We start from the raw sequence: 102,857 nt of genomic DNA, 5'->3' as shown, positions 1-102,857 counted from the left end.
TTGTTTGTGAAGTGATTCACATCCGCCGTGTCGATGGAGGCGCATTATAGGGAGTTCCCGGGCGACCGCAACCGAAAAGTTGCAAAAAGATGACTGACTGCTGTATTCCCCAGCAAAACCCCGCTTTATACCCTTTTACGCACAGACTTATCCACAATACAACGCATAAGCACAATAAGAACCCACGGATTGAGGGGGATAATCAACTATACTATTGGCAAATATTCTCCCCGACAGACGACATCCATGACCACACAACGCCTCACCCGAGACTGGCGGATCCCTGGCGCAGGCCTCATGACGCTGCTGCTTCTTATTGCGGGCTTCACTCTGCACGCACACTGGGGTGCTTTCATCCAGTGGTGCCTTGCCACACAAATTACCCTGCACCGTTATCTGGTGATGTACCTTCTGCAGCTTAATAACCATCAGTACAGCGGTGGATTATGGCTTTTAACCGGCGCTTTCCTCTATGGCGTACTTCATGCTATCGGGCCGGGGCACGGCAAATTTATTGTCACGACCTATCTCAGTACCAATAAAGAGAGCGACCTTGCCGCCCGGGTTGTCCCTTTTTTTGGCAGTATGCTGCAGGGCGTCAGCGCCATTCTGTTTGTGTTTATTCTGGCGGTGGGGTTTAACCTGGCTTCAGGGGATATCAGTACCAGCCGCTGGTATGTCGAGAAGATAAGCGCGGTCGTTATTGGCGCATTCGGCGCGTTTGTCATTTACCAGGCGCTGAAAAGCCTGCGTCCGCGCAGGATGAGGATCTCCGCCATTACGCCTCTTCATCAGCATGACGAACAGTGTGGCTGCGGCCATCACGGCGTAGGTGCAGACCTGACGCAGGGTGACTGGAAAACCCGTCTGGGTGTGATTCTGGCGATCGGTGCGCGTCCGTGTAGCGGGGCCATTATGATCCTGATGTTCTCGAACGCGCTGGGCATTGTCACCTGGGGAATGGCTGCGGTAATGACCATGTCGCTGGGAACCGCGCTGTCGATTATGGGGCTATCGCTGGCTGTGCGTTACGCCCGCGAGCGTACGGTTTCCTGGTTTGGCGGCAGCACCTCGCTGAACTGGCTGGTTCCGGCGGTCAAGATTGCTGGCGGGATTGTTCTGATCCTGTTTGCGACCATCCTGTTCCTGACGGTGATCCCCATTAGCGCCAATGGCGATTACATCGCCGCAGGATGCTAATAAAAGAAAACCCGCCAGCGGCGGGTTTTTTTATTACTCGTTGATGCGTGGATGTTGGTCCACCAGTCGGGAGCGTTTTTTCTGCAGTTCTTCAATCTCTGCGTCAATATCTTCAATCTTCTGCTCGACGTTATCGTAGTGCTCGCGCAGGATCTCTTTCGCTTCCTGGATATCCGATGCCGCAGGCGTCGCCCCTTTCAGAGGACGGTTCGCCGTCTCCTTCATGGTAATCCCCGTAATCAATCCAATCACCGCGATCACCATCAGGTAATAAGCAGGCATCATCAGATTCTGCGTGCTTTCCACCAGAGAGGCGGCAAGCGTCGGCGTCAGACCGGCAATCAGTACTGAGATGTTAAAGGCCGCCGCCAGCGCACTGTAGCGGATATGCGTCGGGAACATAGCAGGCAGTGTAGAGGCCATCACCCCGATGAAGCAGTTGAGGATCACCGCCAGCATCAGCAAGCCGGCAAAAATCAGGCCCAGCACATTGCTGTTAATCAGAATGAATGCCGGAATAGCAAGGGCAAACAGCGCAACGCTACCCAGAATAATGAACGGTCGACGGCCGAAGCGGTCACTCAACAGACCCATAATCGGTTGCACAAACAGCATACCCACCATGATGGCGATAATGATCAGCACACCGTGGTCTTCCGAGTAGTGCAGGTTATGCGACAGATAACTCGGCATGTAGGTCAGCAGCATGTAGTAAGTCACGTTCGTGGAGATCACCAGACCGATACAGACCAGCAGGCTGCGCCAGTGTTTGGTCGCGATCTCTTTAAAGGAGACTTTTGGGCCATCCTGCAAACCTTCACGATCGCCCTGCTCAAGCTTATCAACGTGCTGCTGGAATGCAGGCGTCTCTTCAAGCGCATGACGCAGGTACAGGCCAATGATCCCCAGCGGCAGCGCCAGGAAGAACGGGATACGCCAGCCCCAATCCAGGAAGTTCTCTTCACCGACCACGGTCGAAATCAGCACCACCACGCCCGCGCCCATGACGAACCCGGCAATAGAACCGAAGTCCAGCCAACTGCCCATGAAACCACGCTTACGGTCCGGGGAGTACTCTGCAACGAAGATCGAGGCACCGGTATACTCTCCCCCGACGGAGAAGCCCTGAGCCATCTTACACAGCAGCAGCAGAATCGGCGCCCAGATACCAATCGTGGCATAGGAGGGGATAAGGCCGATACAGAACGTACTGATCGACATAATGACAATGGTGATAGCGAGGATCTTCTGACGGCCGTACTTATCACCGAGCATACCGAAGAACAGACCACCCAGCGGGCGAATAAGGAAGGGAACCGAGAACGTACCCAGCGCGGCAATCATCTGCAGGCTGGGGTCGGCGCCGGGGAAAAACACTTTACCTAACGCATAGGCCACAAAGCCATAGACACCAAAATCGAACCATTCCATCGCATTACCGAGCGAGGCGGCAGTGATCGCTTTACGCAGTTTTGCATCATCGATGATGGTGACGTCGCGAAGCGTGATGGGTTTAATCTTTTTCCTTCTAAGCATAGCTTTCCTCGTAGACTCAGCCCTGTCCATTACACAGTTCACCCGGTGAACAGTGCAACGGGGATCCGCTCCATGCGAATCGCCTTATTCAAGCGTAGCAGGTTTACTTACATTGACGTTTTACGTCGATACAACCGAACCTGTTGACGCCTGTCTGGGCAGTTAATGACCTTTTTACCCTACCAGCGTTTATATTTGTGATCAACTTCACACATATTTTTCCGTATCGTCAATTGCGTTCAGTATTTGTCAATTACGGCACAGAAGACCTTTCCCAACCATCCCAAAAGCACGTCCTCACGCACGTTATTATTCCGTTCCCAACGTTCAAAAAACCATTCGGCTTCACATCAGATTTACATAAATTTTAATTATTAAAACATGGTTCGAATATTTACATTGAATATGTGATGGAGATAACTAAAACACTGTTTTATTTTCATTGAATCATCATTCCAATGATCGCATGATAAATCCGAACACAACGTCCAGCGTGTTTTTGAGCAGCGTTAATCAAAAGCACGACATTAATTTCATTGTATGGAAAACGAAGCTCTCCGCTTCGTAACCATTCAATTAATTGAATTTATTGATTTTATTTTTCATAGCATTCCGTCCGCCACGCGGGACATGATGTGAGGGTTGTACATGAAGATTAAAGCCACAATAGAACGCATCCCCGGTGGGATGATGCTGGTTCCCCTGGTACTGGGCGCCATCCTGAATACCCTGGCACCTGATACGGGTGCTTATTTTGGTGGTTTCACAAAAGGAATGATCACGGGCACCGTTCCCATTCTCGCCGTCTGGTTCTTTTGTATCGGCGCATCTATTAACCTGCGGGCAACAGGAACTGTATTACGTAAATCCGGAACGCTGGTTATAACGAAAATTGCAGTGGCCTGGGTTGTGGCAATGGTCTGTGCGCTGTTCATTCCGGAAAATGGAATTCAGACCGGATTCTTCGCCGGATTATCCGTTCTGGCGATCGTCTCCGCGATGGATATGACCAACGGTGGTCTCTATGCCAGCCTGATGAACCAGTACGGTACAAAAGAGGAGTCAGGCGCGTTTGTGCTGATGTCTCTGGAGTCCGGTCCGCTGATGACGATGTTGATTCTGGGCTCGGCAGGGCTGGCCTCGTTTGAACCACACCACTTTGTCGGCGCGATCCTGCCGTTCCTGATCGGTTTTGCTCTCGGTAATTTGGATCACGATCTGCGCGATTTCTTCAGCAAAGCCACGCCGGTACTGATCCCGTTCTTCGGCTTCGCGCTGGGAAATACCATTAACCTGAACGTGATCCTTGATACCGGACTGCTGGGTATTGTCCTGGGCGTGGCCGTGATTATTATCACCGGCATTCCGCTGATCATTGCCGATCGCGTAATTGGCGGAGGAAACGGAACGGCAGGTGTAGCCGCCTCTTCAGCCGCAGGGGCCGCCGTGGCGAATCCGGTGATCATTGCCCAGATTAACCCGGCTTTCGAACCGGTTGCGGCCTCGGCAACGGCGCTGGTTGCCGCCAGCGTGATTGTCACCGCGATCCTGGTGCCGATCATCACGGCGCTGTACGCGAAGCGCTTCGGCAATCTCCCCGAGCCGGATACAGAACCGAAAGCGGTAGAGCTTCATCATTAACACATCGCATCAGACCCTCCCTCTTCCCGCCGGGGAGAGGGGTTCAACCAAAAATTTCTTCCACCATCCCATCCACCAGCCGCTTTGCCGAACAGAGTCGCGGCATACCCAGCGCGACCGTCTGCCAGTTTTGTGTCACTGACCAGCTCACCGGATGTTTATCCGCCTGACACCAGTCCCCCAGCCAGCCCAGCATATCTTTATGATCGATGATCCCCGGCGTGGAGGGCGTAGTCAGCCACTGGTGATAGAAATGGCGGGTAGTGGGAGAGGCATTGATCCCCTGCGCCAGATAATTTGCCGCCATACTGCGCAGGTTATCCTTAAGCATTGCCGCCACGTCTTCATTCGCCAGACGACAGGCATCGCCAAATGCTCCCCAGCGCAGCTCTTCCAGCACAATGTAGCAGCGTCCGGCCAGCGACCAGCCGTCATAGTTTCCGGCTCGCCAGCGGGTAAAAATCTGCTCGCTATGCTCGCCCGCCTGCACCGTTAACCCGCGCTGGGTTAACGCCTTTTCTTTATATGCCGCGCGTTGAATGAAATGCGAAGAGAGTTCAGCATACTGCTGAACCAGGCCCGGCGACTGTTGCGCACGTGGAGTGGTTTGCTGGCGCAGCGCAACCAGTTTGTCTGCCATGCGCGTCAGCGCGAGATGGCCCGGATCCAGCATACCGGCAAGTTTTTCCGCCAGCCCCAGACGCAAAGCCGCATTTTCGTTGAGCATTCCCGCCATAGCCCAGGGCCGCAGCCGGGTGTGCGTCATGATCTCCTGAGTCAAACGCTCACGAAACTGCAGCTGTTGCGGCCCCAGGTGGGTATGACGCGCCGCGTCTACCCCCTGGACCAGATCGACCATAAATTTAGGATGGATACACTCCAGCGTCCGCCCGGGACCGTCCAGTAGCTGTGTTGTCATGGTTGCTCTGCCGCGAAAAGGGTTTGAATATCATCGCGTAACAGTCGGGTATCTTCCTGAATCCACGTCGCAGTGGTAATACTTTCTTTCAACAGCTGGCTGAGCGCTCGGGTCGAATGCTCATTTTGCTGACGTACTGCGAGGCTATCACGCAAGCTTTCCTGTAACCCGGCAAGGCATAACGAAAATTCTGCAAAGAACGTTGCCATACCCGCCGTAACAGAGACATCGACCTGAGCGGTTAAAGCTTTACGGATTTGTTCACAAAACAGATCAATATGCTGCGTAAATTTGTCATGCAGCTGCGCAATATCGATAACGTATCGCGTGCGTGTCGCCACATACTCTTCCCAGCCCCAGCCAGGATTGTTCAGCCAGCGCGAAACCGTCTCACGCACGCTGCCCGTGGTCGATGGCTGGCCTGCCGGGCGGTTGTCCTGCGCGATCGCATCGTTAAACAGCGCCCGCGTATTGAAGTTAAGCTGGTTCGCCTGAAACGCCGGGAAGCTGATCCGCGCCCGGAAGCCGGCATGGCTCAACTGCTCTTTAATACGCAGTTCAATCGGCCGCATTGCCTCATTCAGCGAACGCGCCAGCGTAGACTCCAGTTGATCAAAACGTAGCGCCAGTTCACGGCTGATTTTTGTCTGCGCATCCAGCATGACCTGCTCGCAGGAAGAGCGGATTTTACTCAGCGCAATCTGCGCCTGCCCTTCATCATCCAGCACCAGCTGTGTCAGCGCGTCTGGCTCGTCGTGGCGATGATTCAGCGGATCAATACCGGCCAAAGCAAGAATATTGTGACGCTCAAAGACATGTCCAACCGCCTGTTGAAGGGCCTTTTTCTGCAACGCCATAAAATTGTCAGTGGCGTGAAGGGCCTGCTCCACTTCGTGTTTGACTTCCTCGCTGGCCACCCGCTGACGCGTCTGCAGCAGGGCCATATCCTCTTCGAGACGCGTAATATTCAGTTCCAGCGACTCAAAGGCGACCGTCAGTGCCTGATAGCGAAAATCAAGATGCTCCCTGGCATTTTGCGCGTAGTTAAGCAGCTTATGCGACGCCGAACGCAGCGCAAATAACGACGCATTGGCATAGGCGGCGTAAATCAGTTTGCGGATCGGCTGTTCAAATAACGAATCTTCCCACAGCAAATCAGCGGCATGGCGAATATGCTCGATATCGTCCAGGTCCGCCGTACGCCAGCGGCGTCCCAGCGCGGCTTCGGCAAAGTCCTGCACCCAGCGCTGCTCCTGATGATCCGGTAACTGCCCGTGCGTCGCCATCTCATAGCGGGCGCGGTTCGCCAGATAGGCCCACATCGACGAAACAGGGTAAATTTGTCCCGGTGAGATATTCCCTTTCATTAAGGTGCCGGAGATCATCGCCCTGACCTGTTCTTCATCATCGCTGTTGCGATCTTTCTGGTCGAATTTATTCACCAGCGCATATAAAGGCACCGATTTTCCCGCCACCGAAATGGCCTGACGAACCTCTTCATCAGAAATCGATTTGAGCTGGGTATAGTCCATCACCGCCAGTACGGCGGAGGCACGGGACAACTGCTCGGTGAGCATTTTTTGCAGATGCGGTTGCCCGGCTTCATTTGGCCCAGGCGTGTCCAGCAGCGTCAGTTGCCCCAGATGCGCATCCAGACCCGCAAGATGCACAAACTCCACCTCAATCACCGGTATATGTTCTATCGACGCGTACTCAGAGAACGGGAACGCCACGTCCAGCGCCTGAGAGAGCCTGACGAGGTCATTCAGGCTTTTCAGACAATGAAAGATCGGCTGCGCCCCAAGGTGGTGCTTCTCGAAAGCTTCCCCCTTTTCAATTCGCTCCAGCAGCGTATTCATGTCTTTATCAATTTCAAGACGCTGAGCCAGCTTGCCACGATCTTCATCACAGAGCTTTTTCTGCAGCAGCTGGATCAAATCATCGATGGGAGAGACATGCGAGAAATGCAGCACCGGCTCCTTCTGGCCCGGCGTATGACGGATCAGGGTAGGAAGCGCCGTCATCGGTCGATTACGGTTGGGCAACACTTCGGTGCCCACTATCGCATTAATGGTGGTCGATTTTCCCGCCTTCATGGTTCCCACAATAGCCAACACCATTTCCAGTCGGGTTATTTTGCGTAATTCATTATTCAGCATCGCCTGCTGTGCTTCGACACCACGCGCGCTAAAATGCAGAGGTAAAACGTTGTTCTTTTCACCCGTAATGGCCGTCGCGGTACTCTCCATCATCGCCATCGGCATTGATTTCAACGTATCAAGATTTTGCAGGGCGAGCTGTAACAACCGCTCTGCTTCCTGGCTTAATTCAAAAATGGTCTGTGTGTGCATGATAAAAGCCTTTCCTTAACGCAAATTTATTACTTTTATTAAGCCACCTGGTTTTAATTATCTTTTTCGGCTTATATGATCACGTGTGGAAAACATGTTCACCGAAATATAACTGATTGAAGACAATCAGAAATAAATCGCTATCCTTGCATGGCGTGTAAAGCTCTACTCCTGGCCTGATAGCCAAAAGATAAAAAGCGTAGCCCATTTTTAAGAAACTTCAGGATATATCATCATTATTTACCCACCTAAAAAGAGAGGGAATGGCTCACCGTCATAACAGATGTATGACGACGAAAACCGGCGATAAATAACAATGTGTCGCTTCACCTTATCCGAAATGGAGGAGCGTAGCAATTTGCCGCAATAAAATATTCGATATATTGAGTGTCATTTCTTCCCAACGCGTTAATGAAGTTAGCATCGCTTAACCGACTGACATAAAGTGTCACTCGCAACACGCTTTTCGGTTTTTTTTTATTAAACAATATCACCGACAACCGTGTGGATTTGCGTTATACTTGCCCTCTTTTTCGGCGCTCTGCCGTCATTTTGCTGGCACTTTCCAGCGTGTTATGCACTTTTTGAGGATACCCCTATGCAACTTCCACACTGCCCGAAATGCAATTCTGAATACACCTATGAAGATAATGGCATGTTCATCTGCCCGGAATGCGCTCACGAATGGAATGACGCAGAGCCGTCACACGATGCCGACGCGCTGATCGTTAAAGATGCTAACGGTAATCTGCTGGCCGATGGCGACAGCGTTACCGTGGTGAAAGACCTGAAGGTGAAAGGCAGCTCTTCCATGCTGAAGATCGGTACCAAAGTGAAGAATATCCGTCTGGTTGAAGGCGATCATAATATCGACTGCAAAATTGACGGCTTTGGCCCGATGAAACTGAAATCCGAGTTTGTGAAAAAGAACTGATTTACCCGCCCGGTGGCGCTTCGCTTACCGGGCATCCAACCACTACACTTAATGGGCTTTTCTTACGTGAGGTAAAGATTATGCCGTTAAGTCCCTACATCTCTTTCGCCGGTAACTGTGCAGAGGCAACCGCCTATTATCAGCAGGCCGTCGGCGCAGAGCTCCTCTACAAAATCACCTTCGGCGAAATGCCCAAAGGCGAAAACAGCGAAGAAGGCTGTCCGTCTGGTATGCAGTTCCCGGATTCCGCTATTGCCCATTCCAACGTTCGTATTGCGGGCAGCGATATCATGATGAGCGATGGCCTGCCGCCGGGCAGCAAAGCGCAGTACGCCGGGTTCACGCTGGTTCTCGACACTCAGGATGTCAATGAAGGCAAACGCTGGTTCGACAATCTCGCGGATGGCGGAAATATTGAAATGGCCTGGCAGGAGACCTTCTGGGCACACGGTTTCGGTAAAGTCACCGACAAATACGGTGTGCCGTGGATGATTAACGTCGTTAAGCAACAGCATTAATTTTCTGGCGGTGGGCAGTCTGCCTCCGCCTGTCATCAAACTCCGCTCAACTCTTCAAACTCCCGCAACCTGCACTTAACCCAAATGTCACATTGATGCGCCAGCATGAGGCCACATTTATTGTGAGGCCCAGCATATGCAAACCGTCATCCGCGTCGAGAAACTGAGCAAGACCTTTCATCACAACAAGGCTCTGCATGCCGTTGATCTGACCGTCCAGCAGGGCGACATGGTGGCGCTGCTGGGGCCATCCGGTTCAGGTAAATCCACCCTTCTGCGTCACTTAAGCGGCCTGATTACCGGCGATAACACCCCGGAAAGCCACGTCGAGTTGCTGGGCAACACCGTACAGCGTGCAGGGCGACTGGCGCGGGATATCCGCAAAAGCCGCGCGCAGACAGGGTGCATCTTCCAGCAATTTAATCTGGTAAATCGACTGACGGTGCTGGAGAACGTGCTGATTGGCGCGCTCGGTAGCACCCCATTCTGGCGCACCTGTCTGCGCTGGTTCTCCCCATTACAGAAGCAAGAGGCGTTGCGTGCGCTCACCCGCGTAGGCATGGCTCACTTCGCTCATCAGCGCGTCTCCACCCTCTCCGGTGGACAACAGCAGCGCGTGGCCATTGCCCGCGCCCTGATGCAGAAAGCAAAAATCATTCTTGCTGATGAACCCATTGCCTCGCTGGATCCGGAATCGGCCCGCATCGTGATGGAAACCCTGCATGACATTAACCAGAACGACGGCATCACCGTGGTGGTGACGCTGCATCAGGTGGATTACGCCCTGCGCTACTGCGAGCGCATTGTCGCCCTGCGTCAGGGACATGTGTTCTTTGATGGCGCAAGCCACCAGTTTGATAACGAACGTTTTGACCATCTCTACCGCAGCATTAACCGTGTCGAAGAGAACGCGCAGGCTGCATAACGTCCCCACTACGAGGAATGGAAATGAGCTATAAAACGGTTGCCGCGCTGGCTTTCACCAGCATGTTCAGCATCAGCACCCTGTTAAGCCCTGCGTACGCCGAGGAGCAGGAAAAAGCGCTGAACTTTGGCATTATTTCGACGGAATCACAGCAGAACCTGAAGCCTCAGTGGGAACCCTTCCTGAAAGATATGGAAACCAAACTGGGGATCAAAGTGAACGCCTTCTTCGCCCCGGACTACGCGGGCATCATCCAGGGGATGCGCTTTAACAAAGTGGACATCGCCTGGTATGGCAACCTCTCCGCCATGGAAGCGGTGGATCGTGCAAACGGCCAGGTCTTTGCCCAGACCGTTGCTGCCGATGGCTCCCCGGGTTACTGGAGCGTGCTGATCGTCAACAAAGACAGCCCGATCAATAACCTCAACGATATGCTCGCCAAACGCAAAGAACTGACATTCGGCAACGGCGATCCAAACTCCACTTCAGGCTTCCTGGTGCCGGGCTATTACGTCTTCGCCAAAAACAATGCCTCTGCCAGCGACTTCAAGCGCACCGTCAATGCCAGCCATGAAACCAACGCCCTGGCCGTGGCCAACAAGCAGGTGGACGTCGCCACCAACAACACCGAAAACCTCGACAAGCTAAAGACCTCCGCCCCGGACAAGCTGAAAGAGCTGAAGGTGATCTGGAAATCCCCTCTCATTCCTGGCGACCCCATTGTGTGGCGCAAAAGCCTCTCTGAAAGCACCAAGGACAAGGTGTACGACTTCTTTATGACCTACGGCAAAACGCCGGAAGAGAAAGCCGTTCTGGCGCATCTTGGCTGGGCGCCTTTCCGCCCGTCAAGCGACCTGCAGCTGGTTCCGATTCGCCAGCTGGCGCTGTTTAAAGAGATGCAGGGCGTGAAGGACAACAAAGGCCTGAAGGACGAAGAGAAGACCAGCAAAGTGGCGGCCATTCAGGCCCAGCTGGAAGACCTGGATCGCCTGACCGCCGCACTCGGTGCGATGACCAGCGTAAATAAAGCGGTGCAGTAACTTAAGTCCCCTCTCCCACGGGGAGAGGGAGAATACACAAAGGAGTCAACATGCAAACCATCACCCTCCCACCGCCGAAGCGCAGCTGGTTCTCGCTGTTCAGCTGGGCCATCCTGCTGGCGGTGCTGGTTATCTCCTGGAAGGGCGCGGAGATGGATCCGCTGCTGCTGTTTAAAGACGCCGGTAACATGGCCACCTTCGCTGCCGACTTCTTCCCGCCCGATTTCAGCCAGTGGCAGGACTACCTCGGCGAAATGGCTGTCACCCTGCAAATCGCCGTCTGGGGTACCGCCCTGGCCGTTATTCTCTCCATTCCGTTTGGCCTGATGAGCGCGGAAAACATCGTCCCGTGGTGGGTTTATCAGCCGATGCGCCGCCTGATGGACGCCTGCCGCGCCATTAACGAAATGGTGTTCGCAATGCTGTTCGTGGTCGCCGTGGGTCTGGGGCCGTTCGCGGGGGTCATGGCGCTGTTCATCCACACCACCGGCGTACTCTCCAAGCTGCTTTCCGAGGCGGTGGAAGCCATTGAGCCCGGCCCGGTCGAAGGTATTCGCGCCACCGGCGCCAACAAAATTGAAGAGATCCTTTACGGCGTGCTGCCCCAGGTCATGCCGCTGCTGATCTCCTATTCGCTCTACCGCTTCGAATCTAACGTCCGTTCCGCCACCGTCGTCGGCATGGTCGGCGCAGGCGGCATTGGTGTCACCCTGTGGGAGGCGATCCGCGGTTTCCAGTTCCAGCAAACCTGCGCCCTGATGGTACTCATCATCATCACCGTCAGCCTGCTGGATTTCCTCTCTCAACGTTTGCGTAAGCACTTCATCTGAGAAGCGAGGCTTTGATTGGTATGCACTTATCCAGACATCCGACCAGTTATCCTACCCGCTGGCAAGAGATTGCAGCAAAGCTCGAAGTGGAGCTGCGCACCCATTATCGCTGCGGAGACTACCTGCCAGCCGAGCAGCAGCTTGCAGACCGCTATGAAGTGAATCGCCACACCCTGCGCCGCGCCATCGATCAGCTGGTTGAGCGCGGATGGGTACAGCGCCGTCAGGGCGTCGGCGTGCTGGTGCTGATGCGCCCGTTCGATTACCCGCTCAATGCCCAGGCGCGCTTTAGTCAGAACCTGCTCGACCAGGGAAGCCATCCCACCAGCGAAAAACTGCTCTCCGTGCTGCGTCCGGCCTCCAGCCATGTAGCCGATGCGCTGGGTATTCAGGAGGGCGACAACGTTGTGCATCTGCGCACCCTGCGCCGGGTCAATGGCGTGGCGGTCTGCCAGATAGATCACTACTTCAGCGACCTGAGCCTCTGGCCGGTGCTGCAACACTTCTCCAGCGGTTCACTGCATGACTTTTTGCAGGACGCCACGGGTCTTGTGCTCAAACGTACCCAGACGCGTATCAGCGCCCGCCGCGCGCAGGCGAAAGAGAGCAAGGTGCTGGAGATCCCCAACATGGCTCCGCTGCTCTGCGTGCGCACCCTCAACCACCGTGACGGCGAGATCAACGCAACGGAGTACTCCGTCAGCCTGACCCGCGCCGACATGATTGAATTCACCATGGAGCACTGAATGCATTTCGACACCTCCACCCGTCAGCGCTGGATGCGCGCCCTGGCCCATAGCCAGCCTGCTGCACTGGCGAGCCGCATGAACGCGCTTAACCTGACGCCAGACTATGAAACGCTCCGCGCGCCGGAAATTGGCCTGGTACAGATCCAGGCAAGAATGGGCGGCACCGGGGAGCGCTTTTTCGCCGGTGATGCCGCCCTCACCCGCGCGGTCATTCGTCTGAGCAGCGGCACGCTGGGTTACAGCTACGTGCTCGGTCGCGATAAACCGCACGCCGAGCGCTGCGCGGTGATCGACGCCCTGCTGCAGGAACAACCCCATTTCCAGACCCTGATGGAAACCCTGATTGCCCCGCTGGAAGCCGACCTCGCCGCGCGCACTGCCGCACGTCAGGCGCAAGTCAATACCAGCCGGGTCGACTTCTTTACGCTTGTTCGCGGAGATAACGCATGACGCTTCAACCCGCTTTTACCCTGGCCGTCCAGGATGCCCAACACAGTTTTCGTCGCCTGCTGAAAGCCATGAGCGAGCCTGGCGTAATTGTCTCCCTGCATCAGCTCTCCCAGGGCTGGCTGCCGCTGAACCTGGCGACCACCAGCGTACTGCTGACCCTCGCCGACAACGATACCCCGGTGTGGCTCTCGGGGACATTATCCAATGACATCGCCAGCCAGAATCTGCGTTTTCACACTAACGCCCCGCTGGTTGAGCAGCCCCGTCAGGCAGTGTTTGCCGTTGCCGATGAGCAAATCAGCCATGAGCAGCTCAATGCCCTGAGTGAAGGCAGCGCGGTGGCACCGGAGACCAGCGCCACGCTGATCCTGCAGGTCGCCAGCCTGAGCGGTGGTCGCATGCTGCGCCTGACCGGGGCGGGGATTGCCGACGAACGCATGGTCGCGCCACAGCTGCCGGAGTGCATTATTCATGAACTGACCGAACGCCCGCATCCGTTCCCGCTGGGCATTGATCTGATCCTGACCTGCGGCGAGCGCCTGCTGGCGATCCCGCGAACCACCCACGTGGAGGTGTGCTGATGTACGTTGCCGTCAAAGGGGGCGAGAAGGCCATCGCCGCCGCCCATGCGCTGCAGGCGCACAGACGACGGGGTGATGAACAGCTTCCCGAGCTGAGCGTCGCCCAGATTGAGCAGCAGTTAAACCTGGCGGTGGATCGGGTGATGACCGAAGGCGGCGTCGCCGACCGCGAGCTGGCGGCGCTGGCGCTGAAGCAGGCCAGCGGCGACAACGTCGAAGCCATCTTTCTGCTGCGCGCCTGGCGCACAACCGTTCCCCGCCTGGCGGTGAGCGAGCCGGTCAATACGGCAGAAATGCGCCTGGAGCGGCGAATATCCGCCGTTTATAAAGATATTCCCGGCGGCCAGCTGCTCGGCCCCACCTACGACTACACCCACCGGTTGCTGGATTTTACCCTGCTGGCGAACGGCGAAACGCCGCCGCTCAGCACCACGGATGCCGGACAGGAAACGTCTCCGCACGTCTTTAGCCTGCTGGCGAAGCAGGGCCTGGCAAAGGCCGAAGAAGAGACCGGAGCGCAACCCGACGACATCACCCGCACGCCCCCGGTTTACCCCTGTTCCCGCTCGTCTCGCCTGCAGCAGTTGATGCGCGGCGATGAGGGCTATCTGCTGGCGCTGGCCTATTCAACACAGCGCGGCTACGGGCGTAACCACCCGTTTGCGGCGGAGATCCGCAGCGGCTATCTCGACGTCGAAATCATCCCGGAAGAGCTGGGTTTTGCTGTGAACGTCGGTGAATTGCTGATGACGGAGTGTGAAATGGTCAATGGTTTTGTCGCGCCAGAAGATGACACCCCACACTTCACCCGCGGTTACGGGCTGGTCTTTGGCATGAGCGAGCGTAAAGCCATGGCGATGGCGCTGGTAGACCGCGCCCTGCAGGCGCCGGACTACGGCGAATCCATTTCCGGCCCGGCACAGGACGAAGAGTTCGTGCTGGCCCACGCGGATAATGTCGAGGCGGCGGGCTTTGTTTCGCACCTCAAGCTGCCGCACTACGTTGACTTCCAGGCCGAACTGGAACTGCTGAAACGTCTGCAACGGGAGCGTGAAAATGGCTAACTTAAGCGGCTATAACTTTGCTTATCTGGACGAGCAAACCAAACGCATGATCCGCCGCGCCATCCTGAAAGCGGTCGCCATTCCCGGCTATCAGGTGCCGTTTGGTGGTCGAGAAATGCCGATGCCCTACGGCTGGGGTACGGGCGGCATTCAGCTTACTGCCAGCGTCATCGGTGAGTCAGACGTGCTGAAGGTCATCGACCAGGGAGCCGACGACACCACCAACGCCGTCTCGATTCGCAACTTCTTTAAGCGCGTGACGGGCGTCAACACCACCGAAAAAACCGAAGATGCGACGCTTATCCAGACCCGCCACCGCATTCCCGAAACACCTCTTACGGAAGATCAGATTCTGATTTTCCAGGTGCCGATCCCGGAGCCGCTGCGCTTTATCGAGCCGCGTGAAACCGAAACCCGCACCATGCACGCTCTGGAAGAGTATGGGGTGATGCAGGTGAAGCTGTATGAAGATATCGCCCGCTTCGGCCATATCGCCACCACCTACGCCTATCCGGTGAAAGTCAACGGGCGCTACGTCATGGATCCGTCGCCGATCCCGAAATTCGATAACCCGAAAATGGACATGATGCCTGCCCTGCAGCTGTTCGGTGCCGGGCGCGAAAAGCGCATCTACGCCGTCCCGCCCTACACCCGCGTGGAGAGTCTCGATTTCGATGACCACCCGTTCACGGTGCAGGAGTGGGACGAGCCGTGCGCCATCTGCGGCTCGAAACACAGCTATCTGGATGAAGTGGTGCTGGATGACACGGGCAAACGGATGTTTGTCTGCTCCGACACCGATTACTGCCGCCAACAGAGCGAGGCGAACAGCCAATGAAACCGCTGCTTTCAGTGAACAACCTGACCCACCTTTACGCGCCGGGCAAAGGCTTCAGCGACGTCTCGTTCGAGCTGTGGCCGGGCGAGGTGCTGGGGATTGTCGGTGAATCCGGCTCGGGCAAAACCACCCTGCTGAAGTCCATCTCCGCGCGCCTGGCCCCGCAGAACGGCGAGATTTTGTATGAGGGCGCCTCCCTCTATGGCATGAGCGAGGCTGAACGCCGCCGCCTGCTGCGCACCGAGTGGGGCGTGGTGCATCAGCATCCGCTGGACGGGCTGCGTCGTCAGGTCTCGGCGGGAGGCAATATCGGCGAACGGCTGATGGCGACCGGCGCGCGGCACTACGGCAACATTCGGGAAACCGCACAGCGCTGGCTGACCGATGTAGAGATCCCCGCCTCGCGCATCGACGATTTGCCCACCACCTTCTCCGGCGGCATGCAGCAGCGTCTGCAGATCGCCCGCAACCTGGTCACCCATCCGAAGCTGGTGTTTATGGATGAACCCACCGGTGGGCTGGACGTCTCCGTGCAGGCGCGCCTGCTCGACCTGTTGCGCGGTCTGGTGGTAGAGCTGAACCTGGCGGTGGTGATTGTCACCCATGATTTAGGCGTCGCCCGCTTGCTGGCGGACCGTCTGCTGGTGATGAAGCAGGGCCAGGTGGTGGAAAGTGGGCTAACCGACCGTGTGCTCGACGATCCACTCCATCCGTACACCCAGCTGCTGGTGTCGTCCGTGTTGCAGAATTGAGGGCGCCCCCCGGCAAAACGAACGCCGTACCTTGTAGGCCGGGTAAGCGAAGCGCCACCCGGTAAGAAAACGCCACGAGGCCAAAATGATCCACGTAGAAAATGTCAGTAAGACCTTTGTGCTCCACCAGCAAAACGGCGTGCGTCTGCCGGTGCTGCAGAATGCCTCTCTGAAGGTGAACAGCGGCGAATGCGTGGTGCTACACGGCCACTCCGGCAGCGGAAAATCGACCCTGCTGCGCTCCCTGTACGCCAACTACCTGCCGGACGAAGGCCACATTCGCATTCGCCACAACGATGAGTGGGTCGACCTGGTGCAGGCCCCCGCGCGTAAGGTGCTGGAAGTCCGCCGCTCGACGATCGGCTGGGTGAGCCAGTTTTTGCGGGTGATACCGCGGATCTCCGCCCTGGACGTGGTCATGCAGCCGCTGCTGGATCTCGGCGTGCCGCGTGAAACCTGCGCCGCCAAAGCCGCCAGTCTGCTGACGCGTCTCAACGTCCCCGAGCGCCTCTGGCATCTTGCCCCGTCGACCTTTTCCGGTGGCGAGCAGCAGCGCGTGAATATCGCTCGCGGGTTTATCGTCGACTACCCGATTTTACTTCTTGATGAACCCACCGCCTCGCTCGACAACAAAAACAGCGCAGCGGTGGTGGAACTGATCGAACAGGCCAAAGCACGCGGCGCGGCGATCGTCGGGATCTTCCATGACGAGAGCGTTCGCAACCGCGTGGCAGACAGACTGCACCCGATGGGGACAAACGCATGATTATCAATAATGTAAAACTGGTGCTGGAAAATGAGGTCATCGACGGCTCGATAGAGATCCGTGACGGCACGATCCGCGCGTATGCCGAAACCCGAAGCCATTTGCCCGAAGCGATGGACGGCGAAGGCGGCTGGCTGCTGCCGGGGCTGATTGAGCTGCATACCGATAATCTGGATAAATTCTTCACCCCACGCCCAAAAGTGGACTGGCCCGCCCATTCGGCGATGAGCAGCCATGACGCGCTGATGGTCGCCAGCGGCATCACCACCGTGCTGGACGCGGTGGCGATTGGTGACGTGCGCGACGGCGGCGATCGGCTGGAGAATCTGGAGAAGATGATCAACGCCGTGGAAGAGACGCAAAAGCGCGGCCTCAACCGCGCCGAGCACCGCCTGCACCTGCGCTGCGAACTGCCGCACCACACCACCCTGCCGCTGTTCGAAAAGCTGGTGGACCGCGACCCGGTCTCACTGGTCTCGTTGATGGACCACTCCCCGGGGCAGCGCCAGTTCGCCAGCCTCGAAAAATACCGTGAGTATTACCAGGGCAAATATTCTCTTAACGATGTGGAGATGGCGCGCTACGAGGAAGAGCAGCTGGCGCTGGCGGCACAATGGTCACAGCCGAACCGCCTTTCGATTGCCGCGATGTGCCGGGACCGTAACATCGCGCTGGCCAGCCATGATGATGCCACGCACGACCATGTCCGCGAATCCCACCAGCTTGGTAGCGTGATCGCTGAATTTCCTACCACGTTTGAGGCGGCAGAGGCTTCCCGCGCACATGGCATGAACGTGCTGATGGGGGCTCCGAACATCGTGCGCGGCGGCTCGCATTCCGGCAACGTAGCGGCAAGCAAACTCGCCTCGCTCGGCCTGCTGGATATCCTCTCTTCCGACTACTACCCCGCCAGTCTGCTGGACGCCGCCTTCCGCGTCGCGGATGACGACAGCAACCGCTTCACGCTGCCGCAGGCGATTCGCCTGGTAACCAGGAATCCGGCATCGGCGCTGAATCTTCACGACCGGGGCGAGATAGCCGAAGGAAAACGGGCGGATCTGGTGCTGGCCCACCGTAAGGGCGAGCACATCCATATCGACCACGTCTGGCGTCAGGGAAAACGGGTGTTCTGATGGGAAGACTCATCTGGTTAATGGGGCCCTCCGGCTCCGGGAAGGACAGCCTGCTGTCCGCCTTACGGCAGCGGGAACACCCGCAGCTGCTGGTCGCGCATCGCTATATTACCCGGGCGGCGAATGCCGGCAGTGAGAACCATATCGCCCTGAGCGAACAGGAATTCTTCACTCGCGCCGGGCAGAATCTGCTGGCGCTCAGCTGGCACGCCAACGGCTACTACTACGGGATTGGCATTGAGATCGACCTGTGGCTGCATGCGGGGTTTGACGTGCTGGTCAACGGCTCCCGTGCACATCTGCCCCAGGCTCGCGCCCGGTATGCCTCGGCGCTGCTGCCGGTCTGTCTGCAGGTTTCGCCGGATGTCCTGCGCAGCCGTCTGCAAAGCCGCGGACGCGAAAGCGAAAAAGAGATCGCGCAGCGTCTCGAACGCGCAGCGCGCTACACCCCGGCGGATTGCCACATCCTCAACAACGACGGAAGTTTGCTACAGTCAGTCGATAACGTTTTATCGCTTATCCGTCAGAAGGAGAAACAGCATGCCTGACTGCACGCTTCGCCCCGCCACCGCCGACGATGCACAAATCGTTTACGCGCTGATCTGCGAGTTAAAACAGGCCGAATTTGATCACCAGGCGTTTCACGCCGGGTATCTGGCCAATCTGCAGGACCACAATATGCGTTATCAGCTGGCAGAGCTAAACGGACAGGTGGTGGGTATGATTGGCCTGCATATGCAGTTTCACCTGCACCACGCCAGATGGATCGGCGAAATCCAGGAGCTGGTGGTGATGCCCGAGGCGCGTGGTCTTAAAGTGGGGAGCCAACTGCTGGCATGGGCAGAGGACATCGCGCGGCAGGCAGGCGCGGAGCTGACGGAGCTCTCCACCAGCGTCCGGCGGCTGGACGCCCACCGTTTTTATGTTCGTGAAGGGTATACGCAGAGCCATTTTCGTTTCACCAAACCGTTGTAGAGGTGCACGATGAGTCTGACGATCACGTTAACGGGCACCGGCAGTGCCCAGCTGGTCCCGGTGTTTGGCTGCGATTGCGCGGCGTGCCGCCGGGCACGTCTGCAGGATAACTATCGTCGTCGCCCCTGCAGCGCGGTGGTCAAATTCAACGATGCGGTGACGCTGCTGGACGCCGGTATTCCGCACCTGATGGACGACTGGCCGGCCGGCAGCTTTCAGCAGTTTTTGCTGACCCACTACCATATGGATCACGTTCAGGGGCTGTTCCCCCTGCGCTGGGGGGTGGGTGCGACCATTCCGGTCTACGGCCCGCCGGATGAAGCTGGGTGTGACGACCTGTTCAAACACCCGGGCATTCTGGATTTCAGCCATACGCTGGAGCCGTTTGTGATGTTTGAGCTGCAGGGCCTGCGGGTGACGCCGCTGCCGCTCAACCACTCGAAGCTCACCTTTGGTTATTTGCTGGAGTCCGCCCACAGCCGCGTGGCGTGGCTCACTGATACTGCCGGATTGCCGGAGAAAACGGTCAAATTTCTGCTCAACAACCAGCCTCAGGCGATGATCATCGACTGTAGTCATGAACCGCGCCCGCAGACGCCGCGCAACCATTGTGATTTGAATACGGTGGAAGCGTTAAACGAGGTCATCGGCTGCCCGCAGGTGATCCTGACCCATATCAGCCATCAGTTTGACGTGTGGATGATAGATAACCCGCTGCCGCAGGGCATCGAAGCGGGGTATGACGGCATGGTGTTGGTGCTGGATTAGGTTATCACCCTCTCCCGTGGGAGAGGGTGGGTGAGGGCAACTGGCCGCTCTTAACCGCGATCGTAATCGTCTTCTAACCGCCGCTCATCCTCTTCCAGGCGTCGTCTGTCGTCATCAAGCTGGCGCTGACGCTCGTCCAGACGGCGGCGTCTGTCTTCGAGCTGCCGACGGCGGTCGTCATACTGACGGCTATCAATGCGACGATTATCGTCATAACGTGCGTCATCGTCGTCATCGCTGCTGCGGCTGCTGCCGGGATTATAGGCATCGTTGATCGCCTGCTGAATGTTGCCAATGGCATCATCAATCACATCGGCATGCGCCAGTTGGCTGGAGAGTGACAGCAGACCAAATAACAGAGCGGTAGAGTAACGTTTCATAAGGCCAGACTCGCAGGTGAACTGGCCTTACGGTAATGAACCGCAAACGGGAGAGGTAGCGGAGGAATCTCAAATTATGATCACCTTCCGCAGCGCCTGCGCCAGCTGTACGCGGGTAAACGGTTTGCGCAGTAGCGCTACCTCCGGCAGCTGCGGGTTGTGCGTCGGACGTAAATCCTGCCCGCTGATCAGCAACACCGGCAGTTGCGGGTAGTGGCTGCGTACATGGTTAATCACCTCCGCCCCGCTCAGGCTGCCCGGCAGCATCAGATCACTGATAAACATGCCGATATCCGGCGAGGCTGCCAGCATGTTCAGTGCCTGCTCACCGCTTTCCGCTTCAAGCGTCAGGTAGCCAAGCTGATGCAATTGCTCGCACAGGGTCTGGCGAACATCGGCTTCATCTTCCAGTACCAGCACCAGCCGTTCGGTTTCTGCGGATGCGGTGGCAGAGAGCGTTTCATCTTCAGGAACGGCGGGTAGCGTCGAGCGCGGCAGATGGAGCCGCACGGTGGTACCTTGCCCCGGTGCGCTCTCAATTTCCACACGGCCGCCGGACTGACGCACAAAACCGTACACCATCGACAGCCCTAACCCACTTCCACTGCCGGTCTGCTTGGTGGTGAAGAACGGCTCAAAGACCCGGGATTTGACCTCCTGCGACATGCCGCTGCCGTGGTCGATCACCTCCAGCGCCACCATATCCTGTCTGCGCCCGTCACTGCGGGTCACACGCTGGTTCCACGTGCGGATCTTAATTATCCCCGTCTGCCCCTCCATCGCATCGCGGGCGTTCATCACCAGGTTGATAATGGCGTTTTCCAGCTGGCCGACGTCTATCCACGCCGCCCAGGCCGGGGATTGTGCCTCAATCTCAAGGGTCAGGGTGGCGGGCAAGGAGTGGCGCATCAGCTCTCTGAGATTCTCCAGCAGCGGTTTCATTTCTACCGCATGCGGAGTCAGGGATTGCTTGCGCGAAAACGCCAGCAGACGCTGGGTCAATAACGCACCGCGCTCGGCGGCATTGAGCGCACGGACAATACGTGGGGCATCACTGGAGGCGGGATCGGTCAGCTCCAGGCTTCCGATAATCACCGCCAGCAGGTTGTTGAAATCATGTGCCAGCCCGCCCGTCAGTTGTCCGACGGCCTTCATCTTCTGGCTGTGCAGCAGGGCCTCCTCCAGTCCCTGACGCTCAATGCGGTCGATCTCCATCTGGGAGGTTTTCTCTTTCAGCAGCCGGGTTGTGTGCTCCAGTGAAGCGGTATTGCGGGCAAAGACGTTAAACGCACGCGCCAGCTCCCCCAGCTCATCACGCCGCTGCAGCGCGGGCACCGAAACATCCTGCTCACCGTGGGCAAGACGCGACATCGCCCGGGAGATCGCCGTCAGGTTGGAGCCGAGGTTGCGGTAGATATACCAGCAGGCGCATCCGGTGATGATCAACGCCAGCACGGCGAATATGCTGATAAACACGCTGATGGACCGCAGCTCCTGGTGGCTCTGGGCAGTGCGCAGCCGGGAAGCCTCCGCCACCTGCTCAACGTACTGATTGATATCGCTGTTTAATATCGCCACCAGCGCCTTGATGTGAAACATATACCAGCTTATCGCCAGGTCGCTCTCTTCGAGCTGCTTTGACAGCGGGGCAAGCCTGCGCAGCTCGTCGTTGAAATCGGGCAGAACAAGATTCACAACGGGCTGCGTCGCGCGCTGGGGCAACCTTGCAGTAACGGCGTCCAGCTGCTGTAGGGTCGCGCGCGGTGAGGGGGTATCGATGGCGGCGAGAATCAGCCTGTCCATTTCCACGAGCTGCTGCGCATCCGGGATGTTGCTGCCAAACCGACGGTTAATATCCTGCAGATGGCGTAAATAGCTCTGGCTTTGATACAGCGAGCTCAGCAGCGCGTTACGCTGCAGATGGCGCCGCTGCCCGCGCTCCAGCATGCCCGTCACGCTTTGCTGTAACTCATTACTGCGACGAATAATACGCGCCACCAGCCCCGGCTCCTGCTGCGCTAAGGGCGCGTCCGCGAGCTGCTCCAGCGAGTGCCGCAGCGCCATTTGGGTCTGCTTCAGCCTCTCGGCCTCCCCTTTGTATTCCAGCGCCCCCACCACCTGTGAAAGCCGTACCGCTGCAGTGGCCACGCTGGCGGTATCACGGGCGAGGTTCATGCTGCCGGTCATGTCATCCAGCGTCTGCTGTTGAACCTGTTCCTGAATCTGGCTGGCGTGACGAAAGCCGAGTACCGCCACGCCGCTCACCATCAGCGTAACGGCGACCACCAGCAGATTGAAAATCAGCAGGCGTCCGCGGGCGCTGGCGAAAAACGGGGGGCGTGATGGCATGGATTTGGGCTCCTCTGCGATTTGGTGTCCCCTCACCCTAACCCTCTCCCACAGGGAGAGGGAAAAGAGAAATGTGACAGCGATTAACTATTCATAACTATGACAAATATGAACGGCTTCTGACATTTTGCATTTACGCACCTGTGATGAAGTGCAGATATCAACCTTCACAGGAGAGCCGCCATGAGCAGAACCCCGGTACTGGAGATGCGCAGCATTGCCAAAACGTTTGGCAACTTCCACGCGCTCAAGGGTGTGGATTTGACGGTCTTTCCCGGTGAGATCCACGCGCTGATGGGCGAAAACGGCGCGGGAAAAAGCACGCTGATGAAGATCCTGGCCGGCGCCTACACCGCGACCAGCGGCGAGATCCTGATTGACGGTCAGCCGTATCACATTAAAGGCCCGAAGGATGCGCTGGCCGCAGGCATTACCCTAATCTATCAGGAGATGCAGCTCGCCCCCAACCTGACGGTTGCCGAAAACATCTTTCTTGGCAGCGAACTCTCGCGCGGCGGACTGGTGCAGCGTAAAGAGATGGCCGCCCAGGCTCAGGCGGTCATCGACCGTCTGGGTGCACACTTCAACGCCACCGACCTGGTGATGAAGCTGACTATCGCCGAACAACAGCAGGTGGAAATCGCCCGCGCGCTGCACCGTAACAGCCGCATTCTGGTGATGGATGAACCCACTGCCGCCCTCTCCTCGCGTGAAACCCATCGTCTGTTTGAACTGATCCTGCGCCTGCGGGATGAAGGGATGGCGATCATCTACATCAGCCACCGCATGGCGGAAGTGTACGAACTCTCTGACCGGGTCAGCGTCCTGCGCGACGGGCAATACGTCGGCAGCCTGACGCGCGACAAACTGAACGCGTCTGAGCTGGTGAAAATGATGGTGGGTCGCCCCTTAAGCGATCTGTTCAACAAAGAGCGTGATATTCCGCCTGGCAGCCCGCGCCTTAACGTGCATCACCTCACCGACGGTAAAAAAGTCCAGCCCTGCAGCCTGCAGGTGCGTTCCGGGGAAATCGTCGGGCTGGCGGGGCTGGTCGGTGCCGGTCGCTCCGAGCTGGCACAGCTCATCTTCGGGGTACGTAAAGCCACGGGAGGAATGATTGAAGTGGACGGTGAGCCGGTGGTGATCCACTCCCCACGCGCGGCCATTGAAAACGGGATCGGTTTTCTCACCGAGAACCGCAAGGAGCAGGGGCTGTTCCTGGAGCTGGCGGCGCAGGAGAACATCACCATGGCGACGCTGGAACGCGATGCGACCTTCGGCATGCTTAACCGCAAAAAAGCGCAGTCCATTTCTGACGATGCCATCGCCCTGCTTAACATCCGCGTGCCTCACGCCCAGGTGCGTGCGGGCGGTCTGTCAGGCGGTAATCAGCAGAAACTGCTGATCTCCCGTTGGGTGGCGATTGGCCCGCGTATTCTGATACTCGACGAACCAACGCGCGGTGTCGACGTCGGCGCAAAAAGCGAAATCTACCGCATCATGAACCAGATGGCGCGCAAGGGCGTGGCGATTTTGATGATCTCCAGCGAGCTGCCGGAAGTGGTGGGCATGAGTGACCGCGTCTATGTCATGCGTGAAGGCAGCATCGCCGGGGAACTCCACGGACACGACATCTCTCAGGAAAACATCATGACGCTGGCAACCGGCGTGAACGACTCACATCATCAGGCGGTGCAACTATGACAACTCCAACCCATCCGCAACAGGTGGCAAAATCTGCCTCCGCCAAAAAAATGCTGATGAGCGATCTGATGCAAACGGTCGGCATTTTGCCCATTCTCATCCTGATCGTGGCGGTTTTTGGCTTTATCGCCCCCAACTTCTTTACCGAAAGCAATCTGCTCAACATTACCCGCCAGGCGTCGATCAACATCGTGCTGGCCGCAGGGATGACCTTCATCATCCTGACCGGCGGGATTGACCTCTCCGTCGGGTCGATTCTGGGTACCACGGCGGTCGCCGCGATGGTGGTGTCGTTAATGCCGGAATTCGCCGGCCTTTCTATTCCCGCCGCGCTGATGCTCGGCCTGGTACTGGGACTGTTCAACGGCGCGCTGGTGGCCTTTGCCGGACTGCCGCCGTTTATTGTCACCCTCGGCACCTACACGGCATTGCGCGGTGCGGCGTATCTGCTGGCCGATGGTACGACGGTGATTAACTCTAACATCAATTTTGAGTGGATAGGCAATAACTATCTTGGCCCCGTGCCGTGGCTGGTGGTGATCGCCCTGGCGGTGATTGCGGTGTGCTGGTTTATCCTGCGCCGCACCACGCTTGGCGTTCACATCTATGCGGTGGGTGGCAACATGCAGGCAGCGCGCTTAACGGGCATCAAAGTCTGGCTGGTGTTGCTGTTTGTATATGGCATGAGCGGCCTGCTCTCCGGGTTAGGCGGCGTGATGAGTGCCTCGCGTCTCTACAGCGCCAACGGAAACCTGGGCATGGGTTACGAACTGGATGCGATTGCGGCGGTGATCCTCGGCGGTACCAGCTTCGTTGGCGGGATCGGCACGATCACCGGCACGCTGGTGGGGGCGCTGATTATCGCCACACTTAACAACGGCATGACGCTAATGGGCGTCTCCTACTTCTGGCAACTGGTGATCAAAGGGGCGGTGATCATCATTGCGGTGCTGATCGACAAATACCGTACCCGACACCATCAAAGTGCATAACAACAATACCCTACGTGAGGAAGAGAGCATGAGATTGAAGCCCATATTGACCGCGCTCTGTGCTGGCGCGCTGCTTGCCGCAACGCCGTTTGCGCAGGCGAAAGATCTGAAGTCCATCGGCGTAACGGTGGGTGACCTGGCCAACCCGTTCTTCGTACAGATCACCAAAGGTGCCGAGCTGGAGGCGCGCAAACTGGCGGGGGATAATGTCAAAGTGACGCTGGTCTCCAGCGGGTACGATCTGGGCCAGCAGGTGGCGCAGATCGACAACTTCATTGCCGCCAAAGTGGACATGATCATCCTCAACGCCGCAGATTCTAAAGGGATCGGCCCGGCGGTGAAACGCGCGAAAGAGGCCGGGATCGTGGTGGTCGCGGTTGACGTGGCGGCAGAAGGTGCAGACGCGACGATCACCTCCGATAACACCCAGGCGGGGGAAATGGCCTGTAAGTACATCACCGACCGCCTGAACGGCAAAGGCAATGTGGTGATCATCAACGGACCGCCAGTCTCTGCCGTCCAGAACCGTGTGGAAGGTTGCCAGACAGAGTTCAAAAAACACCCGGATATCAAAGTACTGTCGGATAACCAGAACGCCAAGGGCAGCCGTGAAGGGGGTCTGGAAGTCATGACCTCGCTGCTGGCGGCCAATCCGAAGATCGATGGCGTCTTCGCGATTAACGATCCGACCGCGATCGGTGCCGATCTGGCAGCGAAGCAAGCGCAACGCAACGAGTTCTTTATCGTTGGTGTGGACGGTAGCCCGGACGGCGAAGAAGCCCTGAAGCGGGAAAACTCCCTGTTTGTGGCGACGCCGGCACAAGATCCGCAGGTCATGGCGGCAAAAGCGGTTGAGATCGGCTATGACATTCTACAGGGCAAACCGGCACCGAAAGCGCCTGTGCTGATCCCGGTGACGATGATCGATAAAAAGAACGTCGGCACGTATAAGGGGTGGACGGTTAAGTAACGATTGTGCGGCCCGATGCCCTCACCCTAACCCTCTCGCACAGGGAGAGGGGACTGGGCCGACAAAAAACACAAGGAGTCCCCATGAAACGCTCCGAAATCAACGAAATCCTCGGCCACACGCGGCAGTTTTTCTCCATGCACGACGTGCATCTCCCCCCTTTTGCCAGCTTTCCGCCTACAAAATGGCAGCAGCTCGATCAGGCCGCCTGGCAGGAAGTGTTTGACCTTAAGCTCGGTTGGGACGTAACGGCCTTTGGCGGCAGCAGCTTTGCCGCGCAGGGACTCACGCTGTTTACCCTGCGCAACGGCTCCCCAAACGGCACGCCGTATGAAAAATGCTACGCCGAAAAAATCATGCACGTACGCGACGGCCAGGTCACGCCCATGCATTTTCACTGGCGCAAACGGGAGGACATCATCAACCGCGGCGGTGGAAATCTCATTATTGAGTTATGGAATGCCGGCGCCCATGAAGAGACCGAAAACACCGACGTCACCGTCACGATCGACGGTTGCCAGCAGACCCACGCCCCCGGCAGCCAGCTGCGCCTCACACCAGGGGAAAGCATCTGCCTGACACCCGGCCTGTACCACAGTTTCTGGGGTGAACGCGGTTTTGGCGACGTGCTGGTGGGCGAAGTTTCATCGGTCAATGACGATGAACACGACAACCACTTTTTGCAGCCCGTTGTCCGCTATAACAACATCGAAGAAGACGAACCGGCGGTGCTGGTGCTGTGCAACGAGTACAACCTGTTTCGGATATAAGGGGTAAATGATGCCATTGATTTCTCTTGCCGACGGTCTTGCGCACGCCAGGCAACATCGCTACGCGCTGGGCGCGTTCAACGTTCTCGACACCCACTTCCTGCGCGCCCTGTTTGCCGCGGCGAAGCAGGAGCGCTCGCCTTTTATCATCAACATCGCCGAAGTGCATTTTAAATACGTGTCGCTGGAGTCGCTTGTCGAAGCGGTTAAGTACGAAGCCACCCGCCACGCGATCCCCGTGGTACTCAACCTCGACCACGGCCTGCACTTTGACGCCGTGGTACGCGCCCTGCGCTTAGGGTTCAGTTCCGTGATGTTCGATGGCTCGACACTGAGCTACGAAGAGAATATTCGTCAGACGCGTGAAGTAGTGAAGATGTGTCACGCGGTGGGCGTGTCGGTGGAGGCAGAGTTAGGTGCCGTCGGTGGCGATGAAGGCGGGGCGCTCTACGGCCATGCGGATGAAGCGTACTTTACCGACCCGCAGCTGGCGCGGGAATTTGTCGATTCAACCGGTATTGACGCGCTGGCCGTCGCCATTGGCAACGCACACGGCAAATACAAAGGCGAGCCGAAGCTCGATTTCCCCCGTCTGGACGCCATTCGCCAGCAGACTGGCCTGCCACTGGTGCTGCACGGCGGCTCCGGGATCAGCGATGCTGATTTTCGTCGCGCCATTGAACTTGGTATTCATAAAATCAATTTCTATACCGGCATGTCCCAGGCCGCGCTTTCCGCCGTTGAGCAGCGTATGGCCAACCGCCAGCCGTTGTACGATGAGTTTGCCGAGCTGTTGCTGGGCATAGAAGAGGCGATTACCGATACGGTTGCCGAACAGATGCGCATCTTTGGCAGCGCGGGGCAGGCATAATGGAACGCAAAGGGATCATCGCCGCGGGCAATATGCTGGTGGATCACGTTCACCAGATCGTGCAATGGCCGGAACGCGGCTGGCTGGCAGAAATTACCCACAGCGAACGTTCCACCGGCGGCGCGCCGCTCAACGTCCTGCTGACGCTGGCGAAAATGCATGTCGGCCTGCCGCTACAGGCAGTGGGGCTGATTGGCGAAGACAGCGACGGGGATTACATTCTGGCGATGCTCGACCAGTATCACGTCAATCGGCAGCGCGTACAGCGCACCACCTTTGCGCCAACCTCCATGTCGCAGGTGATGACCGACCCCAGCGGACAGCGCACCTTTTTCCACTCACCCGGGGCCAACCGCCTGCTGGATCTCCCCGCGTTTGACCGTCTCGACGGCACAATGAAAATCTTCCACCTCGGCTACCTGCTGCTGCTCGACAGTCTGGATATGCCAGATGACGAATACGGCACCCGCAGCGCACGTCTGCTGGCGCAGATGCGCGAGCAGGGGTATGAAACCTCGCTCGATCTGGTCTCCCGCAAGGGCGATCCGCGCTATCAGCCGCTGGTCCTCCCTGCCCTGCGTCATCTCGATTATCTGGTCATTAACGAACTGGAAGCCGGAGAGTTTAGCGGCCTTGAGATGCGCGACAGCAACGACGCACCGCACGTTGCCCACATCGCTGAAGCCGCCGCGCAGCTGCTGGCGGCAGGCGTCCGGCAGCGGGTGGTGATCCACTGCCCGGAAGGCGCCTGGGGAGAAGCCGCAAACGAAGAAGGACGCTGGATCCCCTCATGGCGGCTGACGCAGGAGGAGATTATTGGCAGCGTCGGCGCGGGTGATGCCTTTTGTGCTGGCTTTTTATATGGCTGCCATGAATCGCTGCCGCTGGCAGAGAGTATTTACCTGGCGCATGCCTGCGCCCGGGCAAGCCTGCTGGCCGCGAATGCCATTGATGGAGCAAAAACGCTGGCCGAGCTGCAGGCGTTTATTAAAGAGAAGACTTAAGCCGCTTTCTCGTTGTGCGACACGTCTGTGGCAAAAACGTAGCCCAGCCCACGGATGGTTTTGATAAGCAGTGGCTGGTGAGGATTGACTTCAATTTTCCGGCGCAGGCGCATGATCAATACGTCGATGGTGCGGTCAAACACATCGGCACTTTCGCTGTGGGTCAACTCAAGCAACTGCTCGCGGCTCAGTACCCGGCGGGCATTCTGGGTAAGCGCCAGCAGCAGGCCGTATTCACCCTGGGTCAGCGGTACGGGGTTACGCTGCGGATCGATCAGCTCGCAGCGGGTGGTATCCAGCGTCCAGCCATTAAAAGCAATGCCCGCCATCCGTGGCGCGGGCGTGTCGGCCGCCAGCGCCCCGGAACGCCTGAGCACGGCTTTAACCCGGGCGACCACCACACGCGGATTAAACGGTTTGCCAATGTAGTCGTCGGCCCCCATCTCCAGCCCGACCACCACGTCAGACTCACTGCCCAGCCCGGTAAGCATCACAACCGGCAGATCCGGGCGTTGCTTTTGCAGTTGCAGCAGGACCTGCAGGCCGTTGATATCCGGCAGCATCATGTCCAGCAGGACCAGGGCAATTTCCGGTTCCTGATGAACCCGGTTCAGTGCATCCTGTCCGTTATGGCAGACGAGCACCGTAAAGACGTGCTCGCTGAGCACATCCTGCAGCAGCTCGCACACTGCCGTATCGTCATCAACCACCAGAATCGCCGGTTTCATCGCATGCTTCCGTCAGGGGATTATGTTAAGTCTGAACTATTCTGCCGTCGGCTCCAGCCAAATGGATTTTTACGTGACGGAATTACAACCCATGTCACATCCGCTGCCTTTTCGACACGTCAATTTTGACGATTGCCTGCTTTTCGTCAGGGTTTTGCCGTGAGATCGCCCGTAAAGTCGGGTGATACCCACACTAAAAACATGGCATAAAAGCTGCATTATGGCTGCGAAATGATTAACTGGAGCAGACTGATGAAAAAAGTCGTCACGGTTTGCCCTTATTGTGCCTCAGGTTGCAAGATCCACCTGGTGGTCGATAACGGCAAAATCGTCCGGGCGGAGGCCGCACAGGGAAAAACCAACCAGGGCACGCTGTGCCTGAAAGGTTACTACGGCTGGGATTTTATTAACGATACCCAAATCCTCACCCCGCGCCTGAAAACCCCCATGATCCGCCGTGAACGCGGTGGCAAGCTGGAAGCCGTCTCGTGGAACGAGGCGCTGGACTACGTCGCCACTCGCCTGAGCGCCATTAAGGCTAAATATGGCCCGGATGCGATCCAGACCACCGGGTCATCACGAGGGACGGGTAACGAAACCAACTATGTAATGCAAAAATTCGCGCGCGCCGTTATTGGAACCAATAACGTCGACTGCTGCGCTCGCGTCTGACACGGCCCATCGGTTGCAGGTCTGCACCAGTCGGTCGGAAACGGCGCAATGAGTAATGCAATTAACGAGATAGACAACACCGATCTCGTCTTTATCTTCGGCTATAACCCGGCGGATTCTCACCCGATTGTCGCGAACCACGTTATTCGCGCCAAACAGAACGGGGCGAAAATCATCGTCTGCGATCCGCGCAAAATCGAAACGGCACGTATTGCAGATATGCACATCGCGTTGAAAAACGGCTCGAACATCGCGCTGTTGAACGCCATGGGGCACGTCATTATTGAGGAGAACCTCTACGACCAGGCGTTTGTCGCCACCCGTACGGAAGGTTTTGAAGAGTATCGGAAAATTGTCGAAGGCTATACGCCAGAATCTGTCGAAGCGATAACCGGCGTCAGCGCACAGGAGATCCGTCAGGCAGCAAGGATGTACGCCGGAGCGAAAACCGCCGCCATTCTGTGGGGCATGGGCGTGACCCAGTTCTATCAGGGCGTGGAAACCGTGCGCTCCCTGACCAGCCTCGCCATGCTGACCGGCAACCTTGGCAAGGCACATGTTGGTGTGAACCCGGTACGCGGTCAGAACAACGTGCAGGGTGCCTGCGATATGGGCGCGCTGCCGGACACTTATCCGGGCTACCAGTACGTGAAGTTCCCGGAAAACCGCGCGAAGTTTGCCAAAGCGTGGGGCGTGGAAAGTTTGCCGGAGCACACCGGGTATCGCATCAGCGAGCTGCCGCACCGGGCGGCACATGGTGAAGTGCGGGCGGCTTACATCATGGGTGAAGATCCCCTCCAGACTGACGCCGAGCTCTCTGCGGTGCGGAAAGGGTTTGAGGATCTGGAGCTGGTGATTGTTCAGGACATCTTTATGACCAAAACCGCGGCAGCGGCGGATGTGATTTTACCGTCAACGTCCTGGGGTGAGCATGAAGGGGTCTACACGGCGGCAGACCGCGGCTTCCAGCGTTTCTTTAAAGCGGTGGAGCCGAAGTGGGATCTGAAAACCGACTGGCAGATTATCAGCGAAATTGCCACCCGTATGGGCTACCCGATGCACTACAACAACACCCAGGAGATCTGGGACGAGTTGCGGCATCTGTGTCCGGACTTCTACGGTGCAACTTATGAAAAAATGGGTGAACTGGGGTATATCCAGTGGCCGTGCCGGGATGAGTCTGAGGCCGACCAGGGCACGTCATATCTCTTTAAAGAGAAATTCGACACCCCAAATGGGCTGGCACAGTTCTTCACCTGCGACTGGGTTGCCCCTATTGATAAACTCACCGATGAGTATCCAATGGTGCTCTCCACCGTGCGTGAAGTGGGCCACTACTCCTGCCGTTCGATGACCGGCAACTGCGCGGCGCTGGCAGCACTGGCGGACGAACCGGGTTATGCGCAGATCAACACCGCCGACGCTGAACGTCTTGGCATTGAAGACGAAGCGCTGGTATGGGTGAACTCGCGTAAAGGCAGGATCATTACCCGTGCGCAGGTCAGCGATCGTCCCAACAAAGGGGCGGTGTACATGACCTACCAGTGGTGGATTGGTGCCTGTAACGAACTGGTGACGGAGAACTTAAGCCCGATAACCAAAACGCCGGAGTATAAATACTGCGCCGTCAACGTGGAGCCAATTGCGGATCAGCACGCGGCGGAACAGTATGTGATCGACGAATATAACAAGCTGAAAGCCCGGTTGCGCGAAAGTGCGATGGGATAATGATGTTATTTAATCGATGAATAAAGGGAGTGAAATATTCACTCCCTTTTTATTTCCGCTTAACTCATTAAAAATATCAATTATTAATCCGGAAAGCTGCTCGCAGAAACAATGTAAATTTCACGAAAAAGAATTACATCTTTGTATTTTGATTCAAATGGATAAGATGTGCGGCGGGTGCTTAAGACTTTCTGTCTTGAGCATTGTTGAGGGACAGAAAGTGGAAAGCCCCGGGAAATAGTCATTTACCCGAGGCTACCCCCAACAACCAACAGGTTGAGAGTAGCCTCTTATTCTTTTTTTGACAAGGAGTAAAAGGCATGACGCCATTAAAAACTGCGTTAGGCATTGTCTTTATTATCTGCCTGACGATAGTGATCTTTACCTTTATTACTCGCGGAAAGTTATGCGAACTGACAATAAAGAGTGAACATCAGGAGGTGGCGGCGAAATTAGCCTGCGTTGCAGGCTAACCTCTGCGGGCGGAATGACAGTTCCGCCCGGCTTGCAGGATGCTGAGGTCTTAACGCACCCGTTTTTTTATTCTATGGCCGCGATTATACTGCGCGGCGTGTACCCAGATGATAAGAATCCATGAAACCATTTTTACTGTTGTTATTACTTGTTACGTCGTTCGTCCATGCCGATGAGATTGGCAGCCAGTACAAAGCGCAGGCGGAGGCGGGCGATGCACGCGCTCAGTATTATCTCGCCGATACCTGGTTCAGCTCCGGCGACAGCAAGCAGGCAGCGATGTGGGCAGAGAAAGCGGCAAAAGGGGGAGATGTCGATGCCATGGCGCTCTTGTCCCAAATCCAGTTTACCCAGGGTGATTACGCCCAGGCCAAAGCGCTGGCGCAGCAGGCCACGATTGCGGGCAGCAAGCGTGGCGCCATTATGCTGGCACGCGTCCTGGTGAATACCCAGGGTGGCAAAACAGACTACCCGCAGGCCATCAAACTGCTGCAGACGGCCACCGAAGATATCGACAACGACTCTGCGGTAGATGCGCAAATGCTGCTGGGTCTGATTTATGCCAACGGTGTAGAAGTGGCCCAGGACGATGCTCTGGCGGCATCGTGGTTTAAGCGCAGCTCGTCTCTGTCACGCACCGGCTATGCCGAATACTGGGCGGGGATGCTGTTCCAGCAGGGTGAGAAAGGCTTTATTACGCCCAATAAACAGAAAGCGCTCTACTGGTTAAACCTGAGCTGTACCGAAGGGTTTGATACGGGGTGTGAAGAGTTTGATGCGTTGAGTGGGGAGTAGAATCCCCTCACCCTAACCCTCTCCCCACAGGGGAGAGGGAAGAATACGTTACATTACTGGTCAGCCGTCTTATCAAAACGACCCAGCACCTCGCGTTCATACGCCAGCGCTTTTTTACGGTCGAACTTGTGTTCCCATTTGGCGATAACCAGTACCGCCAGCGCGTTTCCGACCACGTTCAGCGCCGTACGCGCCATATCCAGGATACGGTCAACACCGGCGATAAACGCCAGACCTTCCAGCGGGATACCGACGCTGCCAAGCGTCGCCAGTAGCACCACGAAGGAGACGCCCGGCACACCCGCAATGCCTTTTGAGGTCACCATCAGCGTCAGCACCAGCACAATTTCCTGCCACAGTGACAGATCAATGCCGTACAGTTGGGCAATGAAGATGGCCGCAATGCTCTGGTACAGCGTCGAGCCGTCCAGGTTGAAGGAGTAACCGGTTGGCACCACAAAGCTGGTGATAGAAGCCGGGGCACCATAGGCCTCCATCTTCTCAATAATACGCGGCAGCACGCTTTCAGAGCTGGCCGTGGAGTACGCCAGAATCAACTCGTCTTTCAGAATGCGGATCAGGATCCAGATGCTCAGCCCACACAGGCGCGCCACAATGCCCAGCACCACCAGCGCGAAGAACAGGATGGCGAAATGCACCAGAATCACCAGCTTCGCCAGCGGCCACAGGGAGGCAAAACCAAAGTTCGCCACGGTGACCGCGATAAGCGCAAACACCCCTACCGGCGCGTAACGCATCACCATGTGAGTGACTTTAAACATGGTTTCAGAGATAGAACGGAACACGGTGACCAGCGGTTCACGGTGCGTGGCCGGCAGAGAGGAGAGGCCCAGACCAAACAACACCGAGAAGAATATGATAGGCAGCATCTCGCCCTTCGCCATCGACGCCACAATGTTGGTCGGCACCAGCGACAGGATCGTACCCATCAGGCCATGCGCATGGCTCTGCACATCAGCGGTCGTACTTTGGTATTTCGAAATATCCACCGTCGCCAGTTGCGACATATCAATCCCGGAGCCTGGCTGGAAGACATTCGCCATGGTGATGCCGAGAATGATGGCAATCGTCGTGATCACTTCGAAATAGATAATGGTTTTTGCACCGATGCGGCCTAACTGTTTTGCATCACCGACACCGGCGATACCCACCACCAGCGTAGAGATCACAATCGGCACCACAATCATCTTGATCAGATGAATAAAGATATCACCCGCCGGTGAGAGCAGGTTCGCAATCAGCCACTCACGGCTGTCGCTGTGATAATGGAGATAACTCCCCAGCAGGATACCCAGCACAAGGGCCAGCAGGATTTGCCAGGCCAGGCTGACTTTAACGTTTTTCATAGAAACTGACTTCCTCAATGAAGCGCCTTATTCACACAAACTGCATGAATATGGAGACATACTGAAAGGGTATGAATTGTGTTGCGTTGGTTTATGGGATTTTTTAACGCGGCGTATGAGTATCATTTGCGCGGTATGTTGCGCAAGCCTTAAAGAACGACGCATTTCACTACGAAAAGCCGCGATGACGCGAGTTTATGATAATTCTTATAAATAACCGTTTGTTATAAAAACGCTTTTTTAAACGCAAATGTGAATAATCCGCACGGTAAATTATTTTCCTTCAAAGTTTCATTCGCTCATTTTTCATACTATTCAAACAATGCGTGATCTGTAGCCCAAATAATAAACAAAGCTTGTAAAGCCCCTACTATTAACGTTTTTGCGACATATTATTAACATCTTACAAGGAGAAAAAAAGCCATGAGCCAAATACACAAACATGACATTCCCGCTAACATTGCGGACCGTTGCCTGATAAACCCGGAGCAATACCACGAGAAGTATCAGCAATCTGTCTCTGACCCTGACGCCTTCTGGGGCGAGCAGGGCCATATTCTTGACTGGATCAAACCTTACCAGAAGGTGAAGAACACCTCCTTTGCGCCGGGTAACGTTTCTATTAAATGGTATGAAGACGGCACGCTGAACCTTGCGGCGAACTGCCTCGATCGCCATCTTGCCGAACGCGGTAACGAAACGGCTATCATCTGGGAAGGCGACGACGCCTCTCAGAGCAAACATATCACCTATAAAGAGCTGCACCGTGACGTATGCCGCTTCGCCAACGTCCTGCTGGAGAGGGGCATCAAAAAAGGCGATGTGGTCGCTATCTATATGCCAATGGTGCCGGAAGCGGCGGTGGCGATGCTGGCCTGCGCGCGCATCGGCGCGATCCATTCCGTTATCTTTGGCGGGTTCTCGCCGGAAGCAGTTGCCGGGCGAATTGTCGACTCAAGTTCGAAACTGGTGATCACCGCCGATGAAGGCGTGCGTGCCGGGCGCGGTATTCCCCTGAAGAAAAATGTCGACGAAGCGCTGAAAAATCCGAACGTCAAAACCGTCAGCAACGTTATTGTCCTTAAGCGTACCGGTGGCAAGATCGACTGGAACGAAGGGCGTGACCTGTGGTGGAGCGATCTGATTGAGAAAGCGAGCGACCAGCATCAACCGCAAGAGATGAACGCGGAAGATCCACTGTTTATTCTCTATACCTCCGGCTCCACCGGCAAACCCAAAGGCGTGCTGCACACCACCGGCGGCTATCTGGTCTATGCGGCCACCACGTTCAAATATGTCTTCGACTACCATCCGGGCGATATCTACTGGTGTACCGCCGACGTGGGTTGGGTCACCGGGCACAGCTACCTGCTGTACGGCCCGCTGGCCTGTGGCGCAACGACGCTGATGTTTGAGGGTGTGCCGAACTGGCCGACCCCGGCGCGAATGTGTCAGGTGGTCGATAAGCACCAGGTTAACATTCTCTACACCGCGCCAACGGCCATCCGTGCGCTGATGGCGGAAGGTGACAAGGCCATCGAAGGCACGGACCGCTCTTCCCTGCGCATCCTCGGTTCCGTGGGTGAGCCCATCAACCCGGAAGCCTGGGAGTGGTACTGGAAGAAAATCGGCAACGAGAAATGCCCGGTCATGGACACCTGGTGGCAGACCGAAACCGGCGGCTTCATGATCACCCCGATGCCTGGCGCCACCCAGCTAAAAGCCGGTTCCGCAACCCGCCCGTTCTTTGGCGTCCAGCCTGCGCTGGTGGATAACGAAGGCAATCCGCTGGACGGTGCCACCGAAGGCAACCTGGTGATCACCGATTCCTGGCCGGGCCAGGCGCGTACGCTGTTCGGCGACCATGAGCGCTTCGAGCAGACCTACTTCTCAACCTTTAAAAACATGTACTTCAGCGGCGACGGTGCGCGTCGTGACGAGGATGGCTACTACTGGATCACCGGGCGCGTGGACGACGTGCTAAACGTCTCCGGCCACCGTCTGGGCACCGCGGAGATTGAATCCGCGCTGGTATCGCATCCGAAGATCGCCGAAGCCGCAGTAGTGGGTATTCCGCACAACATTAAAGGCCAGGCGATTTACGCCTACGTCACCCTGAACCACGGTGAAGAGCCGTCGCCAGAGCTGTATGCCGAAGTGCGTAACTGGGTCCGCAAAGAGATTGGCCCGCTTGCCACGCCGGATGTGCTGCACTGGACTGACTCTCTGCCGAAAACCCGCTCAGGAAAAATTATGCGCCGAATCTTGCGCAAAATCGCGGCAGGTGACACCAGCAACCTCGGCGATACCTCAACGCTCGCCGATCCGGGTGTGGTGGAAAAACTGCTCGAAGAGAAGCAGGCCATCGCAATGCCATCGTAATCTTTTCTCCCTCTCCCTGTGGGAGAGGGCCGGGGTGAGGGCATCAGACCGCACCTTCCTCCCCTCACCCTAACCCTCTCCCCACAGGGGAGAGGGGATAAAACAAACCAACCTTACTTCTGGAGATTTCTGTGATGAATAACGATATTTGTCAGCAGATAGAGAATAGTGCGCACTACAGGGAGCTCGTCGATAAACGGCAACGGTTTGCCTTCTTACTTTCCATCATCATGCTGATTATCTACGTCGGCTTTATTCTGCTGATTGCCTTCGCTCCGCACTGGCTGGGTACGCCGCTGCATGAGGGCACCAGCGTCACGCGGGGCATCCCGATTGGTATTGGCGTCATCGTGATTTCGTTTGTGCTGACCGGTGTTTATGTCTGGCGTGCGAATGGCGAATTCGATCGTCTTAATAAAGCGGTACTGCGTGAGGTAAAAGCATCATGAAGAGAGTCCTGACGGCGCTTGCCGCCACACTTCCCTTCGCGGCAAACGCCGCGGATGCCATTACCGGTGAGGTACAGCGCCAGCCAACCAACTGGCAGGCGATTGTCATGTTCCTGATTTTCGTGGTGCTGACCCTGTATATCACTTACTGGGCGTCAAAACGCGTGCGCTCCCGTAACGATTACTACACCGCGGGCGGCAATATCACCGGTTTCCAGAACGGGCTGGCGATTGCGGGTGACTTTATGTCCGCCGCCTCTTTCCTCGGGATTTCCGCGCTGGTGTACACCTCCGGCTACGATGGACTGATCTACTCTCTCGGCTTCCTGGTCGGCTGGCCGATTATTCTGTTCCTGATCGCCGAACGCTTGCGTAACCTCGGGCGTTTTACCTTTGCTGATGTCGCCTCCTATCGCCTGAAGCAGGGCCCGATTCGCATTCTCTCCGCCTGCGGCTCGCTGGTGGTGGTCGCGCTGTATCTGATCGCTCAGATGGTTGGCGCGGGCAAACTGATCGAACTCCTGTTCGGCCTGAACTACCACATTGCGGTGGTGCTGGTAGGTGTACTGATGGTGATGTACGTCCTGTTCGGCGGCATGCTGGCGACCACCTGGGTGCAAATTATCAAAGCGGTATTGCTGCTGTTCGGCGCCAGCTTCATGGCCTTTATGGTGATGAAACACGTCGGCTTCAGCTTCAATAATCTGTTCACCGAAGCGATGACGGTCCACCCGAAAGGGGAAGCAATCATGAGTCCGGGCGGGCTGGTGAAAGACCCGATATCCGCGCTTTCACTCGGTCTGGGTCTGATGTTTGGTACCGCAGGCTTGCCACATATCCTGATGCGTTTCTTCACCGTGAGCGATGCCCGTGAAGCGCGCAAGAGCGTCTTCTACGCCACCGGGTTTATGGGTTACTTCTACATTCTGACCTTTATCATCGGTTTTGGCGCCATCATGCTGGTAGGCGCAAATCCGGCGTTTAAAGACGCGGCAGGCGCGCTGATTGGCGGGAATAACATGGCGGCAGTGCATCTGGCCGATGCGGTAGGCGGCAATCTGTTCCTCGGCTTTATCTCGGCCGTGGCCTTCGCCACCATCCTTGCCGTGGTTGCCGGGCTTACGCTTGCCGGAGCGTCAGCGGTGTCGCATGACCTGTACGCGAACGTGTTCCGCAAAGGCGCAACCGAGCGTGAAGAGCTGAGAGTCTCAAAAATCACCGTACTGATACTGGGTGTGGTGGCGATCCTGCTGGGGATCCTGTTCGAGAAGCAGAACATCGCCTTTATGGTGGGGCTGGCCTTCTCGATTGCGGCAAGCTGCAACTTCCCTATCATTCTGCTCTCCATGTACTGGTCTAAGCTGACCACCCGTGGCGCAATGGTCGGCGGCTGGCTGGGGCTGCTGACGGCGGTGATCCTGATGATCCTCGGCCCGACGATTTGGGTGCAGATCCTCGGTCACGAAAAGGCGCTCTTCCCCTATGAGTACCCGGCGCTGTTCTCTATCGCCGTGGCGTTTATCGGGATCTGGGTCTTCTCCGCAACCGACAACTCGCCGGAGGGTAATCTGGAACGCGAGAAATTCCGCGCCCAGTTTATCCGCTCGCAAACCGGCCTGGGCGTGGAACAAGGCCGCGCACACTGAGTCTTGATCCCCGGCCTTCGGGCCGGGGAGTTCAGAACATCACCCACGCCACCAGCGGCGCAATCAGCACCATCACCACGCCAGAGAGCATCATCACCAGGCTTGCTACCACGCCCTCCTGCTGACCCAGCTCATAAGAACGAGCCGTTCCCGCACCGTGTGACGCCGCGCCAAATCCCGCCCCTTTTGCCATCCCTTCGCGGATGGAGAGCCGCAGAAACAGCATATCGCCCACCGCCATGCCGAAGACACCGGTAACGACCACAAACAACGCCACCAGATCCGGCTGGCCGCCGAGTGGTTTGGCTGCCGCCAGCGCAAATGGCGTCGTCACCGAGCGCACAGCCAGGCTGCGCTGAATTTCATCGGGCAACGTAAACAACCGCGCCAGCCAGACCGAGCTACAGACCGCCACCACCGTGGCGGTGATCACCCCCGCGCTGAGTGACATCCAGTGGCGTTTGATAATCGCCAGATTGTCGTACACCGGCACTGCAAAGGCGATGGTGGCCGGACCCAGTAGCCACAGCAACCAGTGGGATTCACCGATGTAGTTCTGCCAGGAGATATGGCCGAAAACCAGCATCAGCACCAGCAGGATCGGCGTGAAGACCAGCGGCATCAGCGGCAGGGCGTGAAAACGACGATACAGGCGCTTGTTGGCAAAGTAGATAACCAGGGTGGCAATCAGGCACAGCACGCTGATTTGAAAGTTAGTCATTTTTTTGCCTGCTGATTTCGAACCGATAGACTTTGTCCACCACCCAGGCGGTAGCGCCCAGCACCATCAACGTGCTCAGCGCGATGACTGCGAAGATCCGCCAGCCGTCCACCATCAGCAGTTGCGCATAATTTACCACCGCCACCACGGCAGGGACAAAGAACAGCAGCATCTCCGCCAGCAGCCAGCGCGCGCCGGCGCGTACCCAGTTGAGGGGGATTACGCGACAGAGGATGAGCGTCAACATCAGCAGCATTCCCACCAGGTTGGCAGGCAGCGGCAGATGCAACCAGCCGACAAGATATTCTGCAAAAACAAACAGTCCCGCGTAGAGCAGTACCTGAACCGGCACCAGGAGTCGTTGCACAACGGCAGGCGTAACACGGCTTAACGCCACGGCCATGGGGGTTTTCCTCAAAAATGAGACGAGGCGCCAGTATAGTGAGCGCACGGTATGGACTGAAATGAATTAAAATCATCGAAGGTATAGTTTCGAGGAATAATCATGGACATAAGAACGCTGCGCTATTTTGTTGAAGTGGTTCGCCAGCAGAGTTTTACCCGCGCAGCGGAGAAGTTATTTGTAACCCAACCCACCATCAGCAAGATGCTGAAAAACCTCGAAGATGAACTCAACTGTACCCTGCTTATCCGCGACGGACGCAAGCTGTTGCTCACCGATACCGGGCGCGTGGTGTTCGAACGGGGGCTGGCGATCCTGGCCGAGTTTCGTCAGCTGGAAGCGGAGCTTGATGATATAAATCATCTGACCAAAGGGGTGCTGCGCCTTGGCATCCCGCCAATGGTCGGGATGATGATGGCCGGGCCGATTAGCCTGTTTCGCCAGCGTTACCCCGGCGTTGAACTCAAAATTTCGGAGTTTGGTGGGTTAACCGTCCAGCAGGCCGTTACCAACGGCGAGCTGGACGTCGCCATGACAGCCCTCCCCGTTGAGGAAGAGAGCGGTCTGGCGACGCTTCCGCTCTTTAGCCATCCGCTGTGCGTGCTGGTTCCCCGCTCCGGTGACTGGCTGAAGCGAGACTCAGTGAAACCTGAACTGCTCGGTGAATACCCTCTGTTGATCTACAACGAAGATTTCGCCCTCAGCCGCCAGCTAATGACGCTGTTTAATCAACATAGCGTGAAGCCGCGCATTGCGGTGCGCAGCGGCCAGTGGGATTTCCTGGCAGCGATGGTGCAGGCAGGCGTGGGGATTGCCATTCTGCCGCAACCCATTTGCGAGCGTCTGGATAAAAACACGTTGCGCTGGATCCCACTCGAAAGCGATTTGCACTGGCAACTGGGGATGATCTGGCGAGAAGGGATATATTTGTCGCACAGCGCCCAGGCGTGGCTGGCGTGCTGTGAGGGGTTTTGGGGCCCCTCACCCTAACCCTCTCCCACAGGGAGAGGGAACCGATCGAGCGCCACCGGGCAAAATCGCGCTACTGATTCTCGATCAACAACGCTTCCAGCAGATCCAGATCGTGCAGCAGTTTCTGCAGCGTTTCGTTACTGATTTGCCGCGTGGCACGCAGATGGTACAACTCGGCACGCTCGGAGCGCAGCGCCGCCAGACGGAACCGGCGCTCCAGGTTCTCCTCCTGCAGCGAGCTTTCCACATCGTTACGCCCGTCTGCGCGGCGACGCAAATTACCAATCACGCGTGAGCTCACTTCCGTCAGCAGCTGATTGTCGATGTTCTCTTCGGCATCGGCGGCCAGGCGCTCCTCCATTTTCTGGATGGCCACAATCGCCACTTCGGCGGTGGCGGCGCGGGCAATCCGCTCCTCTTTATGCTGCTGGGTGGCGTCGCCTGCATCAATATGCTGTAGCAACAGCGGCAGCATAATTACCCCGACGAACAGGGAGAAGAGGATCACCCCCGCCGCCAGGAAGACCAGCTCGTAACGCGCCGGGAAGACATCCCCGGTAGGCAAGAGCAGCGGAATGGAGAGCACACCGGCAAGGGTGATCGCCCCGCGTACGCCTGCAAAGGAGGCAATCAGCAGTTCACGCGTTGTCCACGAACCGAACTCCATCGGCTTTTTCTTCAGGAAGCGCACGCTGAACTTTTTCATCGTCCACAGCCAGCCAAAACGCACCAGCATCAGCGCCATATAGATCAGCACGATATCGGTAAACAACATCCAGGTTTCTACGTTCGGGTCGGCTTCGGCCGCCACCAGCGACGATTCCATAATGCCCGGCAGCTGCAGGCCTAACAGCAGGAACACCATGCCGTTAAAGACAAACTCCAGCATCGCCCAGGTGCTGTTCGCACGCAGACGCATGGCCAGCGGTGCACGGCGCATTACGCCAGAGCGGGTGATGGTCATCCCTGCCGCAACCGCCGCCAGAATGCCCGATACCCCAATGTGTTCGGCAATCAGATAAGAGGCAAACGGCAGCAGGAACAGCAGCACGATCTGCGTAGCCGGCTCATCGCCACCCCAGCGGCTGAGAAAGCGCAGCGAACGGCCATACAGCCAGCTCACCACAAACCCGGCCAGGATACCGCCGATAGCCACCTTGAAGAATTCCAGCGTTGCGCCACCGATAGTAAAGATCATGGTCCCCATCGCGACGGCCACGGCGAACTTCAGGGCAACCAGACCGGAGGCGTCATTCATCAGCGCCTCTCCCTGTAAAATGCCCATGATTTTCTTCGGAATTCGCCCCTCACCCACAATGCCGGACAGCGCCACGGCATCGGTTGGCGACAGGACTGCGGCCAGTGCAAAAGCGGGTATAAGCGGGATCCCCGGGACCACCCAGTAGATCAGGAAACCAATCCCGACCACGGTCACAACCACCAGCGCCAGCGCCAGACCGAAGATTTCGCGCCCATGTTCCAGAAACTCGCGTGTGGGTGTTTTCCAGCCATCGGCAAACAGCAGTGGCGGGATAAACAGCACGAGGAACAGTTCCGGGTCGAACTCAACGTGCAGGCCGAACGTCGGCCACGCCAGCAGCGCGCCGATGGCAATTTGCATTAATGGCAGGGGGACCTGAAAGGGCAGTACGCGTGTGACCACCCCGGATAATGAGACCACAAGGGTCATGATGAGTATTGTGAAAAAGATTTCCATGCGTTCCCTGTTTGCTGTGTTACTTATGTACTACGGAAGGCGTCGTGCCTTTTATTCTATCCTCCCCAGAGTAACGCAAAAGGCAACGGGATGAGTCCTGAAAATAAAAACGGGCGGCCTGAGCCACCCGTTTTCGCATCAAAGGACAATTTAGATAGCCCAGCCGCCCGCGTAGAACACCACCAGCGCAACGGCGATGACCACGGTGCCGATGTTCAGCTTGCGCCACTCACCGGATACCAGGCGCCCAATCACCAGTGACGCGAAGCCGATCATGATGCCGGTCACGATGTTACAGGTCAGCACGATAAACACCGCCGTGATCAGGCCTGACATCGCGTCCACAAAGTCCGCAAAGTCAATTTTCGCCACGTTGCTCAGCATCAGCAGGCCGACGTACATCAGTGCCGGAGCCGTAGCGTAGGCTGGCACCAGGTAAGAGAGCGGCGAGAGGAACAGGATCAGCAGGAACAGCACACCAACGGTAATGGCCGTGAGACCCGTTTTACCGCCTGCTGCCGTCCCCGCAGCGGACTCAATATAGACCGCAGCCGGAGCAGCCCCGACCAGACCCGAGAAGACGCTGCTCAGGGAGTCGGTGGTCAGCGCTTTGCCACCGTCGATAATCTGACCGTCTTTATCCAGCAGGTTCGCCTGACCGGCCACCGCACGGATGGTACCGGTGGCATCAAACACCGCCGTCATCACCAGCGCCAGCACGCTTGGCAGGATCACCGGGTTCAGCGCGCCGACAATATCCAGGCTGCCAATCAGTGAGTTACCGTTGTCATCGCTCAGTGACGGCATGGCAAAAATACCGGAGAAATGCACGGTCGGGTCGAAAATCAGGCCGACAATGGACACACCGATAATGGTCAGCAGAATGCCGCCAGGGACTTTCAGTTTTTCCAGACCAATAATCACCGCCAGGCCAATCAGGGACATGATCACCGGGAAGCTGGCGAAGTGGCCCAGCGCCACCGGCAGACCGTCCAGCGGGTTCTTAATGACCAGACCCACGCCGTTGGCGGCAATCAGCAGCAGGAACAGCCCGATACCGATACCGGTGCCGTGCGCCACGCCGTGCGGCAGATTGCGCAAAATCCAGCTACGAATGCCGGTTGCCGAGATAATGGTGAACAGCACGCCCATCAGGAAGACGGCGCCCAGGGCAACCGGTACGCTGATGTGTTGGCCCAGCACCAGGCTAAACGCGGTGAAGGCGGTCAAGGAAATGGCACAGCCAATCGCCATCGGCAGATTCGCCCACAGCCCCATTACGATGGAGCCAACACCGGCGACCAGACAGGTTGCAACGAAGACCGCTGCCGGTGGGAAGCCTGCTTTACCGAGCATGCCCGGCACAACGATGACGGAGTACACCATTGCCAGAAACGTTGTCAGACCGGCAACGATTTCCTGGCGCACGGTGCTGCCGCGAGCAGAAATTTTAAAGATGGCGTCAAGTGAACCGCCGGTACGCGCGGATGGCGTAGACATAGAAAACATCCCCTGAGAGTTTTTATAGAAAGTCCGTAAGCGTGGTGGAGACTCCACTGCCAGCAAAACGTCAAATCCTTGTGCTGCGTTTGCGACGAAAAGGGGCGTCACAAAAAAAGCAAACGTTTAGCTCCGCGCTTACAAAACGGGTGGTCAAATTTAGGCAAACGATTATCCAGCCTAATCACCGCCCTTTTCAACTGAACTTTCTCGTTTTTCGCTAAATTTCCCTTATGACGATGAAGAAATAAGCAGAGGATGCGCAAACGTTATCGTTAATGCGCAATCAGGTTACAAATCACCCTTCCCCCGGAATCGTTAATGGCCCACCTTGTTCCAGCGTTCTCTGCCAGGCAGGACAACTTTCGACCTTTTTCTTCCATGCATGGGTGTGCGGAAGATCCTCGATGCCGCCCCGCGCCAGCAGGGCAAAAATCGGGAAACTCATCTGAATATCGGCCATGCTGAGTTTATCTCCGGCAAACCAGCTATGTTGAGCCAGGTGTGATTCAATAAACCGCGCGTGGGTTTCCAGCTGGCGGTTGAGATACGCTTTTTGTACTCCCTGTCCCAGCGCTTTCCCCAGCGTTCGTATTCCAAACGGCACAGGCGGTTTACCGAGGCTGTTAAAAACCAGCTTCATTAACAGTAGCGGCATAAGTGAACCTTCTGCATAGTGCAGCCAGAAGCGGTATTGCACCTTATGGGCAGGATCCAGCGGCTTAAGCTGCGATTCTGTGTCGTAGGTTTCCTGCAGGTACTCCAGAATGGCACCCGATTCGGCAAGGATCAGCCCGTTGTCTTCGATGACCGGAGACTTGCCCAACGGATGCACGCGTTTAAGGGCCTCGGGAGCCAGCATGTTCTTTTCGCGCTGGTAGTGAACGATCTCATAGGGCAGAGAAAGTTCTTCCAGAGCCCAGATCACGCGGTGCGAGCGCGACTGGTTGAGATGGTGTACCGTGAGCATGGTTCTCTCCTGTTATTCATACTTTTTAACTATAGAAAATTGAACAACACCGCGAAAAAAATTCGCCTAAAAAACGGTCAGGTCGGCTGGCGAAAAAACGGACCTTGCGTAGAATTAAAGTGTCAGCACAAACCGGAACCTCCTCAACCAGCTCGACATGAGGGGTGCTGATGTCGGGGGAAACCCTCCCGTGAGCCAGCGGGATAGAGAGAAAGACAAAGACCGGAAAAAACTAAAGCGCCCTTATGTGGCGCTTTAGTTCTTTATTATGCTTTTTGCCGGGTAAGGCGCAGCCGCCACCCGGAAAACAGATCTCAATCCTCCTCCAGCAGCCGCGCCCCCGTCCCCTGTTCGCCCAATTTGTCACCGGGGTTGCGTAACGGGCAATCGCTACGCGACAAACAGCCGCAACCGATGCAGCCGTCCAGCTCGTCGCGCAGCGCCACCAGCGTATGAATACGCCGGTCCAGCTCCTCACGCCACTGGGATGACAGCTCTTTCCACTCTTTCGGGCTCAGCGTGTGGCCTTCCGGTAGCACGCCGAACGCTTCGCCGATGGTGGCCAGGGGAATTCCGATTCGTTGCGCAATTTTGATAATCGCTACGTAGCGGAGTACGTCACGGGTGTAGCGCCGCTGGTTTCCGGCATTACGAATGCTTTTAATTAACCCTTTACTTTCATAGAAGTGGAGCGCCGATACCGCCACACCGCTTCGTTTAGCCACTTCACCCGGGGTTAAAAGCGCTTTTATTCTCGGCAATCTCTTTTCCATAAAACCTCTTTACCTCAAGTTAACTTGAGGAATTATACTCCCCCGCAGAGAAAACGACGAATCAACCAGGAAAGTTGTATCTACAGAGGGCAACCGTATGTCGCATCAGCAAATTATTCAGACACTTATTGAATGGATTGATGAACATATCGACCAACCGTTGAACATTGATGTGGTCGCTAAAAAGTCGGGCTATTCGAAATGGTATTTACAGAGAATGTTCCGGACCGTTATGCACCAGACGCTGGGTGAGTACATTCGTCAGCGCAGGTTACTGCTGGCGGCGCAGGCGTTACGCTCTACGCAGCGGCCTATTTTTGATATCGCGATGGATCTGGGGTATGTGTCGCAACAAACCTTTTCCCGCGTGTTTCGCCGCGAGTTTGATCGCACGCCAAGCGATTACCGTCACCAGTTGAATTAAGGTTTATCAGTGTAAAGGTTGCTGCTGCCAGGTCATAAACTCCTGGGGCGGCATCGCTTTCGCGAAGTGCCATCCCTGACAGAACTGTACGCCGCGCTTCAACAACCAGCTTACCTGCTCGGCAGTTTCTACCCCTTCCGCAATGGTTTTGAGCCGCAGGCTCTGCGCCATCTCGATAATGTGCTCGGCGATAAGATGGCTGGTGCTGTTGGTGGTTAAGGTGTCGATAAAGGATTTGTCGATTTTCAGAATATCGACATTCAGCGAGTAGAGGTTGTGCAGGTTCGAGTAACCCGTACCAAAATCATCGATCGCCACTTCATAACCCGCCTGACGGAAGGCCTGGATGACCGGCGTGGTTTTCGGCACATCAATAAATCCGCGTTCCGTGACCTCGATTTTGATCTGCTGCGCACGCACGGCATAGTGCCGCGCCTTGTCGGAAATCATGGCGATCAATCGCGAGGAGTGGAAATCAGTGGCCGACAGGTTAATCGAAATATAGAGGTCCGGATGCGTCGCCAGGAAATGGCCCAGATCGCTGAACACCTCTTCCACCACATAATCCGTAATCCGTTCGCTCATCCCCTCTTTTTCCGCCAGCGGAATAAATTCCGCCGGGCTCATGACCGGCCCGTTAAAGCCAGGCCAGCGCAACAACGCCTCTGCTCCAACGCACCGGTTATTCTTGATATCAATAATCGGTTGATAATGGACACATAGCTGTCGTTTATTGAGCGCCCGGTGCAGTAACCGCCCGGGGGAGTTGAGTTCACGATGAGTGCGAGACCAGACCAACAAAATAATGATACTGCAGATCATTCCCAACGGCAGCGTCAGCGTCGCCTGATGGTAGAGCGTTTCATAAACGCGTTTATTCGATGTGGAAACGATGGCGGCGATAGGACGTTTATCAGACTTCACCACCGTATAAAAACGGTCATCTTTTTGAAATACCACGTCCTTATCCCGAATCATCGAGTTTAATAAAGAAACGTTGGCTTTCTGACTGACGGAAAAGAAGGCATTCGTCACCGTGTCATACACTCCCCAGGAGAGGGAATGATCGTTCGACATCACTTCACTGTACGAAAGCGGATTAACCACCACGACATAATTCCCGCGCTGCATATATGTCATTTTATAGCCAGTGAAAAATGGCGTATCACGATAATAATAGATAGCGATATCGGGTTTACGAGTGTAATTAGCGGGGGAGATCGCGTAGGGCTGATCCGGGGTAAAAATGGATGAACAACGAAAATTCTGACCTTCGGCATAAATTAAATCAGCGATGAACAGACGGCCACGAACCACGTTCAACATATATTGGCGATGTGACGGCGTACAAACTTTACCCTGATATTTTTCCGCCTCGCCCCGGGCCAGATCAACCTGTTCAATAACCAGTTCAGTTTTGTCTAAAGCCAGTTCAGCAAAGGTGCGTAACTGCGCGCTTGTTTCCGACACGGCTCTTAGCTGGGCAAACCATAGGGCAAGCATCACCGGCAGCATAACTACCATGATGATCCCTACCACTCTGAGCATCTTGCGCCGCGCGCTACGATTCATTTCCCGCCCTATATCCCTGCATGTTGTACGCCTGTAGTATTGAAGGCCGGATGCTTTGATAAACAGGTGATTACGTTGCATGAATCATGCGAAGTTAGCAACTGACTTTTAGTATTAAAAATCTTAAATTTCGTTATGACGATAATATTTGTCCGTAAGCTAAACTAAAAGTATTCGTTCCGTTTCTATTAAGGGAAATATTTATCCAGCCTGGACCCGGGGTTTGAAGATAACGCAACAGAGGATCGTTGATTAAGCCAAACTTCTGGCAGCATGAAAAAAGTACAACGTCAACATGACGTTTTATACTATTTGCGCCGGTGTATTTTGATCAATGTTTTATAAATGTTCAGCTATTACCACAATATTTCCAGGATTAGCCGAGAATAACGTTCCACTTATAAAAGTGCCATCGCCGGCGAGTCCGTTCCTCCACCGTTGCTCTCCCCCCGCTCGCCCAGAGGACGTTGGATCCGGCACGTTGTGGGTTCGCTCCCGCGGATGTCGAAGCCGTCCCCTCCTGTAACCTCTCCTTTCCAGAGCAATAAAATGCCCATTATGCGCGCACAGGCACTGGCGAATAAATCAACAAATGTGATATAGTTCACACATATCATGTAACGAGAAACACTGTTTCATTCAGTTCGTCTGTTTTGGAGAGGATGGGTTTTATGGCAACCATTACTACCAGCATGGTTCTCCTGCGCTGGCCTTTGTTGAGTGCGGTACTGATGTTTTTAGCCAGCACGCTGAACATTCAGTTTCGTAAATCTGACTACGCGGGTCTTGCGGTTATCAGTACGCTGTTAGGACTGGGCGCGGCTTGCTGGTTCGCAACGGGTCTGCTTGGTATCACCCTGCTGGATATTGCCGCCGTCTGGGAAAATATTAAAGTAGTGATGGTTGAGGCAATGAGCCATACGCCACCAGACTGGCCGATGGTAATTACCTGATACCTGACTGAATAAAAAAACCCAGACCGATGTCTGGGTTTTTTATTTTGCATATCCGTGAATCAGAACGGAATGTCGTCGTCGAAGTCCATTGGTGGTTCGTTAGACGGTGCCGGTGCGGATTGCTGCTGCGGGCGAGACTGCGCGCCGCCGCTGAACTGGTTGCCGCCCTGTGGCTGCTGAGGTTGGCCCCAACCGCCCTGCTGCTGGCCGCCACCTGCTGGTGCGCCACCGCCCTGACGGCCACCCAGCATCTGCATGGTGCCGCCAACGTTTACCACCACTTCAGTGGTGTATTTCTCAGCGCCGGACTGATCGGTCCATTTGCGGGTACGCAGCTGGCCTTCAATATAAACCTGAGAACCTTTACGCAGGTACTCACCGGCCACTTCTGCCAGTTTGCCAAACAGCACAACGCGGTGCCATTCGGTCTGCTCTTTCATCTCACCGGTCGCTTTGTCACGCCAGGATTCGGAAGTAGCCAGCGTAATGTTGGCAACTGCACCACCACTCGGCATGTAGCGTACTTCCGGGTCCTGGCCCAGATTACCGACGAGAATCACCTTGTTTACGCCTCTGCTGGCCATGTTCGTGTCTCCTGAATACGTTTCTTAATAGTGTAAACGCGCGAGTGTACCATTTCCACGCGTCAATTTGCATAGTTGCGTGGCGGGTTCAGAAATCTCTCGCGAACTCGACATTGTTACACAGCTAATCAGAAAATGCATTCCAATACTGTATATTCAAACAGGTTAAATTGTGTCATAATTAGCCGTTTCTGACAGCCGGTTGTCCTTCAAACAAACCAGGCAATCCGTGTTCCAACCGGGAAAGGTGAATGGATAAGATCGAAGTTCGGGGCGCCCGCACCCACAATCTCAAGAATATCAACCTCATAATCCCTCGCGACAAACTCATCGTCGTGACCGGGCTTTCGGGGTCTGGCAAATCCTCACTGGCTTTCGACACTTTATATGCCGAAGGACAGCGTCGTTACGTTGAATCACTCTCTGCGTACGCGCGTCAGTTCCTGTCGCTGATGGAAAAACCGGATGTCGACCACATTGAAGGGTTGTCTCCTGCTATCTCTATCGAGCAGAAGTCTACTTCCCACAACCCGCGTTCAACGGTCGGTACCATTACCGAAATTCATGACTACCTGCGTCTGCTCTACGCCCGCGTGGGTGAGCCGCGCTGCCCGGATCACGACGTCCCGCTGGCGGCGCAGACCGTGAGCCAGATGGTGGATAACGTGCTGTCGCAGCCGGAGGGCAAACGCCTGATGCTGCTTGCGCCCATCATCAAAGAGCGTAAGGGCGAGCACACCAAAACGCTGGAAAACCTGGCAAGCCAGGGGTATATCCGCGCCCGTATTGATGGCGAGGTATGTGACCTGTCGGATCCCCCCAAGCTGGAGCTGCAGAAGAAGCACACCATCGAAGTGGTGATTGACCGCTTTAAAGTGCGTGACGATCTGGCGACGCGTCTGGCGGAATCCTTTGAAACCGCACTGGAACTCTCTGGCGGTACGGCGGTGGTCTCCGATATGGACGACCCGAACGCGGAAGAACTGCTCTTCTCCGCCAACTTTGCCTGCCCGATTTGCGGCTACAGTATGCGCGAGCTGGAGCCACGTCTGTTCTCCTTCAACAACCCGGCGGGTGCCTGCCCGACGTGTGACGGTCTGGGCGTACAGCAGTATTTCGACCCGGATCGGGTGATCCAAAATCCTGAACTGTCGCTGGCTGGCGGTGCGATCCGCGGCTGGGATAAGCGTAACTTTTACTACTTCCAGATGCTCAAATCGCTGGCAGAGCACTATAAGTTCGATGTGGAAGCCCCGTGGGCCAGCCTGAGCCCGAACGTGCACAAGGTGATCCTGTTCGGTTCCGGTAAAGAGAACATTGAGTTCAAATACATGAACGATCGCGGCGACACCTCCGTACGTCGCCACCCGTTCGAAGGGGTGCTGCACAACATGGAGCGGCGCTATAAAGAGACTGAATCCAGCGCGGTGCGTGAGGAGCTGGCGAAGTTCATCAGCAACCGCTCCTGCGCCACCTGTGACGGCACGCGTCTGCGTCGCGAAGCGCGCCACGTGTTTGTCGAAAACACGGCGCTGCCGACCATCTCAGACATGAGCATCGGCCACGCGATGGACTTCTTCAACAACCTGAAGCTCTCCGGTCAGCGTGCAAAGATTGCCGAAAAAGTGCTGAAAGAGATCGGCGATCGTCTGAAATTCCTGGTGAACGTCGGCCTGAACTACCTGACGCTTTCTCGCTCCGCAGAGACGCTGTCCGGCGGTGAAGCCCAGCGTATCCGTCTGGCCAGCCAGATTGGTGCCGGCCTGGTGGGCGTCATGTATGTCCTGGACGAACCGTCCATCGGCCTGCACCAGCGCGACAACGAGCGTCTGCTCGGTACGCTGATCCACCTGCGTAACCTCGGCAACACGGTGATTGTGGTCGAGCACGACGAAGATGCCATCCGTGCTGCCGACCATGTTATCGACATCGGTCCGGGTGCGGGCGTGCACGGCGGCCAGGTGGTCGCAGAAGGCACCCTGAAAGACATTATGGCAGTGCCCGAATCGTTAACCGGCCAGTACATGAGCGGCAAGCGCAAGATTGAGGTGCCGAAACAGCGCGTGCCGGCGAACCCGGAAAAAGTGCTTAAGCTCACCGGCGCTCGCGGCAACAACCTGAAAGACGTGACCCTGACGCTGCCGGTGGGTCTGTTTACCTGTATCACCGGTGTATCCGGTTCCGGTAAGTCGACGCTGATCAACGATACGTTGTTCCCGATTGCGCAGACGGCGCTGAACGGCGCGACGCTTGCCGAACCTGCACCGTACCGCGATATCCAGGGGCTGGAGCATTTCGATAAGGTTATCGACATTGATCAAAGCCCGATCGGCCGTACACCGCGTTCCAACCCGGCAACCTATACCGGCGTCTTCACGCCCGTCCGTGAACTCTTCGCGGGTGTACCGGAAGCGCGTTCGCGCGGCTACACGCCAGGACGTTTCAGCTTTAACGTTCGCGGCGGCCGCTGCGAAGCATGCCAGGGCGACGGCGTGATCAAGGTTGAGATGCACTTCCTGCCGGATATCTACGTGCCGTGCGACCAGTGCAAAGGCAAACGCTATAACCGTGAAACGCTGGAGATTAAGTACAAAGGCAAAACCATCCACGAAGTGCTGGATATGACCATTGAAGAGGCGCGCGAGTTCTTTGATGCCGTTCCTGCGCTGGCGCGTAAGCTGCAAACGCTGATGGACGTAGGTCTGACCTACATTCGTCTGGGGCAGTCAGCGACCACGCTCTCTGGAGGTGAAGCGCAGCGCGTGAAGCTGGCGCGTGAGCTATCCAAACGTGGTACCGGGCAGACGCTATATATTCTCGATGAGCCGACCACCGGTCTGCACTTTGCGGATATCCAGCAGTTGCTCGATGTTCTGCATCAGCTTCGCGATCAGGGCAACACCATTGTGGTCATTGAGCACAACCTGGACGTGATTAAAACCGCGGACTGGATCGTCGATCTCGGCCCCGAAGGCGGCAGCGGCGGCGGTGAAATCCTCGTCTCCGGTACGCCAGAGACCGTTGCTGAGTGCGAAGCCTCGCACACCGCACGCTTCCTCAAACCGTTGCTGTAATCGTCACACGGAGAGTTGCTGCCGGGTCGCTTCCGGCAGCAGCTCAACCGCCTGCTGATAAGATGCGTCCACCAGGTAGTAAATCTGCGACCCCGGGATGGAACCGTCGAGATAGACCGTACTCCAGTGCGCTTTGTTCAGATGTTTACTTGGCCGGACGTCATCGTGCTGCTGACGTAATAGCTCCGCCAGTTCCGGGCTGGTTTTCAGCGATGCCGCCGGGCGGCCTTCCACCTCTTTCACCATCGCAAACAAGACATCTCCCACTTTAATCTGCGTAGCTTTCCAGTCGCTGTGCACACTCTGCTCCGCGCCAGGCTTACTCATGCAGTACTGAAGTAGCTCCGAAATTGTCATCTTTATTCCCCTTGTAGCGTTGCGATAATTTTACGCGAACCACCGTGAATGCGATGTTCTCCCAGCCAGATCCCTTGCCATGTTCCCAGCAATGGCCGCCCGTTATGAACCGGCAGCATCAGCGATACGCCCAGCAGCGAAGATTTGATATGCGAAGGCATGTCATCCGCCCCCTCATAATCATGCTCGTAGGGGGCGTTGTCCGGAACGGTTTTCAGAAAATGCTGCTCCATGTCAGACCGGACGGTGGGATCGCAATTTTCATTAAGCGTGAGAGAGGCTGACGTGTGCTGAAGCAGCAGATGCAGCAAACCCGTTTTGACGCGCGACAGGTCGCGGATTTGCCCGATAACTTCGTCAGTCACCAGATGAAATCCGCGAGGTTTAGCGCTTAAGGTCAGGGTCTGTTGGTACCACATGTGCTGCTCCGTTATGAAAGTGAATCTTTCTAAGTGTGCAGCAAGAAGGCGAAAGGTAAAACCCGCAGCGACGAGATTTGCTTAAAAAAGAGCCAAACTCGCCACCAACGGTTTAATATTCAGAGTTCACAATGACCTCTTCGCCAAACTTCCCGGCCATCGGCAGCGGTCGATAGGTCGAGTTAGAGGCACGTAACACCCTGATTCCTCTGGCACCCACATCACGCGCGGCGCTGATATCGTTGTCAGAATCGCCGTAGAAGACTTTGATATTTTTCTGCTCCAGCCACTGGGTTTTGGTGTTTTGTCCCGGTTTGTCGCCAGCGAAAATCACCGGGTTCATGCTGGCCGCCGGGATGCGGAAATCGTCCTGCAGCGTTTTAGAGACCGTTTCCGTTTTGGTCTGGCTGCGCCCGGTTACGAAGTAAATGCTGTCGCCACGCTTAACGTGCATATCGATGAGCGCGCGGGCCACCTCTTTCGGGATGCTGAATTCGTCCCAGCCGTTGTTCATCTTTTCCCAGAATTCCGGGTTTTTCAGATACGCTTCGGTGTCCGGTGAGTATGTTTTTTTACCACGCCAGAAACCCGGGCTTGAGAAGAGGGCGGTATCGTCAATGTCAAAGCCCACGGCCATTGGCGAGCGCCCCATCAGGCTGTTTTCAATCTGAGCCACAGAAACCCAGTGAATGGGGGCTTGTTCAGCCAGAATGGCAGCAGTGGTGCCGGTGTAAAGCGGCGTCGGTGCGGAAGCGCGCGCGACGACCGTACTGTTAAGCGAGAACAATAAGCAGGCGGCGCTGAGCGCCAGTGTGATCTTGCGCATATTTTCCCCTGAATATTCAGTTTGTTATCGTTTTAATTTGAGCGACTGGTCAAAAATCTATCCGACCATAACCCCAGCGGGAGATGAAGGGAAGGAGTTTTTGCTTATGAAACTGAATAAAAAGAAGAAGATCACAAAGCGAGATGTCGACCTGAACGGCCTGATGCCCTCACCCCGGCCCTCTCCCACAGGGAGAGGGAGGAATAAATGATAGTGAGTACTTACATTACTGCAGCAAACGCCTGCGCCACGCGATGAACGTTACTGGCATTCAGACCCGCCACGCACATACGTCCGCTGGCAATCAGGTAGACACCAAACTCTTCGCGCAGACGATCGACCTGTGCGGCGCTCAGACCGGTGTAGCTGAACATCCCGCGCTGTTTAAGCAGATAGTCAAAGTTATGTCCCGGTACGGCCTCCTTCAGGACATTAACCAGCTCCTGACGCATCGACAGAATGCGCTTACGCATGGATTCCACTTCGGCAAGCCAGTTGGCTTTCAGCTGTTCGTCACCGAGCACGGTCGCCACCACCTGCGCGCCAAAGTTAGGCGGGCTGGAGTAGATGCGACGTACGGTCGCCTTCAACTGACCCAGCACACGGCTCGCCGCTTCGGCGTCTTCGCACACCACGGAAAGGCCACCTACGCGCTCGCCGTACAGGGAGAAGATTTTTGAGAAAGAGTTGCTGACCAGAACGGGCAGCCCGGCGCTGGCCACGGCGCGGATGGCATAGGCATCGTCTTCCATCCCGGCACCAAAGCCCTGATAGGCGATGTCGAGGAATGGGATCAGGTTGCGCGCCTTCAGCACCTCAATTACCGCGTCCCACTGGGCGTTGGTAAGGTCTGCCCCCGTCGGGTTATGGCAGCACGGATGCAGCAGCACAATACTGCGCTCTGGCAGGGTATTCAGCTTTTCCAGCAGCGCGTCAACGCGTACGCCGTTGGTTTCGCTGTCGAACCATGGATAGGTCGCCACCTTAAAGCCGGCACCCTCAAAGATCGCCACGTGGTTTTCCCAGGTAGGATCGCTGACCCATACCCCTGAATCCGGGAAGTATTTTTTCAGGAAGTCCGCACCCACTTTAAGCGCGCCTGAACCGCCCAGCGTCTGGATAGTCGCCACGCGCTTTTGCGCCAGCACCGCGTGATCGGCACCAAACAGCAGCGGCGCGATGGCGTTACGGTAAGTATTGAGCCCTTCCATCGGCAGATAAAGAGAAGCACCGTGCGGGGCGGCGCTAAGACGCGCTTCCGCTTCAGCAACGGCTTTCAACTGAGGAATAATGCCGTCCTCGTTGTAATACAGACCAATGCTGAGGTTCACTTTGTCGCTGCGAGGATCTTCTTTGAAACGCTCCATTAAGGAGAGAATGGGGTCGCCGGCGTAGGCGTCAACTTTCTGAAACACGCGATGGTTCTCCGGAATTCGATGAGGCAGGGAATTCAACAATAAACCGGATATGACAGAAGATCGAGCGTTTAACCTGTTTCATGCCGGGTCAGGCAACGCTGCCCTGCCCCCCGGCATTCACAGCAGTTTAGTCGATATACTTCATCGCCACCCTTGACGTCAGGCGCGTAATAAGTTCGTAAGCACTCACTTTCGTGATTTCCGCTATGCGTTCAACGGGCAAACCGTCACCCCACATCACCACATCGTCGCCTGCTTTGTCCTGCGCATCGGGGCCGAGATCTACGCAAATCATGTCCATCGCCACGCGACCAACAATCGTTACTTCGCGGCCATTGACCAGAACCGGCGTACCGGACGGCGCAGCGCGTGGATAACCGTCGCCATACCCCATCGCTACCACCCCCAGTCGGGTGTCACGCTCGCTGGTCCAGGTGCCGCCGTAACCCACCGGCTCACCCGCTTTATGCTCGCGCACTGCAATCAGCTTAGACACCAGAGACATCACCGGCTGGAAACCAAAGTCCGGCCCCCAGGGTCTGTTCTCCAGCGGCGATACGCCGTAAAGAATAATGCCCGGACGCGCCCAGTCGAAGTGCGACTGCGGCCACAGTAAAATCCCGCCAGAAGCCGCGATAGAGCGCATACCCGGCTTGCCTTCGCAGAAGGTGTTAAAGATATCGAGCTGCTGTTCAGTGGCGCCGCAATCAGGCTCATCAGCCCGGGCAAAATGGCTGACGATATTCACCGGCTGGCGGACGTTTTTGCACTGGCACAGACGCTGATAAAACGCCTGCGCGTTTTCCGGGCGTACACCCAGACGGTGCATGCCCGTGTCGAGCTTCATCCATACGGTGACCGGCTCACTCAGCTCAGCGGTTTCGAGTGCGGAAAGCTGTTCTTCGTTGTGTACCGCCGTGTGCAGATGCTGGTCTGCAATGGTCGGCAGGTCTGCAGCCTCAAAAAAACCTTCGAGCAATAAAATCGGTTGGGCGATCCCCCCCGCGCGCAGGCGGAGGGCTTCTTCAAGACGGGCAACGCCAAAGGCGTCGGCATCGGGGAGCGTTCGCGCGGTCTCAAGAAGACCGTGTCCGTAAGCGTTCGCTTTCACGACTGCAACAAGTTTACTGGCGGGCGCCAGTTCACGCAGACGTTGCAGGTTGTGTCGCAGAGCGCGGCGGTTAATCACAACAGTTGCCGCTTGCATTTGATTTCCTTAGAAATTACTCATCATCATATTGAGGACCGGCATAGTTGTCGAAACGCGACCACTGTCCGTTAAAGGTCAGACGTACCGTACCGATAGGGCCGTTACGTTGTTTACCGATAATAATTTCGGCGATCCCTTTCAGGTCGCTGTTCTCGTGATAAACCTCATCACGGTAGATGAACATGATTAAGTCGGCATCCTGCTCGATGGAGCCGGATTCACGCAGGTCGGAGTTGACCGGGCGTTTGTCGGCACGTTGTTCCAGGGAGCGGTTAAGCTGCGAGAGCGCCACGACCGGCACATGCAGCTCTTTGGCTAATGCCTTGAGCGAGCGGGAAATTTCCGCGATCTCCAGCGTACGGTTATCGGAGAGCGACGGCACGCGCATCAGCTGAAGGTAGTCGATCATGATAAGGCCAATACCGCCGTGCTCACGGGCGATACGGCGCGCACGGGAGCGCACTTCTGTCGGCGTCAGGCCGGAGGAGTCATCAATATAGATGTTACGTTTTTCCAGCAGGATCCCCATGGTGCCGGAGATACGCGCCCAGTCCTCATCGTCGAGCTGACCGGTACGGATTCGGGTCTGATCCACACGTGACAGCGACGCCAGAGAACGCATCATGATCTGCTCTGATGGCATCTCCAGACTGAAGATCAAGACCGGTTTATCCTGCAACATCGCCGCGTTTTCGACGAGGTTCATCGCAAAGGTGGTTTTACCCATCGACGGACGCGCAGCGACGATAATCAAATCCGACGGCTGCAGGCCTGCGGTTTTCTTATTGAGATCGTCATAGCCGGTGTTAACCCCGGTTACGCCATCGTGCGGCTGCTGGAAGAGCTGTTCAATACGGGCAACGGTGGCATCGAGGACATCGGCGATGTTTTTCGGGCCTTCGTCTTTATTGGCGCGACTTTCGGCGATTTTAAAGACGCGGGATTCCGCGAGATCGAGCAGGTCTTCGCTGGTGCGACCCTGCGGATCAAAGCCCGCTTCGGCGATTTCATTCGCAACGGAGATCATCTCACGAACAACGGCACGTTCGCGGACGATATCCGCATAGGCACTGATGTTCGCCGCACTTGGTGTGTTTTTTGAAAGTTCCGCTAAATAAGCAAAACCGCCAACGCTGTCCAGTTGCCCCTGCCGCTCCAGCGATTCCGCGAGCGTAATCAGGTCAATCGGACTACCGGACTCCTGCAGACGCGCCATTTCGGTGAAGATGTGGCGGTGCGGGCGGGTGTAGAAATCGTCGGACACGACGCGCTCGGCAACGTCGTCCCAGCGCTCGTTATCCAGCATTAAACCGCCCAACACCGACTGTTCCGCTTCAATCGAGTGCGGCGGGACTTTTAACCCGGCGACCTGAAAATCACGCTCACGAGGTTCAGTCTGTTTGTTGAAGGGTTTGTTTCCTGCCATAGTGAATGGAGTTACCGAGATAAAGAGTGGGTCGAAAGATTACCACATTCTGGAGGAAGCATGGCAACACGTATTGAATTTCACAAGCATGGTGGCCCTGACGTACTCAACGCGGTGGAGTTTACCCCCACGGCGCCTGGCGAAAATGAAGTACAGGTTGAAAACAAAGCCATCGGCATTAACTACATCGACACCTATATTCGCGGCGGCCTCTATCCACCGCCGTCACTGCCGAGCGGTCTGGGTACCGAAGCGGCGGGCGTGGTCAGCAAAGTGGGCAGCGCCGTTAAGCATATTAAAGAAGGCGATCGCGTGGTGTATGCACAAGCGGCGCTGGGTGCTTACAGTTCTGTGCATAACGTCCCGGCTGACAAAGTCGCCATTCTGCCTAACGCCATTTCGTTCGAACAAGCCGCGGCCTCATTTCTGAAAGGGCTCACGGTCTATTACCTGCTGCGCAAAACCTATGAAATCAAACCCGACGAGCAGTTCCTGTTCCATGCTGCGGCAGGCGGCGTGGGGCTGATCGCCTGCCAGTGGGCCAAAGCGCTAGGCGCAAAACTGATCGGCACCGTAGGAAGCGCGCAAAAAGCCCAGCGTGCGCTGCAGGCCGGTGCATGGCAGGTGATTAACTACCGGGAAGAGAGCATTGTTGAACGCTTAAAAGAGGTAACCGGTGGCAAGAAAGTGCGCGTGGTGTATGACTCGGTAGGGAAAGATACCTGGGAAGCGTCTCTGGATTGCCTGCAGCGCCGCGGTCTGATGGTGAGCTTCGGCAACGCGTCAGGTGCGGTGACCGGGGTAAATCTGGGTATTCTGAACCAGAAAGGCTCGTTGTATGTCACTCGCCCATCCCTGCAGGGTTACATCACCAATCGCGAAGAGTTGCTCGAAGCCAGCAACGAGCTGTTCTCACTGATTGCCAGCGGGGTCATCAAAGTGGATGTGGCAGATGCGCAGAAGTACGCGCTAAGCGATGCGCAACGTGCGCATGAGGTGCTGGAGAGCCGGTCAACGCAGGGGTCAAGTCTGTTAATTCCCTGATCCCATAAAAGAAATTGGGCTTCCCTGAGGAAGCCCTTTCTTTTTTTTAGTTCGGCTGTATGTAGGGTACAGCTCGATGAATTCTTTAGCGGCAGTCATAGTGACAGATTCGATAAGTAAATCCTATTCCGTTCTAAGCAATGCCGCCGGAAAAGTTGCAGGTATGTGACGAACCCCTCAATACCTTAGTAACGAAAGCGGTTATTACGCTGATAAGTGGGCAGTTTTGGTGATTTAATCGCCCGTATCACCCACACCACTGCAACGGCCAGCAGCAGCCACGGCAGAAGTTTGATCGTCAGGGCAAATAATCCACCAATAAACATGACCACCGTCGCCACCACAAGCGCTGCCAGAATGCCGAGCAGCGAAACGCCTGTCGCTAACAGCATGACAAAAAAGCCAATCACAAAAAGTAGTTCCAGCATGGTGCTCTCCCACGAGTTCCCGAATAATGCAGTAAGCATTACAAAATCCATGCCAACATTAACCCATTGTTCTTAAAGCAAAACGCCCCGCAATGCTGTACGGGGCGTGGTGAATTTGACGATTTTTTAGCGAGATTTATCGTTTATCTGCGACCAGACGCAGCGCGTGTTCCAGCACCTCAATATCGGCACCGGCTTTATGGGCGTTCTCGCTGAGATAGCGACGCCACTGGCGCGCCCCGGGGATCCCCTGGAACAGGCCGAGCATATGGCGGGTGATATGGCCGAGATACGTACCGTTGCTCAACTCGCGTTCGATGTACGGATACATGGCTCTCACTACCGCAACCGGATCGCTGTCTGCCCCTTCAACGCCAAAGATTTCGCGATCGACCGTCGCCAGAATGCCCGGATTCTGATATGCCTCGCGACCGACCATCACGCCATCCATATGCGCCAGATGTGTTTTGGCCTCGTCGAGCGACTTGATGCCGCCGTTAATCGACATCGTCAGATGCGGGAAATCACGCTTCAGCTGGTACACGCGAGGGTAGTCCAGCGGCGGAATTTCACGGTTCTCTTTCGGGCTCAGGCCAGAGAGCCAGGCCTTACGCGCGTGGATGATAAACATCCCGCACTCGCCCTTTCCGGCAACTGTATTGATGAAATCACACAAGAATTCGTAGCTGTCCTGGTCGTCAATACCGATACGGGTTTTCACCGTCACGGGAATGGAGACCACATCGCGCATCGCCTTGATGCAGTCCGCTACCAGCTGTGCGTTCCCCATCAGACAGGCGCCGAACATGCCGTTTTGCACGCGATCGGACGGACAGCCAACGTTAAGGTTAATTTCGTCGTAGCCACGCGCTTCTGCCAGCTTCGCACAGTGCGCCAGCGCGGCCGGATCGCTGCCGCCCAGCTGCAGGGCTACCGGATGCTCTTCTTCGCTGTACGCCAGATAGTCGCCCTTCCCGTGAATAATCGCACCGGTGGTGACCATTTCGGTGTACAGCAACGTATGGCGGGAAAGCTGGCGCAGGAAATAGCGGCAGTGTCTGTCCGTCCAGTCGAGCATGGGCGCAATGGAGAAACGGTGTGCAGGAAAAGCAGTCTGGTGTTCTGACGACATGGCGAAGTTTTAAGCATCTGGTGGAAAAGGGGCGCTACTATAGCATAAAGAAAAGCCGGAGGCGCAACGCCTCCGGTGCCCTTTAGAACGTCATACTCAACTGCGCCCCGGCGCCCCAGGTTTCATCTTCACCGTACAGCCCCATCAGGTCGACGTGAACCGTGTTAAACGGTGCAAAACCGACACCACCGGTAAAGACGTTACTGTCATTCCCTTTCATATCGGCGCGATAACCCGCACGCACGGCCAGCCAGCTCAGCGGCGTCACTTCCGCACCTACGCCAACATACTGCGAGGTATCCTCGCTTTTAAAGCCCTTGGTTTCTGTCAGATCGCCATCGGCGGTCAGGGTCACCAGATCGTTGTGCCAGGCAGCCCCCGCCGTCACCAGCGGACGGATTTGATAGGTGTCTTTATAGCTCACCACTTCCCCCGTGCGCCCGTTGCGGATGCGAATATCTTTGGTGTCGATATCGCGTGACATCAGGTTTTGCCCACTCACCCCGACCGTCCAGTGTTCGCCGAAATCTGCCGCGATACCCGCATCCACGTTAAAGCCGGTATCGTCTGTCCGGTAGCGGCTGTCGTTCCACTTGTTACTGTCGTAATCGTAAATGGAGGTGGTGTAGTTATAGACCCATGTTTTCTGCAGCTTCGGCGTGACGCCAAGGGAAACCGGGACGCCACCCAGATCGAACTGACGGGCAATCGCAACACCATAATCGGAGACAATCGCCGCCCGGCCAGACGCCGTAGAGTTGAGGTTTTTTGTGATTTGATCGGTACCGTTCAGGGCCGCATCCAGTGCAACCCCCGCCGCCACCGCATCACTGTTTTGAATACCGCGCAGGTAGTCAATATCTTGCTGATCGATAGAAGAGCTGACGCGCCCGTGGGCATAGCCTTTCGCCATAAAGGCCACGGAGAGCACATCGTTAGGGATACTCACCGCAATCCCCGCGCCTGCCGTTGCACGTGCAGTTTTGCCCTTGAGATAGTCCAGTTCATCGGCAAGATCTTTTGCCGCGCCCTGGAACTGATCGATTGAGCCCAGCGGATTGGTAATCACTTCAATGGGGGTAAGGCTATCAACCACATCCTTGTAGTGTTTGATTTTGTCGTTGATGGTATCAATCTCATCCTGAAGATTGTCTTCATCCGTCACCTGCACGCCGACGGACGGTAAAATAACCGTCACATCATCGTCCGGTTTTGCCTTTGCCAGCAGCGCGGGGTTGATTAACACCCCGCTGCCATAGCTGCCTGAAGCAACGCCCGTGCCACCCATTGCGTCGCTACGTGATTCTGTCCAGGTATTGGCTGCTCCCGCCTGATTTGCCATAAACAGGGAGACAGCGATGCTAACCACCGAAAATTTAAAATGTTTTTTCACAGTATGCTCGTCTTATTGTCGTTAATAACATCACCCTGTCTGTTATCACCCAAACAGGAACGAACTATTGCTGTGAATAAGTACAAAAAGACCCGCTATTTCCTTAAGTAAAACTCCGGACAGGCCTGTTGTTATTTGTGACGGCCCTCAATATTTATAGAAGAGGAAATTATTTTTTCCCAGGTTTTCCATCGTGCGGCCCAAAGAACTGAGGGGGATGATCAACCCAGCGATCTTCACGCGTGGCGGCATACTCCGGATTAAGCGGATAGTAGATTCGGTTGTGCTTCTTGTTCGCCTCGCCAACGACCAGTAATCGCACCTCTTCTTCAGTGTTATTAATAAAGGTATGGCAGATGCCTGTACCAGCGGGAAAGCCTACGCTGTCGCCGGGTTCGAGCTTCCACAAATAGCCGTTAATCCAGGCTTCCGGATACCCTTCCAGCACATAGATGAACTCCTCTTCGTCGCTTTCCGCGTGGGGATAGGAGGTTCGACGTCCGGGCGGCAAACGTTCGTGGTGAATACCAATCCGCCGAAGGCCAAGGTGGCGGGCCAGCGGTGCACCGATAGAGAAAAGCTCGTTACTGTCGGGATAGGTTGAATTATCTGGCTCTTCCACATCTCGCCAGTGCCGAATACAGTCAGGTTTTTTCATGGTTAATTTCCCGGTTTGCGATGGGTCAGGTATAGCACAGCCTGGCGGATCTCGGCGTTTTTACCAGAACATGATAAAGTGAGGGTTTCCATCCTATAACATCCGAGGTGCTGAATGGATAAGTCCACAAAAGAGCTGTTAGCGCAGGCAGAGAAGCTGTGCGCGCAACGCAATGTGCGCCTGACTCCGCAGCGCCTTGAAGTATTACGCCTGATGAGCCTGCAACAGGGCGCCATCAGCGCATACGACCTGCTCGATCTGCTGCGCGAAAGCGAGCCGCAGGCTAAACCGCCGACGGTCTATCGTGCACTCGATTTCCTGTTAGAACAAGGGTTTGTACACAAGGTCGAATCCACAAACAGCTATGTGCTATGTCATCTTTTTGACCAGCCAACCCACACATCGGCCATGTTTATCTGCGACCGTTGTGGCGTGGTGAAAGAAGAAGGTGCGGAAGGCGTAGAAGATATTATGCATACGCTCGCAGCCAGAATGGGCTTTGCTTTGCGTCATAATGTGATTGAAGCGCATGGTCTGTGCTCAGCGTGTGTCGAAGTAGAGGCCTGTCGGCATCAGGATGAATGCCATCACGACCACTCTATCCTCGTAAAGAAAAAGCCACGCTAATCATAGTAAAGGCGGCTCATGGCCGCCCTCAGGGAGTACTTCCTTGTACTTGCGGGTATTATCCGCTTACCAACGGTAGTCGTTGCGTTTTTCCCAGTCGCCGACTTCTTTTTCAGCCTGGTCTTTCGCGTAGCCGTAACGTTCCTGAATTTTCCCGACAAGCTGATCGCGTTTACCTTCGATGACCGTCATATCGTCATCCGTCAGCTTACCCCACTGTTCTTTCGCTTTACCTTTGAACTGCTTCCAGTTGCCGCCGATTTCGTCTTTATTCATCATCGTGTCCTCATAGTTAAGCGTCGGTTCGTAACGTCCGTTACGTTCTTTTCTGCTGGACGTGATAATAATTGTAGTTAAGGATTCGGCGGTTTATTTCATATTCGGAATCTTTAACCGTCACGATATATCGTGACGGGAAGGAAGCCAGGTATTGTTTTGCCAGTGACGGTACCAGATAAAGCCCAGCGACACCCCCCGCAATGCGAGAAAGACCGCCAGAGAGAGCCATAAGCCATGGTTACCCAGCCAGGGGAGCGTCAGTAACGTCAGGGCAAAACCAGCCGCCGCCACCGCCATGCTGTTACGCATCTCCGCACCTCGCGTCGCGCCAATAAACATGCCGTCCAGCAGGTAACACCAGACCCCCACCACCGGCAAAATGACCTGCCAGATGAGGTAATGGCTTGCCAGCTCGCGCAGTGCAGGAAGGGAGGTCAGTAACGCAATAATCTGTTCGCCAAAACAGGCGTAAATCAGCGCAAACACCAGCGCCACCAGCCCCGACTGCCGACAGGCCGCCCGCCAGACATCCCGCAGCTGACCACTTTCACGTGCGCCATATGCCTGGCCGGAATGCGCTTCGACAGCATAGGCAAAGCCATCCAGCGCATAGGCGGTAAAGGTCAGCAGCGTCATCAGAACGGCATTCACCGCAACGATGTCTGGCCCAAGCCGTGCGCCAAAGACCGTCAGTGCGCCGAAGCAGAGCTGGAGCAGCAAGGAGCGCAGCATAATGTCGCGATTGAGCGCCAACAGCGTGCGAATATTACCGCGCCATGCGCTCTTCAGCAGCGCAAGAGAGATCCCGCGCATGACCAGCACCCGCCAGACCATCCACAGACCGAGGATAAACGTCCCGTATTCGGCAATCGCCGTCGCCAGTGCCGCACCCTGCACATTCATATGCAGGCCCATCACCAGCCAGAGATCGAGCACGATGTTGAGGAGGTTGCCTACCACCAGCAGGATCACGGGCGCGCGGGCGTACTGCACGCCGAGTAACCACCCCAGCAGAACCAGATTGGCCAGCGACGCGGGCGCGCTGAGCCAACGAATTTCAAGGAAGCGTCGTGCCTGCTCCAGTACCGCTTCGCTGCCGCCAACGATATGCAGCGCCAGGTCAATCAGTGGGGTACGCAATATAGCGATTAACGCGCCGGCCCCAAGCGCCAGAATTAACGGCTGAACCAGCGCACGCGCCAGACGCAAAGGATCTTTAGCACCGTACGCCTGCGCCGTGAGCCCGGTGGTACTCATGCGCAAAAAAAGCAGGAGCATAAAAAGGAAGCTGGTCGCCGTCGCGCCAATCGCCACGCCGCCCAGATAGATGGGTGAATCAAGGTGACCAATAACTGCCGTATCCACCAGCCCCAGCAGCGGAACGGTGATATTGGAAAAAATCATCGGCAGTGCAAGACGCCACAATGCCTTATCGGATGCCGTCAGCAGTGACATGAAAAAATACCGGGAGTGGATAAGGGATCAGGCCACGGCGGATCCGTAGCCTGTCAGGATGAGATTACAGCCATTCTCCATTGCGAATAACCCCTACCGCCAGCCCCTCGATAGAGAAGTTTTGCTCGCGCAGGTCAACCACAATGGGGGAAAACTCGCTGTTTTCCGGCAACAACTGGACGGTATTGCCCTGTTTTTTCAGACGCTTAACCGTCACTTCATCATCGATGCGTGCCACGACAACCTGGCCGTTACGCACGTCTTGCGTTTTATGCACCGCAAGCAGATCGCCGTCAAGAATACCGATGTCTTTCATGGACATACCGCTTACACGCAGCAGAAAATCCGCGCTCGGTTTGAACATGCCAGGATCAACCTGGTAGTGGCCTTCGATATGCTGTTGCGCCAGCAGAGGTTCACCTGCAGCGACGCGGCCTATCAGCGGAATGCCTGTCTCTTCTTCCACCAGCAGGCGGATACCGCGTGAAGCACCCGATACAATTTCAATCACGCCTTTACGCGCCAGCGCTTTCAGGTGTTCCTCGGCAGCGTTCGGAGAACGGAAGCCCAGACGCTGAGCGATTTCCGCACGCGTGGGTGGCATACCCGTCTGGCCGATATGATCCCGGATGAGATCAAACACCTCTTGCTGCCTGGTCGTTAACGCTTTCATTCCGCCCCCTGGGTGTATATACAGTTATGCTGTGAGTATATACAGTCAAAGGCGATTTTGGAACCAAAAACTGCACAAAAAACCAGGGACTTAATTATTCCTCGAGGCTCATCGGAAATGTGACCAAAGCAGCGTGACCCAGGTAATAGCTGCAGTGATAATCGCCAGCAACACGGCAGCAGAGCCCATGTCTTTTGCCCGGCCAGAAAGCTCGTGAAAATCAGAGCCAATACGGTCCACAACGGCCTCAATAGCGCTATTAAGAATTTCCACTATCATCACCAACAGCACGGAGCCGATCAGAAGCACGCGGGTAATGGCATCAACATCAAGGAAACAGGCGATAATCACCGCGACAATCGCGGCGACACCCTCCTGGCGAAACGCGGCTTCGTTGACCCATGCGGCGCGAAAACCTTTCCAGGAATAGCCAGCAGCTTTAATGATACGGGTTAACCCAGTGGTATTATTGGCCATTAAAAGAACCTTTTATTTGAAATAGCGTCAATAACAGGAGGCGCAACGTGTTGCGCTGTAGCCTGAAGTATGACGGGTAACAACAGTAATTTCGCGCGCTTTCTGTTATCCTTGCGCCGCAATTGCATTATTAACCAGAGGCTTTACATCGTTTATGTCTGGCTGGCCACGAATTTACTACAAATTACTTAATTTACCATTAAGCGTCCTGGTAAAAAGTAAGTCTATCCCAGCAGAACCCGCGCTGGAATTGGGGCTCGATACGTCGCGCCCTATTATGTATGTTTTGCCTTACAACTCGAAGGCAGACTTGCTGACGCTTCGCGCCCAGTGTCTGGCGCATGACTTACCTGACCCGCTTGAACCGTTAGAAGTCGACGGTACGCTGTTGCCGCGATACGTATTCATTCACGGTGGGCCACGCGTGTTTACCTATTACACGCCAAAAGAAGAGTCCATTAAGCTGTTCCACGACTATCTCGACCTGCATCGCAGCAATCCCGATCTGGATGTGCAAATGGTGCCCGTTTCGGTGATGTTTGGTCGTCGCCCGGGCCGCGAGAAAGGGGAAGAGAATCCGCCATTGCGCATGCTCAATGGCATCCAGAAATTCTTCGCCGTCTCCTGGCTGGGACGCGACAGCTTTGTGCGTTTCTCCCCTTCCGTCTCGCTCCGCCGAATGGCGGACGAGCACGGCACCGATAAGATCATCGCGCAAAAACTGGCGCGCGTGGCGCGCATGCATTTCGCTCGTCAGCGTCTGGCCGCCGTGGGCCCGCGTCTTCCGGCACGTCAGGACCTGTTCAACAAGCTGCTGGCCTCCAAAGCGATCGCCCGTGCCGTTGAAGACGAAGCGCGCACTAAGAAGATTTCTCACGAAAAAGCACAGCAGAACGCTATTGCGCTGATGGAAGAGATCGCCGCGAACTTCTCCTATGAGATGATCCGTCTTTCTGACCGCATCCTTGGCTTCACATGGAACCGCCTCTATCAGGGCATTAACGTCCATAACGCCGAGCGCGTTCGCCAACTGGCGCATGACGGCCATGAAATTGTTTATGTGCCCTGCCACCGCAGCCACATGGACTACCTGCTTCTCTCGTATGTGCTTTATCACCAGGGACTGGTGCCTCCGCACATCGCGGCCGGTATCAACCTGAACTTCTGGCCAGCAGGCCCGATTTTCCGCCGTCTGGGGGCGTTCTTTATTCGTCGTACCTTTAAGGGCAACAAGCTCTACTCTACCGTGTTCCGCGAATATCTGGGCGAGCTGTTCAGCCGCGGTTATTCCGTTGAGTACTTCGTGGAGGGGGGACGTTCACGCACCGGCCGTCTGCTGGATCCGAAAACCGGCACGCTGTCGATGACCATCCAGGCAATGCTGCGCGGCGGTACCCGTCCGATCACGCTGGTACCCATTTACATTGGCTACGAGCACGTCATGGAAGTGGGGACTTACGCCAAAGAGCTGCGTGGGGCGACCAAAGAGAAAGAGAGCCTGCCGCAGATGCTGCGCGGTCTGAGCAAGTTACGCAATCTCGGCCAGGGCTACGTGAACTTCGGCGAGCCAATGCCGTTGATGACGTACCTGAACAACCATGTCCCTGAGTGGCGCGAGTCTATCGATCCTATCGAAGCGGTGCGTCCGGCCTGGCTGACGCCAACGGTTAACGGTATCGCGGCTGAGCTGATGGTGCGTATTAACAACGCCGGTGCCGCAAACGCCATGAACCTGTGCTGTACTGCACTGCTGGCGTCACGTCAACGCTCGCTGACCCGTGAACAGCTTACGGAGCAGCTGGATTGCTATCTTGACCTGATGCGCAACGTTCCCTATTCGGTGGATTCAACGACGCCTGCCAGCACGGCGAGCGAGCTGATCGACCATGCGCTGCAGATGAACAAGTTTGAAGTCGAGAAAGATACGATTGGCGACATCATCATTCTCCCGCGCGAGCAGGCGGTGCTGATGACCTACTATCGTAACAATATCGCCCACATGCTGATGCTACCGTCGCTGATGGCGGCGATCATTACCCAGCATCGCCGTATTTCTCGTCAGGAGCTGCTGCGTCATGTGGAGACGCTCTATCCGATGCTGAAAGCAGAGCTGTTCCTGCGCTGGAGCAAGGATGAACTGGCGATTGAGCTGGATAAAATGACCGAGGAGTTGCGTCGTCAGGGGCTGATTACCGTCGTTAACGATGAGCTGCATATTAATCCGTCACGCTCCCGCACGCTGCAACTGCTGGCGGCGGGTGCGCGTGAAACGCTGCAGCGCTACGCTATCACCTTCTGGCTGCTGAGCGCGAACCCATCCATTAACCGCGGTACGCTGGAGAAAGAGAGCCGGACGCTGGCGCAGCGTCTGTCCGTTCTGCACGGCATCAACGCCCCGGAATTCTTCGACAAAGCGGTCTTCAGTTCACTGGTACTGACGCTGCGTGATGAAGGGTTCATTAGCGACACGGGCGATGCCGAGCCGGAAGAGACGCTGAAGGTGTATCAGATGCTGGCAGAGCTGATTACCTCCGACGTGCGTTTGACGATTGAGAGTGCGACGCAGGGCGAGTGATGTGAAAAAGCCGGGTGGCGGCTTCGCCTTACCCGGCTCACAATCTGACGCTTCATATCATGCAGGCCCGGTAAGCTTCAGCGTCACCGGGCTTTATTTTAGCCAAAATAGCTCATCGCCAGCCCCAGAAACAGCACCAGGCCCACGTAGTTATTATTCATAAACGCTTTAAAACAGGCATCACGCTCACGCTTTGCGATCAGCTTCTGCTGGTAAGCAAACAGCAGTCCCGCCACCAGCACTGACCAGTAAAACTCCCAGTTCAGCCCGTTCAGGCGGCCAATCGCCACCATCAGTGCCAGCACGGCAATCTGCAGGATACCGATAATCAGCTTATCGTGACGACCAAACAGAATGGCGGTCGATTTAATACCAATTTTCAGATCGTCATCGCGGTCGACCATCGCATATTGCGTGTCGTAAGCCACAGCCCAGAGAATGTTCGCCAGGAACATCAGCCAGCAGCTCAGCGGTACCGACTCACTGACCGCCGCAAACGCCATCGGGATCGACCAGCCAAACGCCGCGCCCAGCACCACCTGCGGCAGATGAGTATAGCGTTTCATAAACGGATAGACCCAGGCCAGCGCGAGAGCCGCAACGGAAAGCAGGATGGTCATGGTGTTGAGGGTTAACACCAGCAGGAAGGAGAGCAGCACCAGCACGATGAACAGCACGCGGGCCTCTTTCTCTGTGACCTGCCCACTGGGTAACGGACGATTGGCTGTCCGTTTCACATGTCCGTCGAATTTACGATCGGCGTAGTCATTGACCACACAGCCCGCCGCACGCATCAGCCAGACACCGGCCACAAACACGCCCAGGATCCACAGCGGTGGAACGCCCGGCGTCGCCACCCATAGCGCCCATAATGTCGGCCACAACAGCAGTAGCGCGCCGATGGGTTTATCGGTACGCATTAAGCGGTGATAGGCCAGCAGCTTGTTCTGCGTCAGGCTCCACTCCATTTTTTCTTCCTCTCAGTACAACGGCGATGCCGGTAAAAAAAGCTCCGTCAGTATTAACGGTTTACCGCTCAGGCGAAGACGGGAACGACGTCCCAACAGTTCGGCATCGCGACCAATCTCGATAAAATCCCGGGTAAGTTCAGACGAAGTGAAAAGGTACCGCCCGAGCGGGGTATTTCCCAGCCGTTGCAGTGCCAGCTCTGGCCCGGAAAGGGTGGATTCAGGCACCACCGTTCGCCCGGCGAGCCACGGCTCACCATCCGCGCAGAGCAAAATTTCACGCAACCAGTAGCGTGCTTCTTTTGGCAACAGCGGCAGTTCACTGGCAATGTCAGCGGAAGTGACAAACCCTTCCTGAATCATCGTCACCGTAACCGTCTTGCCCTGTTGCTCAAAACGTTTAGTCATGGAATCTTCCAGCAGCAACCAGTCAAGCTGCTGCGGGTCAAGCGCAGGTATTTGGTCAAAATAGCGCAGCGCACGCAGTTGCGTTAGCGCGGGGTGTGACATGCCGGACTCTCCGATACATAACGTACTGGCATTGTATCGCAGAAACGCGGATTGAGGGGGGCCAAACGTTATTTAACGATCACGATTGCAACAAGGGCGCAACAGCGCGAGCGGCACGAAAAAAAGTGCGCCCACTCAGGCGCACTAAACTACTAACAAATCAGCACTGTGGGGAAACGGTTACCCCTTGCCTTTTACACTGCTGATAAAGGTGGAACGGGCAGTGGTTGAACCTAAACGTTCGGCTTCATCAAGCAGTTTCAGCGCCTTATCGACATCACCGCGCTTCACCGCCTGCTTAATGGCGTTGTTGAAGTATTCTTCGGTGTCGTTCAGTACCGGCTCAGCTTTTTTCGCCGGAGCAGGGGCTGCGGTCGCGGCTGCCGTAGCCGCTGGCGCGGTATAAACAGGTGCAGCGGTATTCCCCACGGTCACCGGACCTGGACCAGACGAGCCAAACAGTGGGCCAACGAGTACGCTGGAAGCGCTGTTGGTGGAAACTTTCAGTTTGACCAGACCATCAGTGGTATGACGGGCAAGCGGATCCGGAATATCCGGGACAGAGTTACCGGTGCCTTTGGCATAAGCTTTCGCCGGGTCAACCAGCTTTGTTGTCTGCTGCAGATCTTTCTCGGTCGTGAATACCAGAACATAAATTTTTTGCTGACCCAGGGCAGGCGTCAGGCGCATAACACCTTCCAGCCGATCTGCACTCATCACGCCCGGTTCCTGATAGCTAAAATAGTCGCTCGGGAAGAACGCCGATGGCGTCATGTTTTGATCGAGGATCAGGACGTTTGGCGCAAACACGCTGGTCTGTTTGTTCACTTCGCTGGTCAGCGTCAGGGTCAATTCACCAATGTTCGCCGGTACGCTATAAGCCGCAACGGGGCCAGAAATCCCCGGCACATTCAGCTGTTGGCCACCCATAGAGAGCTGGGTTGACTGCGTTTTGGATTGATCAACCGGCGTCCATGTCAGTTGCTGGAGTGCCGCTGCCGGGATAGCCGGCGCAGCACTGGTATTTTGTGGCACGAAATTCACGTCTGCCAGGGAGACGGCCGGAACACAGGCTAACAGCCCCGCAGAGAGGCACAGCGCGACGAGACTTTTCTTCATTTTCATTGTTATTACCTCTGATAGCGTGAGCACTGCGGTGGCCAGGCAATAGCGCGCAGCACCCTAAGGAGAGAGGGGCTTACGCCCCTCTTTTCAGGTCATTACGTCAGGTCTAACGAATTACCACCAGATTTCCATCTGGGCGCCGAAGGTCCACTCATCGTTGTCGCCACGGCTGAAGGTTTTCGCAGAGGTGTCACTGTAAGCCACACCAGAGGTGTAACCAGTGTCGCTGTTGTTTGCGTAACCCCATTTCTCATCCCACTTCGCGTAGGTTGCGAAGACACGGATAGCCGGACGGGACCAGATGCTGTCGCCAGCCTGCCATTGCTGTGCCAGGGTGATTTTGTACTGGCTGTTTTTCTCGTCAGTTCTCTGAGATTTGACGTTGTCGTAGCCCACTTCCAGCAGGGTGCTCATGATTGGCGTCCATTTGAACATCGGACGAACACCCACAGTCCACCACTCGGTACCGTTGTTATTGTCACGATCGATGTTCTGGTACATACCGACGTACATCAGGTCCCAACGGTCTGCCAGGGTGATTGCACCGTGGTCCAGCACACGCCACATGGAGCCGTCGTTATCAACGCTGCCACCCTGTGGAATACCCTTACCGTTAGAGGTCATGGAGTCCGTACCGTACTGCAGTACGAATTTGTTGAAGCCCTTCATCATGCTCTGGGTGTGTTCAGCAGTGAACAACCAGCCATCTTTAGAAGCGCCAGGCTGCAGGTAGTAGTCGTCAGGAATGTTGGTGTGACCATAGTCAACGCCCAGTTCCAGCGTACCGCCCGGGTTGGTTTCCAGACCGGCTAAACGCACGTCGAAGACGTCATTTGGTACAACATTGTCATAAATACGGTCGCCGTTGGCATCACGATCGGCGAAGGTTGCAGAACCGCCTGATTCAGAAGAGCGGGTGGCTGCCAGAGAGAGTTTACCAAAGCCCAGATCGATGTTTTCAATACCGGCACCAGGACCTGAGATGTCCCAGTAGTAGAAGTCGATCATATGGACGTCATGACGCTGATAGAAGCGCTTACCGGCCCAGATGGTGGAGCCTGGCAGCCATTCAATCAGGTTTTTACCCTGCACGTTAGCTTCACGGAAGGCCGGGCTGGTGGATTCCCAGTCGTTCTGCTGAGAAACGGAATACGCTACGTTAGTGTCGAAATAGAAGCTCTTGTCGCCCTCTTTCCACACTTCCTGGCCCAGTTTCAGCTCAGCGTACGTCTCACATTCGTTACCGAGACGGTATTTACTTTGAGCACCGGTTGCCTGGAAACATTGTTGTTCACCGCCACTCCCGGTCCAGCCAATGCCGGAACGAGCATAACCTTTAAAGTCTACAGCGCCTGCCTGGGCAGACATAATGCCTGCCGCAATGGCGAGTGCCAGAGGGACTTTGCGCAGAGTAATCATCATTCTATCTCCTGAGATCATTGCTTTTCTTTGAACACTTGACCTGTCGGTTTCGTGTCTTCTTTTGGGATTGCTTAAACGCCTGGCTCTTTGTGCAGCCGACGACATGCAGTGCCATCTTCACGGAACAGATGGCAACGCTCTGGCGGCAAACCGATAGCGAATGTGGCACCCTCTTCTACCAACACCACGTCATTCTGGCGGTAGACCAGGTTCTGACGGATGGCGGGGATCTGGATATGAATCTGTGTTTCGTGACCAAGTTGTTCGACGACCTGAACTTCACCTTCCAGCGTCACATCGGCGATGTGGCTCGGGAGTAAATGCTCAGGACGAATACCGAGGGACATGTTGGCCCCCACCTGTACGTTGGCGCTGTCGACCGGCAGCCAGACTTGCTGACGGTTTGGCAACTCCACCTGTACCTGTTCAATGGCTGTCGCCGTGACCTTGACGGGCAGGAAGTTCATCTTTGGCGAGCCAATAAAGCCCGCAACAAAGCGGTCTGCCGGATAGTGATACAGCTCCAGCGGTTTACCCACCTGTGCCACGCGGCCGGCGTCCAGCACCACAATTTTGTCGGCCAGCGTCATCGCTTCGACCTGATCGTGGGTGACGTAAATCATCGTGCGGCCAAGACGTTTATGCAGACGGGAGATTTCGATACGCATCTGGACGCGCAGCGCGGCATCCAGGTTAGAAAGCGGTTCATCCAGCAGGAAGACGCGCGGTTCGGCAACCAGCGTACGGCCAATCGCGACGCGCTGACGCTGTCCACCAGAAAGCGCCTTCGGTTTACGCTCCAGCAGGTGTGCCAGCTGTAACACTTCCGCCACCTGCGTGACGCGCTGGTTAATCACCTCTTTTTTTGCCCCCGCCAGCTTCAGGCCAAAAGACATGTTCTCGGCGACGGAGAGATGGGGATAGAGTGCATAAGACTGGAACACCATGCCGACGCCTCGTTCGGCAGGCGGGATGTCGTTCATTCGGGTATCACCAATCAGCAAATCACCGCTGGTGATGGTTTCAAGACCGGCAATCATACGCAGCAGAGTTGATTTACCGCAGCCAGATGGGCCAACAAACACCACGAATTCACCTTCGTGGATGTCGAGATTGATGTCTTTTGACACCACCACATCGCCCCAGGCTTTCGTTACATTACGCAGCTGTACGCTCGCCATGCCCTTCTCCCTTCGTTACAACCTGTCACCGACAGAAACATTCAAGATAAGTTCACTATGGGGTATCCATTACTTTCGCGAATCCTCCACCCCCCGGCTTTTTTATGGGGGAGGAGGCGGGAGGATGAGAGAGCAGGCTCTGCGACCGCAGCTGGCGGGCTGAGGCAAAATTCGTGAAGCCACCTGCAAAATTCAGCGTGTTTTTATGTGCGCCAGCACTCATAACTTAAATTTATGCAACACAGATCACACAAACCGGGGGTGGGGCGTAGGGGTTGGGAGGATGGAAAGAGGATGTCAAATAAGGAGACTGAGACACGTTGAACCACCTCAGTGTATCCACGAGCACATCACCAAAAAAGGATGGCAGATATGAAGATCAAGACTGGCGCACGCGTTTTCGCATTGTCCGCCCTGGCAGCAATGATGATTTCCGCACCGGCTCTCGCCAAAATTGAAGAAGGTAAGCTGGTTATCTGGATTAACGGCGACAAAGGCTATAACGGCCTGGCCGAAGTGGGTAAAAAATTCGAGAAAGACACCGGTATCAAAGTCACCGTAGAACACCCGGACAAGCTGGAAGAGAAATTCCCGCAGGTTGCGGCAACCGGTGACGGCCCGGACATCATCTTCTGGGCGCATGACCGTTTCGGGGGTTATGCACAATCCGGCCTGCTGGCGGAAGTCACGCCTGATAAAGCCTTCCAGGACAAACTGTTCCCGTTCACCTGGGACGCCGTTCGCTATAACGGCAAGCTGATCGCTTACCCAATCGCGGTGGAAGCCCTGTCTCTGATTTATAACAAAGACCTGGTGCCTAACCCGCCGAAAACCTGGGAAGAGATCCCGAAACTGGATAAAGAGCTGAAAGCGAAAGGTAAGAGCGCGCTGATGTTCAACCTGCAGGAGCCGTACTTCACCTGGCCGCTGATTGCTGCCGATGGCGGTTACGCGTTCAAGTTTGAAAACGGCAAATATGATGTGAAAGACGTGGGCGTGGACAATGCGGGTGCGAAAGCGGGTCTGACCTTCCTGGTCGATCTGATCAAGAACAAACACATGAACGCGGATACCGATTACTCCATCGCGGAAGCGGCGTTCAACAAAGGCGAAACCGCGATGACCATCAACGGTCCGTGGGCCTGGACCAACATCGACAAGAGCAAAATCAACTACGGCGTGACGCTGCTGCCAACCTTCAACGGCAAACCGTCTAAACCGTTCGTTGGCGTGCTGAGCGCAGGTATCAACGCCGCCAGCCCGAACAAAGAGCTGGCGAAAGAGTTCCTCGAAAACTACCTGCTGACCGATCAGGGTCTGGATGAAGTAAACAAGGACAAACCGCTGGGTGCCGTCGCGCTGAAATCCTTCCAGGATCAGCTGGCGAAAGACCCACGTATCGCGGCAACCATGGATAACGCCCAGAAAGGCGAAATCATGCCGAACATCCCACAGATGGCCGCGTTCTGGTATGCCACCCGTACTGCGGTGATTAACGCCGCAAGTGGTCGTCAGACTGTCGATGCCGCGCTGAAAGATGCACAGGGTCGTATTACTAAGTAATGCCGTAGTCCCCTCTCCCAAAGGGAGAGGGTTAGGGTGAGGGTTGTCGCTATCTGCACGCCCTCACCCCGGCCCTCTCCCCCAGGAGAGGGAGAAAAGATCAAACGTTGTAGAGGAAGAACCCCATGGATGTCATTAAAAAGAAACATTGGTGGCAAAGCGACGTGCTGAAGTGGTCAGCGATCGGTCTGCTCTGTCTGCTGGTGGGTTACCTTGTTGTTTTAATGTACGTACAAGGGGAATATCTTTTTGCCATCATGACGCTGATTTTAAGCTCTGCTGGCCTGTATATTTTCGCCAACCGTAAGGCGTATGCCTGGCGTTATGTCTATCCGGGCGTGGCCGGGATGGGGCTGTTTGTCCTGTTCCCGCTGATCTGTACTATCGCTATCGCATTCACTAACTACAGCAGCACCAACCAGCTCGCGCAAGAGCGCGCCACTCAGGTGCTTCTGGACCGTTCTTATCAGGCAGGCAAGACCTTCAACTTTGGTTTGTATCCTGCGGGTGACGAATGGAAATTAGCACTGACTGACGGCGAGAGCGGCAAAACCTTTATTTCCGACGCTTTCAAATTTGGCGGCGAGCAGAAGCTGGCCTTAAAAGAGGCCCCTGCCCTGCCGGAAGGCGAACGCGCTAACCTGCGTATCATTACCCAGAACCGTCAGGCGCTGACTCAGCTCACCGCCGTGCTGCCGGACGAAAGCAAAGTGACCATGAGCTCGCTGCGCCAGTTCTCCGGCACTCAGCCACTCTATACCCTGGCGAATGACGGCACGCTGACGAATAACCAGAGCGGCGTGAAGTACCGTCCGAACAACGATATTGGTTTCTATCAGTCTGTAAACGCCGACGGCAGCTGGGGTGATGACAAACTCAGCCCGGGTTATACCGTGACCATCGGCTGGGACAACTTTACCCGCGTGTTTACCGACGAAGGGATCCAGAAGCCGTTCTTTGCTATCTTCGTCTGGACGGTGGTCTTCTCCGTACTGACGGTACTCCTGACCGTTGCTGTGGGCATGGTGCTGGCCTGCCTCGTGCAGTGGGAAGCCCTGAAAGGCAAAGCGATCTACCGCGTGCTGCTGATCCTGCCGTATGCCGTTCCGTCGTTTATCTCAATTCTGATTTTCAAAGGGCTGTTTAACCAGAGCTTCGGTGAAATCAACATGATGCTGAGCGCGCTGTTCGGCATCAAACCGGCCTGGTTCAGCGACCCGACTACCGCCCGTTCGATGATTATCATCGTCAACACCTGGCTGGGTTATCCGTACATGATGATCCTGTGCATGGGCCTGCTGAAGGCCATCCCGGACGACCTGTACGAAGCCTCGGCAATGGATGGCGCGGGTCCGTTCCAGAACTTCTTTAAGATTACGCTGCCGCTGCTCATCAAGCCGCTGACCCCGCTGATGATTGCCAGCTTTGCCTTCAACTTTAACAACTTCGTGCTGATTCAGCTGTTGACCAACGGTGGCCCGGATCGTCTCGGTACCACCACGCCGGCCGGCTATACCGACCTGCTCGTGAGCTACACCTATCGCATCGCCTTTGAAGGCGGCGGCGGTCAGGACTTTGGTCTGGCGGCAGCGATTGCCACCCTGATCTTCCTGCTGGTGGGCGCACTGGCGATAGTGAACCTGAAAGCCACACGTATGAAATTTGACTAAGGAGGGCATCGATCATGGCTATGGTACAACCCAAATCTCAGAAACTGCGCCTCCTGGCGACGCACTTAGGGCTGCTGATTTTTATTGCGGCAATCATGTTCCCGCTGCTGATGGTCATCGCCATCTCCCTGCGTTCAGGTAACTTCGCTACCGGGAGCTTGATCCCGGACGAAATCTCCTGGGAGCACTGGAAGCTCGCGCTGGGCTTCAGCGTGGAGCATGCCGATGGCCGCGTCACCCCGCCGCCGTTCCCGGTGCTGTTATGGCTATGGAACTCGGTGAAAATCGCCGGGATCACTGCGATAGGTATTGTGACGCTCTCCACGACCTGTGCATACGCTTTCGCCCGTATGAAGTTCCCGGGCAAGGCCTCACTGCTGAAAGGGATGCTGATTTTCCAGATGTTCCCGGCGGTACTGTCTCTGGTCGCGTTGTATGCCTTGTTTGACCGCCTGGGCCAGTATGTGCCGTTTATCGGCCTGAACACCCACGGCGGCGTGATCTTCGCCTATCTTGGCGGTATCGCTCTGCATGTGTGGACCATCAAAGGCTATTTCGAAACCATCGACGGCTCGCTGGAAGAAGCAGCGGCGCTGGATGGCGCGACGCCATGGCAGGCGTTCCGTCTGGTTCTGCTGCCGCTGTCGGTGCCTATCCTGGCGGTGGTGTTTATCCTGTCGTTTATCGCCGCCATCACCGAAGTGCCGGTCGCCTCTCTGCTACTGCGTGATGTGAATAGCTACACCCTGGCCGTAGGTATGCAGCAATACCTCAACCCGCAAAACTACCTGTGGGGCGACTTTGCCGCGGCGGCCGTACTCTCTGCCATCCCGATTACCGTGGTGTTCCTGCTGGCCCAGCGCTGGCTGGTCAACGGCCTGACGGCGGGCGGTGTGAAAGGTTAAGTTTCATCTGTTATGCCACTGCAACCCTCAACTTTAGACGTATTGTATTAACCCAACTTGTGACTGTTGTTAGGCGCTCTTCGGAGCGCCATTTTTTTATTCGCGCTTCAGCCGCTTCGAATTACACAACCAGAGGGTGATCACCAGCAGCAGGATCGCCGCCGAGTAGATCAGCACATCAAGGGGAGATTTATGATCGACGATGATCAGCCGCACTATCGCGGTGATCCCAATGTAGACAAAATAGCGCAGCGGGAAGTGAAAGCCTGACTGGAAATACTTCACAATCAGGGCGATAAATTCAAAGTAGAGAAAGTAGACCACCAGGCCTTCCACCAGCGCATATTTGCTGGTTTGCTCGGGGGCGAACAGCACATCTGCCAGATGCACCGTCTCTTTACCCAAAAAGACGACCAGGATCAGGCCAAGGCTCAGCAGACCGAGGTTCAGCACGGTCTGGAGGATAGTTGAGATGAACTCAACGCGCGGGCGAGTCAGGGATGTCATACAGCACCTCATTCTCCAGGGCGAGGTTCCTGTATAACGCAAAAATGTGACGTGGATCTATATTTTTTAATTATGTTTTATGTATGGAGGTAACGGATGGAGCGCAGACCTACCGGGGTTCGCAACGTAACCTGTGGCGAAAATGTCACTCTTTATGAGCCCTGCAATCTTTATGACTGCGTGCTTGGCAACGGTGTGTTTGTCGGCCCGTTTGTTGAAATCCAGGGCCATACGCGCATTGGCGATGAGAGCAAAATTCAGTCGCACACCTTCATTTGCGAGTATGTCAGCATAGGCGAACGCTGTTTTATTGGTCATGGGGTGATGTTTGCCAACGATATGTTTCGCGACGGCAAACCCAATGCTGACCGGAACAGCTGGGGACGCATTACCGTGGGAAATGATGTGTCGATTGGCAGTGGCGCCACCATTCTGGCGGTCTCCATCTGTGACGGGGTGGTGATTGGTGCGGGGAGCGTGGTGACCAAATCCATCACCGAGAAAGGCGTTTATGCGGGAAACCCGGCGAGGCTGCTGCGCCGCTTGTGAGTTGCCCGGTGGCGCTGGCGCTTACCGGGCCTACAACAGAAAAGGATAAGGGCTATCAGCGGAAGTTAATGTTCTTATCGCTGGTCATGTCATACAGCTGGAACTTACGACCCAACTGCTGGCCCACGTCGCGCGTCAGCGGCGTCCAGCCAATGGCCGCACGGCTGCGGGTTGGGCCGGATGAGAACAGATCCAGTGGAATCGACACATACACCCCTTTGGTGAAGTCCCCTTCCCCGTATTCGTCCGGCGAAACGTTGGTGATGGTGGCGTAACCGCCTACCACCACTCCGCTGTCGAAGTGTTTGGAGATATCCAGCGTGCCGCCCTTATCGCCCGCCAGGTACTGACCCACGCTGGCTTTCACCAGCACGTCCTGGGCGAACGACGGCGTCCAGTAGGCCGTCAGGTGACCGGTTTTCACGCTATAGTCGGTGAACTTCATCATGTCCTGCGCGCTACGCCAGTCACGCTGTTTAACGTAGTTGGCATCAATACCAAACGCCCAGTTGCTGTCCACCGGACGATAAAGCACTTCCGCACCCGCACCGCCGTACATGGTTTCCAGATAACCGCCGTAGACCTGACCGTAGAAGCCATTACCGAAGTACTGAAAGTAGTTGGCCTGCAGGTTGTTTACGTAGGCATCGTTCTGCACATACTCACGGACGCGGGTACGCACGCGGGGCAGCTTCGAGTCGTTCGGCGGATTGGTGTAGTTGAACTTGTCGTAGTTGTTGGCAAGGTTGCCAAACAGGCTGCCGGTGGTCAGCAGGTGGTCGGTCACCCACAGATCCGCCGTCGCCATCACGCCCAACTGGTACATGTAGAAGTTTTCCGGCCCACCGACAGACTGGTTTAGCACCGGGTCGATGTGGAAATCGAAGCGCGATTTATCGATATACCAGCCCTGCTCGGTCGTTTCCGGCACGATCGGCTCAACGCGTTTTTGTACCAGCTCGGTTTCATGCCCCAGCGGCTCGCCCTCCAGATGGCGCTTAAGGCTGGCCACGTCCGTTTCCGTCGTCACCTGCGGCAGGTTCAGGCGGTTCTCCGTCACGCGGATCGTGCGGATCCCCTCCGGCAGATCGTTCATGATGATCCGGTTGGCACGTTCGATCCCTTCCCGCGAGTCGCGATATTTCACCTGCTCGCCGGTCACGTACAGCGTATCGCCTTTCACCTGAATCTTCGGATCGGCCAGACCAGCGTTATATTTCAGCAGTGTCAGCTGGTTGGCCACCACGGAGTGCTGCAGAATGGCATCCTGAGGCTCTGGCTGATATGCAGGCCGCGCGTTGTCGTTATAGTGCGGTCGCATATCGTTAAAGTTCGTGCGCAGCGTAAAGCCGAACATGACGGTATTGCCGCGCTCGTAGCTGAGGTTAACGTCGGCCCAATCGGTGACACGGTAAATGGCGCCGACGTTAAACTTGCTCTTCTGCTCAATTTTCCCGGCGAAGTCCTGCGAGTAGTCGTTTCCTTCGTACTCCAGCTTCAGGCGCAGCGGCTGCCACGGCGTCTGATACTCCACGCCGCCAAACAGGGACGCCGGGCCATGGAACATCTGGTCACCGTTAATGGAACCCGCTTTCTGATAGCTGTTATCGCGATAGCAGAATTTGTCGCTGTAAGTGCAGAACGGGTTTTTCACGTTGCCGCTGGTACCGAGATAGCCCCAGCCAAGCCCCAGTGAGAAGTCAAACGGCCCCCAGGCCTTACTGGCGACAATGTACTCCGCGTCGAACAGGCCGGTACCGCCGATATCTTTCGCCCCCACGGAAACCTGCGGCATCCAGTAGCTCTCTTCCCACAGACGCAGTTTTACGTCGAAGGCTTTATCTTTGTAGGTCTGATCGCCGGAGAACGCGTCCACGCTGCTGTACTGTTTCGTCCGTACGTCGGTGTAGCGCAGCGTGGTTTCGAGCCATGGGAACAGCTGTACGGATGCAGAATAGTAGCGGTACTGGTCGTTATCACGATAGTTAAGGCTAATTTCCCCTTCTCGCGCCATACGCGCGGTAGGGGTTTGCAGTAAACCGACGCCACCGAAGTCTGACTGAGACGGGCCAATGGGTGCCGGATACGTTTCTGCATGACAGGCGGCACTCACACACAGTGCCAGCATGCTATAGAGATAGGTTTTTTTCATTATTCCGGTATCCGCTGTATCAGGGAATGAAGGATATCGGCATTCAGCCCGTCATACGCCTTCGTCCAGAAGTGGTCGGCAAAACCGACAAAAATTATGCTGCCTGGCATAGGTTCGATATGCCGCTTGTTCCAGTAGGCGACCGGTGCTTTTTGCGTGTTCCCGTCAGGGTAAATCACCCAGGCGTAGCTGTTATCCGCACCACTCAACAGGCTCTGCTCGTCGAGATAGCTCGCCACGTCGCGGCCGGGGGTAAAAGGCTTTTTCCCCGGACTGCTGATAAGCCCCATCACGGTGATGGTGGTAGGCTGCGCGGGGAGCCAGAGCGTGTAGTCGCCCTCGAGTGCCGGATTGCCTTTTTCCGTCACGCGGACTTCATCCGGATCGAGATTGACCTTTTGTCTTCCGGTGACCTTCAGCGCCAGAAGCTGCTGGCGAAGGCTGTTAATGGCTGCCGCATCGTCACCGTCTTCCTGCTCTGCTAACCCGGTTAACCTGGCGAGCAGCGCCTTATGTTTTTGTTCCGCCTCAACCGTTGCCTGCCGCTCACCGATCACCGCCCCTGGCCACCAGCTGTTTGCCAGTCTTGGCTGGCCGACGAGATCAATCAGATGCCCGGCGTTCGTCAACGTTTTGGGCTGCGCGTTGTTCGGTGTGTAGACCTTCACCGTCCCGGCAGACCAGGCGAGCGGTGTGGCAAAGCTTGCGATCAGCGCAACGCGAATAAGTGTTTTCATGATTTCGCGGCCTTGATCAGCGTGGTTTTGACCGGGAAGAATCCGGCACCCAGATACTGCAATGACTGGCGGATCTGCCCGTCCTCATCCACCCAGAAACGGTTATGCCAGGTCGCCCGATCGGTCGTGACCTCTTCATCCAGTACGCGAACCTGAGTTTCGTCGCTGCCTACCCTGACGCTGTCCATACCATCCCAGCGGAAGGTAGAGCGGGCGGTGGCGTAACGAACCTGCTTGTGTTCCGTCCACCCCATTGTCCGCGTCCAGCTTGCACCGTCGGTGATCTGGTTCGGTTTGATGAGCGGATCGGCCGCGAGGTTGTTGACCTCGAGGAGGTTGTCGCCACCGAGCAGGGTTTTCACAATACGGCTATGTTGCGTCACGATGGTGGCCTGATCCTGCGTCACCCATTTCTGCTGCCCGTTTTCATCGAAAGCGAGCACCACAAACAGTTGCGGCCCATCGTTGAGCTGCATGTACTGACTGGCATACGGCATGTTCTGAAGTTCATCATCGGTCAAATGCACGCCCGGTGTACCGAACATGCTTTCCCACAGTGAATTACCCAGCCCTTTGGTGGTGGCCGAGCACGCCTGCAACAGCAGGCAAATCAGGATGATTGCAGGTCGCTTCACGACTCTTCTCCGAAGGGGCGAAATAACCACACCGAAGTGTGGTTATGATTAAAACACCCGCTATTACTGGGTGCTGGTCGTTGTGGTGGTCGTGGTTCCGGTATTGGAGCCATCACCGCCACCGGTTGCCGCCAGCGCGACACCCACGGCTGAACTTACGGTGCTGGCGCTGGCTGCGGTAGAAATCCCCGCAGACGCAGACGTCGCAGCCGACACTGCTGCTTCCCCGACCTGAACCGGAGCTGCATAAACAGATGTCGCCGCAAGCGCAGATATGGCAAAAATGCCATACAGTACTTTCTTCATATCAATTTCCCTTCAATGAATGAATGGAGATTTGCCCGAAAAGAATTCCAGGCGGATTCGAGTATACACAACTAAAGCAGAGGGATTGCCGTACGGATAAATAGAGGAAGGGTTTTCGGACTATTGGATAAAATTGAAATATAAGAACAATTTAGAAATTAAAGAATCAATAAAAATCTAATAGATATAATTACACCCAGTAAAATCACTACTCCGTATAATCCTAAAATAAACCGTACTCATTAACCGGTTAAAGGGTATTTTCAGATAAAACTCAGAACGGGAATTTGAGCTAAATAACAGACATCAGGAATTATCCGATAAAAAAATGCCGGCATATCGCCGGCACGTTTTTATGAAGATTTAATTACGCGCGCCATGCTTTATAGCGATTAATCAAACCATTTGTCGAGCTGTCGTGGCTGCTAATCGCCTTATCATCACCCAGTTCAGGCAGAATGCGGTTCGCCAGCTGTTTGCCCAGCTCAACGCCCCACTGGTCAAAGGTGAAGATGTTCAGGATAGCGCCCTGCGTGAAGATCTTATGCTCATAAAGGGCAATCAGCGCGCCCAGGCTGAACGGCGTGATTTCACGCAACAGGATGGAGTTGGTTGGACGGTTGCCTTCGAACACTTTGAACGGCACAACATGTTCCAGGGTGGCAGGATCTTTACCCTGGTCACGGTATTCCTGCTCTACTACCTCGCGGGATTTACCAAACGCCAGCGCTTCAGTCTGAGCGAAGAAGTTAGACAGCAGTTTCGGATGGTGATCAGACAGCGGGTTATGGGTGATAGCCGGGGCGATGAAATCGCACGGTACCATTTTGGTTCCCTGGTGAATCAGCTGATAGAACGCGTGCTGACCGTTGGTGCCTGGCTCACCCCAGATGATTGGGCCAGTCTGGTAATCCACCGCGTTGCCGTTACGGTCAACGTATTTACCGTTGGATTCCATATTGCCCTGCTGGAAATAGGCCGCGAAGCGGTGCATGTACTGGTCGTACGGCAGGATCGCTTCGGTCTCTGCGCCGAAGAAGTTGTTGTACCAGATGCCGATCAGTGCCAGCAGCACTGGCAGGTTTTTCTCAGGTGCGGTGGTGGAGAAGTGTTTGTCCATCGCGTGCGCGCCGGAGAGCAGCTCAACAAAGTTGTCGAAGCCCACGGAGAGGATGATGGACAGACCGATTGCGGACCACAGAGAGTAACGGCCACCCACCCAGTCCCAGAACTCGAACATGTTTGCAGTATCAATACCGAACTCACCGACCGCTTTACCGTTGGTGGACAGAGCCGCGAAGTGCTTCGCCACGTGCTTGTTGTCGCCCGCGGTTTTCAGGAACCAGTCGCGCGCGCTGTGGGCGTTGGTCATGGTTTCCTGGGTGGTGAAGGTTTTAGACGCCACCAGGAACAGGGTGGTTTCCGGGTTCACGTTCTTCAGCACTTCGGCGATGTGGGTACCATCGACGTTAGAGACAAAGTGCATATTGAGGTGGTTTTTGTATGGACGCAGCGCTTCGGTCACCATGAACGGGCCGAGATCAGAGCCGCCGATACCGATGTTAACCACGTCGGTGATCGCTTTGCCGGTGTAGCCTTTCCAGCTTCCGGAGATGATCGCTTCAGAGAAGGCTTTCATCTTTTCCAGCACCGCGTTCACTTCCGGCATCACATCTTTGCCATCAACGATGATTGGCGTATTGCTACGGTTACGCAGTGCCACGTGCAGCACGGCACGGTCTTCGGTGCGGTTGATCTTCTCACCGGAGAACATGGATTTGATGGCGTCGGCAAGCTGAGTCTCTTTTGCCAGATCCTGCAGTTTCGCCAGCGTCTCTTCGGTAATGCGGTTTTTGGAGAAATCCACCAGCATCAGGTCATCGAAGGTCGCGGAGAATTTGTTGAAACGATCGGCATCGTTCGCGAACAGCTCCGCGATAGTGACGTCTTTCATTTCATCAAAATGTTTTTGTAGTGCCTGCCAGGCAGCGGTCTGCGTTGGGTTGATGTTTTTCATTAGCAATACTCTTCTGATTTGAGAATTGTGACTGCGGTCGATTGTAGCGCCTGCAAATAAAAATTGTGATGGTTTTTATGCCATTGCCCTGGCCTGCATCAAACGCAGGTGAAAAGACCCGAAAAGTATAGCTGCTGACGCGCCCACCCGTGGCGGCGAAATGTCGGTCAAAACCGGGTAAAATGAAGCATAAAATATGGCCCTGTTATAAGTCCTGTTTCTCAGGGGTACCCCCCCATGAAAAATCCGCATAATCCCGGCATTGACAGGACCTCCCCCGCATTTTATTTATAGGGCCGTATTTTGCGCCTGCACCTGTTTTCGTTTCATTCTTGTGCCATGGTCGCTTTATTCATTCCCTGACACGAGGTTGTTATGACGAGTTTTGTGGTCGCCAAGTTTGGCGGCACCAGTGTGGCAGATTACGATGCCATGAACCGCAGCGCCGATGTGGTGCTGGCCGATCCGAATACCCGCCTGGTAGTGCTTTCTGCCTCTGCTGGCGTGACGAACCTGCTGGTTTCTCTGTCTGAAGGACTGGAGGCCACCGAGCGCTTCGTTAAGCTGGACGCACTGCGCAAAATTCAGTTCGACATCCTTGAACGTCTGCAGAATCCAAACGTGATCCGCGAGGAAGTAGAGCGCCTGCTGGAAAATATCACCACGCTGGCAGAAGCCGCTTCTCTGGCCACCTCCACCGCCCTGACCGATGAACTGGTCAGCCACGGTGAGCTCATGTCCACCCTGCTGTTTGTTGAAATCATGCGTGAACGTCATGTTCAGGCACAGTGGTTCGACGTGCGTAAAATCATGCGCACCAGCGATCGCTTTGGCCGCGCCGAGCCGGACGTGGAAGCGCTGGCCGAGCTGACCAATCAGCAGCTGGCCCCGCGCCTGGATGAGGGTATCGTGATCACCCAGGGCTTTATCGGCAGCGAAGCCAAAGGCCGCACCACCACGCTTGGCCGTGGCGGCAGTGACTACACCGCGGCGCTGCTGGGCGAAGCGCTGCACGCGACCCGCGTCGATATCTGGACTGACGTCCCGGGGATCTACACCACCGATCCACGCGTCGTCTCTGCGGCAAAACGTATTGATGTGATTGCGTTTGAAGAAGCAGCGGAAATGGCGACCTTCGGTGCGAAAGTGCTGCACCCGGCAACGCTGCTGCCTGCCGTGCGTAGTGATATCCCGGTCTTTGTCGGTTCAAGTAAAGATCCGAAAGCGGGCGGTACGCTGGTATGCAAGAAAACCGAAAACCCACCGCTGTTCCGCGCGCTGGCCCTGCGCCGTAAGCAAACGCTGGTCACGCTGCACAGCCATAATATGCTGCACTCGCGCGGCTTCCTGGCGGAAGTGTTTGGCATCCTGGCGCGTCATAATATCTCCGTGGATCTGATCACCACCTCCGAAGTGAGCATCGCGCTGACGCTGGACACCACCGGTTCAACCTCAACGGGTGACACCCTGCTGACGCAGTCGTTGCTGATTGAGTTGTCTGAACTGTGCCGCGTGGAAGTAGAAGAAAACCTGGCGCTGGTGGCGATCATCGGTAATAAGCTGTCGCGCGCCTGTGGCGTGGGCAAAGAGGTCTTCGGGGTACTCGATCCGTTCAATATCCGTATGATTTGCTACGGTGCCTCCAGCTACAACCTCTGCTTCCTGGTGCCAGCTGAGCAGGCGGAGCAGGTTGTGCAAAAACTTCATCAGAATTTGTTTGAATAAAATTCGTTAGCACGATAAACAATACCTATAAGCCGGGCACAGACCCGGCTTTTTTATAACTAAACAACACGACAATACTGCAAGGAATACCTATGTTATCCGCCATCACCCGGCTGTTCCCGTTATGGGCGCTGCTGCTCTCCATACTCGCGTATTACACTCCCGCTACGTTCACGGGCATTGGTCCGTGGGTGACTACGTTGCTGATGCTGATCATGTTCGGCATGGGTGTACACCTAAAAATCGACGACTTTAAACGCGTGCTGTCACGCCCGGCTCCGGTGGCCGCAGGGATTTTCCTGCACTACCTGGTGATGCCTCTTGCGGCCTGGCTGCTGGCAATGGCCTTTAAGATGCCACCCGACCTCTCCGCCGGGATGGTACTGGTGGGCAGCGTGGCCAGCGGAACCGCGTCGAATGTCATGATCTATCTGGCAAAAGGCGATGTGGCGCTCTCCGTGACCATCTCTTCGGTATCCACGCTGGTTGGCGTCATTGCCACACCATTGTTAACCCGCTTGTATGTGGATGCGCATATCCAGGTGGACGTGATGGGAATGCTGCTGAGCATTTTGCAAATCGTGGTGATCCCGATCGCATTGGGTCTGGTCATTCACCACCTGTTCCCGCGCGTGGTGAAAGCCGTTGAACCGTATCTGCCTGCGTTTTCGATGGTCTGTATTCTGGCCATCATCAGCGCCGTGGTGGCAGGTTCCGCGTCGCACATTGCATCTGTGGGCTTTGTCGTGATTATCGCGATCGTGCTGCATAACACCATTGGTCTGCTGGGCGGCTACTGGGGCGGGAAACTGTTTGGTTTCGATGAATCCACCTGCCGGACACTGGCCATTGAGGTAGGAATGCAGAACTCCGGCCTGGCGGCGGCGCTCGGGAAAATCTACTTCTCGCCGCTGGCGGCTCTGCCTGGTGCGCTCTTCTCGGTCTGGCATAACCTGTCCGGTTCACTACTGGCGGGATACTGGTCCGGTAAACCGATTGATGAACAAACGAAAAAAGATGCGGTGAAACAGGGTTAATTTACGGTACTTGCTTTACACTGAAGCCTCTCTCTCAGGAGGCTTCAGCAATGGCGACACCACGATTAACCCAGAAAGACATGACGGAAGCCGAGCAGCGTGAACTTAAAACGCTTCTTGACCGCGCACGCATCGCGCATGGCCGCACGCTGACAAACGCCGAAACCAATCAGGTGAAAAAAGAGTACATCGACAAACTGATGGCGCAGCGTGATGCCGAGGCGAAGAAAGCCCGCAAACTGAAAAAGCAGCAGGCATATAAGCCGGATACTGAAACGACCTTTTCGTGGTCGGCCAATACCTCTACCCGTGGAAGGCGCTAATTAGCGCCCCTTCTTTTTACGGCCCGGCTGGGTAAAACGTTTCCCGTTGCCCGGCTTGCCACGCCCTTTTTCTTCCGCCTGAGGCGCCTTCACGACCGGACGCTTCATCGTCTGAGTTTTCGGTTTCGCTTTGGTCTTCGGCTTTGCTTCGGACGAGGAGTTCTCGATAAGTTTGAACAGCTCAATCAGCTCGTCGTCCGTTAGGTCACGCCACTCGCCCAGCGGGATCCCGGACAGGCTGACGTTCATGATGCGCGTGCGTTCCAGCTTCGTCACTTCGTAGCCAAAGTATTCGCACATACGGCGGATCTGGCGGTTCAGGCCCTGCACCAGGGTAATGCGGAACGCGAACGGTGCCTCTTTTTTGACCTTACACTTCTTCGTCACGGTGCCCAGAATCGGTACGCCTGCACCCATTCCTCGGATAAATTCGTCCGTGACCGGCTTATTCACTGTAACGATATACTCTTTTTCGTGGTCGTTACCGGCACGCAGAATCTTGTTCACCAGATCGCCGTGGTTAGTGAGGAAAATCAGCCCCTGGGAGTCTTTATCCAGACGGCCAATCGGGAAGATACGGCTGCTGTGGTTAACGAAATCAACAATGTTGTCCCGCTCGCCCTCTTCCGTGGTACTGACGATACCAACCGGTTTATTCAACGCGATAAACACCAGGTCTTCTGCATCACGCGGTTCGATGAGCTGACCATTCACTTTAACCACGTCGCCAGGCATCACCTGGTCACCAATAGTGGCGCGTTTGCCGTTGAGGAACACATTACCTTGTTCGATGTAACGGTCCGCCTCGCGACGTGAGCAGATCCCGCTCTCGCTAATGTATTTGTTTAATCGGGTTGATTGAGTTGGCAGCATAGTTTCTCCTGTGAAGGGCGAAATATACCTTACCTTGCGGCTGACAAAAAAGGCCTAGTAACCGTTGATCAGAAAATCGAGTGCATCCCGCAATGAAGCACTGTTGTCAGTGAGATCGGCAACGCGTTCACCTAACTCTTTTGAAGATATGCCTGACAGCATATGCATCATGACAACGCAAGGCTTACCCGCGATTTCAACGACAGGGCACACTTTCGCAGGCGGACGAATGCCGCCCAGCAGGCTTAATTCAACGGCGGGAGCGACAAGTACATGTTTCATCGCATTAGCAACAGGGTGCTGCATATTAATAAGCCATGGATAGGCTTTTCTCCCATTGCCTTCATTCTCATAAGCAAAATATTGCTCCATCAGAACGACCTCTGAAAATCACTAAAGGAGCCGTTTTCATCAACCCACTGGTTGATGGCCTCTATAGACGCTTTATTTTCTGCTAACCACTCTGCGCGCTGATGCGCACGAAACTGCTCCTGTAGAGCGGCCGTGAGTACAGCAGAAAGATTGAGTTTCAGCCGTCGCGCTTCTTCAAGAATTTCAGGTGCTAACGAAACATTGACTGATTTTTTAATGCCATGGGTAGTGCGCATGAGAACCCCCATTGGAATGCGCATGAATTGGCGAAGTGTAGCGTAATAAACGAGCATTTTCTATTCCCTTCAAAATATAAGGTCTGAAGAGTAAATTGCGCTTTATAAAGCGTCACGCCTCGCAAATGGGTTTTGCGAGGCGCTTTCAGAGATTAATACTCATCCCGCTCGTCATCTTCATCCGGCTGTTCCATCACGCTGTACGCCACCGCACAGAACAATGAGTTAAGGCGTTTCATATCCCCCAGCAGCCCCAGATGCAGGGAGCTGGTTTCGATACTTTGCACGTTTTGCTGGTGCAGACGTTCAACGTGGGCGTGCGAGTAGCGGCGGTTGAGGATACGGAAACGATGTTTGTTGCGGCGCAGGCGGCGTGCGCTCGGCACATCACTTGAGAAGAAGACCAGCATCGCCAGCTTCAGGTTACTCAGAAGTTGTTCGTGAAGGGCTTCCAGCTCCTTCAGCCCTTCGACGGAGAACGCACGGCGGGCGGCCAGGGATTTATCAGCAATTTCACTGCCCATCCGCTCCACAATATCCGAGGCCTGCTCAAGGTTAAGCGACATTTCAATGATTTCCGCCCAGCGGCGGGACTCCTCTTCCGCCAGTTCATCCTGCGGGATGCGCGCCAGATAGAGCTTGATGGCGGTATAGAGCACGTTGATATCATCCGCGAGCCTGCGCAACTCTTTCTCTTCCCGCGGCTCGCCGTGCATTACCTTTTGCAGGCCTTCGAGCATGGTTTCCATCGCATCCCCCATGCGCAGCGTTTCGCGGGCGGCATTGGCCAGCGCCAGCGCAGGGGTATCCAGCGCGGAGGTGTCCAGATGCTTCGGTTTCAGGCGCGCATCCAGCTCCGGCTCGTCGCGGATAAGCCGTTCACAGAAGCGCGCCATTGGCTCAGCAAACGGAACCATCGCCAGGCAGCGCACCAGGTTGTAGAAGACGTGGAAGTAGATCACCAGCTCTGCCTTCGGCAGAGAGAGGTTGTCCATCAGGTTCGCCAGTGGGTGCACAAACGGCAGAATAATCAGGCTGCCCACCAGCTTAAACAGCAGACTGCCGAGCGCCACGCGGCGGGCGGCAGCATTGGCGGCGCTGTTATTAAGCATCGCCAGCAGGCCAGAACCGAGGTTAGCCCCGATTACCAGACACAGTGCGACCGGAAAGGAGATCGCCCCGGCGGCGGTTAAGGTCGCCGTCAGCAGTACAGCCGCCAGGCTGGAGTAACTGACGATGGCAAATACCGCGCCAATCAGCGCATCCAGCATGATGTCACCGGTCAGCGAGGCAAAGATGACCTGCACGCCGTTGGCTTCGGTAATGGGCGTTACCGCCTGCACAATCAGTTCCAGCGCCAGCAGGATCAGCCCAAGGCCAATTCCCACGCGTCCAAGCTGGCCAGCGCGTGTCTGTTTACGCCCAAGGAAGAAGATAACCCCGATAAATATCAGCAGCGGTGACAGCCAGGAGAGGTCGAAGGTGAGGATACGCGCCATCAGCGCGGTACCCACGTCTGCGCCCAGCACAATAACCAGTGCAGGGGCCAGCGCCACCAGATCCTGCGCGACAAACGATGTCACGAGCAATGTGGTCGCATTACTGCTCTGAACCAGCGCCGTTACGCCAATACCCGCGCAGAAGGCGAGCGGTTTCTTCTCTACGCTGCTGCTGAGAACGGTACGTAAACGTGCGCCAAACACGCGCATCACGCCGGTACGGACAATATGGGTGCCCCAGACCAGCAGTGCGACAGCCGAAAGCAGATGTAACAGGGTCAGCACGGAAGGTTATCCTCCTTATCGTTATTCGTTTTCCTTAGGTCAGTATAAGGGTTTAAACGTAAGAAAGAGACAGGGCGCTCATTGAGCGCCCTGTTAGTTGTAAGGAAAAGTGACGTCAGTCGGCGTCGTAGCCGAGATTCGGCGCTAACCAACGTTCCACTTCAGAGACGCTCATGCCTTTACGCAGTGCATAATCTTCGATCTGATCGCGCTGCAGCTGCGCCACGGCGAAGTACTTGCTGTCCGGATGACTGAAGTACCAGCCGGAAACCGATGCCCCTGGCCACATCGCGAAAGATTCGGTCAGTTTCATCCCGGTATGGGCTTCAACGTCCAGCAGCTGCCAGATGGTGCCCTTTTCGGTATGCTCCGGACAGGCCGGGTAACCCGGCGCCGGGCGGATCCCCTGGTAGTTTTCGCGGATCAGCTCCTCATTGCTGAGATTTTCATTCGCCGCGTATCCCCAGTACACCTTACGCACGCGCTCGTGCAGATACTCTGCGAAGGCTTCCGCCAGGCGATCGGCAATCGCTTTGACCATGATTTTGTTGTAATCATCGTGCTGCGCTTCAAAGGCGTCCGCCAGCGCATCCTCTTCCAGACCGCCGGTCACAGCGAAGGCACCGATGTAGTCGGCTTTACCACTCAGCTTCGGCGCAACAAAATCGGCCAGACAGTAGTTGGCAAACCCGACCTTTTCAGTTTGCTGGCGCAGGTGATGGCTTACGGTCAGCACGTGAGTGCGCGTCTCATCGCGATAAATTTCGATGTCATCGCCCACACGGTTCGCCGGGAACAGCCCCACCACGCCGCGCGGGTTGAGGGTTTTCTCTGCGCTCAGCTTGTCGAGCATGTCGTTGGCATCGTTAAACAGGCGCTTCGCCTCTTCACCTACTACCTCATCTTCAAGGATGCGCGGATATTTGCCCGCCAGCGACCAGGTCATAAAGAACGGCGTCCAGTCGATGTAGTTGCGCAGCGTTTCAATGCTGGCGCTCACCTCCTGCACGCCCAGACGATGGGCAACCGGCGGCGTATAGCTCGCCCAGTCAAACGCCAGATCGTTATCGCGCGCCGCCTGCAGCGTCACCGGCGGGGTGCGCGGTTTTTTGCGTGCATGCTGAATGCGGACGGTCTCGTACTCTTTGCGGGTCCGTGCCACAAAGTCATCGCGCTGGGTGTCGGAGAGCAGCGCAGAGACCACCCCCACGGTGCGCGAGGCGTTCTGTACATAGACCGTCGGGCCGCTGTAGTTCTGCTCGATTTTCACCGCCGTGTGCGCTTTCGAGGTGGTCGCCCCGCCGATCAGCAGCGGAATGGTGAAGCCCTGACGCTCCATCTCTTTCGCCACATTGACCATCTCGTCAAGCGACGGGGTAATCAGCCCGGAAAGGCCAATCAGGTCAGCATTGACTTCGCGCGCGGTCCTGAGGATTTTATCCGCCGGCACCATCACGCCAAGATCGATAATCTCGTAGTTATTGCACTGCAGCACCACACCGACGATGTTCTTTCCGATGTCATGCACGTCGCCCTTCACGGTGGCGATAACCATTTTACCGTTGCTGGAACCTTGCTCTTTGCTGGCTTCGATAAACGGCTCCAGATACGCCACGGCCTGCTTCATCACGCGCGCAGATTTCACCACCTGCGGCAGGAACATTTTGCCCTCGCCGAACAGATCGCCGACCACGTTCATGCCGTCCATCAGCGGCCCTTCGATAACCTCGATGGGCCGTGCGGCCTGCTGACGTGCCTCTTCGGTATCCTGCTCGATAAACTCGGTGATGCCTTTTACCAGCGAATATTCCAGCCGTTTCCTTACATCCCAGGCACGCCACTCGGCCTGCTGAACATTGGCAGCGTCGTCCGCTTTGCTGCCGCGGTATTTTTCTGCCAGATCGAGCAGTCGCTCGGTGGCGTCGTTGCGGCGGTTCAGGATCACGTCCTCTACGGCATCGCGCAGTTCGGCAGGAAGGTCGTCGTAAATCGCCAGCTGTCCGGCGTTGACGATCCCCATGTCCATTCCATTGCGAATGGCGTAATAGAGGAATACGGCGTGGATCGCTTCACGCACCGGATCGTTGCCGCGGAACGAGAACGACACGTTCGACACGCCGCCGGAGATCAGCGCATGCGGCAGCTCACGTTTGATGTCTTCACACGCGCCGATAAAGTCCTGGGCGTAGTTATTGTGCTCTTCAATCCCGGTCGCAACGGCGAAGATGTTCGGGTCGAAGATAATGTCTTCCGGCGGGAAGCCCACCTCTTCAGTCAGTATCTTGTACGCGCGGCGGCAAATTTCTATTTTGCGCTCGCGGGTATCGGCCTGGCCCACTTCATCAAAGGCCATCACCACCACGGCCGCGCCATATCGACGGACCAGCTTTGCATGGTGAATGAAGATATCGACGCCTTCTTTCATTGAAATGGAGTTGACGATACCTTTGCCCTGAATGCACTTCAGCCCTTTTTCGATGACTTCCCATTTGGAGGAGTCAATCATGATCGGCACGCGGGCGATATCCGGCTCACCAGCGATCAGGTTGAGGAAACGCACCATCGCCGCTTCGGCGTCGAGCATCCCCTCATCCATGTTGATGTCGATGATCTGCGCGCCGTTTTCAACCTGCTGGCGGGCAACGTCCAGCGCTTCGCTGTACTTCTCTTCTTTGATCAGTCGTTTGAACTTTGCCGAGCCCGTAACGTTTGTACGCTCCCCAACGTTCACAAACAGGCTGTCATCGCCGATGGTCAACGGTTCAAGGCCGGAGAGACGGCAGGCAACCGGCAGCTCGGGCAGTTTACGCGGCGGCAGACCGGCCACGGCATTGCTCATGGCGGCGATGTGCTCCGGCGTGGTGCCGCAGCAGCCGCCAACGATATTCAGGAAACCGGATTCAGCCCATTCGCGGATTTGCGCCGCCATGGTGTCCGCATCCAGGTCGTATTCGCCAAAGGCGTTTGGCAGTCCGGCGTTCGGGTGGGCGGTAACGTAGCATTCCGCGATGCGCGACAGCTCCTGCACGTACTGGCGCAGTTCATCCGGCCCCAGCGCGCAGTTCAGGCCGAAGGAGAGCGCTTCAGCGTGGCGCAGGGAGTTATAAAACGCTTCGGTGGTCTGGCCTGACAGGGTACGGCCAGAGGCATCGGTGATGGTGCCGGAAATCATGATCGGCAGGTCAACGTCCAGCGCCTCGAACTCCTCTTTCACCGCGTATATCGCGGCTTTGGCATTGAGGGTATCGAAAACCGTTTCAATCAGGATCAGATCGGAACCCCCTTCCACCAGCGCTTTGGTTGATTCACGGTAGGCCGCAACCAGCTGGTCAAAGGTAATATTACGAAACGCCGGGTCGTTCACGTCCGGTGAAATAGAGGCGGTGCGGTTGGTTGGACCCAGCACCCCGGCAACATAGCGCGGTTTCTCCGGCGTGCGGGCCGTCCATGCGTCGGCACAGGCGCGGGCGAGTTTCGCCGCCTCAAAGTTTATCTCCGCCGACAGGGACTCCATCTGGTAATCCGCCATGGCGATGGTTGTCGAGTTAAAGGTGTTGGTTTCAACGATATCGGCACCCGCCTCGAAGTAGGCGTTGTGGATATCCGCAATCACCTGCGGTTTGCTTAACACCAGCAGGTCGTTGTTACCTTTGAGGTCGCATGGCCAGTCCGCGAAACGTTCGCCGCGGAAATCGTCTTCACTGAGACGATAGCTCTGGATCATGGTGCCCATGCCGCCGTCCAGCACCAGAATTCGTTCATTTAACTGCGCACGCAGTTGCTCTACTTTGCTGCTCACACTTGCTCCCGACAACGCTCAACCAGGCCAAAAGGCTGCGGTCCATACTGGCACAATCTTGCAGGGTGGAAAAGTCACACGGCGGTAACATGAGACATGTTCACCATCACTCCTCCGATCAGTCAGGATAACGGTTGCAAAATCACCAAATAAAACGAAAATGATTTCCACGATACAGAAAAAGGAGATCGTCATGGTCACGACCGTTCCCGCGAAACGCGGCAGAAAACCTGCCGCCACCCCCGCCGCACAACAGGGCGGACAGGTTCAATCGCTCACGCGCGGTTTGAAGCTGCTGGAGTGGATAGCCGAGTCGCACAGCAGCGTGGCCCTGACGGAGCTGGCTCAGCAGGCTGGTTTGCCGAACTCCACCACGCACCGGCTGCTGACCACCATGCAGCAGCTTGGTTTTGTGCGTCAGGTTGGCGAGCTGGGGCATTGGGCAGTCGGCGCCCATGCGTTCATTGTCGGCAGCAGCTTCCTGCAAAGCCGCAACCTGCTGGCGATTGTGCACCCTATCCTGCGCAAATTAATGGAAGAGTCGGGCGAGACCGTGAATCTGGCCGTACTCGACCAGAGCGACCATCAGGCGATTATCATTGACCAGGTACAGTGTACCCAGCTGATGCGTATGTCAGCCCCCATTGGCGGTAAGCTGCCTATGCACGCGTCCGGTGCGGGGAAAGCCTTTCTGTCACAGCTGAGCGAGGAGCAGGTGACGGGGCTGCTGCACCGTAAAGGGCTGCACGCCTATACCCACGCCACGCTGGTTTCACCGGTGCATCTGAAAGAAGATCTGGCGTTGACCCGTAAGCGCGGCTATTCGTTTGACGACGAGGAGCATGCCCTGGGCCTGCGCTGTATTGCGGCCTGTATCTTTGACGAGCATCGCGAACCGTTTGCCGCTATCTCCATCTCCGGGCCGATTTCACGTATGACCGACGACCGCGTGACCGAGTTGGGTGCGCTGGTGATTAAGGCGGCGAAAGAGGTGACGCTGGCGTATGGTGGGATTCGTTAGGATTGAGTGCGGTCTGATGCCCTCACCCCGGCCCTCTCCCACAGGGAGAGGGAGAAAACATGATGCCCTTACCCTGCGGGAGAGGGAGAAAACCGGATGCAAAACCGCTGCTTACGACGGTAGGCGTACACATCTTCCACATGCCCGTTTTTGATCCGGGTTTGCAGCCCGCGCCAGTAGCTGGCACGAAACAGATCGGCATGCATCTCTTCAAATAATGGCCCAATACGCGGGTCGGCGCACAGCCAGTGGCGAAACTCCTCCGGAAAGACATCACCCGGTGAGACGCTGTACCACGGCTCGCCGGAGAGTTCATCTTCCGGGTAACGGGGCGGCGGGATATCGCGAAAATTCACCTCCGTCATATAGCAAATTTCATCGTAATCATAGAATACGACTCGCCCGTGACGGGTGACGCCGAAGTTTTTAAACAGCATATCGCCCGGAAAAATATTGGCGGCGGCAAGCTGGCGAATCGCGTTGCCATACTCTTCAATGGCATCTTTTAAAGCCTGACCGTCGGCCTGTTCCAGCCAGATATTCAGCGGCACCATACGACGTTCGATATACAGATGACTAATCGCTATTTTGTCACCCAGATCGGTGATTTTTGCCGGTGCTTCCTGCAGTAACAGGGCCATTAGAGCCGGATCGATCTGCCGCTTATCCAGCACAAAATTTTCAAACTCCTGCGTATCCGCCATACGCCCGACGCGATCGTGTTCTTTCACCAGCTGATAGCAGGCACGAACATGCGCTGCGGTCATCTCTTTCTGCGGCGCGAATGTATCTTTGATGACCTTAAACACCCGGTCAAACCCCGGCAGCGTAAAGACCAGCATCACCATGCCGCGAATGCCGGGCGCTTCGATAAATTGCTCATCGGCGGTGGTGACATAACGCAAATACTCCCGGTAGCTTTCCGTTTTGGCATGCTTCTGACAGCCAATCGCCATATACAGCTCGGCGGTGGTTTTGCCTGGCAGGATCTCACGCAGCCACTCCACCAGGGCGGCAGGCAGCGGAGCGTAGACCATAAAATAGGAGCGGGCGAAGCCAAACACAATGCTGGCCTCGGCGCTGGTGGTCAGGCAGGTATCGACAAACAGTTCGCCGTCATCGGTACGGTGGATGGGCAACAGAAACGGCACGGTGGCGGAGGGCGTCACCAGTTTGCCCACCAGCCATGCGGCTTTATTGCGGTAGAAAAGCTCGTTGGCGACCTGCAAATGGCAGTGGCTGAGTGCCTCTTCGCCAAAGGATTCGTGGAGGTGGGCGATGATAAAGCCAATATCGCGGGCTTTATTCTCCCAGGGCAAGCGCAGCGGTAAGTCTGTTAACACGCGGTGCAGGAGCTTCTCCCAGCCGTGATCGGGGAAAAAATCCTTCGCCAGCGGGCGCGGAATAGTGCGAAAACGACGCTCCGGCTGGGAGCTGAAAATAAATAACCGCTCAGGAGATAAAGAGCGGTGGTCAAATAACCGGCAATACACGGAGTTGAAAAAGCTCTCCGCAATCTCGAAGCGCGGGTAGTCTGGCAACAAATGGGTGTAGTGCTCCTTAACGCGCAGTAAAAATTCCGCGTCCGGGTTTTTACCGTCGGTGATGCAGCGCAACTGCTCCACCACCAGACCCACATGATGGTCGTAGAGGTGAATACGCTGCTTCATGGCCTGCTGAACCGCATGCCAGTCGGCGTGCTCAAAGCGCTGCTGCGCGCCAGAGGTGACTTCCAGAAAGCGACCATACTGGGCATCGAAACCCTGCAAAATAGTCTGTGCAATCAGTAATTCCAGGCCACGCGACATAGATTCCCCCTCACCCAACCCTCTCCCCAGAGGGGAGAGGGGGAAAAGATTAGAACTGAGCTTCTTCCGTTGAACCCGTTAAGGCAGTGACGGAGGAGGTGCCGCCCTGAATAATCGTGGTCACATTATCAAAGTAGCCGGTGCCCACCTCCTGCTGGTGAGACACGAAGGTGTAACCGTCTTTGCCCGCGGCAAATTCCGGCTGCTGCACCTTTTCAACGTAGTGCTTCATGCCCTCACCCTGTGCATAGGCGTGCGCCAGATCGAACATGTTGAACCACATGCTGTGGATGCCTGCCAGGGTAATGAACTGATATTTGTAGCCCATGTCGGACAGCTGCTGCTGGAAGCTGGCAATGGTTTTATCGTCCAGCTTTTTCTGCCAGTTGAAGGACGGCGAGCAGTTGTAGGCCAGCAGTTTGCCCGGGTATTTGGCGTGGATAGCATCGGCAAAGCGTTTTGCCAGCGCCAGATCCGGCGTGGACGTTTCACACCAGACCAGGTCTGCGTACGGTGCATACGCCAGGCCACGGCTGATGGCTTGCTCAATGCCAGCATGGGTACGATAGAATCCTTCGCTGGTGCGCTCGCCGGTAATGAACTCGCTGTCGTACGGGTCACAGTCAGAGGTGATCAGGTCAGCCGCATCCGCATCGGTACGGGCAATCACCAGCGTCGGCACGCCGAGCACGTCGGCGGCCAGACGCGCAGCAACCAGCTTCTGAATCGCTTCCTGGGTTGGGACCAGCACTTTGCCGCCCATGTGTCCGCATTTCTTCACCGAGGCCAGCTGATCTTCGAAGTGAACGGCCGCTGCACCGGCCTCAATCATCGATTTCATCAACTCAAAGGCGTTCAGCACGCCGCCGAAACCCGCTTCTGCATCCGCGACGATCGGCAGGAAGTAGTCAATAAAGCGCGGATCGTTTGGCTCGATACCTGCCGCCCACTGGATCTGATCCGCACGGCGGAAGGTGTTGTTGATCCGATCCACCACCGACGGCACCGAGTTTGCCGGATAGAGCGACTGATCCGGATACATGCTGGAGGCCAGGTTAGCATCCGCCGCGACCTGCCAGCCGGAAAGATAAATGGCTTCGATACCGGCCTTCGCCTGCTGCAACGCCTGACCGCCGGTCAGCGCACCGAGGCTGTTGATGTAGCCCTTTTTGGAGCCGCCATGTAGCAGATGCCACATCTTCGCCGCGCCATTTTGCGCCAGCGTGCATTCCGGATTGACCGAGCCACGCAGCTTCACCACTTCCTCAGCGCTGTACGGGCGACGGATGCCTTCCCAGCGCGGCTGTGTCCACTCTTTCTTCAGTTCTTCGATTTGTTGGGTACGGGTTTTCATGTGCAGATGCTCCATATTGTTATGTGGTGGATTTACGCAAGCAGGCGGTAACCTGGCAGGGTGAGGAAGTCGATTAAGTCATCTGAGGTTGTGATTTGCTCCATCAGGCGGGCGGCATCATCAAAACGTCCGCTGCTGAAGCGATGTTCGCCCAGTTCGTCCTGAATGACGCGCATCTCTTCGGCCAGCATCTGGCGGAACAGGGATTTGGTCACCGGCTTGCCGTTGCTGAGCGTTTTCTGATGGTGGATCCACTGCCAGATAGAGGTACGGGAGATTTCTGCCGTCGCCGCGTCTTCCATCAGGCCGTAGATGGGCACACAGCCGTTACCGGAGATCCACGCTTCGATGTACTGCACGGCAACGCGGATATTGGCGCGCATGCCCTCTTCCGTGCGTTCACCCGAGCACGGCGCCAGAAGCTGCTCTTCTGCGATTGGGGCATCGTCATCACGGGTGACAAACAGCTGGTTTTTGTTGTCGCCAAGCACGTGGTTAAAGACTTCCATTGCCGTATCGGCCAGGCCCGGATGGGCGATCCACGTGCCGTCGTGACCGTTACGCGCTTCAAGCTCCTTGTCAGCTTTCACCTTGGTGAGCACCTGATTGTTACGCTCAGCGTCTTTGCTCGGAATAAAGGCCGCCATGCCGCCCATCGCAAAGGCACCGCGTTTGTGGCAGGTTTTAATCAGCAGGCGCGAGTAGGCGCTGAGGAACGGTTTATCCATGGTGACAACCTGACGATCCGGCAGTACGCGATCCGGGTGGTTTTTCAGCGTCTTGATGTAGCTAAAGATGTAGTCCCAGCGTCCACAGTTCAGACCCACGATGTGATCGCGCAGGGCGTGGAGGATTTCATGCATCTGGAATACGGCAGGCAGCGTTTCAATCAGCAGGGTGGCTTTAATGGTGCCACGCGGCAGGTTGAAGCGATCTTCCGCGTAGCTGAACACCTCACTCCACCAGGCCGCTTCCTGCCAGGCCTGGGTCTTTGGCAAGTAGAAATAGGGGCCGCTGCCTTTCGCCAGCAGATTTTTGTGGTTGTGGAAGAAATAGAGGGCAAAATCAAACAGGCTGCCCGGAATGGCTTCCCCACGCCAGGTGACATGCTTTTCCGGCAGGTGCAGGCCGCGAACGCGGCAGATCAGAACCGCCGGATTGGGTTTTAACTGGTAAATTTTACCGGCTTCATTGGTATAGCTGATGGTGCCGTTAACGGCGTCGCGCAGGTTAATTTGCCCGTCGATCACTTTACGCCAGTCCGGGGCCAGTGAATCCTCAAAATCCGCCATAAAGACTTTGACGTTGGCGTTCATGGCGTTGATCACCATTTTGCGCTCTACCGGGCCAGTGATCTCAACGCGACGATCCTGTAAATCTTCAGGGATGCCGCGGATTGTCCACTCACCATGCCGAATGGAAGCGGTTTCCGAAATAAAACCAGGCAACTTGCCATTATCAATTTCCTGCTGTTGGTGAATGCGTGCCGCCAGCAACTTATTGCGCTGTGGCGTAAAGCGGGTCACCAGCTCAGTCAGAAATTCGACCGCCTCTGCCGTCAAAATTTGCTGTTCTTGGTCGCCATACGGCTGGGTAAAGGCCAGTTCATCAACCGTCGTTGCCTGTTGAGTCATCACTCTGCTCCTCATCAAAGATCCAAATTCACATCCCCAATGCGAACGAAAGATCGTTGTGTAGTTTTCGCTCAGCAGAATTAAGACTATCTCTATTTTTTCTAAAATCAAAAACAATTTCCATTTTAATTAAAAAATACGTACAACTTATTGATAATATTAGAATTAAAGTTTACGTAAATGTTGAGCGTCATTTCGGAAATAAAAAAGGCACCCGAAGGTGCCTGATGTGAATAGCTGAAACGCTTTAGGATCGTTTAAAGCAGAAGATTACTCCAGCGTCGGATTCATGTGACGCAGATCGTATGGCGTTATCTGGTAAACGTAATAGTTGAGCCAGTTGGTAAACAGCAAATTCCCGTGACTGCGCCAGGTGGCTCGCGGCTTGTTCTGGGGATCGTTTTTCGGGAAATAGTTATACGGCACATCCGGATTAAGACCCGCTTCAACATCACGGAAATACTCTGACGCGAGAGTATGCGGATCGTATTCAGGATGCCCGGTCACAAAGGCAATACGCTTATCTTTGCTGGCAAACAGGTACGCATCACCATCTTCTGTTTCGGCCAGGATCTCCAGATCGGTGTAGTCACGAATCAGCTGCGCCGGGAAATCGGCGTAGCGCGAATGCGGGGCCAGGAACGAATCATCAAACCCGCGTGTCAGCAAGGCATGAGGGTGAAGAATGTGGTGTTCGTATACGCCGGAGAGTTTTTCGGTGCGGGTTTGCTTAGGGATGCCATAGAGGATATTCAGCGCGGCTTGTACCGCCCAACAGACAAACAGCGTGGACGTGACGTGATCTTTTGCCCACTCCAGTACCTGTTTGATCTGCGGCCAGTAGGCGACATCATTGAATTCGACCAGGCCCAGCGGCGCACCGGTGACAATCAGTCCGTCGAAGTTTTCCTCGCGAATATCGTCGAAGTTACAGTAGAAGTTATTCAGATGCTCAGAAGGCGTGTTACGCGACTCACGGGCATCGATCCGCAGCAGCTGAATATCTACCTGAAGCGGAGAGTTCGAAAGCAGGCGCAGGAACTGATTCTCTGTTTCGATCTTTTTCGGCATCAGATTAAGGATGAGCACCTTCAGCGGGCGAATTTCCTGACCTGTCGCGCGTGAAGTGGTCATTACAAAGACGTTTTCTTCACGTAAGAAATTGACGGCTGGTAGCTCGTCCTGCACCCGAATCGGCATAACCTTGTATCCTCACAGCATACGTATAAACGTTTAGACATCCAGACAGCCAACGATACCCAGTATTGGCGTGAATGTCGAGTCTGCAAGATAAAGGTGAGAAAGTTTCAAGGAGAGGGAGAAAACAAAA

At 55.8% G+C, this 102,857-nt stretch carries 94 protein-coding genes and 1 pseudogene; 45 read left to right on the top strand and 50 right to left on the bottom strand.

Features of this window, described 5'->3' with window-relative positions:
* Nucleotides 1-246: 246 nt before the first annotated feature.
* Nucleotides 247-1,200, top strand: coding sequence for a nickel/cobalt transporter (locus EKN38_RS20400; protein ID WP_014830334.1), 954 nt, complete (start codon nt 247-249; stop codon nt 1,198-1,200).
* A 33-nt stretch (nt 1,201-1,233) separates the two neighbouring features.
* On the opposite strand, the gene proP is transcribed toward EKN38_RS20400, so the two are convergent.
* On the bottom strand, nt 1,234-2,736 hold the full coding sequence (gene proP, locus EKN38_RS20395) for a glycine betaine/L-proline transporter ProP (protein WP_014830333.1): 1,503 nt from the start codon (nt 2,734-2,736) through the stop codon (nt 1,234-1,236).
* Nucleotides 2,737-3,384: 648 nt separating this feature from the next.
* Between proP and kdgT the strand changes: the two genes are divergently transcribed.
* Nucleotides 3,385-4,377: a 2-keto-3-deoxygluconate transporter gene (gene kdgT, locus EKN38_RS20390; protein ID WP_014830332.1), complete on the top strand. Its 993-nt coding sequence runs from the start codon at nt 3,385-3,387 to the stop codon at nt 4,375-4,377.
* 43 nt (nt 4,378-4,420) lie between these two features.
* Here the strand turns inward: kdgT and EKN38_RS20385 are convergent, their stop codons facing one another.
* On the bottom strand, nt 4,421-5,296 hold the full coding sequence (locus tag EKN38_RS20385) for a diguanylate cyclase regulator RdcB family protein (protein WP_043951548.1): 876 nt from the start codon (nt 5,294-5,296) through the stop codon (nt 4,421-4,423).
* Nucleotides 5,293-7,647 (bottom strand): clamp-binding protein CrfC, encoded by a 2,355-nt coding sequence (gene crfC, locus EKN38_RS20380; protein WP_014830330.1) that lies wholly within the window; start codon nt 7,645-7,647, stop codon nt 5,293-5,295. The genes EKN38_RS20385 and crfC overlap by 4 nt, the downstream gene beginning before the upstream one ends.
* Nucleotides 7,648-8,245: 598 nt before the next feature.
* Between crfC and EKN38_RS20375 the strand changes: the two genes are divergently transcribed.
* The 16 genes from EKN38_RS20375 to phnP all read left to right on the top strand — a co-directional run bounded on the left by EKN38_RS20375 (nt 8,246) and on the right by phnP (nt 19,970).
* A complete protein-coding gene (locus tag EKN38_RS20375; protein WP_014830329.1) occupies nt 8,246-8,581 on the top strand; it encodes a zinc ribbon domain-containing protein YjdM in 336 nt (111 codons plus the stop codon).
* An 80-nt stretch (nt 8,582-8,661) separates the two neighbouring features.
* A complete protein-coding gene (yjdN, locus tag EKN38_RS20370; protein WP_014830328.1) occupies nt 8,662-9,099 on the top strand; it encodes a VOC family metalloprotein YjdN in 438 nt (145 codons plus the stop codon).
* A gap of 136 nt (nt 9,100-9,235) precedes the next feature.
* Nucleotides 9,236-10,024 (top strand): phosphonate ABC transporter ATP-binding protein, encoded by a 789-nt coding sequence (gene phnC / locus EKN38_RS20365; RefSeq protein ID WP_014830327.1) that lies wholly within the window; start codon nt 9,236-9,238, stop codon nt 10,022-10,024.
* A 23-nt stretch (nt 10,025-10,047) separates the two neighbouring features.
* Complete coding sequence (gene phnD / locus EKN38_RS20360; RefSeq protein WP_014830326.1) at nt 10,048-11,064, top strand: phosphonate ABC transporter substrate-binding protein; 1,017 nt, start codon at nt 10,048-10,050, stop codon at nt 11,062-11,064.
* Nucleotides 11,065-11,114: 50 nt separating this feature from the next.
* Nucleotides 11,115-11,894, top strand: a complete 780-nt coding sequence (gene phnE, locus EKN38_RS20355; RefSeq protein ID WP_014830325.1) for a phosphonate ABC transporter, permease protein PhnE — start codon at nt 11,115-11,117, stop codon at nt 11,892-11,894.
* Nucleotides 11,895-11,914: 20 nt separating this feature from the next.
* Nucleotides 11,915-12,640 (top strand): phosphonate metabolism transcriptional regulator PhnF, encoded by a 726-nt coding sequence (phnF, locus tag EKN38_RS20350; protein ID WP_013095110.1) that lies wholly within the window; start codon nt 11,915-11,917, stop codon nt 12,638-12,640.
* Nucleotides 12,641-13,093 (top strand): phosphonate C-P lyase system protein PhnG, encoded by a 453-nt coding sequence (gene phnG, locus EKN38_RS20345; protein ID WP_014830324.1) that lies wholly within the window; start codon nt 12,641-12,643, stop codon nt 13,091-13,093.
* Nucleotides 13,090-13,674, top strand: a complete 585-nt coding sequence (gene phnH, locus EKN38_RS20340) for a phosphonate C-P lyase system protein PhnH (RefSeq protein WP_014830323.1) — start codon at nt 13,090-13,092, stop codon at nt 13,672-13,674. The genes phnG and phnH overlap by 4 nt, the downstream gene beginning before the upstream one ends.
* Nucleotides 13,674-14,738: a carbon-phosphorus lyase complex subunit PhnI gene (locus EKN38_RS20335; RefSeq protein ID WP_014830322.1), complete on the top strand. Its 1,065-nt coding sequence runs from the start codon at nt 13,674-13,676 to the stop codon at nt 14,736-14,738. The genes phnH and EKN38_RS20335 overlap by 1 nt, the downstream gene beginning before the upstream one ends.
* Nucleotides 14,731-15,576 carry an alpha-D-ribose 1-methylphosphonate 5-phosphate C-P-lyase PhnJ gene (gene phnJ / locus EKN38_RS20330; protein ID WP_013095106.1) on the top strand — a complete coding sequence of 282 codons (846 nt, stop codon included), beginning with the start codon at nt 14,731-14,733 and terminating at the stop codon, nt 15,574-15,576. Before EKN38_RS20335 ends, phnJ begins: the two co-directional genes overlap by 8 nt.
* A complete protein-coding gene (phnK, locus tag EKN38_RS20325) occupies nt 15,573-16,328 on the top strand; it encodes a phosphonate C-P lyase system protein PhnK (RefSeq protein WP_013095105.1) in 756 nt (251 codons plus the stop codon). Before phnJ ends, phnK begins: the two co-directional genes overlap by 4 nt.
* Nucleotides 16,329-16,413: 85 nt before the next feature.
* Nucleotides 16,414-17,094, top strand: coding sequence for a phosphonate C-P lyase system protein PhnL (gene phnL / locus EKN38_RS20320; RefSeq protein ID WP_014830321.1), 681 nt, complete (start codon nt 16,414-16,416; stop codon nt 17,092-17,094).
* Nucleotides 17,091-18,227 (top strand): alpha-D-ribose 1-methylphosphonate 5-triphosphate diphosphatase, encoded by a 1,137-nt coding sequence (phnM, locus tag EKN38_RS20315; RefSeq protein WP_014830320.1) that lies wholly within the window; start codon nt 17,091-17,093, stop codon nt 18,225-18,227. The genes phnL and phnM overlap by 4 nt, the downstream gene beginning before the upstream one ends.
* A complete protein-coding gene (gene phnN, locus EKN38_RS20310) occupies nt 18,224-18,775 on the top strand; it encodes a ribose 1,5-bisphosphokinase (RefSeq protein WP_096928758.1) in 552 nt (183 codons plus the stop codon). The genes phnM and phnN overlap by 4 nt, the downstream gene beginning before the upstream one ends.
* The gene (phnO, locus tag EKN38_RS20305) at nt 18,768-19,202 is read left to right on the top strand and encodes an aminoalkylphosphonate N-acetyltransferase (protein ID WP_014830318.1); all 435 of its coding nucleotides are present in this window, start codon (nt 18,768-18,770) and stop codon (nt 19,200-19,202) included. Before phnN ends, phnO begins: the two co-directional genes overlap by 8 nt.
* A 9-nt stretch (nt 19,203-19,211) precedes the next feature.
* Nucleotides 19,212-19,970 carry a phosphonate metabolism protein PhnP gene (gene phnP, locus EKN38_RS20300; RefSeq protein WP_014830317.1) on the top strand — a complete coding sequence of 253 codons (759 nt, stop codon included), beginning with the start codon at nt 19,212-19,214 and terminating at the stop codon, nt 19,968-19,970.
* 50 nt (nt 19,971-20,020) lie between these two features.
* Here phnP and yjdP read toward each other — a convergent pair whose 3' ends face one another.
* Nucleotides 20,021-20,350: a DDRRRQL repeat protein YjdP gene (yjdP, locus tag EKN38_RS20295; RefSeq protein WP_014830316.1), complete on the bottom strand. Its 330-nt coding sequence runs from the start codon at nt 20,348-20,350 to the stop codon at nt 20,021-20,023.
* 69 nt (nt 20,351-20,419) lie between these two features.
* The gene (locus EKN38_RS20290; protein ID WP_014830315.1) at nt 20,420-22,699 is read right to left on the bottom strand and encodes a hybrid sensor histidine kinase/response regulator; all 2,280 of its coding nucleotides are present in this window, start codon (nt 22,697-22,699) and stop codon (nt 20,420-20,422) included.
* 183 nt (nt 22,700-22,882) lie between these two features.
* Between EKN38_RS20290 and EKN38_RS20285 the strand changes: the two genes are divergently transcribed.
* The 6 genes from EKN38_RS20285 (at nt 22,883) to EKN38_RS20260 (ending at nt 29,010) form a co-directional block, all read left to right on the top strand.
* Nucleotides 22,883-24,403: a sugar ABC transporter ATP-binding protein gene (locus EKN38_RS20285; protein ID WP_014830314.1), complete on the top strand. Its 1,521-nt coding sequence runs from the start codon at nt 22,883-22,885 to the stop codon at nt 24,401-24,403.
* A complete protein-coding gene (locus EKN38_RS20280; RefSeq protein ID WP_014830313.1) occupies nt 24,400-25,395 on the top strand; it encodes an ABC transporter permease subunit in 996 nt (331 codons plus the stop codon). Before EKN38_RS20285 ends, EKN38_RS20280 begins: the two co-directional genes overlap by 4 nt.
* Nucleotides 25,396-25,423: 28 nt before the next feature.
* Nucleotides 25,424-26,365, top strand: a complete 942-nt coding sequence (locus EKN38_RS20275; RefSeq protein ID WP_014830312.1) for an ABC transporter substrate-binding protein — start codon at nt 25,424-25,426, stop codon at nt 26,363-26,365.
* A gap of 83 nt (nt 26,366-26,448) precedes the next feature.
* Nucleotides 26,449-27,135: a D-lyxose/D-mannose family sugar isomerase gene (locus tag EKN38_RS20270; RefSeq protein ID WP_014830311.1), complete on the top strand. Its 687-nt coding sequence runs from the start codon at nt 26,449-26,451 to the stop codon at nt 27,133-27,135.
* A gap of 10 nt (nt 27,136-27,145) precedes the next feature.
* Nucleotides 27,146-28,006, top strand: a complete 861-nt coding sequence (locus tag EKN38_RS20265) for a ketose 1,6-bisphosphate aldolase (RefSeq protein WP_014830310.1) — start codon at nt 27,146-27,148, stop codon at nt 28,004-28,006.
* Nucleotides 28,003-29,010, top strand: coding sequence for a carbohydrate kinase family protein (locus EKN38_RS20260; RefSeq protein ID WP_118284010.1), 1,008 nt, complete (start codon nt 28,003-28,005; stop codon nt 29,008-29,010). The genes EKN38_RS20265 and EKN38_RS20260 overlap by 4 nt, the downstream gene beginning before the upstream one ends.
* On the opposite strand, the gene EKN38_RS20255 is transcribed toward EKN38_RS20260, so the two are convergent.
* Nucleotides 29,007-29,738 carry a response regulator gene (locus EKN38_RS20255; RefSeq protein WP_014830308.1) on the bottom strand — a complete coding sequence of 244 codons (732 nt, stop codon included), beginning with the start codon at nt 29,736-29,738 and terminating at the stop codon, nt 29,007-29,009. The two genes, EKN38_RS20260 and EKN38_RS20255, sit on opposite strands and share 4 nt — an antisense overlap.
* 252 nt (nt 29,739-29,990) lie before the next feature.
* Here EKN38_RS20255 and fdhF point away from each other — a divergent pair, with 252 nt between their 5' ends.
* The 3 genes from fdhF to EKN38_RS20240 all read left to right on the top strand — a co-directional run bounded on the left by fdhF (nt 29,991) and on the right by EKN38_RS20240 (nt 33,407).
* Nucleotides 29,991-32,138, top strand: a complete 2,148-nt coding sequence (fdhF, locus tag EKN38_RS20250) for a formate dehydrogenase subunit alpha (RefSeq protein ID WP_080019561.1) — start codon at nt 29,991-29,993, stop codon at nt 32,136-32,138.
* Between the two features lie 320 nt (nt 32,139-32,458).
* Complete coding sequence (locus EKN38_RS20245; RefSeq protein ID WP_013095084.1) at nt 32,459-32,611, top strand: Hok/Gef family protein; 153 nt, start codon at nt 32,459-32,461, stop codon at nt 32,609-32,611.
* A 121-nt stretch (nt 32,612-32,732) separates the two neighbouring features.
* On the top strand, nt 32,733-33,407 hold the full coding sequence (locus tag EKN38_RS20240; protein ID WP_014830306.1) for a tetratricopeptide repeat protein: 675 nt from the start codon (nt 32,733-32,735) through the stop codon (nt 33,405-33,407).
* Between the two features lie 53 nt (nt 33,408-33,460).
* On the opposite strand, the gene gltP is transcribed toward EKN38_RS20240, so the two are convergent.
* A complete protein-coding gene (gene gltP / locus EKN38_RS20235) occupies nt 33,461-34,774 on the bottom strand; it encodes a glutamate/aspartate:proton symporter GltP (protein ID WP_014830305.1) in 1,314 nt (437 codons plus the stop codon).
* A 423-nt stretch (nt 34,775-35,197) separates the two neighbouring features.
* Here gltP and acs point away from each other — a divergent pair, with 423 nt between their 5' ends.
* The 3 genes from acs to actP all read left to right on the top strand — a co-directional run bounded on the left by acs (nt 35,198) and on the right by actP (nt 39,251).
* Nucleotides 35,198-37,156 (top strand): acetate--CoA ligase, encoded by a 1,959-nt coding sequence (gene acs, locus EKN38_RS20230; protein ID WP_014830304.1) that lies wholly within the window; start codon nt 35,198-35,200, stop codon nt 37,154-37,156.
* A 134-nt stretch (nt 37,157-37,290) separates the two neighbouring features.
* Nucleotides 37,291-37,605 carry a DUF485 domain-containing protein gene (locus EKN38_RS20225; RefSeq protein WP_013095080.1) on the top strand — a complete coding sequence of 105 codons (315 nt, stop codon included), beginning with the start codon at nt 37,291-37,293 and terminating at the stop codon, nt 37,603-37,605.
* Nucleotides 37,602-39,251: a cation/acetate symporter ActP gene (gene actP, locus EKN38_RS20220; RefSeq protein WP_014830303.1), complete on the top strand. Its 1,650-nt coding sequence runs from the start codon at nt 37,602-37,604 to the stop codon at nt 39,249-39,251. The genes EKN38_RS20225 and actP overlap by 4 nt, the downstream gene beginning before the upstream one ends.
* Before the next feature lie 31 nt (nt 39,252-39,282).
* On the opposite strand, the gene EKN38_RS20215 is transcribed toward actP, so the two are convergent.
* Nucleotides 39,283-39,972: an LrgB family protein gene (locus EKN38_RS20215; RefSeq protein WP_014830302.1), complete on the bottom strand. Its 690-nt coding sequence runs from the start codon at nt 39,970-39,972 to the stop codon at nt 39,283-39,285.
* A complete protein-coding gene (locus EKN38_RS20210; protein WP_014830301.1) occupies nt 39,965-40,375 on the bottom strand; it encodes a CidA/LrgA family protein in 411 nt (136 codons plus the stop codon). Before EKN38_RS20210 ends, EKN38_RS20215 begins: the two co-directional genes overlap by 8 nt.
* Before the next feature lie 102 nt (nt 40,376-40,477).
* Here EKN38_RS20210 and EKN38_RS20205 point away from each other — a divergent pair, with 102 nt between their 5' ends.
* On the top strand, nt 40,478-41,365 hold the full coding sequence (locus EKN38_RS20205; RefSeq protein WP_014830300.1) for a LysR family transcriptional regulator: 888 nt from the start codon (nt 40,478-40,480) through the stop codon (nt 41,363-41,365).
* 52 nt (nt 41,366-41,417) lie between these two features.
* Here the strand turns inward: EKN38_RS20205 and EKN38_RS20200 are convergent, their stop codons facing one another.
* The 4 genes from EKN38_RS20200 to soxR form a co-directional block, all read right to left on the bottom strand.
* A complete protein-coding gene (locus EKN38_RS20200) occupies nt 41,418-43,064 on the bottom strand; it encodes a Na+/H+ antiporter (protein WP_014830299.1) in 1,647 nt (548 codons plus the stop codon).
* A 150-nt stretch (nt 43,065-43,214) separates the two neighbouring features.
* Nucleotides 43,215-44,564: a guanine/hypoxanthine transporter GhxP gene (gene ghxP, locus EKN38_RS20195; RefSeq protein ID WP_014830298.1), complete on the bottom strand. Its 1,350-nt coding sequence runs from the start codon at nt 44,562-44,564 to the stop codon at nt 43,215-43,217.
* A 298-nt stretch (nt 44,565-44,862) separates the two neighbouring features.
* Entirely contained in the window at nt 44,863-45,534 is a 672-nt protein-coding gene (locus EKN38_RS20190; protein ID WP_014830297.1) for a glutathione S-transferase family protein, read from the bottom strand.
* 314 nt (nt 45,535-45,848) lie between these two features.
* Entirely contained in the window at nt 45,849-46,307 is a 459-nt protein-coding gene (gene soxR / locus EKN38_RS20185; RefSeq protein WP_013095072.1) for a redox-sensitive transcriptional activator SoxR, read from the bottom strand.
* 97 nt (nt 46,308-46,404) lie between these two features.
* Here soxR and soxS point away from each other — a divergent pair, with 97 nt between their 5' ends.
* On the top strand, nt 46,405-46,731 hold the full coding sequence (gene soxS, locus EKN38_RS20180; RefSeq protein WP_013095071.1) for a superoxide response transcriptional regulator SoxS: 327 nt from the start codon (nt 46,405-46,407) through the stop codon (nt 46,729-46,731).
* A gap of 6 nt (nt 46,732-46,737) precedes the next feature.
* On the opposite strand, the gene EKN38_RS20175 is transcribed toward soxS, so the two are convergent.
* The gene (locus tag EKN38_RS20175) at nt 46,738-48,303 is read right to left on the bottom strand and encodes an EAL domain-containing protein (protein ID WP_043951547.1); all 1,566 of its coding nucleotides are present in this window, start codon (nt 48,301-48,303) and stop codon (nt 46,738-46,740) included.
* 671 nt (nt 48,304-48,974) lie between these two features.
* Between EKN38_RS20175 and EKN38_RS20170 the strand changes: the two genes are divergently transcribed.
* Nucleotides 48,975-49,256: a YjcB family protein gene (locus EKN38_RS20170; protein WP_008503385.1), complete on the top strand. Its 282-nt coding sequence runs from the start codon at nt 48,975-48,977 to the stop codon at nt 49,254-49,256.
* Nucleotides 49,257-49,318: 62 nt separating this feature from the next.
* Here the strand turns inward: EKN38_RS20170 and ssb1 are convergent, their stop codons facing one another.
* Complete coding sequence (ssb1, locus tag EKN38_RS20165) at nt 49,319-49,843, bottom strand: single-stranded DNA-binding protein SSB1 (RefSeq protein ID WP_008503384.1); 525 nt, start codon at nt 49,841-49,843, stop codon at nt 49,319-49,321.
* 251 nt (nt 49,844-50,094) lie between these two features.
* Between ssb1 and uvrA the strand changes: the two genes are divergently transcribed.
* Nucleotides 50,095-52,917, top strand: a complete 2,823-nt coding sequence (gene uvrA / locus EKN38_RS20155; RefSeq protein ID WP_014830295.1) for an excinuclease ABC subunit UvrA — start codon at nt 50,095-50,097, stop codon at nt 52,915-52,917.
* Nucleotides 52,918-52,920: 3 nt separating this feature from the next.
* Here the strand turns inward: uvrA and EKN38_RS20150 are convergent, their stop codons facing one another.
* The 6 genes from EKN38_RS20150 to dnaB form a co-directional block, all read right to left on the bottom strand.
* On the bottom strand, nt 52,921-53,274 hold the full coding sequence (locus EKN38_RS20150) for an MmcQ/YjbR family DNA-binding protein (RefSeq protein ID WP_014830294.1): 354 nt from the start codon (nt 53,272-53,274) through the stop codon (nt 52,921-52,923).
* A gap of 2 nt (nt 53,275-53,276) precedes the next feature.
* Nucleotides 53,277-53,693 (bottom strand): secondary thiamine-phosphate synthase enzyme YjbQ, encoded by a 417-nt coding sequence (locus EKN38_RS20145; protein WP_014830293.1) that lies wholly within the window; start codon nt 53,691-53,693, stop codon nt 53,277-53,279.
* A gap of 112 nt (nt 53,694-53,805) precedes the next feature.
* A complete protein-coding gene (aphA, locus tag EKN38_RS20140) occupies nt 53,806-54,519 on the bottom strand; it encodes an acid phosphatase AphA (RefSeq protein WP_014830292.1) in 714 nt (237 codons plus the stop codon).
* Nucleotides 54,520-54,740: 221 nt separating this feature from the next.
* Nucleotides 54,741-55,934 carry an aromatic amino acid transaminase gene (tyrB, locus tag EKN38_RS20135; RefSeq protein ID WP_014830291.1) on the bottom strand — a complete coding sequence of 398 codons (1,194 nt, stop codon included), beginning with the start codon at nt 55,932-55,934 and terminating at the stop codon, nt 54,741-54,743.
* A gap of 130 nt (nt 55,935-56,064) precedes the next feature.
* Nucleotides 56,065-57,144, bottom strand: coding sequence for an alanine racemase (gene alr, locus EKN38_RS20130; protein WP_014830290.1), 1,080 nt, complete (start codon nt 57,142-57,144; stop codon nt 56,065-56,067).
* 16 nt (nt 57,145-57,160) lie between these two features.
* Complete coding sequence (gene dnaB, locus EKN38_RS20125) at nt 57,161-58,573, bottom strand: replicative DNA helicase (RefSeq protein WP_013095063.1); 1,413 nt, start codon at nt 58,571-58,573, stop codon at nt 57,161-57,163.
* A 60-nt stretch (nt 58,574-58,633) separates the two neighbouring features.
* Here dnaB and EKN38_RS20120 point away from each other — a divergent pair, with 60 nt between their 5' ends.
* Nucleotides 58,634-59,617, top strand: a complete 984-nt coding sequence (locus tag EKN38_RS20120) for a quinone oxidoreductase (RefSeq protein WP_014830289.1) — start codon at nt 58,634-58,636, stop codon at nt 59,615-59,617.
* A gap of 185 nt (nt 59,618-59,802) precedes the next feature.
* On the opposite strand, the gene pspG is transcribed toward EKN38_RS20120, so the two are convergent.
* The 4 genes from pspG to EKN38_RS20100 form a co-directional block, all read right to left on the bottom strand.
* Nucleotides 59,803-60,045 carry an envelope stress response protein PspG gene (gene pspG / locus EKN38_RS20115; protein WP_013095061.1) on the bottom strand — a complete coding sequence of 81 codons (243 nt, stop codon included), beginning with the start codon at nt 60,043-60,045 and terminating at the stop codon, nt 59,803-59,805.
* A 136-nt stretch (nt 60,046-60,181) separates the two neighbouring features.
* Nucleotides 60,182-61,177 (bottom strand): tRNA dihydrouridine(20/20a) synthase DusA, encoded by a 996-nt coding sequence (dusA, locus tag EKN38_RS20110; protein WP_014830288.1) that lies wholly within the window; start codon nt 61,175-61,177, stop codon nt 60,182-60,184.
* Between the two features lie 82 nt (nt 61,178-61,259).
* A complete protein-coding gene (gene traF, locus EKN38_RS20105; RefSeq protein WP_153908347.1) occupies nt 61,260-62,519 on the bottom strand; it encodes a conjugal transfer protein TraF in 1,260 nt (419 codons plus the stop codon).
* Between the two features lie 220 nt (nt 62,520-62,739).
* A complete protein-coding gene (locus EKN38_RS20100) occupies nt 62,740-63,228 on the bottom strand; it encodes a cupin domain-containing protein (protein WP_014830286.1) in 489 nt (162 codons plus the stop codon).
* 114 nt (nt 63,229-63,342) lie between these two features.
* Between EKN38_RS20100 and zur the strand changes: the two genes are divergently transcribed.
* Entirely contained in the window at nt 63,343-63,855 is a 513-nt protein-coding gene (gene zur, locus EKN38_RS20095; protein ID WP_014830285.1) for a zinc uptake transcriptional repressor Zur, read from the top strand.
* A gap of 66 nt (nt 63,856-63,921) precedes the next feature.
* Here zur and EKN38_RS20090 read toward each other — a convergent pair whose 3' ends face one another.
* From EKN38_RS20090 to EKN38_RS20075, 5 genes and pseudogenes are all read right to left on the bottom strand, one after another.
* Nucleotides 63,922-64,131 carry a CsbD family protein gene (locus EKN38_RS20090; RefSeq protein ID WP_014830284.1) on the bottom strand — a complete coding sequence of 70 codons (210 nt, stop codon included), beginning with the start codon at nt 64,129-64,131 and terminating at the stop codon, nt 63,922-63,924.
* Between the two features lie 49 nt (nt 64,132-64,180).
* Nucleotides 64,181-64,255: pseudogene (locus EKN38_RS26180) on the bottom strand (hypothetical protein); the annotation flags it as partial.
* On the bottom strand, nt 64,252-65,589 hold the full coding sequence (gene dinF, locus EKN38_RS20085) for an MATE family efflux transporter DinF (RefSeq protein WP_014830283.1): 1,338 nt from the start codon (nt 65,587-65,589) through the stop codon (nt 64,252-64,254). The pseudogene EKN38_RS26180 and the gene dinF, both read right to left, overlap by 4 nt.
* A 64-nt stretch (nt 65,590-65,653) precedes the next feature.
* Complete coding sequence (gene lexA, locus EKN38_RS20080) at nt 65,654-66,262, bottom strand: transcriptional repressor LexA (RefSeq protein WP_014830282.1); 609 nt, start codon at nt 66,260-66,262, stop codon at nt 65,654-65,656.
* Between the two features lie 108 nt (nt 66,263-66,370).
* A complete protein-coding gene (locus tag EKN38_RS20075) occupies nt 66,371-66,739 on the bottom strand; it encodes a diacylglycerol kinase (RefSeq protein WP_014830281.1) in 369 nt (122 codons plus the stop codon).
* A gap of 154 nt (nt 66,740-66,893) precedes the next feature.
* Here EKN38_RS20075 and plsB point away from each other — a divergent pair, with 154 nt between their 5' ends.
* Nucleotides 66,894-69,314: a glycerol-3-phosphate 1-O-acyltransferase PlsB gene (gene plsB / locus EKN38_RS20070; RefSeq protein WP_014830280.1), complete on the top strand. Its 2,421-nt coding sequence runs from the start codon at nt 66,894-66,896 to the stop codon at nt 69,312-69,314.
* A gap of 98 nt (nt 69,315-69,412) precedes the next feature.
* Here the strand turns inward: plsB and ubiA are convergent, their stop codons facing one another.
* From ubiA to malK, 5 genes are all read right to left on the bottom strand, one after another.
* Complete coding sequence (ubiA, locus tag EKN38_RS20065; protein ID WP_014830279.1) at nt 69,413-70,282, bottom strand: 4-hydroxybenzoate octaprenyltransferase; 870 nt, start codon at nt 70,280-70,282, stop codon at nt 69,413-69,415.
* 12 nt (nt 70,283-70,294) lie between these two features.
* On the bottom strand, nt 70,295-70,792 hold the full coding sequence (gene ubiC, locus EKN38_RS20060; protein ID WP_014830278.1) for a chorismate lyase: 498 nt from the start codon (nt 70,790-70,792) through the stop codon (nt 70,295-70,297).
* A gap of 180 nt (nt 70,793-70,972) precedes the next feature.
* Nucleotides 70,973-71,917, bottom strand: coding sequence for a maltose operon protein MalM (malM, locus tag EKN38_RS20055; protein ID WP_014830277.1), 945 nt, complete (start codon nt 71,915-71,917; stop codon nt 70,973-70,975).
* Between the two features lie 114 nt (nt 71,918-72,031).
* Nucleotides 72,032-73,339, bottom strand: coding sequence for a maltoporin (locus tag EKN38_RS20050; protein WP_014830276.1), 1,308 nt, complete (start codon nt 73,337-73,339; stop codon nt 72,032-72,034).
* Nucleotides 73,340-73,410: 71 nt separating this feature from the next.
* Nucleotides 73,411-74,520: a maltose/maltodextrin ABC transporter ATP-binding protein MalK gene (gene malK, locus EKN38_RS20045; protein ID WP_008500080.1), complete on the bottom strand. Its 1,110-nt coding sequence runs from the start codon at nt 74,518-74,520 to the stop codon at nt 73,411-73,413.
* Nucleotides 74,521-74,892: 372 nt separating this feature from the next.
* Between malK and malE the strand changes: the two genes are divergently transcribed.
* The 3 genes from malE to malG all read left to right on the top strand — a co-directional run bounded on the left by malE (nt 74,893) and on the right by malG (nt 78,658).
* Nucleotides 74,893-76,083, top strand: coding sequence for a maltose/maltodextrin ABC transporter substrate-binding protein MalE (malE, locus tag EKN38_RS20040; protein ID WP_014830274.1), 1,191 nt, complete (start codon nt 74,893-74,895; stop codon nt 76,081-76,083).
* 125 nt (nt 76,084-76,208) lie between these two features.
* Nucleotides 76,209-77,753 carry a maltose ABC transporter permease MalF gene (gene malF / locus EKN38_RS20035; RefSeq protein ID WP_046887572.1) on the top strand — a complete coding sequence of 515 codons (1,545 nt, stop codon included), beginning with the start codon at nt 76,209-76,211 and terminating at the stop codon, nt 77,751-77,753.
* A 14-nt stretch (nt 77,754-77,767) separates the two neighbouring features.
* On the top strand, nt 77,768-78,658 hold the full coding sequence (malG, locus tag EKN38_RS20030; RefSeq protein ID WP_014830272.1) for a maltose ABC transporter permease MalG: 891 nt from the start codon (nt 77,768-77,770) through the stop codon (nt 78,656-78,658).
* A gap of 96 nt (nt 78,659-78,754) precedes the next feature.
* Here the strand turns inward: malG and psiE are convergent, their stop codons facing one another.
* Nucleotides 78,755-79,165 (bottom strand): phosphate-starvation-inducible protein PsiE, encoded by a 411-nt coding sequence (psiE, locus tag EKN38_RS20025; protein ID WP_000202963.1) that lies wholly within the window; start codon nt 79,163-79,165, stop codon nt 78,755-78,757.
* A 96-nt stretch (nt 79,166-79,261) separates the two neighbouring features.
* Between psiE and EKN38_RS20020 the strand changes: the two genes are divergently transcribed.
* On the top strand, nt 79,262-79,714 hold the full coding sequence (locus tag EKN38_RS20020) for an acyltransferase (protein WP_014830271.1): 453 nt from the start codon (nt 79,262-79,264) through the stop codon (nt 79,712-79,714).
* A gap of 55 nt (nt 79,715-79,769) precedes the next feature.
* Here the strand turns inward: EKN38_RS20020 and EKN38_RS20015 are convergent, their stop codons facing one another.
* The 5 genes from EKN38_RS20015 to pgi all read right to left on the bottom strand — a co-directional run bounded on the left by EKN38_RS20015 (nt 79,770) and on the right by pgi (nt 85,561).
* A complete protein-coding gene (locus tag EKN38_RS20015) occupies nt 79,770-81,866 on the bottom strand; it encodes a YjbH domain-containing protein (RefSeq protein WP_126522571.1) in 2,097 nt (698 codons plus the stop codon).
* Nucleotides 81,866-82,603, bottom strand: a complete 738-nt coding sequence (locus EKN38_RS20010) for a capsule biosynthesis GfcC D2 domain-containing protein (protein WP_014830269.1) — start codon at nt 82,601-82,603, stop codon at nt 81,866-81,868. Before EKN38_RS20010 ends, EKN38_RS20015 begins: the two co-directional genes overlap by 1 nt.
* Nucleotides 82,600-83,238 carry a YjbF family lipoprotein gene (locus EKN38_RS20005; RefSeq protein ID WP_014830268.1) on the bottom strand — a complete coding sequence of 213 codons (639 nt, stop codon included), beginning with the start codon at nt 83,236-83,238 and terminating at the stop codon, nt 82,600-82,602. The genes EKN38_RS20010 and EKN38_RS20005 overlap by 4 nt, the downstream gene beginning before the upstream one ends.
* Before the next feature lie 63 nt (nt 83,239-83,301).
* Nucleotides 83,302-83,544 (bottom strand): exopolysaccharide production protein YjbE, encoded by a 243-nt coding sequence (yjbE, locus tag EKN38_RS20000; RefSeq protein WP_126522567.1) that lies wholly within the window; start codon nt 83,542-83,544, stop codon nt 83,302-83,304.
* 367 nt (nt 83,545-83,911) lie between these two features.
* Entirely contained in the window at nt 83,912-85,561 is a 1,650-nt protein-coding gene (gene pgi / locus EKN38_RS19995; RefSeq protein WP_014830266.1) for a glucose-6-phosphate isomerase, read from the bottom strand.
* Between the two features lie 375 nt (nt 85,562-85,936).
* On the opposite strand from pgi, the gene lysC reads away from it, so the two are divergent.
* The 3 genes from lysC to EKN38_RS19980 all read left to right on the top strand — a co-directional run bounded on the left by lysC (nt 85,937) and on the right by EKN38_RS19980 (nt 88,646).
* Entirely contained in the window at nt 85,937-87,286 is a 1,350-nt protein-coding gene (gene lysC / locus EKN38_RS19990; RefSeq protein ID WP_014830265.1) for a lysine-sensitive aspartokinase 3, read from the top strand.
* A 92-nt stretch (nt 87,287-87,378) separates the two neighbouring features.
* On the top strand, nt 87,379-88,323 hold the full coding sequence (gene panS, locus EKN38_RS19985) for a ketopantoate/pantoate/pantothenate transporter PanS (protein WP_014830264.1): 945 nt from the start codon (nt 87,379-87,381) through the stop codon (nt 88,321-88,323).
* Between the two features lie 50 nt (nt 88,324-88,373).
* Entirely contained in the window at nt 88,374-88,646 is a 273-nt protein-coding gene (locus EKN38_RS19980; protein WP_014830263.1) for a DUF3811 domain-containing protein, read from the top strand.
* Here the strand turns inward: EKN38_RS19980 and rluF are convergent, their stop codons facing one another.
* The 5 genes from rluF to metH form a co-directional block, all read right to left on the bottom strand.
* On the bottom strand, nt 88,647-89,519 hold the full coding sequence (gene rluF / locus EKN38_RS19975) for a 23S rRNA pseudouridine(2604) synthase RluF (RefSeq protein ID WP_014830262.1): 873 nt from the start codon (nt 89,517-89,519) through the stop codon (nt 88,647-88,649).
* 54 nt (nt 89,520-89,573) lie between these two features.
* Entirely contained in the window at nt 89,574-89,891 is a 318-nt protein-coding gene (locus EKN38_RS19970) for a CcdB family protein (protein ID WP_014830261.1), read from the bottom strand.
* Entirely contained in the window at nt 89,891-90,184 is a 294-nt protein-coding gene (locus tag EKN38_RS19965; protein WP_014830260.1) for a type II toxin-antitoxin system CcdA family antitoxin, read from the bottom strand. The genes EKN38_RS19970 and EKN38_RS19965 overlap by 1 nt, the downstream gene beginning before the upstream one ends.
* A gap of 95 nt (nt 90,185-90,279) precedes the next feature.
* Nucleotides 90,280-91,911: a Na/Pi cotransporter family protein gene (locus EKN38_RS19960; RefSeq protein WP_013095027.1), complete on the bottom strand. Its 1,632-nt coding sequence runs from the start codon at nt 91,909-91,911 to the stop codon at nt 90,280-90,282.
* Nucleotides 91,912-92,026: 115 nt separating this feature from the next.
* On the bottom strand, nt 92,027-95,710 hold the full coding sequence (gene metH / locus EKN38_RS19955; RefSeq protein ID WP_014830259.1) for a methionine synthase: 3,684 nt from the start codon (nt 95,708-95,710) through the stop codon (nt 92,027-92,029).
* A 193-nt stretch (nt 95,711-95,903) separates the two neighbouring features.
* Between metH and iclR the strand changes: the two genes are divergently transcribed.
* Nucleotides 95,904-96,731 (top strand): glyoxylate bypass operon transcriptional repressor IclR, encoded by an 828-nt coding sequence (gene iclR / locus EKN38_RS19945; RefSeq protein ID WP_013095025.1) that lies wholly within the window; start codon nt 95,904-95,906, stop codon nt 96,729-96,731.
* 68 nt (nt 96,732-96,799) lie between these two features.
* Here iclR and aceK read toward each other — a convergent pair whose 3' ends face one another.
* The 4 genes from aceK to metA all read right to left on the bottom strand — a co-directional run bounded on the left by aceK (nt 96,800) and on the right by metA (nt 102,727).
* Nucleotides 96,800-98,539 carry a bifunctional isocitrate dehydrogenase kinase/phosphatase gene (aceK, locus tag EKN38_RS19940; RefSeq protein WP_014830258.1) on the bottom strand — a complete coding sequence of 580 codons (1,740 nt, stop codon included), beginning with the start codon at nt 98,537-98,539 and terminating at the stop codon, nt 96,800-96,802.
* 49 nt (nt 98,540-98,588) lie between these two features.
* Complete coding sequence (aceA, locus tag EKN38_RS19935) at nt 98,589-99,893, bottom strand: isocitrate lyase (RefSeq protein WP_014830257.1); 1,305 nt, start codon at nt 99,891-99,893, stop codon at nt 98,589-98,591.
* Nucleotides 99,894-99,925: 32 nt separating this feature from the next.
* On the bottom strand, nt 99,926-101,527 hold the full coding sequence (gene aceB, locus EKN38_RS19930) for a malate synthase A (protein WP_014830256.1): 1,602 nt from the start codon (nt 101,525-101,527) through the stop codon (nt 99,926-99,928).
* A 270-nt stretch (nt 101,528-101,797) separates the two neighbouring features.
* The gene (gene metA / locus EKN38_RS19925) at nt 101,798-102,727 is read right to left on the bottom strand and encodes a homoserine O-succinyltransferase (RefSeq protein ID WP_014830255.1); all 930 of its coding nucleotides are present in this window, start codon (nt 102,725-102,727) and stop codon (nt 101,798-101,800) included.
* Between the last annotated feature and the right edge of the window lie 130 nt (nt 102,728-102,857).

Origin of the sequence: Enterobacter sp. WCHEn045836, assembly GCF_003965585.1 — a bacterium.
Classification (GTDB): Bacteria; Pseudomonadota; Gammaproteobacteria; order Enterobacterales; family Enterobacteriaceae; genus Enterobacter; species Enterobacter dissolvens.
This window is presented reverse-complemented; position numbering and strand designations above follow the sequence as displayed.

Excerpts from the sequence above, each read along its gene's own strand:
- EKN38_RS20400 (WP_014830334.1), top strand. The coding sequence starts at position 247 with ATGACCACACAACGCCTCACCCGAGACTGGCGGATCCCTGGCGCAGGC.
- proP (WP_014830333.1), bottom strand. The coding sequence starts at position 2,736 with ATGCTTAGAAGGAAAAAGATTAAACCCATCACGCTTCGCGACGTCACC.
- kdgT (WP_014830332.1), top strand. The coding sequence starts at position 3,385 with ATGAAGATTAAAGCCACAATAGAACGCATCCCCGGTGGGATGATGCTG.
- EKN38_RS20385 (WP_043951548.1), bottom strand. The coding sequence starts at position 5,296 with ATGACAACACAGCTACTGGACGGTCCCGGGCGGACGCTGGAGTGTATC.
- crfC (WP_014830330.1), bottom strand. The coding sequence starts at position 7,647 with ATGCACACACAGACCATTTTTGAATTAAGCCAGGAAGCAGAGCGGTTG.
- EKN38_RS20375 (WP_014830329.1), top strand. The coding sequence starts at position 8,246 with ATGCAACTTCCACACTGCCCGAAATGCAATTCTGAATACACCTATGAA.
- yjdN (WP_014830328.1), top strand. The coding sequence starts at position 8,662 with ATGCCGTTAAGTCCCTACATCTCTTTCGCCGGTAACTGTGCAGAGGCA.
- phnC (WP_014830327.1), top strand. The coding sequence starts at position 9,236 with ATGCAAACCGTCATCCGCGTCGAGAAACTGAGCAAGACCTTTCATCAC.
- phnD (WP_014830326.1), top strand. The coding sequence starts at position 10,048 with ATGAGCTATAAAACGGTTGCCGCGCTGGCTTTCACCAGCATGTTCAGC.
- phnE (WP_014830325.1), top strand. The coding sequence starts at position 11,115 with ATGCAAACCATCACCCTCCCACCGCCGAAGCGCAGCTGGTTCTCGCTG.
- phnF (WP_013095110.1), top strand. The coding sequence starts at position 11,915 with ATGCACTTATCCAGACATCCGACCAGTTATCCTACCCGCTGGCAAGAG.
- phnG (WP_014830324.1), top strand. The coding sequence starts at position 12,641 with ATGCATTTCGACACCTCCACCCGTCAGCGCTGGATGCGCGCCCTGGCC.
- phnH (WP_014830323.1), top strand. The coding sequence starts at position 13,090 with ATGACGCTTCAACCCGCTTTTACCCTGGCCGTCCAGGATGCCCAACAC.
- EKN38_RS20335 (WP_014830322.1), top strand. The coding sequence starts at position 13,674 with ATGTACGTTGCCGTCAAAGGGGGCGAGAAGGCCATCGCCGCCGCCCAT.
- phnJ (WP_013095106.1), top strand. The coding sequence starts at position 14,731 with ATGGCTAACTTAAGCGGCTATAACTTTGCTTATCTGGACGAGCAAACC.
- phnK (WP_013095105.1), top strand. The coding sequence starts at position 15,573 with ATGAAACCGCTGCTTTCAGTGAACAACCTGACCCACCTTTACGCGCCG.
- phnL (WP_014830321.1), top strand. The coding sequence starts at position 16,414 with ATGATCCACGTAGAAAATGTCAGTAAGACCTTTGTGCTCCACCAGCAA.
- phnM (WP_014830320.1), top strand. The coding sequence starts at position 17,091 with ATGATTATCAATAATGTAAAACTGGTGCTGGAAAATGAGGTCATCGAC.
- phnO (WP_014830318.1), top strand. The coding sequence starts at position 18,768 with ATGCCTGACTGCACGCTTCGCCCCGCCACCGCCGACGATGCACAAATC.
- phnP (WP_014830317.1), top strand. The coding sequence starts at position 19,212 with ATGAGTCTGACGATCACGTTAACGGGCACCGGCAGTGCCCAGCTGGTC.
- yjdP (WP_014830316.1), bottom strand. The coding sequence starts at position 20,350 with ATGAAACGTTACTCTACCGCTCTGTTATTTGGTCTGCTGTCACTCTCC.
- EKN38_RS20290 (WP_014830315.1), bottom strand. The coding sequence starts at position 22,699 with ATGCCATCACGCCCCCCGTTTTTCGCCAGCGCCCGCGGACGCCTGCTG.
- EKN38_RS20285 (WP_014830314.1), top strand. The coding sequence starts at position 22,883 with ATGAGCAGAACCCCGGTACTGGAGATGCGCAGCATTGCCAAAACGTTT.
- EKN38_RS20280 (WP_014830313.1), top strand. The coding sequence starts at position 24,400 with ATGACAACTCCAACCCATCCGCAACAGGTGGCAAAATCTGCCTCCGCC.
- EKN38_RS20275 (WP_014830312.1), top strand. The coding sequence starts at position 25,424 with ATGAGATTGAAGCCCATATTGACCGCGCTCTGTGCTGGCGCGCTGCTT.
- EKN38_RS20270 (WP_014830311.1), top strand. The coding sequence starts at position 26,449 with ATGAAACGCTCCGAAATCAACGAAATCCTCGGCCACACGCGGCAGTTT.
- EKN38_RS20265 (WP_014830310.1), top strand. The coding sequence starts at position 27,146 with ATGCCATTGATTTCTCTTGCCGACGGTCTTGCGCACGCCAGGCAACAT.
- EKN38_RS20255 (WP_014830308.1), bottom strand. The coding sequence starts at position 29,738 with ATGAAACCGGCGATTCTGGTGGTTGATGACGATACGGCAGTGTGCGAG.
- EKN38_RS20245 (WP_013095084.1), top strand. The coding sequence starts at position 32,459 with ATGACGCCATTAAAAACTGCGTTAGGCATTGTCTTTATTATCTGCCTG.
- EKN38_RS20240 (WP_014830306.1), top strand. The coding sequence starts at position 32,733 with ATGAAACCATTTTTACTGTTGTTATTACTTGTTACGTCGTTCGTCCAT.
- gltP (WP_014830305.1), bottom strand. The coding sequence starts at position 34,774 with ATGAAAAACGTTAAAGTCAGCCTGGCCTGGCAAATCCTGCTGGCCCTT.
- acs (WP_014830304.1), top strand. The coding sequence starts at position 35,198 with ATGAGCCAAATACACAAACATGACATTCCCGCTAACATTGCGGACCGT.
- EKN38_RS20225 (WP_013095080.1), top strand. The coding sequence starts at position 37,291 with ATGAATAACGATATTTGTCAGCAGATAGAGAATAGTGCGCACTACAGG.
- actP (WP_014830303.1), top strand. The coding sequence starts at position 37,602 with ATGAAGAGAGTCCTGACGGCGCTTGCCGCCACACTTCCCTTCGCGGCA.
- EKN38_RS20215 (WP_014830302.1), bottom strand. The coding sequence starts at position 39,972 with ATGACTAACTTTCAAATCAGCGTGCTGTGCCTGATTGCCACCCTGGTT.
- EKN38_RS20210 (WP_014830301.1), bottom strand. The coding sequence starts at position 40,375 with ATGGCCGTGGCGTTAAGCCGTGTTACGCCTGCCGTTGTGCAACGACTC.
- EKN38_RS20205 (WP_014830300.1), top strand. The coding sequence starts at position 40,478 with ATGGACATAAGAACGCTGCGCTATTTTGTTGAAGTGGTTCGCCAGCAG.
- EKN38_RS20200 (WP_014830299.1), bottom strand. The coding sequence starts at position 43,064 with ATGGAAATCTTTTTCACAATACTCATCATGACCCTTGTGGTCTCATTA.
- ghxP (WP_014830298.1), bottom strand. The coding sequence starts at position 44,564 with ATGTCTACGCCATCCGCGCGTACCGGCGGTTCACTTGACGCCATCTTT.
- EKN38_RS20190 (WP_014830297.1), bottom strand. The coding sequence starts at position 45,534 with ATGCTCACGGTACACCATCTCAACCAGTCGCGCTCGCACCGCGTGATC.
- soxR (WP_013095072.1), bottom strand. The coding sequence starts at position 46,307 with ATGGAAAAGAGATTGCCGAGAATAAAAGCGCTTTTAACCCCGGGTGAA.
- soxS (WP_013095071.1), top strand. The coding sequence starts at position 46,405 with ATGTCGCATCAGCAAATTATTCAGACACTTATTGAATGGATTGATGAA.
- EKN38_RS20175 (WP_043951547.1), bottom strand. The coding sequence starts at position 48,303 with ATGAATCGTAGCGCGCGGCGCAAGATGCTCAGAGTGGTAGGGATCATC.
- EKN38_RS20170 (WP_008503385.1), top strand. The coding sequence starts at position 48,975 with ATGGCAACCATTACTACCAGCATGGTTCTCCTGCGCTGGCCTTTGTTG.
- ssb1 (WP_008503384.1), bottom strand. The coding sequence starts at position 49,843 with ATGGCCAGCAGAGGCGTAAACAAGGTGATTCTCGTCGGTAATCTGGGC.
- uvrA (WP_014830295.1), top strand. The coding sequence starts at position 50,095 with ATGGATAAGATCGAAGTTCGGGGCGCCCGCACCCACAATCTCAAGAAT.
- EKN38_RS20150 (WP_014830294.1), bottom strand. The coding sequence starts at position 53,274 with ATGACAATTTCGGAGCTACTTCAGTACTGCATGAGTAAGCCTGGCGCG.
- EKN38_RS20145 (WP_014830293.1), bottom strand. The coding sequence starts at position 53,693 with ATGTGGTACCAACAGACCCTGACCTTAAGCGCTAAACCTCGCGGATTT.
- aphA (WP_014830292.1), bottom strand. The coding sequence starts at position 54,519 with ATGCGCAAGATCACACTGGCGCTCAGCGCCGCCTGCTTATTGTTCTCG.
- alr (WP_014830290.1), bottom strand. The coding sequence starts at position 57,144 with ATGCAAGCGGCAACTGTTGTGATTAACCGCCGCGCTCTGCGACACAAC.
- dnaB (WP_013095063.1), bottom strand. The coding sequence starts at position 58,573 with ATGGCAGGAAACAAACCCTTCAACAAACAGACTGAACCTCGTGAGCGT.
- EKN38_RS20120 (WP_014830289.1), top strand. The coding sequence starts at position 58,634 with ATGGCAACACGTATTGAATTTCACAAGCATGGTGGCCCTGACGTACTC.
- pspG (WP_013095061.1), bottom strand. The coding sequence starts at position 60,045 with ATGCTGGAACTACTTTTTGTGATTGGCTTTTTTGTCATGCTGTTAGCG.
- dusA (WP_014830288.1), bottom strand. The coding sequence starts at position 61,177 with ATGTCGTCAGAACACCAGACTGCTTTTCCTGCACACCGTTTCTCCATT.
- traF (WP_153908347.1), bottom strand. The coding sequence starts at position 62,519 with ATGGCAAATCAGGCGGGAGCAGCCAATACCTGGACAGAATCACGTAGC.
- EKN38_RS20100 (WP_014830286.1), bottom strand. The coding sequence starts at position 63,228 with ATGAAAAAACCTGACTGTATTCGGCACTGGCGAGATGTGGAAGAGCCA.
- zur (WP_014830285.1), top strand. The coding sequence starts at position 63,343 with ATGGATAAGTCCACAAAAGAGCTGTTAGCGCAGGCAGAGAAGCTGTGC.
- EKN38_RS20090 (WP_014830284.1), bottom strand. The coding sequence starts at position 64,131 with ATGAATAAAGACGAAATCGGCGGCAACTGGAAGCAGTTCAAAGGTAAA.
- dinF (WP_014830283.1), bottom strand. The coding sequence starts at position 65,589 with ATGTCACTGCTGACGGCATCCGATAAGGCATTGTGGCGTCTTGCACTG.
- lexA (WP_014830282.1), bottom strand. The coding sequence starts at position 66,262 with ATGAAAGCGTTAACGACCAGGCAGCAAGAGGTGTTTGATCTCATCCGG.
- EKN38_RS20075 (WP_014830281.1), bottom strand. The coding sequence starts at position 66,739 with ATGGCCAATAATACCACTGGGTTAACCCGTATCATTAAAGCTGCTGGC.
- plsB (WP_014830280.1), top strand. The coding sequence starts at position 66,894 with ATGTCTGGCTGGCCACGAATTTACTACAAATTACTTAATTTACCATTA.
- ubiA (WP_014830279.1), bottom strand. The coding sequence starts at position 70,282 with ATGGAGTGGAGCCTGACGCAGAACAAGCTGCTGGCCTATCACCGCTTA.
- ubiC (WP_014830278.1), bottom strand. The coding sequence starts at position 70,792 with ATGTCACACCCCGCGCTAACGCAACTGCGTGCGCTGCGCTATTTTGAC.
- malM (WP_014830277.1), bottom strand. The coding sequence starts at position 71,917 with ATGAAAATGAAGAAAAGTCTCGTCGCGCTGTGCCTCTCTGCGGGGCTG.
- EKN38_RS20050 (WP_014830276.1), bottom strand. The coding sequence starts at position 73,339 with ATGATGATTACTCTGCGCAAAGTCCCTCTGGCACTCGCCATTGCGGCA.
- malK (WP_008500080.1), bottom strand. The coding sequence starts at position 74,520 with ATGGCGAGCGTACAGCTGCGTAATGTAACGAAAGCCTGGGGCGATGTG.
- malE (WP_014830274.1), top strand. The coding sequence starts at position 74,893 with ATGAAGATCAAGACTGGCGCACGCGTTTTCGCATTGTCCGCCCTGGCA.
- malF (WP_046887572.1), top strand. The coding sequence starts at position 76,209 with ATGGATGTCATTAAAAAGAAACATTGGTGGCAAAGCGACGTGCTGAAG.
- malG (WP_014830272.1), top strand. The coding sequence starts at position 77,768 with ATGGCTATGGTACAACCCAAATCTCAGAAACTGCGCCTCCTGGCGACG.
- psiE (WP_000202963.1), bottom strand. The coding sequence starts at position 79,165 with ATGACATCCCTGACTCGCCCGCGCGTTGAGTTCATCTCAACTATCCTC.
- EKN38_RS20020 (WP_014830271.1), top strand. The coding sequence starts at position 79,262 with ATGGAGCGCAGACCTACCGGGGTTCGCAACGTAACCTGTGGCGAAAAT.
- EKN38_RS20015 (WP_126522571.1), bottom strand. The coding sequence starts at position 81,866 with ATGAAAAAAACCTATCTCTATAGCATGCTGGCACTGTGTGTGAGTGCC.
- EKN38_RS20010 (WP_014830269.1), bottom strand. The coding sequence starts at position 82,603 with ATGAAAACACTTATTCGCGTTGCGCTGATCGCAAGCTTTGCCACACCG.
- yjbE (WP_126522567.1), bottom strand. The coding sequence starts at position 83,544 with ATGAAGAAAGTACTGTATGGCATTTTTGCCATATCTGCGCTTGCGGCG.
- pgi (WP_014830266.1), bottom strand. The coding sequence starts at position 85,561 with ATGAAAAACATCAACCCAACGCAGACCGCTGCCTGGCAGGCACTACAA.
- lysC (WP_014830265.1), top strand. The coding sequence starts at position 85,937 with ATGACGAGTTTTGTGGTCGCCAAGTTTGGCGGCACCAGTGTGGCAGAT.
- panS (WP_014830264.1), top strand. The coding sequence starts at position 87,379 with ATGTTATCCGCCATCACCCGGCTGTTCCCGTTATGGGCGCTGCTGCTC.
- EKN38_RS19980 (WP_014830263.1), top strand. The coding sequence starts at position 88,374 with ATGGCGACACCACGATTAACCCAGAAAGACATGACGGAAGCCGAGCAG.
- rluF (WP_014830262.1), bottom strand. The coding sequence starts at position 89,519 with ATGCTGCCAACTCAATCAACCCGATTAAACAAATACATTAGCGAGAGC.
- EKN38_RS19970 (WP_014830261.1), bottom strand. The coding sequence starts at position 89,891 with ATGGAGCAATATTTTGCTTATGAGAATGAAGGCAATGGGAGAAAAGCC.
- EKN38_RS19965 (WP_014830260.1), bottom strand. The coding sequence starts at position 90,184 with ATGCTCGTTTATTACGCTACACTTCGCCAATTCATGCGCATTCCAATG.
- iclR (WP_013095025.1), top strand. The coding sequence starts at position 95,904 with ATGGTCACGACCGTTCCCGCGAAACGCGGCAGAAAACCTGCCGCCACC.
- aceK (WP_014830258.1), bottom strand. The coding sequence starts at position 98,539 with ATGTCGCGTGGCCTGGAATTACTGATTGCACAGACTATTTTGCAGGGT.
- aceA (WP_014830257.1), bottom strand. The coding sequence starts at position 99,893 with ATGAAAACCCGTACCCAACAAATCGAAGAACTGAAGAAAGAGTGGACA.
- aceB (WP_014830256.1), bottom strand. The coding sequence starts at position 101,527 with ATGACTCAACAGGCAACGACGGTTGATGAACTGGCCTTTACCCAGCCG.
- metA (WP_014830255.1), bottom strand. The coding sequence starts at position 102,727 with ATGCCGATTCGGGTGCAGGACGAGCTACCAGCCGTCAATTTCTTACGT.